At 38.1% G+C, this 83,422-nt stretch carries 79 protein-coding genes (1 of these 79 only partly in view); 36 read left to right on the forward strand and 43 right to left on the reverse strand.

What is annotated here, in order from left to right:
• The 10 genes from nrfD to AOB46_RS08650 all read left to right on the forward strand — a co-directional run.
• Positions 1 to 293, forward strand: partial view of an NrfD/PsrC family molybdoenzyme membrane anchor subunit gene (gene nrfD, locus AOB46_RS08605; RefSeq protein WP_062698308.1) — the end only. 1,105 nt of this gene lie to the left of the window's left edge; only the last 293 of its 1,398 coding nucleotides appear in the window; its start codon lies beyond the left edge, outside the window; its stop codon occupies positions 291 to 293.
• On the forward strand, positions 280 to 801 hold the full coding sequence (locus AOB46_RS08610; RefSeq protein ID WP_062698310.1) for a DUF3341 domain-containing protein: 522 nt from the start codon (positions 280 to 282) through the stop codon (positions 799 to 801). Before nrfD ends, AOB46_RS08610 begins: the two co-directional genes overlap by 14 nt.
• Positions 794 to 1,495, forward strand: coding sequence for a c-type cytochrome (locus tag AOB46_RS08615; protein ID WP_062698312.1), 702 nt, complete (start codon positions 794 to 796; stop codon positions 1,493 to 1,495). The genes AOB46_RS08610 and AOB46_RS08615 overlap by 8 nt, the downstream gene beginning before the upstream one ends.
• 8 nt (positions 1,496 to 1,503) lie before the next feature.
• Positions 1,504 to 2,835 carry a hypothetical protein gene (locus AOB46_RS08620; protein WP_062698314.1) on the forward strand — a complete coding sequence of 444 codons (1,332 nt, stop codon included), beginning with the start codon at positions 1,504 to 1,506 and terminating at the stop codon, positions 2,833 to 2,835.
• Positions 2,836 to 2,974: 139 nt separating this feature from the next.
• Positions 2,975 to 3,991 carry a hypothetical protein gene (locus tag AOB46_RS08625; protein ID WP_062698316.1) on the forward strand — a complete coding sequence of 339 codons (1,017 nt, stop codon included), beginning with the start codon at positions 2,975 to 2,977 and terminating at the stop codon, positions 3,989 to 3,991.
• Between the two features lie 254 nt (positions 3,992 to 4,245).
• Positions 4,246 to 5,454, forward strand: a complete 1,209-nt coding sequence (locus tag AOB46_RS08630; protein WP_062698318.1) for an NTF2-like N-terminal transpeptidase — start codon at positions 4,246 to 4,248, stop codon at positions 5,452 to 5,454.
• Positions 5,455 to 5,991 (forward strand): adenine phosphoribosyltransferase, encoded by a 537-nt coding sequence (locus AOB46_RS08635; protein WP_062698320.1) that lies wholly within the window; start codon positions 5,455 to 5,457, stop codon positions 5,989 to 5,991.
• Positions 5,992 to 6,208: 217 nt separating this feature from the next.
• Positions 6,209 to 6,916, forward strand: a complete 708-nt coding sequence (locus AOB46_RS08640; protein WP_062698322.1) for a hypothetical protein — start codon at positions 6,209 to 6,211, stop codon at positions 6,914 to 6,916.
• 3 nt (positions 6,917 to 6,919) lie between these two features.
• Positions 6,920 to 7,438, forward strand: coding sequence for a 6,7-dimethyl-8-ribityllumazine synthase (gene ribH / locus AOB46_RS08645; protein WP_062698324.1), 519 nt, complete (start codon positions 6,920 to 6,922; stop codon positions 7,436 to 7,438).
• 215 nt (positions 7,439 to 7,653) lie between these two features.
• Complete coding sequence (locus tag AOB46_RS08650) at positions 7,654 to 9,732, forward strand: LTA synthase family protein (protein ID WP_062698326.1); 2,079 nt, start codon at positions 7,654 to 7,656, stop codon at positions 9,730 to 9,732.
• Here AOB46_RS08650 and AOB46_RS08655 read toward each other — a convergent pair.
• Genes AOB46_RS08655 through AOB46_RS08665 form a run of 3 tightly spaced genes read right to left on the reverse strand, consistent with a single transcriptional unit; the run spans position 9,722 to position 11,463 of the window.
• Positions 9,722 to 10,849, reverse strand: coding sequence for a glutathionylspermidine synthase family protein (locus AOB46_RS08655; protein WP_062698328.1), 1,128 nt, complete (start codon positions 10,847 to 10,849; stop codon positions 9,722 to 9,724). The two genes, AOB46_RS08650 and AOB46_RS08655, sit on opposite strands and share 11 nt — an antisense overlap.
• Positions 10,850 to 10,852: 3 nt before the next feature.
• The gene (locus tag AOB46_RS08660; protein WP_062698330.1) at positions 10,853 to 11,179 is read right to left on the reverse strand and encodes a hypothetical protein; all 327 of its coding nucleotides are present in this window, start codon (positions 11,177 to 11,179) and stop codon (positions 10,853 to 10,855) included.
• On the reverse strand, positions 11,179 to 11,463 hold the full coding sequence (locus tag AOB46_RS08665; protein ID WP_062698332.1) for a hypothetical protein: 285 nt from the start codon (positions 11,461 to 11,463) through the stop codon (positions 11,179 to 11,181). Before AOB46_RS08665 ends, AOB46_RS08660 begins: the two co-directional genes overlap by 1 nt.
• 114 nt (positions 11,464 to 11,577) lie before the next feature.
• Between AOB46_RS08665 and AOB46_RS08670 the strand changes: the two genes are divergently transcribed.
• Entirely contained in the window at positions 11,578 to 12,438 is an 861-nt protein-coding gene (locus tag AOB46_RS08670; protein ID WP_062698334.1) for a neutral zinc metallopeptidase, read from the forward strand.
• 127 nt (positions 12,439 to 12,565) lie between these two features.
• Here the strand turns inward: AOB46_RS08670 and AOB46_RS08675 are convergent, their stop codons facing one another.
• On the reverse strand, positions 12,566 to 13,429 hold the full coding sequence (locus tag AOB46_RS08675) for a GLPGLI family protein (RefSeq protein ID WP_062698337.1): 864 nt from the start codon (positions 13,427 to 13,429) through the stop codon (positions 12,566 to 12,568).
• A 221-nt stretch (positions 13,430 to 13,650) separates the two neighbouring features.
• Positions 13,651 to 13,800 (reverse strand): hypothetical protein, encoded by a 150-nt coding sequence (locus AOB46_RS23345; protein WP_157845048.1) that lies wholly within the window; start codon positions 13,798 to 13,800, stop codon positions 13,651 to 13,653.
• Between the two features lie 202 nt (positions 13,801 to 14,002).
• On the opposite strand from AOB46_RS23345, the gene AOB46_RS08680 reads away from it, so the two are divergent.
• The 5 genes from AOB46_RS08680 (at position 14,003) to sufD (ending at position 18,560) form a co-directional block, all read left to right on the forward strand.
• Complete coding sequence (locus AOB46_RS08680) at positions 14,003 to 14,332, forward strand: HesB/IscA family protein (protein WP_062698339.1); 330 nt, start codon at positions 14,003 to 14,005, stop codon at positions 14,330 to 14,332.
• An 82-nt stretch (positions 14,333 to 14,414) separates the two neighbouring features.
• Positions 14,415 to 15,863 (forward strand): Fe-S cluster assembly protein SufB, encoded by a 1,449-nt coding sequence (gene sufB / locus AOB46_RS08685; RefSeq protein ID WP_062698341.1) that lies wholly within the window; start codon positions 14,415 to 14,417, stop codon positions 15,861 to 15,863.
• A 7-nt stretch (positions 15,864 to 15,870) separates the two neighbouring features.
• Complete coding sequence (locus tag AOB46_RS08690) at positions 15,871 to 16,377, forward strand: GNAT family N-acetyltransferase (protein ID WP_062698343.1); 507 nt, start codon at positions 15,871 to 15,873, stop codon at positions 16,375 to 16,377.
• 18 nt (positions 16,378 to 16,395) lie between these two features.
• Entirely contained in the window at positions 16,396 to 17,139 is a 744-nt protein-coding gene (gene sufC, locus AOB46_RS08695) for a Fe-S cluster assembly ATPase SufC (RefSeq protein ID WP_062698345.1), read from the forward strand.
• A gap of 113 nt (positions 17,140 to 17,252) precedes the next feature.
• Entirely contained in the window at positions 17,253 to 18,560 is a 1,308-nt protein-coding gene (gene sufD, locus AOB46_RS08700; protein WP_062698488.1) for a Fe-S cluster assembly protein SufD, read from the forward strand.
• A 71-nt stretch (positions 18,561 to 18,631) separates the two neighbouring features.
• On the opposite strand, the gene AOB46_RS08705 is transcribed toward sufD, so the two are convergent.
• Together AOB46_RS08705 and AOB46_RS08710 are read right to left on the reverse strand one after the other, a co-directional pair.
• A complete protein-coding gene (locus tag AOB46_RS08705; RefSeq protein WP_062698347.1) occupies positions 18,632 to 19,555 on the reverse strand; it encodes a DUF3078 domain-containing protein in 924 nt (307 codons plus the stop codon).
• Positions 19,556 to 19,781: 226 nt separating this feature from the next.
• Positions 19,782 to 20,708, reverse strand: coding sequence for a DUF3078 domain-containing protein (locus AOB46_RS08710; RefSeq protein ID WP_062698349.1), 927 nt, complete (start codon positions 20,706 to 20,708; stop codon positions 19,782 to 19,784).
• 250 nt (positions 20,709 to 20,958) lie between these two features.
• On the opposite strand from AOB46_RS08710, the gene AOB46_RS08715 reads away from it, so the two are divergent.
• The 3 genes from AOB46_RS08715 to gdhA all read left to right on the forward strand — a co-directional run bounded on the left by AOB46_RS08715 (position 20,959) and on the right by gdhA (position 24,420).
• Positions 20,959 to 21,726: a rhomboid family intramembrane serine protease gene (locus AOB46_RS08715; RefSeq protein WP_062698350.1), complete on the forward strand. Its 768-nt coding sequence runs from the start codon at positions 20,959 to 20,961 to the stop codon at positions 21,724 to 21,726.
• A gap of 35 nt (positions 21,727 to 21,761) precedes the next feature.
• The gene (dprA, locus tag AOB46_RS08720; RefSeq protein ID WP_062698353.1) at positions 21,762 to 22,871 is read left to right on the forward strand and encodes a DNA-processing protein DprA; all 1,110 of its coding nucleotides are present in this window, start codon (positions 21,762 to 21,764) and stop codon (positions 22,869 to 22,871) included.
• 190 nt (positions 22,872 to 23,061) lie between these two features.
• Positions 23,062 to 24,420, forward strand: coding sequence for an NADP-specific glutamate dehydrogenase (gene gdhA, locus AOB46_RS08725; protein WP_062698355.1), 1,359 nt, complete (start codon positions 23,062 to 23,064; stop codon positions 24,418 to 24,420).
• 257 nt (positions 24,421 to 24,677) lie between these two features.
• On the opposite strand, the gene AOB46_RS08730 is transcribed toward gdhA, so the two are convergent.
• A complete protein-coding gene (locus AOB46_RS08730) occupies positions 24,678 to 25,013 on the reverse strand; it encodes a hypothetical protein (protein ID WP_062698357.1) in 336 nt (111 codons plus the stop codon).
• A gap of 376 nt (positions 25,014 to 25,389) precedes the next feature.
• Positions 25,390 to 25,878, reverse strand: coding sequence for a YkgJ family cysteine cluster protein (locus AOB46_RS08735; protein ID WP_062698489.1), 489 nt, complete (start codon positions 25,876 to 25,878; stop codon positions 25,390 to 25,392).
• Between the two features lie 134 nt (positions 25,879 to 26,012).
• On the opposite strand from AOB46_RS08735, the gene AOB46_RS08740 reads away from it, so the two are divergent.
• Positions 26,013 to 26,393 carry a group III truncated hemoglobin gene (locus AOB46_RS08740; RefSeq protein WP_062698358.1) on the forward strand — a complete coding sequence of 127 codons (381 nt, stop codon included), beginning with the start codon at positions 26,013 to 26,015 and terminating at the stop codon, positions 26,391 to 26,393.
• A 64-nt stretch (positions 26,394 to 26,457) separates the two neighbouring features.
• On the opposite strand, the gene AOB46_RS08745 is transcribed toward AOB46_RS08740, so the two are convergent.
• From AOB46_RS08745 to hflX, 9 genes are all read right to left on the reverse strand, one after another.
• A complete protein-coding gene (locus AOB46_RS08745) occupies positions 26,458 to 27,528 on the reverse strand; it encodes a calcium:proton antiporter (protein ID WP_062698360.1) in 1,071 nt (356 codons plus the stop codon).
• 66 nt (positions 27,529 to 27,594) lie between these two features.
• Positions 27,595 to 27,930, reverse strand: a complete 336-nt coding sequence (locus AOB46_RS08750) for a DUF6122 family protein (protein WP_185113859.1) — start codon at positions 27,928 to 27,930, stop codon at positions 27,595 to 27,597.
• A gap of 34 nt (positions 27,931 to 27,964) precedes the next feature.
• Positions 27,965 to 29,203 carry a hypothetical protein gene (locus AOB46_RS08755; protein ID WP_062698362.1) on the reverse strand — a complete coding sequence of 413 codons (1,239 nt, stop codon included), beginning with the start codon at positions 29,201 to 29,203 and terminating at the stop codon, positions 27,965 to 27,967.
• On the reverse strand, positions 29,204 to 31,222 hold the full coding sequence (locus tag AOB46_RS08760; RefSeq protein WP_062698364.1) for a hypothetical protein: 2,019 nt from the start codon (positions 31,220 to 31,222) through the stop codon (positions 29,204 to 29,206).
• 18 nt (positions 31,223 to 31,240) lie between these two features.
• Complete coding sequence (locus tag AOB46_RS08765) at positions 31,241 to 31,909, reverse strand: hypothetical protein (RefSeq protein WP_062698366.1); 669 nt, start codon at positions 31,907 to 31,909, stop codon at positions 31,241 to 31,243.
• Positions 31,910 to 31,998: 89 nt separating this feature from the next.
• On the reverse strand, positions 31,999 to 32,721 hold the full coding sequence (locus tag AOB46_RS08770; protein ID WP_062698368.1) for a DNA alkylation repair protein: 723 nt from the start codon (positions 32,719 to 32,721) through the stop codon (positions 31,999 to 32,001).
• A 41-nt stretch (positions 32,722 to 32,762) separates the two neighbouring features.
• Positions 32,763 to 34,046, reverse strand: a complete 1,284-nt coding sequence (locus tag AOB46_RS08775) for a cation:proton antiporter (RefSeq protein ID WP_062698370.1) — start codon at positions 34,044 to 34,046, stop codon at positions 32,763 to 32,765.
• Between the two features lie 21 nt (positions 34,047 to 34,067).
• Positions 34,068 to 34,697 (reverse strand): DUF4919 domain-containing protein, encoded by a 630-nt coding sequence (locus tag AOB46_RS08780; protein WP_062698372.1) that lies wholly within the window; start codon positions 34,695 to 34,697, stop codon positions 34,068 to 34,070.
• The gene (hflX, locus tag AOB46_RS08785; RefSeq protein WP_062698374.1) at positions 34,697 to 35,920 is read right to left on the reverse strand and encodes a GTPase HflX; all 1,224 of its coding nucleotides are present in this window, start codon (positions 35,918 to 35,920) and stop codon (positions 34,697 to 34,699) included. Before hflX ends, AOB46_RS08780 begins: the two co-directional genes overlap by 1 nt.
• Positions 35,921 to 36,125: 205 nt before the next feature.
• Between hflX and AOB46_RS08790 the strand changes: the two genes are divergently transcribed.
• The 4 genes from AOB46_RS08790 (at position 36,126) to AOB46_RS08805 (ending at position 40,456) form a co-directional block, all read left to right on the forward strand.
• On the forward strand, positions 36,126 to 36,833 hold the full coding sequence (locus tag AOB46_RS08790) for a LytR/AlgR family response regulator transcription factor (protein WP_062698375.1): 708 nt from the start codon (positions 36,126 to 36,128) through the stop codon (positions 36,831 to 36,833).
• A 162-nt stretch (positions 36,834 to 36,995) separates the two neighbouring features.
• Positions 36,996 to 37,478: a T9SS type A sorting domain-containing protein gene (locus AOB46_RS08795; protein ID WP_062698377.1), complete on the forward strand. Its 483-nt coding sequence runs from the start codon at positions 36,996 to 36,998 to the stop codon at positions 37,476 to 37,478.
• A gap of 5 nt (positions 37,479 to 37,483) precedes the next feature.
• Entirely contained in the window at positions 37,484 to 40,030 is a 2,547-nt protein-coding gene (locus AOB46_RS08800; RefSeq protein ID WP_062698378.1) for a beta strand repeat-containing protein, read from the forward strand.
• 9 nt (positions 40,031 to 40,039) lie between these two features.
• Entirely contained in the window at positions 40,040 to 40,456 is a 417-nt protein-coding gene (locus tag AOB46_RS08805; protein ID WP_062698380.1) for a hypothetical protein, read from the forward strand.
• Between the two features lie 98 nt (positions 40,457 to 40,554).
• On the opposite strand, the gene AOB46_RS08810 is transcribed toward AOB46_RS08805, so the two are convergent.
• A complete protein-coding gene (locus AOB46_RS08810) occupies positions 40,555 to 40,989 on the reverse strand; it encodes an META domain-containing protein (protein WP_082377057.1) in 435 nt (144 codons plus the stop codon).
• An 86-nt stretch (positions 40,990 to 41,075) separates the two neighbouring features.
• On the opposite strand from AOB46_RS08810, the gene AOB46_RS08815 reads away from it, so the two are divergent.
• Both AOB46_RS08815 and AOB46_RS08820 read left to right on the forward strand, forming a co-directional pair.
• On the forward strand, positions 41,076 to 43,286 hold the full coding sequence (locus AOB46_RS08815; protein WP_062698382.1) for a S46 family peptidase: 2,211 nt from the start codon (positions 41,076 to 41,078) through the stop codon (positions 43,284 to 43,286).
• A gap of 75 nt (positions 43,287 to 43,361) precedes the next feature.
• The gene (locus AOB46_RS08820; RefSeq protein WP_062698384.1) at positions 43,362 to 43,838 is read left to right on the forward strand and encodes a YdeI/OmpD-associated family protein; all 477 of its coding nucleotides are present in this window, start codon (positions 43,362 to 43,364) and stop codon (positions 43,836 to 43,838) included.
• 62 nt (positions 43,839 to 43,900) lie between these two features.
• Here the strand turns inward: AOB46_RS08820 and AOB46_RS23350 are convergent, their stop codons facing one another.
• The 8 genes from AOB46_RS23350 to AOB46_RS08855 all read right to left on the reverse strand — a co-directional run bounded on the left by AOB46_RS23350 (position 43,901) and on the right by AOB46_RS08855 (position 57,402).
• Entirely contained in the window at positions 43,901 to 44,074 is a 174-nt protein-coding gene (locus tag AOB46_RS23350) for a bacteriocin-like protein (protein ID WP_157845049.1), read from the reverse strand.
• 201 nt (positions 44,075 to 44,275) lie between these two features.
• Complete coding sequence (locus tag AOB46_RS08825) at positions 44,276 to 45,808, reverse strand: YifB family Mg chelatase-like AAA ATPase (protein WP_062698386.1); 1,533 nt, start codon at positions 45,806 to 45,808, stop codon at positions 44,276 to 44,278.
• A gap of 455 nt (positions 45,809 to 46,263) precedes the next feature.
• Positions 46,264 to 46,710 (reverse strand): hypothetical protein, encoded by a 447-nt coding sequence (locus tag AOB46_RS08830; protein WP_062698388.1) that lies wholly within the window; start codon positions 46,708 to 46,710, stop codon positions 46,264 to 46,266.
• A gap of 184 nt (positions 46,711 to 46,894) precedes the next feature.
• A complete protein-coding gene (locus AOB46_RS08835) occupies positions 46,895 to 47,449 on the reverse strand; it encodes a hypothetical protein (RefSeq protein WP_062698390.1) in 555 nt (184 codons plus the stop codon).
• Between the two features lie 192 nt (positions 47,450 to 47,641).
• Positions 47,642 to 48,127: a hypothetical protein gene (locus AOB46_RS08840; protein WP_062698392.1), complete on the reverse strand. Its 486-nt coding sequence runs from the start codon at positions 48,125 to 48,127 to the stop codon at positions 47,642 to 47,644.
• Between the two features lie 4 nt (positions 48,128 to 48,131).
• A complete protein-coding gene (locus AOB46_RS08845; protein ID WP_185113851.1) occupies positions 48,132 to 54,881 on the reverse strand; it encodes an RHS repeat-associated core domain-containing protein in 6,750 nt (2,249 codons plus the stop codon).
• A 2-nt stretch (positions 54,882 to 54,883) separates the two neighbouring features.
• A complete protein-coding gene (locus AOB46_RS08850) occupies positions 54,884 to 56,059 on the reverse strand; it encodes a lamin tail domain-containing protein (protein WP_185113852.1) in 1,176 nt (391 codons plus the stop codon).
• Positions 56,060 to 56,061: 2 nt separating this feature from the next.
• Complete coding sequence (locus AOB46_RS08855) at positions 56,062 to 57,402, reverse strand: tetratricopeptide repeat protein (RefSeq protein WP_062698398.1); 1,341 nt, start codon at positions 57,400 to 57,402, stop codon at positions 56,062 to 56,064.
• Between the two features lie 513 nt (positions 57,403 to 57,915).
• Between AOB46_RS08855 and AOB46_RS08860 the strand changes: the two genes are divergently transcribed.
• The 3 genes from AOB46_RS08860 to AOB46_RS08870 all read left to right on the forward strand — a co-directional run bounded on the left by AOB46_RS08860 (position 57,916) and on the right by AOB46_RS08870 (position 61,944).
• Positions 57,916 to 59,793 (forward strand): hypothetical protein, encoded by a 1,878-nt coding sequence (locus AOB46_RS08860; RefSeq protein ID WP_062698400.1) that lies wholly within the window; start codon positions 57,916 to 57,918, stop codon positions 59,791 to 59,793.
• 62 nt (positions 59,794 to 59,855) lie between these two features.
• Positions 59,856 to 60,626, forward strand: coding sequence for a T6SS effector amidase Tae4 family protein (locus tag AOB46_RS08865; RefSeq protein ID WP_062698402.1), 771 nt, complete (start codon positions 59,856 to 59,858; stop codon positions 60,624 to 60,626).
• Between the two features lie 205 nt (positions 60,627 to 60,831).
• Positions 60,832 to 61,944, forward strand: a complete 1,113-nt coding sequence (locus AOB46_RS08870; RefSeq protein ID WP_131724338.1) for a hypothetical protein — start codon at positions 60,832 to 60,834, stop codon at positions 61,942 to 61,944.
• A gap of 88 nt (positions 61,945 to 62,032) precedes the next feature.
• On the opposite strand, the gene AOB46_RS08875 is transcribed toward AOB46_RS08870, so the two are convergent.
• The 4 genes from AOB46_RS08875 to AOB46_RS08890 all read right to left on the reverse strand — a co-directional run bounded on the left by AOB46_RS08875 (position 62,033) and on the right by AOB46_RS08890 (position 65,639).
• Positions 62,033 to 62,998 (reverse strand): T9SS type A sorting domain-containing protein, encoded by a 966-nt coding sequence (locus tag AOB46_RS08875; RefSeq protein ID WP_062698406.1) that lies wholly within the window; start codon positions 62,996 to 62,998, stop codon positions 62,033 to 62,035.
• Positions 62,999 to 63,035: 37 nt separating this feature from the next.
• A complete protein-coding gene (locus tag AOB46_RS08880) occupies positions 63,036 to 64,412 on the reverse strand; it encodes a porin family protein (RefSeq protein WP_062698408.1) in 1,377 nt (458 codons plus the stop codon).
• On the reverse strand, positions 64,405 to 64,971 hold the full coding sequence (locus AOB46_RS08885) for an RNA polymerase sigma factor (protein ID WP_062698410.1): 567 nt from the start codon (positions 64,969 to 64,971) through the stop codon (positions 64,405 to 64,407). Before AOB46_RS08885 ends, AOB46_RS08880 begins: the two co-directional genes overlap by 8 nt.
• 86 nt (positions 64,972 to 65,057) lie before the next feature.
• Positions 65,058 to 65,639 carry a DUF4840 domain-containing protein gene (locus AOB46_RS08890; RefSeq protein ID WP_062698495.1) on the reverse strand — a complete coding sequence of 194 codons (582 nt, stop codon included), beginning with the start codon at positions 65,637 to 65,639 and terminating at the stop codon, positions 65,058 to 65,060.
• A gap of 353 nt (positions 65,640 to 65,992) precedes the next feature.
• Between AOB46_RS08890 and AOB46_RS08900 the strand changes: the two genes are divergently transcribed.
• Positions 65,993 to 66,478, forward strand: coding sequence for a hypothetical protein (locus AOB46_RS08900; RefSeq protein ID WP_062698414.1), 486 nt, complete (start codon positions 65,993 to 65,995; stop codon positions 66,476 to 66,478).
• A gap of 520 nt (positions 66,479 to 66,998) precedes the next feature.
• Here AOB46_RS08900 and AOB46_RS08905 read toward each other — a convergent pair.
• The 10 genes from AOB46_RS08905 to AOB46_RS08950 form a co-directional block, all read right to left on the reverse strand.
• The gene (locus AOB46_RS08905) at positions 66,999 to 67,445 is read right to left on the reverse strand and encodes a helix-turn-helix domain-containing protein (protein ID WP_316934335.1); all 447 of its coding nucleotides are present in this window, start codon (positions 67,443 to 67,445) and stop codon (positions 66,999 to 67,001) included.
• The gene (locus AOB46_RS08910; protein WP_062698416.1) at positions 67,405 to 67,653 is read right to left on the reverse strand and encodes a hypothetical protein; all 249 of its coding nucleotides are present in this window, start codon (positions 67,651 to 67,653) and stop codon (positions 67,405 to 67,407) included. The genes AOB46_RS08905 and AOB46_RS08910 overlap by 41 nt, the downstream gene beginning before the upstream one ends.
• 28 nt (positions 67,654 to 67,681) lie before the next feature.
• Positions 67,682 to 67,882, reverse strand: a complete 201-nt coding sequence (locus tag AOB46_RS08915) for a hypothetical protein (protein ID WP_131724339.1) — start codon at positions 67,880 to 67,882, stop codon at positions 67,682 to 67,684.
• Between the two features lie 17 nt (positions 67,883 to 67,899).
• Complete coding sequence (locus AOB46_RS08920) at positions 67,900 to 68,346, reverse strand: hypothetical protein (protein ID WP_062698420.1); 447 nt, start codon at positions 68,344 to 68,346, stop codon at positions 67,900 to 67,902.
• A complete protein-coding gene (locus AOB46_RS08925) occupies positions 68,336 to 68,761 on the reverse strand; it encodes a hypothetical protein (RefSeq protein ID WP_185113853.1) in 426 nt (141 codons plus the stop codon). The genes AOB46_RS08920 and AOB46_RS08925 overlap by 11 nt, the downstream gene beginning before the upstream one ends.
• A gap of 104 nt (positions 68,762 to 68,865) precedes the next feature.
• Complete coding sequence (locus tag AOB46_RS08930) at positions 68,866 to 69,396, reverse strand: hypothetical protein (RefSeq protein ID WP_062698424.1); 531 nt, start codon at positions 69,394 to 69,396, stop codon at positions 68,866 to 68,868.
• 83 nt (positions 69,397 to 69,479) lie between these two features.
• Positions 69,480 to 72,317 (reverse strand): DUF11 domain-containing protein, encoded by a 2,838-nt coding sequence (locus AOB46_RS24045; protein ID WP_185113854.1) that lies wholly within the window; start codon positions 72,315 to 72,317, stop codon positions 69,480 to 69,482.
• Positions 72,318 to 72,429: 112 nt separating this feature from the next.
• Entirely contained in the window at positions 72,430 to 73,002 is a 573-nt protein-coding gene (locus tag AOB46_RS08940) for a hypothetical protein (RefSeq protein WP_062698435.1), read from the reverse strand.
• Positions 73,003 to 73,175: 173 nt separating this feature from the next.
• The gene (locus AOB46_RS08945) at positions 73,176 to 74,756 is read right to left on the reverse strand and encodes an AraC family transcriptional regulator (protein ID WP_062698437.1); all 1,581 of its coding nucleotides are present in this window, start codon (positions 74,754 to 74,756) and stop codon (positions 73,176 to 73,178) included.
• A gap of 734 nt (positions 74,757 to 75,490) precedes the next feature.
• Positions 75,491 to 76,363 carry a helix-turn-helix domain-containing protein gene (locus tag AOB46_RS08950; RefSeq protein ID WP_062698439.1) on the reverse strand — a complete coding sequence of 291 codons (873 nt, stop codon included), beginning with the start codon at positions 76,361 to 76,363 and terminating at the stop codon, positions 75,491 to 75,493.
• A gap of 583 nt (positions 76,364 to 76,946) precedes the next feature.
• Here AOB46_RS08950 and AOB46_RS08955 point away from each other — a divergent pair.
• The 4 genes from AOB46_RS08955 to AOB46_RS08970 are packed head-to-tail and all read left to right on the forward strand — an operon-like array spanning position 76,947 to position 78,848.
• The gene (locus AOB46_RS08955) at positions 76,947 to 77,456 is read left to right on the forward strand and encodes a hypothetical protein (RefSeq protein ID WP_062698441.1); all 510 of its coding nucleotides are present in this window, start codon (positions 76,947 to 76,949) and stop codon (positions 77,454 to 77,456) included.
• Positions 77,453 to 77,800 carry a tRNA-binding protein gene (locus AOB46_RS08960; protein ID WP_062698443.1) on the forward strand — a complete coding sequence of 116 codons (348 nt, stop codon included), beginning with the start codon at positions 77,453 to 77,455 and terminating at the stop codon, positions 77,798 to 77,800. The genes AOB46_RS08955 and AOB46_RS08960 overlap by 4 nt, the downstream gene beginning before the upstream one ends.
• Before the next feature lie 16 nt (positions 77,801 to 77,816).
• Positions 77,817 to 78,518: a 3'-5' exonuclease gene (locus AOB46_RS08965; RefSeq protein ID WP_062698445.1), complete on the forward strand. Its 702-nt coding sequence runs from the start codon at positions 77,817 to 77,819 to the stop codon at positions 78,516 to 78,518.
• 3 nt (positions 78,519 to 78,521) lie between these two features.
• The gene (locus AOB46_RS08970) at positions 78,522 to 78,848 is read left to right on the forward strand and encodes an SUF system Fe-S cluster assembly protein (RefSeq protein ID WP_062698447.1); all 327 of its coding nucleotides are present in this window, start codon (positions 78,522 to 78,524) and stop codon (positions 78,846 to 78,848) included.
• A gap of 111 nt (positions 78,849 to 78,959) precedes the next feature.
• Here AOB46_RS08970 and AOB46_RS08975 read toward each other — a convergent pair whose 3' ends face one another.
• Both AOB46_RS08975 and AOB46_RS08980 read right to left on the reverse strand, forming a co-directional pair.
• Positions 78,960 to 79,796: a sulfurtransferase gene (locus AOB46_RS08975; protein ID WP_062698449.1), complete on the reverse strand. Its 837-nt coding sequence runs from the start codon at positions 79,794 to 79,796 to the stop codon at positions 78,960 to 78,962.
• Between the two features lie 122 nt (positions 79,797 to 79,918).
• Positions 79,919 to 80,767, reverse strand: coding sequence for a hydroxymethylglutaryl-CoA lyase (locus tag AOB46_RS08980; RefSeq protein ID WP_062698451.1), 849 nt, complete (start codon positions 80,765 to 80,767; stop codon positions 79,919 to 79,921).
• A gap of 730 nt (positions 80,768 to 81,497) precedes the next feature.
• Here AOB46_RS08980 and pepT point away from each other — a divergent pair.
• Positions 81,498 to 82,745 (forward strand): peptidase T, encoded by a 1,248-nt coding sequence (pepT, locus tag AOB46_RS08985; protein WP_062698453.1) that lies wholly within the window; start codon positions 81,498 to 81,500, stop codon positions 82,743 to 82,745.
• A 5-nt stretch (positions 82,746 to 82,750) separates the two neighbouring features.
• Positions 82,751 to 83,320 carry a hypothetical protein gene (locus AOB46_RS08990; protein WP_131724341.1) on the forward strand — a complete coding sequence of 190 codons (570 nt, stop codon included), beginning with the start codon at positions 82,751 to 82,753 and terminating at the stop codon, positions 83,318 to 83,320.
• Positions 83,321 to 83,422: the final 102 nt, after the last annotated feature.

Here is an 83,422-nt window from a genome sequence, read left to right on the forward strand (position 1 = left end):
CAAATATTATCTGGACTTTCATTGTTGCATTGATCATCAACATCGGTATGTGGTTTGAGCGTTTTGATATCATCGTTATCAACCTTTCCAGAGACTACTTACCAGGATCATGGACTATGTTTAAGCCGACGATCATTGACGTAGGTGTATACTTAGGAACAATCGGATTCTTCTCTGTATTATTCTTATTATATGCGAGAACATTCCCTGTAATTGCACAGGCTGAATTAAAATCGATTTTGAAAATCTCAGGTGAAACTTATAAAGCAAAAGAAGGAGATGAGCACCACTAAAATTGTATACGGACTTTATGCTGACGACGACGATTTAATGAACGGCGTTAAAGCATTCAACGATAAAGGAATCAAAATAAACGAGGTTTATACTCCGTTTCCGGTTCACGGACTTGACAAAGCTTTAGGGTTAAAGAAAACCAGAATTTCTGATGCCGCATTTATATACGCTCTTTATGGGGTAACCATTGGTGCTACTATAACCTGGTATGTAATGAACCATGACTGGCCTCAGAATATTGGGGGTAAACCAGCTTTTGACTGGGGACACAATATGCCTGCATTCGTAGTTCCAATGTTTGAATTAATGGTATTCTGTGCCGCTCACATGATGTCTTTAACTTTCCTGGTTAGAAACAAAATGTATCCGGGAGCTCCGGCTCAGAACCCAGATCCAAGAACTACCGATGACAAGTTTTTAATGGAATTTGTAACTGATGATGTAGAATCTGTAAAACAGTTGCTTATTGAAACTGGAGTTGAAGAAATAACTGTTAAAGATGCTTAAAATGAAAAAGAACGTATTAAGAATTACAGCAGTTTTAGGTTTAACAACCGTTTTACTTAACTCTTGCGGACCAAAAGAAAATACACCATTAGTATATTTCCCGGATATGTATTTTCCTGTAGCTTACGATCCACTGATGAAAGCTGAGGATGCTTACTCCGATCATGAAAATGAAATTCCTGCCTTTGTTAAAAACAACGGGGCAACCGGACTTTCTCCAGTAGAAGGAACCGTAGCTCAGAACAAGGACGGAGTTTTTGAAGAAAGTCTTTTGCCTAAAAACGTTGACGAGTATAACGCAGGGTATGATGCTTCCAAAAAGATTGTTGCCTCTCCATTGAATCCTGCTAATGCAGAAAAAGATATTGAAAGAGGAAAATTCTTATTTGAGCGTACCTGTGCAGCCTGTCACGGTACAGGAGGAGATGGACAAGGACCAATAGTACAGAGCGGAGCATATTCTGGAGTTCCAAACTATGCAGACAGAGAAATTACTGTAGGATCTGTTCATTATGTATTAACTAACGGTAGAAACGCGATGGGGTCTTATGCAGGACAGCTAAACCCTGGTGACAGATGGAGAGTAGCCATGTATGTGATGAATGCTTTCAAAAAAGGAGCACCAGCACCGGCAGCAGCTACAGCAACTCCAGCAGCAGCAACAACTGAAACGACTACCGAAACTAAAAAATAAGAAAAGAAATGTATAGTTTTTCACCAAAATTAAAATCAACTTCTATAATACTTCTTGTTGTAGGTTTAATTCTATTCGGTGCCGGTTATTTCATGAACCATGGTCTGGATGATGTTAAAATAGGAGAAATGATGGAAGCTGTTCATGCTTCAGGTCATACTGCCCCTACCCATTCAAGTGAAATGGTAGGTCCCCAGGATCACCAGGCTCATTTGGATCATGCTAAGATGCAGGTTCACAACCAGCCTTTAGCTTCTCTTCACTTTGTGGCTGTCTTTTTCTTTGGAGTAAGTTGTGCTGTACTGTTTTTCTACTGTATTCAGCACGCGGCACACGCAGGTTGGCCAATCATCATTACAAGAGTAATGGAAGCTATTGCTTCTTTTATTCCTTACGGAGGCGCTATTCTGATTATTATGATGATCTTAAATATTACTCATAACGGACACCTTTTCCACTGGATGGATCCGGCTTTAACAGATCCTAAAGATCCTCACTTTGATGTAATCCTTTTTGAAAAGAAAAAATTCTTAAATATTCCTTTCTATGCAGTAAGAACCTTAATCTATGTGATTGGTGCATCTTTCTTCGCCTGGAAATTAAAGGCTCAGTCTAAAAAAGTAGACGAGACCAAGTCTAAAGTAGAGTATCAGATGCTTTACAGATGGTCTGTAGGATATATTGCATTCTTCGGATTTGCTTCTGCAGCCTGGGCTTGGGACTGGTTGATGTCTATTGACCCTCACTGGTATTCTACAATGTATATCTGGTATTCAATGGTAAGCTGCCTTTCAAGTGGTATTGCGGTAATCATTCTTTTAAGTGTTTATCTTAAGAAAAATGGTTTCCTTCCACAGTTCAATGATAACCACTTACACGATTTAGGAGTATTCCTTTTCGCTACAAGTATGCTTTGGACGTATACATGGTTTGCACAGTTCATGCTTTACTGGTATGCCAACGTTCCTGAAGAAGTTAATTACTTCTTCGGAAGATTCCAGCACTACTCTCCTACTTTCTTACCAATGCTGATCATCAACTTCTTATTACCGCTATTGGTATTAGTGAGCAGCAGCATCAAGAGAAATTACAAAGTAGTAACAACAATGGCCGTTGTCGTTATTTTAGGACACATCTTAGATTACTTCAACATGGTAATGCCGGGAACGGTAGGACCATACTGGAAAACTCCTGAAGTATTCTTATTAATCCTGGGAGCTGTACTATTTGTTGTTGGATTATTTATGTTTACTGTACTTTCAGCTTTATCTAAACTGAAGTTGATCCCTACAGGAAACCCATTCTTACACGAATCTGAAATTTACGAATATCCTTTCTAAGGATTTTGTAACAGAAATAAAGAAAAAAAGACTGATTGTAATGATCAGTCTTTTTTTTATGGGCTTCAGACATCAGGCAACCATTCTGAATTTTGTACGTCTATTAAGAAAGAGATAACCACTAAATACAAATTCCTACATGAAAACAAAACTTTTTCTTTATTCAGTGTGTATATTCCTGTTCAGTTTCATCCAGGGCCAGACCATTACTTTCGTTTCAGAAAAAACTAATAAACCTCTTCCCAAAGTGTCTGTGTTTGGCAAAGACGGGAGTATTCTCGCCTATTCTGATATTGATGGGAAAATTGATAAAAAGGTATTGAGCCCGGATCAGGAAAAATTCCAGCTGGTATATAATAATTTTCCTGTAGCCACTCTTTCTTATGAAGACTTTGCTCAGGAAACAATCAGGATTAATGATCAGGTAAAAGAAATTGAAGCAGTGGTGATCAAAAATACAAAACCTGCAAAATATATCTTTATTAAAGGAAACTTCAATGCCTATGTAACGGTTAACAATAAACTTAACAGCTATGCAGACGGCGTGGCCACCTATATTTTTGACAACAAAACAAAAAAACTGAAAAGCGCCAATGTTGAGCAATACAGAGTATTCAGATTAGCCGGTGTGAAAAACGAGAAAAAGCAGACGGCATCATGGGATTACGGAAATTCACTTCAGATTCCTAAGCTTAAAAATGTAGGAAACCCCGAAGAATATAAAACCAAGAGAAATACCATAAAAGAACTGAAAGGAGACCGTAAAGATCAGATCGAAGTAACTGGTCAGGCTCTTCAGGAAAAAGAATTTTCGCTGTTCGGATTCAGATTCTTTGATATCAGAACCATTCTGAATATGTCTTTTGAAAAAGATTCAGAAAAAAATCTGCGGGACTTCTTAGAATACAACGAAGTTGGTTTTATAAAGCTTAAACATAAAAGTGAACCGGATTATACCCAGATCATTCTTTACAACAACTTCTATCCTACCGAAATGAGCTTTAATAATGATGACGATATTGAAAAAGTAAAATTCAAAAACAATCAGAGCAATTATAATACCCCATTCTGGAAAGAAGCTTCATTTCCTAATATGCAGACCATATTCAGTTCTTTCTTTAAAGATGACCTGAAAGAGCAGGAAAACAAGAAATAGCTTATGTTGTCAATACATTCACTTTCTATTAATGTAAAGACCGTTATTTTGATTTCAAAAAAAACAGCCATCACTTTTTTGATTTTAAAGGATTCAGCTCATTCTTTAAAGACGATATGAAGGAACAGGACAGCAAGTCAAAAAATACTTCTCTCAACATCAGAAAAACCACTGTATCTGAAAAACTGACAAAACGAAAATAAAAATCCAGTATTAATAAAGGTTTTACTAAATTTGTAGCAAACCAAATAAAAATGAAAAAGTTTTCTTTTCTACTTGTTTTCAGTTTGTTGCTGTTTACAGCATGCAAGAAAGATCATGTAGATGCTACGAATACTAAAACGCTGCAGTCCAGTATCAATGATATGACTTCCAGCCTTTCAACGATCAAACAGATCAAGTTCAATGAAGCGCTTTACATTCTGAAGACCTTTGGAGTGGAAGCAGATGGTGATGTGGAGGAACTTAAGGCGCTTGGAAAACTTATCGACGGTAAAAAAGTACCTGAAATCCTGACCATGGCAGATAGCGTGGCTCAGAAAAACGGCATCGAATGGGCAAGTACTGCACCGCCATCCCTAGGAGAAATGAATATCTTCGGGGATGATAAAGCAAAAGAAACAGATGCTAATGACGTAAAAGCAAGCTCATTGACTATTACAACCAACCCTACGGGAGATGATGGGACAGGCGCTCCTATTGCCATACAGGTCGTTCCAAGATTAGTAGATAATGCCGGGAAACCGGTTTCATTTACCGGAGCAGGTCTTGAAGCAACATTAGAAGTATTCAGCAACGGGGTGAAGCTTGCTACCGCTAAAAACCTTATGCAGGATAATAATTTCAAAGGATTTCATCTGAAGTTCTCATCCATTCCGGCTGCAAAAGTAGTCGATAACAAAATTGATATAACAGTATCTGTAAAAACAACGGCCAAAACCTTTAAAATGTCTAAAATCGGGCTTGATGTAAATCCTTCTGCCCTTAAGGTTCCGGCAGCTCCAAAAACAGACTCTACCGCTGTTAATCAAGATCCAAATGCTGTTATTGATCCAAATAATCCTGGATCTACAGCTCCGGGCACTGCCACAGATCCAAATGTTACTCCGGCACCGGCAGCACCTGCAACGCCTAAACAGCCTACCGCAGATCCGAAAAGTACAGTAAGTAAGTTCTTAAGCAATGTAAGCTCCCAAAACCTGAAGGCCGCTTATGATGCCTCCAACAACCCGGGATGGGGAAGCTATGAATCTTTCTCCAATCCTAATTCAGGATTTGGTTCTGTGAAAAATGTAAGTGTGAAAAACATCAGCACGAACGGAACAACCGCGAACAGCGCCAGCGTGAATGCTACTTATGATGTAACGGATAAAAACGGAAAAACAACTTCATTAAAAGTTACTTTCGGGCTTAAAAATGTAAACGGTGACTGGAAAATTTCCAGCTATAAAATAAATCCATAAATGGCATCAGCAGAACTGATCACAAGACTCAACGAAACCATCGAAAACATCCCTGATTTTCCTATTCCCGGAATACAGTTCAAGGATATATCTCCTATTTTCTTAGATCCGAAGCTTTATGAGGATGTTATTGATGACCTTGTGGCTTTCAGTAAAGGAAAAGTAGATGCCGTATGTGGAGTAGAAAGCCGAGGCTATCTTTTCGGCATTGCCATTGCGGTAGCCTTAGAAGTTCCGTTTATTCTCATCAGAAAAGCAGGAAAACTTCCCCCGCCTGTAATCTCAGAAAGCTATGATCTGGAATATGGAAGCGCCGTCATTGAAACGCGCGAGGGACAGGTAAAGCCAGGACAGCGGATTCTGATTCACGATGATCTCCTAGCCACAGGCGGAACTACAGAAGCAGCTGCAAAACTGGTTGAAAAACAAGGTGCTGTTGTATCTCAATTCAGCTTCCTGATAGGACTGACAGAATTGAAAGGCGAGGAGAAGCTGAAAAAATTCAACGCAGAAATTTATCCTATTTTAGAATATTAGATCAAATAAAATATTTTCGGCTCCGCCCGGCATGACAGCAACTCATAACTGTGTAAAACGCAGCATCAGAGCGGTCATTCAGAGCGGAGCTGATGCGTTTTCACAGTTCCTGATTAACAATTCACTCTATTTATTTAAATAAAATCAATAATACTCACAAAGTATTTTGTAAATCATTCAGAAACAATTAAATTTGCATTTCAATTTTTAGAAATTTATGGCAAAATTGGGAAAGAATGCTCAGAATGAGCAAGAAGGTAAGGAAACCGTTGAGTTTTTCAAAGACCTTGACAGAGAAGCTTTAAACACTGAAAGATTCCTTGAAAAATATTCAAAACCATTAGGTATCGTTTTTGGTGCTCTGGTATTGGGTGTTTTGGGATTCTTTGCTTACAAGCAGTTTGTAGTAGCTCCTAAAAACGCTGAAGCCGTAAAAAGTTTCCTTGCAGCTCAGAAAAACCAGATGGAGGGAAAGGATAAAGAAGCTTTAGGCGGAAAATCAGCTGCCAATCCTGGATTTGTTGGAACATACAACGAATATTCAAATACAGAAATAGGTAAACTTTCAGGATATAATGCTGGATTGTTAAAGTTCAAAGAAGGAAAATTCCAGGAAGCTTATGATCTTTTAGATCAGTTTTCATCTGATAATAAAACATTAATGGCCCTGAAATACGGAGCAATGGCAGATGCAAAATCCGGACTTAACAAAAATGATGAAGCTTTAGCTTTACTGGATAAAGCTGCAGGAGCATCAAGCGATCCTTATACTACTTACTATTTCACAAGAAAGGCGGGTATCGTAGCTTTAGGATTAAAGAAAAATGCTGAGGCAAAGAAATATTTCTCTACAATTGATGAGAAATACCAGGATTATGACAACGGAATGTCTGATTCTTATATTGAAATGACTAAATATTTTTAAAAAATGGCAACAGTTAATCTTTCCGATTACAAGCCACTTCATATAACCAATGCCGAAGATTTTTCTATCGGCATTGTTTTTTCTGAGTGGAATGATTTTGTAACGTACAATCTTCGTGATGCAGCTTTGGAAATTCTTGATAAAGAAGGCGTAAAACCAGAAAACATTAAACTTTTCCCTGTTCCGGGGGCTTTTGAATTAAGCTACGCAAGCATGCAGCTTTGTAAAGAGAGAAAATATGATGCGGTAATAGCCATCGGATGTGTCATCCGCGGAGAAACACCTCACTTTGATTATGTATGCTCAGCAGTTGCTCAGGGAATTAAGGACTGTAACATCATGACAGATACCCCTACCATTTTCTGTGTCCTTACAGACGATAATAAAGAACAGTCTGTAGCAAGAAGTGGCGGGGATCTTGGAAATAAAGGAGTAGAAGCCGCCGTAACCGCCCTTAGAATGATTGATTTCAAAAAGAATCTGTCAGAAAAGAAAGGAAACATCGGTTTTGGACATTCTTAACAATTAATACAGTTTAACGATACAGAGGACTATTTTTTCAATAGTCCTTTTTTATTGCAGCATGCTTAAACATCATTGTCTTCAAACGTTTCGCTACATTAACATATTTTAAAAAAAATTAAAAAAAGTATAAGAAATATCATGTTTTTACTTTTTATCACTAAAAGTTGTACACAAAAGCTATCTTTGCGAAAATTAACATAGATTTAAATATAATGTTCACAAAAAAAATAACTCCTTTTTTGTATTTAGGAATATTCTATCTGATTATATCTCTCATACTAAGGATCATATTCTTTTTTCATCCCATCACAACAGCAGGTTTTGGATTTTTTGAAGTCATAAAGGTGCTTAGTATCGGGCTGCTGAATGACATTTTTGTATTCATCCTGGCAAGTTCACTGCTGGCTGTTTATTTCTTATTTCTTTCTGACTCCAAGTATAAAAAACCATACGGTTACCTTATTTTCGGGGCTCTGGTCCTGTTCTTTCTGTATATCTGGCTCGTTCCGAATAATATTTTCAAGCAGTACGGAGGTTCTGTTTCAGAAATAGCCCTTACCTTCGTCGGTATAAAGGCACTTCTTTTCGGGCTGATGCTTTTTCTTCCGACACAGAGAATCAAAATACGGAATGTCTTATACTTTATTACCCTGTTCCTGTACGTACTTCTTATCATATTCAATAGTGTAAGCGAATATTTCTTTTATAATGAATTTGGAGTACGCTATAACTTTATTGCCGTAGATTACCTGATCTATACCAATGAAGTTATCGGAAATATTATGGAAAGCTATCCTATTATTCCGTTATTTTCAATCATCATTGCCCTTACAGCCATCGTAACCTGGTTTATCTATAAAAAAACAAAAGGAGAGCTTCTGAGCCTTCCGAATATAAAACAGAAGATGATCCTGCTGGGGACTTTTGTTGTGCTTTGCGGAATCAGCCTTCTCGCAATTTCTTCACTAATGCAGATCCGTTCTGATAATGTATTTGCTGATGAAATTGAAGATAACGGCCTTCCAAAATTTTATTGGGCATTCACCCATAATGAACTGGACTATTTCCAGTTTTACCAGCAGATTGATCAAAAGCAGGCAGAAAAAAACTTCTTAAGCCAGTATGCTGAACAGACGCTACAAAGAAACATCACTGCAGAGCAGCCTGAACTTAAAAAAAATGTCGTTCTGATCTCTATTGAAAGCCTTTCCGCTGATTTTATGGAACATTATGGCGGAACCAAAAAGATCACTCCATTCCTTGATAGCCTGGCAGACCGCTCATTAATGTTTACCAATCTCTACGCTACCGGAAACAGAACCGTAAGGGGACTTGAAGCCCTTACCCTCTGCATTCCTCCTACAGCCGGAGAAAGCATCATCAAAAGAGATGACAATAAAAACAAGTTTACTACAGGAAGCGTATTCAAATCCAAAGGATATGATGTAAAGTTCCTGTATGGCGGTTACAGCTATTTTGATAATATGGAAGACTTCTTTGGCGGAAACGGATATGACATTGTTGACAGAAACAGCTTTAAACCGGAAGAAATCACTTTTGCCAATGTTTGGGGCGTAGCCGATGAAGATATGGCGAAAAAGGCCATCCAGGTAATGAATGCAGAAGCTAAGACGGGAAAGCCTTTTTTCAATCATTGGATGACAGTTTCCAACCACAGGCCTTTTACTTATCCTGAAGGAAGAATAGATATTCCGGGAACGGCAAAATCAAGAGACGGAGGTGTAAAATATACAGATTATTCCCTTAGAAAATTCTTTGAAATGGCTAAAAAACAGGACTGGTATAAAAATACAGTCTTTGTGATTATTGCCGATCACTGTGCTTCCAGCGCCGGAAAAACAGAACTTCCGATGGATAAATACAGAATTCCTGCGATGGTTTTCTCAGAAGGGTTCATCCAGCCCCAGAAATTTGACAGACTAATGTCACAGATCGATGTAATGCCTACCCTCTTCGGAATGCTTAATTTTAATTATCAATCTAAGTTCTTAGGACAGGATGTTTTCAAAAAAGAATTCCAGCCTAAAGCTTATATCGCAACCTATCAGGATTTAGGATTGGTAAAAGATAACCACCTTACGGTTATCTCTCCGGTGAAAAAAGTAAAACAATATTCTTTAGACCTTGAACCCAGCAGCCTAGCTCCTGAATTCAAGCTTTATTATAATGAAAAACTGAGGAAAAAGCCAGAGCAGAAACTGGTAGACGAAACAATTTCCGCCTATCAGTCTACATCATACTGGCTTAAAGAAAAGCAGCTTAACCGATAAGGTGAGGCACAAAGCGGCTCTGGTTATTGGTGATTAGGTGAACACTTTCCCTGATCCCGATACCGGCAGGCTCCTGCCCTATAACCCAGCTTCCAACGACCGGATAATTTCCTCCAAAATCAGGAAGCTCAAACAGCTGTTGATAAATAAAGCCTTCCTTACCATACACTCCGGAATTCTGCTCAACCGGAATATGATTTCTGATGAGGGTAACATTGGCACCTTCTCTTGAATAAATCGGTTTTTTAGCAAAATCTTTCAGGTGTCTCTGTTCAAAATAAGATTCCAGCAGATAGGGATGCCCGGGATACATTTCCCAAAGTACCGGCAGAATAGCTTTGGAAGAAAGCAGGATTTTCCATGCAGGCTCAATCCACTGCGATCTGAAATCATTTTTTACTAATTTTTCTCCAAAACCATCCTGAAGAATCCATTCATAAGGATAAAGCTTGAAAATATATTCCATAATGGAACGGTCTCCGGCAATGAATTCCGCAATATCATCGGCCCACCCGATATCCTGAACAGGAATAAATTCCGTATCAAAGCCTGCTTGAGAAGCGCAGTCGCGCATATACTCTACGTTTGTTACATCTTCAATATTGGTAAGCGATGCAAAATAAATATGATGCGGATTCATATATTTTTTAAGATAAGTCCAGTAAGCAACCAGCTTTTCATGAATGGAATTGAACTGATCTTTATAAGGATACATCTCCTGAAGCCAGTACCATTGTATCACCGAAGCTTCATACAGCGAAGTGGGGGTATCAGCATTGAACTCCAGCAGCTTCAGATTCTTTCCGTCAAAACCAAAATCAAATCTTCCATAGACCGAAGGATGATCTTCTTCCCAGCTTGTTATGATATACTTCCGGAACCATTCAGGGATATTGAACTTGGCCCAGAGGTTTTTCTCAATAATATAATCTACGGCTTCCAAACACATCTGCCAGAGCTCCGCAGTTGCCGTTTCAATTTTGCTGACTTCCTCTGAACTCAACTGATAGTAATGGCTCTCATCCCAGTAAAGACCATCCAGTGAATGGTATCCGAATCCCAGGTTTTCCAGCTTATGCTGCCAGTTTTTTCTGAATTGTGACTGAATTCTTTCCATAGCTTATGATGATGCACTGAAACCACTCCTTCCCAACTCACCTCTCACCACATTTCCTTTATAGGTATTCCTTCCGATATTGGATTTGCTGCTGATCGCATCACTGTAATATCCTGCTTTCTGATAAGAGCCATAGCTGTATGCCCCGTACGGTCTGAATGCATGGTATAGAAGAAGCCCCGTTATAAAGCCATGTGACCTGGAATAAGATGCTGTTGTATCAGATCTCATATACACCTTCTTTTCATTTTGATTTTTAGGTTTTTCCTGAGAACAGGCCGCTAAAATTCCTGTTACAAAAAGTAATTTTATAGAACCGGACTTTTTCATTATTGAACCGTTATAAAGAATTCGTAATCTTTTTTCGTCTTCACGATATGGCTGTTACCATCATTGTCTTCCCCTCCTACCAGTGTATCTCCAAGACTTGGAATAGTATCTTTTTTTATAATCTCTTTAAAAAGCTTATCATCCTTCCATATTTTGTGTCTGGTAATCAAAACATCTGCATTTTCAATATGTTCTACAGAAAGCTGCGTCTCAATAGATCCTTTCTTGTTTACATTCTCTACTTCATCTTCTTTCACTTCTTTACATGCTGTAAGTGACAACATTCCAGTCAGTAATAGGCAATATTTAAATTTTTTCACGTAGTTTTTTATTTTTCACAAAAGTAGTCATTTAGTAACGATATTATTTTAAATTTACAATTCAAAAAATTTATTACTATGAAATGGACAGACGACAGAGGCGGAAACGTTGAGGACCGCCGCGGTTCCGGAGGGGGCGGAGGAGGAATGATTGTAGGAGGCGGACTTGGAACTTTAATAATAGCAGCCATTGTTTTTTTCCTGGGAGGAGATCCTTCCGGTATCCTGAATTCCGGCAGCGTACAGTCTTCCGACAATTCGCAGCCAAGAGAGCTTACAGCCAATGAAAAAAAGATCGGGGAAATGGTGGATATGATGGGAAAATGGAACATCATTACCTGGGAACAGATTTTCAGGGAAAACAATATGCAATACCAAAAACCGAGAATTGTTCTTTTTGAAGATGCTACCCGTTCAGGATGTGGCCCTGCTCAATCGGCTATGGGACCTTTTTACTGCCCTGCCGACCAGACGGTGTATATGGACATGAGTTTCTTTAATGAACTTCAGCAGCGGTTCGGAGCACAGGTAACCGAATTTACGGTAGCATATGTAATGGCACATGAAGTAGGTCATCACGTTCAGACTTTACTGGGAACCACTCAAAAAGTAGATCAGCTAAGAAGAAGCGGACAATATTCTGAAGCACAGATGAATCGTGTTTCAGTAGCAACTGAACTTCAGGCGGACTTTTACGCAGGGGTATGGGCAAAAAGAATCGACCAGTCCAGAAAAATTCTGGAGCCGGGAGATATTCAGTCGGCCATTGATGCTGCTCAGGCTGTAGGTGATGATAATATCCAGAAAAGATCCCAAGGCTATGTAAATCAGGAAAGCTTTACCCACGGCTCCTCTGCACAGCGTAAAGAATGGTTTATGAAAGGATATAATACCGGAGACATCAGACAGGGCAATACATTTGACGAGCTTTTAAAATAAGATGGAAGCTGAAAGAAGAATGGAAGCTACAATCTTCTGTCCGCAAATTCTTACAGCTGTCACATATGAATTTGAATAATATTATTCTCAAATAAAAAAACCTGAAGGAATCTTCAGGTTTTTTTATTTATTTCAGCTCAATAGGATTGCTGTTTTTCTTGGCCTCTTCCTTTACTCTTTCTTCTACTCTCTTTTTCATGTCTGCAGGATTCTGATTCCCTCCGCCTGGACCTCTTCCTCCAACGCCAATTCTCATCGGAGCCGCAATTCCGCCAGGACCTCCGCTACCCTGAGCCATCATAAATGACATTGGATCCGTTCTGTATTTTTCCTGCTGCTTCAGGTAATCTGATCTTTTTACTTTCAATACGTTTCCAAACTGGTTCAGGCTTGCCTGCTCGGTAATCTTATAATTTTTCATCAGATCAAAAGAATAATCTCCTTTATCATCTTCAATCTTTACAATCAGTCCCGGAAGTCCTCCAAATTTATAAGGACCATCCTGATAAGGTAAATCTGTAGAGAACCAGGCCGTCCACTTTCTTCCGGCAAAATCAGTTTCAGCCTTCTGAACTTTATATTCTCCTATCTTCATGGTTTCCGAGGAAATTTTCCAGTTCATAGGCCTGTCTTCCTCGTAAGAATAAATATCCCGTCCTATTCTGTCTTTAAAATAGGTTTTTTGGTTGGCTTTATCTTTTTCAACAGAGTAGTTTATGTTACTCCTGAGCCCTTCCATCTGCTCCCTGCTGAAGTTTACTCTATCGCCACCGCCCTGGAAGGCTTTCCGCATAACAGAATCCCTTTTGACCCTGTTTTCCGAGTAAAATACAGACTTTTCGGGAGAAATGTCAAGGTAGGCATTTTCCGTTTTCACATCGCTTTTGTTTTCAGCATCAGGCTTCATCGTTACCTGATAGACAAACCTGTTGGTTTGGGCAGAAATATGCTGTATAAAGAACGCTAATGCAATAATTCCTAATTTTTTCATTATCTATTTTTTTATTTTAATTCAATCGGGTTTTCTGTGATCGTGTATCATTGGTAAATTTTCTATAGCTGAACCCTGGATAGGAAAATTACTATTTTCTCCACTCATTCCTCTGTGCATTCCTCCTGAGCGGCCTCTGCCGTGCATTCCTCCACCATGCCTTCCGCCAGTGAAATTTGAATTTCAGACTCCTGCCATTGTTTTCCTGTTTTTATTAAACTCTAGCTCCAGCGCGGCCTTATCTCCGTAAAGGTTCTTTCCTTCTTCATGCTCACCGGATTTACTGATGTTTCATAGATATATCTTGTCGTCTGTCCGTAAGACATCGCTGTTAACAGCAGCACAAAAAAGCCAAGTAATTTTTGTCTCATTACTAATTTTCTTTATAGATGAAAAATACAATTCAAAGTTAAACCCAAAACATGACCTCCCGGAATACAGGCAGAAAATTTATATAACTTTAACTAAAAAACATGCTATTAAGAACAGAATCATTAAAATAGATATCTTCGATTTGAGATTGCGGAAATTAGTTCGTATTTTTGCATCATTAAATCATTCTAAATAAATACAATGATAAAAGTATCGGATCAAGCAAAAGAAAAAGCCATCCAACTGATGACAGAAGACGGCTTTAATCCTTTTGAAGATTATATAAGAGTGGGGGTTAAAAGCGGAGGATGCTCTGGTTTAGAATATGTTTTGAAGTTTGACAACCAAAAAACAGATTCCGATCAGATTTTTGAGGACAATAACATTAAAATTATTGTAGATAAAAAATCAATCCTCTATTTAGCAGGAACAACTCTTGAATATTCAGGAGGACTGAACGGAAAAGGGTTTGTTTTTAACAATCCCAATGCATCCAGAACATGCGGATGCGGTGAGTCATTTAGTCTTTAGAAAAAGACATAAGATACTAGATTTCAGACTTCAGCCTTGTTCCTGATCTCTGAATCTAAAATCTGAAATCTAAAAAATAAAAATGAGCAAATACACTGAAGACGATTTAAGAGTCGATCTAGAAAATAAAAAATATGAATTCGGCTGGGAAACGAAGATTGATTATGAAGATTTCCCGATCGGATTGAATGAAGATATCATCCGTGCCATCTCTGCTAAAAAAGAAGAGCCTGAATGGATGACAGAATGGCGTCTGGAATCTTTCAGAATCTGGCTGAAAATGACGGAGCCTGCATGGGCTAACATTAAGTATGAAAAACCTGATTTTCAGGCTATCCGTTATTACGCGGCTCCTAAAGTAAAGCCGGAACTGGCAAGCTTAGATGAGGTAGATCCGGAATTGTTAAAGACTTTTGAAAAACTGGGAATCAATATTGAGGAACAGAAAAGACTTACAGGAGTAGCCGTGGATATTGTAATGGACTCTGTTTCTGTAAAGACTACTTTCCAGGAAACACTGATGGAAAAAGGAATTATTTTCTGTTCCATTTCTGAAGCCATTAAAAACCACCCTGACCTGGTAAGAAAATATCTTGGTAAAGTAGTTCCGAGAGGAGATAATTTTTACTCTGCACTGAATTCCGCAGTATTCTCTGACGGAAGTTTCTGCTATATTCCAAAAGGAGTAAAATGCCCTATGGAACTTTCTACCTATTTCAGAATTAACCAGGCCGGAACAGGACAGTTTGAAAGAACACTTCTGATTGCCGATGAAGGAAGCTATGTTTCTTACCTTGAAGGATGTACTGCACCGTCAAGAGATGAAAACCAGCTTCACGCTGCTGTGGTAGAGCTGATTGCCATGGATAATGCTGAAATTAAATATTCCACTGTACAGAACTGGTATCCCGGGAATGAAGAAGGTAAAGGAGGAGTATTCAATTTTGTAACGAAAAGAGGTCTTTGCGAGAAAAATGCAAAAATTTCTTGGACACAGGTTGAAACGGGTTCTGCTGTAACCTGGAAATATCCTTCATGCATCCTGAAAGGCGACGGATCGATCGGAGAATTTTACTCCATCGCTGTAACCAACAATCATCAATATGCTGATACAGGAACAAAAATGATCCACATCGGAAAAAATACGAAATCAACGATTATTTCCAAGGGAATCTCTGCCGGAAAATCCCAGAATTCTTACAGAGGACAGGTAAAAGTAATGCCTTCTGCCAAAGGAGCCAGAAACTTTTCCCAGTGTGATTCTCTGCTGATGGGTAATGAATGTGGTGCCCATACTTTCCCATATATTGAGATCAAAGATCCTACTGCTCAGCTGGAACATGAAGCAACCACTTCAAAAATCGGAGAAGACCAGATCTTCTACTGTAACCAGAGAGGTATTGATACGGAAAGAGCCATAGCCCTGATCGTGAACGGATTCAGTAAAGAAGTTTTAAATAAACTTCCGATGGAATTTGCCATTGAAGCTCAGAAACTATTGGAAATTTCACTGGAGGGATCAGTAGGATAATAAAAATATGATAGCTACAGAAAGATTAATTTTAAGGAAACCTGTAAAAGAAGATTTTGAAAGATTCTTTGAAATTAATCATAACCCTGAAACCCATATTCACAATCCAGGCGGACCGATGAGTTTTGAAAAAGCAGAAAGCACATTTGCCAGAATGCTTGATCATTGGGAAAAGTATAATTTTGGAGGCTGGGTGATTGCAGAAAAGGATATTCCCGGAAACACAATAGGTTTTGGAGGGCTGAGCTATAAACTCTATGGAGAAGAAGAAAAGCTGAATTTAGGTTATCGTCTGGCTCCCGAGGCATGGGGGAAAGGATATGCCACAGAATTCACAAAGAAAGTTATAGATTTAGGGCTTAATGAGGATAATAAAGAAGAAATATTCGCAATTGTCCGTCCCGGTAATATAGCTTCAGTTAAAGTTTTGGAAAAGGCAGGTATGATACAGATTGGGACCCTTAATGATGTCCCGGGTCAGCCTGAAAGTTTAGTATATAGAATTCAAAAATAATTTGTTTAAGCAAATAAAATGTTAGAAATAAAAAACCTTCACGCCAGAATTGAAGATGGCGCAGAAATTTTAAAAGGAATCAATCTTGAAATAAAACCAGGGGAAGTTCACGCAATCATGGGGCCGAACGGAGCCGGAAAATCTACCCTTTCTTCTGTAATTGCAGGAAAGGAAGATTATGAGGTAACAGACGGAGAAATTCTTTTCGAAGGAGAAGAAATCAGTGAAGATGCACCTGAAGACAGAGCGCACAAAGGAATTTTTCTTTCTTTCCAGTATCCGGTGGAAATTCCGGGAGTTTCTGTAACCAACTTCATTAAAGCCGCTTTAAACGAGAACAGAAAAGCCAACGGCCTGGAAGATATGCCTGCTAAAGAAATGCTTGCCCTGATCCGTGAAAAATCTGAAAAACTGGGCATCAAAAAAGATTTCCTTTCAAGATCTCTGAACGAAGGATTCTCAGGAGGAGAAAAGAAAAGAAACGAAATTTTCCAGATGATGATGCTTAATCCTAAACTGGCTATTCTTGATGAAACTGATTCAGGATTAGACATTGATGCTTTAAGAATTGTTGCAGATGGTGTAAATCATTTTAAAAATGAAGGAAACGCAGTTCTTCTGATCACTCACTATCAAAGACTGCTTAACTATATTCAGCCTGATTTTGTTCACGTTCTGGCAGACGGAAAAATCATCAAAACCGGTGATAAGTCTCTGGCTTTAGAACTTGAAGAAAAAGGTTACGACTGGCTTCTTAACTAAGAAGAAAATATTTCGGAAGGGATTTTATCAAACCTTTCTGAAGATGCGGAAAAACCGCAGTATTATTATTATTTTAAATATATAAATCAGGTGTGATGGCCGAAATATCAGTAATGGCTTTATACGATCAAATTATTGACAACCACGGTGAATTCTTGGAGACTCTTCGTCACAGATTTCTGGATGAAAACAGAAAAGAGGCGCTTCAAAAATTCGAAAACCTGGGTTTCCCTACCAAAAAAGACGAAGAATATAAATATACCAGCTTAAAAGAGATTACGGAAAAGAATTATAATTTTTTCCCGAAAGAAAGTCATAATATCACTAAAGAACAGCTTGACCAGCTGCATTTAGGTGAGGAACACTTTGACTGGATCGTTTTTGTAAATGGTAAGCTTCATAAAGAGCTGTCAAAGATTTCTATTGAAAATGTAGAATTCCTTTCATTCAACTATGCTTTGAATGACGAGAAGCATAAAGAAGTTTTTGACACCTATTTTAATACAATTGCATCTAAAGATGCTGCTTTCACGAACCTGAACCTTGCGTACTGCAAGTATGGTTTTTTCCTGAAAGTTCCTAAAAATGTGGTGATTGAAAAACCCATCCATGTTTTTTACATTTCGCAAAACCAGGAAGAAAATACCTTCTACAATACCAGAAATTTACTGATCGTGGAAGAAGGTGCTAAAGTGGAGGTTATTGAAAGCCACCACAATTTTGACAGCACATACGTTCTGACCAACTCAGTGACTGAAATCTTTACTTATCCTAATGCAAAGGCAGACTGGCATAAGCTTCAGAATGACAACAACACATCCTATCTTATTGATAACACCTTTGCAAGACAGGAAAAAGACAGCTTAACTACTGTAAACACCTTCTCTTTCGGAGGAAAACTGGTAAGAAACAACCTTGATTTTATCCATAACGGATCAAATATCAATTCATTTATGAATGGAATTACGATTATCGGAAAAGATCAGCTGGTTGACCACCATACAGCAGTGCATCACAATTTCCCGAACTGTGAAAGCTACCAGAACTATAAAGGAATCTTCGACGGTAATGCACACGGCGTTTTCAATGGAAAAGTTTTTGTAGATAAAATTGCTCAGAAAACCAATGCTTATCAGCAAAATAATAACGTGCTGCTGAGTGAGGGGGCTTCTATCGATACCAAGCCGCAGCTGGAGATTTTTGCAGATGATGTAAAATGTTCTCACGGATGTACTGTAGGCCAGCTGAATGAAGATGCCCTGTTCTATTTAAGAGCCAGAGGTATTTCTAAAAAAGAGGCACAGGCCCTTCTTTTATATGCTTTTGCTAATGATGCAATGCAAAACATCGATATTGAACCGCTTAAAGAAAAGATTTCAAAGCTATTGGCGGAAAAACTTGAAGTAGATATAGAATTTTAATCCATATACAATTGATACATAAAAAGCACCTCGAATGAAGTGCTTTTTTGTTGTGTTTTATGCCCTCGGCATTATTTTTTCAACCATGATTGGTTATCTTTATTATCGGAACGCTTTTTACCATTATCTATGTTATAAGCAAAACCAACTCCCAGGGTCTGTTTCAGCTGGGTTTTCTGAATCTGATTGTGGTCATACAGAAGATCCAGCGTAATGTTGGTAGAAACAAATTTATTAATCTTCATATTGAGGATTCCGCTGTAACCAAGAACCAACCTTTCAGGATGATCCAGGTAATTTGAAAATACAGAAGCCGTATTGATCAGGCTCATGTTTTCCATAATTTTAAGCTTATAGATGGCTGTACCTAAGAAACCGAACTGAAATAAGGAAGAATCTCCGTCATTTTTCAGGCCATAGGTTCCGGCGGTCTGCAGGTCTTTATCCAGAACAAAGGTCCATCGTGCGTTCGCGGGACGTAATGTCATCGTAAAGTTATCATTAGGACGGTATGTTACACCTGCCCCCATATTAAGGTATCCCGGAGCCATAAAGTTTGAAATTTTCTTGGCATCCGGATTATTTCCATCCTCATATCCTGCTGCAAACTGGGTCTGAAGGCTCATTCCGCCTGATAAATACCAGTTTTTAGCAAATTCCCGTCCGTAATTGGTAGAAAGGTTGATAACATCCTGGGTTTTTCTGGTTCCGATTCCTTTGGTATTGTTCTGCCCGTATCCAAGAATGATAATGTTTTCCCAAAGATCTTTGCCTTTCTCATAAGTCAGATTGTAGTTTACCCCGGCAAGCCAGCCAACGTTATTGGCACCTCCGCCTACCCAGTTAGAAAAGGCTGCCTGGTTCAGCATTAATGTATTCTGTCCCTGGATAGACCAGGCTTTTACGGTATCCGCTGCAGGAGCATCTGTTTTCGACTCCTGAGCCATTACGCCGGCCCCAAAGGATATGGAAACAGCTAATAAAAGTTTTTTCATAATTAAGATTTTTCAGTACAAAAATATACATATAATTTTATGAAAATACTAATCACTTTATTTTGAAATATTAAAACAATTTTCTAATGGATCAAAAATGTGAATATTACCATGAAAATCAGCGTACAATCTGCTAAATGAACTTATAATTACTTATCTTTTAGTTGCTGAACAAAAAAAAACGCTTCTATTATGAAGCGCCCCCGTATATAATATATTTAAAAAATTATTTCTTAATCCACCACTGGCTGTCCTTACGGTCTGAACGTTTTCCTCCGTTGTTAAAAGTATACCCAAAACCAATTCCCAAAGTCTGCTTAAGCTGAGTTTTCTGGATCTGGTTATGATCATACAGCAGATCCAAAGTAATATTGGATGAGATATATTTATTAACCTTAAGATTCAATACGGCCCCATAAGCCAGAACCAGTCTTTCCGGATGATCCAGATAGTTTGAAAAGACAGAAGCAGTGTTAATGATACTCACATTTTCCATAAGCTTTACCTTATACAAGGCCGTTCCCAGGAAACCGAACTGAAGCAGTGAAGAATCGCCGTCATTTTTCAACCCATAATTTCCGGCAACCTGAAGATCTTTATCCAGCACAAAGGTCCACCGGGCGTTGGTAGGGCGAAGTGTTACAGTCAGATTATCATTCGGCCTGTACGTGATCCCCATACCGAGATTAAGGTATCCCGGAGCCATGAAATTCGAAATTTTCTTTGCTTCAGGATTGTTTCCGTCTTCATATCCCGCAGAAAATTGAGACTGAATACCGGCACCTAAAGAAAAATACCAGCTCTTAGAGAATTTTCTCCCGTAATTGGTTGAAATATTGATTACATCCTGTGTTTTTCTTACTCCTACACCTTTGGTATCATTCTGACCATAATCCATCACAATAATATTTTCCCAAAGATCTTTATCTTTTTCATAGGTGATATTATAATTTAGTCCGGCAAGCCAGCCCACATTGTTGGCTCCCCCGCCTACCCAGTTTGAAAAGGCTGCCTGATTAATCATTAAATTGTTTTTTCCTAAAACCGACCAGTACTTAACGGTATCTGTCACTACTGAATCTTTTTTCAGCTCTTCCTGTGCGCTTGCATGAATCCCTATAGAAAAGGAAAGGATCAACAAAAACTTCTTCATTACAATAAATAATTTTCAGTGCAAAAATATTAATATAATTTTTGTTTAAAAAAAATCAGTCCGTAAAATCATCAGGGACTATTGAATTTAAACAGCCCAAGGATTCCGATTTACTAAATTCAGTGTCAAAACATTAGGTTTCCGGTTTAAAATTTGATACCTTTTGTCTGAAAATAAACGGTTCCCTGAGAAATACCTCGACAAATTTTCCGAAATTTATTATTGGCTTTTGATTTGACATATTTTCCGCATGTTTAAAAACGTTATTTCCAAGAGAGCCGTCCTTTATCCTTTGCTGATGCTGTCAGCCATGTGGTTCGGCTATTTCCTCCAGATGCAGGGCTTTTTCCAAAGCTGTTTCGGAGCTATTATTCCTCTGCTGCCTGAAGGATTGCTGGGAATAATCACGTCACCTTTTCTACATGGAAATATAGATCATATCATAGGAAATTCTATTCCGATTGCTTTCCTGATGTTTCTTTTGTACCAGTTTTACCCTCAGGTAGCCAATAAGGTTTTTATCACCGGATGGCTTGCCACTGGCCTTCTGGTCTGGCTTCTCCCTCCCATTGATATTCTCACCGGCGAATATATGTACACCTGTACCATAGGTGCGAGCGGTGTGGTGTATGTATTGGCATTTTTTCTGTTCTTCAGCGGAGTATTTAAATGGAATATGAAGCTTCTCACCATATCTATGCTGGTTGTATTATACTATGGCAGTCTTGTATGGGGAATGTTTCCGGAAGAATTGTTCTACAACCTTCAGGAACCGAGCAGGATTTCATGGCAGGCCCATCTTTCAGGAGCTGTGGTAGGAAGTATTATTGCATTTGCTTTTAAAAAAGTGGGAGAGAAAAAAAAGAAATTTATCTGGGAGTTTCCTAATTACTATAATGAAAAAGATGACAAATTGTGGCAGGAATATAAAGAAAACCACCCGGAGGACTTTATGGAGCTTCCCTACAAAAAAAGAGACGATATCTGGGATCATCTGGATGAATTAAGGAAAAAATAAAGACTTAATTCACTACATTTGATAAAAAACACATAATGATCTCTGAAGAACATCTTTACACAATTGCTCTTCGTGAATGCGGCCTTATTGGTGACATACTTTTTCACAGACTGATAAAGACTTTCGGAAGCGCTGAAGAGGCCTGGAAAAGAGCAAAAAAAGAATACTCTAAAACCGAAGGCCTGGGCCGGAAAACAGTTTCTGACATCGGAAATAAAGAACATCTGGAATTTGCAGAACAGGAGCTGAAGTTCTGTGAAAAAAACGGAATAGGGATCCGGCTGAGACACCTTAATGAGACTCCCGCCCTGCTCAACGAATGTCCCGATGCCCCGGCAATTCTTTATCAGAAAGGAAATTTTGACGATACGGTTTCCAAGGTAAGTATTGTTGGCAGCCGGAATATGACTTCCTATGGTAAACAATTCATTGAGGATTTTTTTGAAGGCACCAAGTCTTCAAAATATATATCTGTAAGCGGATTGGCTTTAGGCGTTGATAAAGAGGTTCATGAGCAGTCTGTCCATCATAAAATTCCTACAGTAGCTGTACTGGCTCATGGCTTCCATACCCTGTATCCCTCAAAAAATAAAAAATTATCTGACAAAATTCTTCAGGAAGGCGGTGCATTGCTTACTGAGTTCAATTCATCCAGAAAACCAGACCGGGAAAATTTCATCCAGAGGAACAGAATTATAGCAGGCCTCTCCCCCGCTACTATTGTTGTAGAGACAGCATTCGGAGGAGGATCTGTAAGTACGGTAAACTTCGCCAATGATTATAACCGGGAAGTTTTTGCCCTTCCGGGAAAAATCACAGACCCTTACAGCCAGGGATGCAACCAATTGATTTCCCAGAACAAAGCAGCAACTATTTCTACGGTAAGAGATCTTATAGACTCTTTAGGATTCAATAATCCAAGAGAGAAAATGGAAGAACTATTCCCTTATAGTGAAACAATCGTTCAACTTACTGAAATTCAGCAAACAGTATATCAATCTATCAAAGAGAATCCTCAGATTTCTCTGGACGATCTGGCACAGAAAATTTCCATCTCTACCTACAAAATACTACCGGTTATTTTAGAATTAGAACTTTTAGGGAAAGTAAAATCATTTTCCGGGAGACAATTCACCGTAATTTAAGAATTAACGATTTCTTAATATTGCATTATTTAAGACATAACATTTAATTTTTAATAAAATTTAAACACAAATTATTAATTTAATAATATTTCGAAACATTATTATTTAATTTTTAACAATGTTAAAATAGAGTGTTGTGAATCTTGAAAAAAAAATTAAATTTGTTGACAATAATATTCAACCTTAGTATATGGAACAATATAATATTGACCAGAAAATCCAGGAGTTTATTGCAAAAATTGAAGCAAAAAATCCTAATGAACCAGAATTTTTACAAGCTGTAAAAGAAGTTGCTGTAACTGTAATTCCGTTTATTATGACCAAAAAGGAATATACAGGCATGAAGCTTCTTGAAAGAATGGCTGAAGCTGAAAGAATTATTATTTTCAGAGTTCCATGGGTTGATGATAAAGGAGAAATCCAGGTAAACAGAGGTTTCAGAATCCAGATGAATTCTGCGATCGGACCTTATAAAGGAGGAATCCGTTTCCATCCTACTGTAAACCTGTCAGTTCTTAAATTCTTAGCATTCGAGCAGGTATTTAAAAACTCACTGACTACTCTTCCAATGGGTGGAGGTAAAGGAGGTTCAGATTTCGATCCTCAAGGAAAATCAGATATGGAAGTAATGCGTTTCTGCCAGGCTTTCATGACGGAATTATGCAAGCACATTGGTCCTGAAACAGACGTACCGGCAGGAGATATTGGTGTAGGAGCGAGAGAAATCGGATATTTATTCGGACAGTATAAAAAAATCAGAAACGAATTTACCGGTGTACTTACAGGAAAGGGTCTTGCCTATGGAGGTTCACTGATCCGTCCTGAAGCTACAGGATACGGTGTAGTATATTTCGCTGAGCAGATGCTTAAAACTATCGGACAGAATTTCGAAGGTAAAACAGTAACGGTTTCAGGTTTCGGAAATGTAGCCTGGGGAGTTATTAAAAAAGCAACTGAGCTTGGGGCTAAGGTAGTAACCATCTCTGGACCTGACGGATATATCTACGATAAAGATGGTATCAGCGGAGAAAAAATTGATTATCTGTTAGAGCTGAGAGCTTCAGGAAACAACAGAGCTGAGGATTATGCTAAGAAATATCCGTCTGCTGAATTCCATGCAGGGAAACGTCCTTGGGATGTAAAATGTGATGTAGCATTCCCATCTGCAACTCAAAATGAATTAGATCTTGAAGACGCTAAAAAACTGGTTGAAAACGGATGTCTTTGTGTAACTGAGGCTGCAAATATGCCGTCTACTTTAGATGCTATCAACTATTTCCTTGATAATAAAGTGCTATTCTCACCTGGTAAAGCTTCCAACGCCGGAGGTGTTGCTACTTCAGGTCTTGAAATGACGCAGAACTCTATCCGTCTTAACTGGACTTCTGAAGAGGTAGATGCAAGATTAAAGGAAATCATGATTGGTATTCACAAAGCCTGCAGAGACTACGGAAAAGACGAGGATGGTTATGTAAACTACGTAAAAGGTGCTAATATCGCCGGATTCGTAAAGGTTGCAGAAGCCATGTTAGCTCAAGGAGTGGTATAAAATAAACCAAGGCTGGGAAAATTCCCGGCCTTTTTTGATATAGCCTGTTCCCGGGAAAATGGGAAAAAAGTAAAAAGTGAAAGGAGAAAGCGTTGTATTCTACAGCGCTTTTTTTATCTTCTAAATAACCTGAATCCGGTAAGAACATCTGATTAATGTATGGCTGAAGCTGAAAAAATTAGTATTGAGCTATTCAGATACAACAAAAAAATCCTGAAACAAGATGTTTCAGGATTTCGTACTGCTTACTGAAATATTTACTTTGATGACTTTGCCTTCTTTTTCCCTTTCTTGTCTTCTTTAGTTGCTTTTGAAGGTTTTGTAGCTTCTGTGCTCACTTCGGTATTCACTGTAGCGTTGGTAGCAGGTACTGCCGCTGCGGCATCAACAGTAGCTGTTGCCGTAGTGCTTTGTTTTGCTGTTCCTGCATCTGTTGAAACTGTTCCGGTAGCTGCTGCCGGCATTGTTGCCTGTGGCTGCGTCGTTGTTGTTTTAGCAGGAGAAGTTTCGGCTGGTTTTTTTGTTTCTGTCTGAGCCGATACGGTAGCTATTCCGGCTGTCATGCATACTGCCGCTAAGATTAACTTTTTCATAATGTAATATTTTAAATGATTGTTTAATTTAAACGACACATTTTTCATTAAATTATTTGTAACACTCTTATTTAACGTACTTTATAATTATTTAAGAGGAATTTTGAAATGGAGTTAAAATAGAAGCCTGAGGCCGGAAAAGAGAGTTATTTGTGGTTAAATATACTTATGACAGCTGTTTTGACAGAATATTGAAGGGAAAAATTAATGAAATTCTTTGGAGGAAAAAGGAAAGATAGAGGATGGAAGTTTCCATTGTTAAGCGTATACCGCAGGTTTTTCAACAGAATTTCTGATCACGCTGAGCTGCTATTAAAGGATTGTTAAAATGAAACCCTTTGTTTTTAAGACTTTTAAGACCTCTTCTGTTCCGTTTTTATCTGCTTACATTTTTCATCATTTTCTCTACAAATTCGTAGGCAGCCGGACAGATCACCGTATTTTTAAGCATCAGATGATTGATCTGATAGATTTTTTTCCGGTCGGTATGCGGGTATTCCCGGCAGGCTTTGGGCCTTACTTCATAAATGGAACAGGTATTATCACTGTTCAGGAAAAAGCATGGAAGATGCTGAAGAACTTTATCCCGGTCTTCATCTACTCTTAAAAACTTAGCTTCAAAATCGGCAGGTTTCATCCGGAGATGCTTTGCAATACGTTCAATATCCTTTTCGGTGTATAAAGGTCCGGTTGTTTTACAGCAATTGGCGCACTGCAGACAATCGATCTCATCAAATACTTCATCATGGGTTTCCTGAACGACATAATCGAGATTTTTAGGCGGTTTCTTCTTTAATCCGTCCAAAAACTTCTTATGTTCCTTTTGCTTCTGTAAAGCCTGCTTTCTGTAAAAATCTAAATCCATGTTCTTTCTGCCGTGATTGTCATTTGCCCATCGGGGTGGACTGCTTTTCTTCTGCAAAGATAAAATATTGTTTTCATGAAATTTATCAAGCAAAGGATTGAATTTATCAATTGAATTTACTGTACATTTGAAGTATGAAAAAACTGGAATCCCGAGAAGATATTGAACATCTGGTTAATTCATTTTACGCCAGAGTAGTTAAGGACGAAACCATTGGATTCTTCTTCAACGATATTGCCAAAGTAGACTGGGATAAACATCTTCCCAAAATGTATTCATTCTGGGAGTCGATCCTGTTTGGACAGATGACTTACAAAGGAAATCCTATGGGAGTACACTTTCCCATCAATGAAATCCAGGCGATGGAGCAAAAACATTTTAACCGCTGGCTGGCACTCTGGAGACAGACCGTTGAGGAAAATTTTGCCGGAGAAAATGCCGATATGGCAATTTACAAGTCCGAGAATATAGCCAAACTGATGGCCTTCAAAATGGAGCTGGCAAGGAGACTCTAGCAGATAACTGAATGGGCTATCCGAAAGCTCCAAAGTTCACAAAATATGATGATAAATTCATATTTTAAGGAACAATTACCGTAAAGATATATGCCGCCAGATTCACCAAAAGTACCGTTCCGTAAAGAATATTTGTCTTTCCGCGACTTAATGAAAGCATTACGATAAATACGGAAAGGGAAAGAAGAATAATATCTTTTTTATCCAGCCCCAGCACCAACGGAATATCATACAGAATACAGACTGTAGAAACCGCCGGAATCGTCAGTCCTATACTTGCCAGTGCAGAACCTAATGCCAGGTTTAAACTGGATTGGATCTGATTGCTTCTTGCTGCACGAATGGCCGCTACACCTTCCGGAAGAAGAACGACAGCCGCAATAATTACTCCTACCAGGGATTTCGGAGCTCCTAAGCTCTGAACCATATCCTCAATTGTTCCGGACAGTCCTTTTGCCATCATCACAACAATTGCCAGGCAGACAACCAGGAATGCAAAGCTTATCAGGGTTTTCGCGAATGTCGGGATATAATGTTCCTCCGGATGTTCATCAGGAACAATAAAATAGCTTCTATGTCTTACCGTCTGAACCATCAGAAATACTCCATAGATTACAAGACAGGCGATAGATACAAAAATAAGCTGGGCTTCATTATAGAAAGGCCCGTTTACACTTGACGTAAAATTGGGAAGAACAAGTGTCAGGATCAGAATAGATACGATACTCACCAGATAAGTTGTTGCAGAAGTTCTTGCAAAGAACTGTTCATGGTACTTTACACCTCCTACCAAGATACAGATTCCCAGAATACCGTTCAGAATAAGCATTACAGCGGCAAAAACCGTATCTCTGGCCAGCGTGATGGCCTGATCTCCTCCGGCAACCATGAGTGAGATAATTAAAGCTACTTCAATAATGGTAATACACAGGGCAAGAATAATGGTTCCGAAAGGTTCCCCTACTTTATGGGCGACTACTTCAGCATGATGCACTGCCGACAGAACGCTTCCGGTAAGCAGTACCCCTGCAATAATATCATAAATAACTCCTCCTCCCATTAATCCGGAAAAATAGTAAGCTACAGCCAGAATGGGAAAAATATACGTGTAATGTAAAAGTTCTTTTAATTTCATAAAGTGTCTACAAAATACAAAATCTATATGAATTTTGAAATATTCTGAGATAATATTAATGATATTTTAATGCCCCCACAGATTAAAGTCCTGAAAATCTGTCAGCATATGGAATAAAAGACCAACAGCCACAATCCTGATATTTCCTTTGAAAAACAGCATTAAAAAATAGACAGCAATAGCGTAATATGAATGTAAAAAATGAAAACCTATGCTGTTTCTGGACGGATCAAATATAGGATTGGCAAAAAGGTGATCCAGATCAACAAGCATGGTAGCCAACATAATAAAATACGCCTTTTTCCAGTTTTTATGAAAAAAAAACAAGGCAATAAACACCGGAAACACCAGATGTAAAAAGTAATGGGTAATTTGTTTAATCAATATAATTTCAAAAAGCATCGTCATCTACAAATCGTTTTTTAAATGATCAAAATTACCTCCTTAAAATGAGAGGAAGGTCTCCTTTTCTGGCTTTCAGTTGAATATAATAGTGCTGTCCCCTGTTTCCGTAAAAGATATATTCTATGTCTGACAGCAGTTTCTTCTCACGTTCTGATACACTGCTTAAAGAGGAATAGAGCAAAGCATTATTTCTGATAAAAATATAATTTTCCTTCCCATTTTGAGGCAGAGTCTCCTGATTTCCGGATGATTTTATGACAATATCTTTCTGACCTTTAGAAACTGTATTCGGTTGAAACGGAATAACCGTCAGCTGATTCTGCGCATTGATCCATTTTTTATTCTGAAAATATACCATCGTTTTTTCAGGATCCGGCGTCTGAAGTACAACAGTATATCCGGGCTGAACAATCTTCTGATAGCTTTTCTGCTCTACTTCATTGAAATTATCATCATATCCGTAAGTGATAATGGTATCATTTACCTGTCTGAGATCGGCAATACCCCTCATATGGCTGATTCCGGCTGAATCATTGATGCTTTTATCAAAAAGACGGCTAAGATTTTTCATATTTCCGGCGTCCAGCCCGACTTCCAGAAAATGATTATTTCCCTGAAGCATTGCAATAACTGATGTAAAACCCTCTGCCCCTTCAGCATTTTTCACTTCAATTTCATCATCTCCGAGTTCAATGGAAAAATTACTGATCTTTTGTTCCGAAATAAAAGAAAAACTCCCTAAAGTTCCGTTGATGAACTGATCTGCCTTAAATTTTTTCTCTTTTGAAGCCATGAAAAATTCTGCACCACTCCTTTTAAAAGCCCTGTCAGAAGTTCCGAAGATACAGAAGCCCTTTCTTATTTTAATGAATACCTGATCTTTCTGATAAAGATTGTCTCCCTTATCTGTAAATTTCTGCTGCTTTAAATAGGTCAGGAATTTCTGTTGATCTTTGAGCTCAACTGCGCTGTACCACTCGGAAAATTTTGTATTCTTCAGATGGAAGACCTGCAAAAAATCGGGGATACGAATCCCCGAATCTTTTAAAGCGATATGTTCTTTTTTTTCTTCTGAATCATCAAACCACAATGACGGATGCCTTGTAAGACTGAAAACATACTGTCCCGCCAGTTTCTTCACATCAATTAAAACTACCGCATCTGCATTTTCCGGGACAAATTTTAAGGTTTTGTCTTTATAAAAAAACACAAAATATATAATGGCAACCAGTGGAATGAACAGCCAGACAATCAGTTTCTTTTTCTTCATTTATAATATTGGCGGCTTTTTATCAGCTTCTTTTATTTTATAAATTTCATCGAAAAGGTCAAAGAAATACATCAGACTGTTTTCAGAAGAATTTTTAATGTTGTAATCTACTTCTGTCTCAATACTGTTGTTTTTCACCTCTGTTTTATAATAAACTTCTCCCACATTTTTTCTGAACAGATCCAGTGTCTTTCTTTCTGAAGGGCTCTTGAACTCTCTTTCAAGGCCTATTAAAATCCTTTGCAGATCCAATCTTCCTGACAGCGGATACTTAGATGAATCCTTTGCCCATTTTTTAGAAACCTCAGATTGGTTTTTAGGGTTGATATTGTCTGTGAAAGAGGTAAGATAAACAATTCCGTCTTTCACAGTAAAGAACATCTGATCAAGATATCCGCTTCCCTTTTCATCTTTAAAGGCATAAAAATCACCTGTTTTGGTAAATTTCTTTGCCAGGTCCTTATTGGTCACCAGTAAATTAAAGACACGATTCCAGTATCCTTCATTTTCCGTGGCAAAGGCAAAGGTGAAGTTAGGAACCATTACCTCTTTCGTCTTTTTTACTTCTTTAGCATTATAATCTTCATCATATTCGTAATCTGTATAATCCACTGTTTTAGGTTTCAGCTCATTCAGAACGAAAATCCCGTTTCCCGGGGCTATTTTGCTGATGGCTTCTTCATCCAGAATAACCTTCATAGTTTCCATCACCAGCTCCATTTCTTTCTGATATTCTCCTTCTCCTGTATCTTTAAGCAGGTCATACATCATATCAAAAGACTTTCGTCCGTTGAGATTCATCACATAATATCCTAAACTTTTATCATTGATAAGCGCTGCCAGCTTTTTGTTTTTCTTTCCTTTATAAACCTCTGAAATACTCTTCTGAATACCGGAATCTCTATGCTGATAATTATTAACCAGCTTTACTTTGTCTTTATCAAAATACAGGTTATAGGCAGAATCGGAGTTGTATGCTCTTCCAAGGAACTTACTGAAGCTAAATCCTCCCATCATCTTCCCGTAAAATCCTTCATTAACCATTCTTCCGTAATCTGTATAAATAAAAACATCGGAATTAGGATCCCGGAAATTAAGTTTATCCTTAGGGACTTCAATTTCTAAATTTGAACTGAAATAGCGGTCGAATGAATCTTCCGCCAGTTTTTTCACAATCCTGAAGTTTTCCTTTCTGATAGAATCCTGCTCTTTCTGATAAGCTGAGTCTGCTTTTGCAATAGAGTATTCCTCTTCTTCAGTCATTTCATCTTCCTCTTCATATTCCGGCTGTTTTTTCTCTTCAGGGTATTTATGATGCTTTTCCAGATACTTAATATCCTTCTGAATTCTGGCAATTTCAGTATTGTTTTCCCTAATACTTTCTTTAAGGTATTTGATCTGCTGTTTCAGGTCTATTATTTCCTCTTTATAGTTAAAAGGTCTTTCCGGCTCTATGGCATACGCACTGTCTGCCACAGCTTCAGCTGTTGAATCTGCTACAACTGCTGCACTGTCTGCAACGGCTTCTTCTGCCCATAAATCCTTATAAGGTTTGGTATAACTTACAAGACTTAATACTGCGCGCTTATCATTCCAGGCAACAAATACATCATCATCCAGATCTACATAAGAATAGTTCTTTTTGTGAGATACTTCCAGGCCTTTTTTCTTTGTGGAATTAATAAACTCTTTGAATTTATCTTTATTATCTAAAATAAAATGAGCGTTATAGGTTTTTACAGAATCATTGAAGCAGGCATAGTGATACTGAACTTCATCGTATTTGATCCCGGTTTTGGAAAAGTCATTCCATGAAGCTTTTTCTTTGCTGCTTTTCGTTATTTCCTGCAATAAAGGATTAAATTTTTCCCAGTTGATTTTATTATTAAGCTGTTTTCCGTTGATTTCCATATAAAATACGGCTCCTTTAGGAAGCTTCATGCTGGTCTGTGCAAAAGTGAGCACAAAACCCAAGAGTAAAAAGGTGATCTTCTGTGTTTTTAATAGAATAGATTTCATGGCTGAAAAAGTATTTTTTTATTGAAAGATAATGGTGTTCTGCATCTGTTTTTTCTGAAGGATCAGATCTAAAACATCTGCTTCCAGTTTTACAGCCTTCTTGTTGGGAGAAAGCTGATAAGAGCTGTTGGATTGTGATTTTATAGTGTTTTCAAACTGCAGGACGGAAGTATACTTAGCATTATTGAATACTTCTTTATCTGCTTTGCTCATCTTATCGTAGTCAGCTTTAAATGTATTTACTTTATTTCTGGTAAACGATTTTTTCTCAAGGCTCTGTCCGTAAATTTGGGTAGGAATCATTTTCCCGAGGATATTCTTAGATTTTAACTGCTCCAGGCCGGCATTGATATTTTCAATTTTCTTAAAATTACAGCTTAGCTTAATAATGTAATTGTCAAAGTCCATTGTGGTCTTTACATTGCTGATGCCGGGGGTTGCTTTGAATATTCTGGCGGCCTCATTGATCTTACCTTCAATTTCAGATCTTTTCGGAACTTTTTTCCCATTAATCGTTTCCATTTTAGAGATGGAGGCCAGCCTCGTTTTGCTTTTACTGGCATTCACAATAATGGTGTATTCTCCTGTTCCGTCTGATTTTACAGAGGCCTTGTCTACAATATCAAAACAGCTTGTGAGCAGCATCAAAGGAAGCGAAAGCAGAAACAGCCTGATTACATTCTTCATAACTGGGGTTTAAAATGCAAAACTACTTAATTTTTTATCGGTTTAAAATACCGGATTCCATGGGTTTTTATAATCAGAAAGAATGTGTTTTATACTCTTCCTTTCAGATAGTCCTGCCTCAGATCTTCATCCAGCTTTTCAATGGCATATCTCAGGCAGGTTCTGGGCATTTCCTTATAATATTGGTTAAGGTAAGAGATCAGTTCCTGTTCATTTTTATTACCCATTTCCCGCAGCAGCCAGCCATTCGCTTTGTGCATCAGATCATGCGGATGTTTCAGGTTTTTGGTAACGAACTCTTTGGTCAGCCCATATGAGCCTTTTTTTATGTAATGCATCGTTCCCACCACGGCTATTCTTTTATGCCACATTTCTTCAGAATCCGAAAGACTTCTTAACAGGGCTTCCTTCTGATTTTCAAAAGCATACCGGCCTAATATCTTATAACAGCTTGAATCTACCAGATCCCAGTTGTTAACATATGGAAGATGTCCCAGATAAAACGTAATAATTTCTTCTTTTATCCTGCTGTCTTTTGTTTTTTCAAACTTACTGATCAGCATAAAAAGTGCAGTCAGCCTATGTTCATGATACTTTGATGAAAGCAGTAAGCTTAATTCTTCCAGGCTTATTTTATCATAATATTCTTTCGCTACAGACCTTTGATCCGGAACTTTCACCCCAAGAAATAAATCCCCTTCGCCATATTCCCCTTTTCCTGTTTTGAAAAATCTGGGAAAGAACTCGGCTTTTTCGGGAATGGATAAAACAGCTAAGGCTTCCTTAATCTCTTTAACGATAGTATTGGCCATCTTTAAAATAAAATTTATGATGAACAGGTTAAGTGATGTTATTAACGCTCTTCCAGAACAATGCTTTCCTGTTCCTCTTCTTCTTTGGCAATCTGTTTAGGATTGGCCACTTTAGCAATAGTAAGCCCCTGAACAACAATAGAAAAGACCACTACACAGTACGTAATACTTAAAATAATCTCACTGTATTCACTCTTCGGAATAGACATTGCCAGGGCAATGGAAACTCCTCCACGAATTCCTCCCCAAACAAGTACCTTTACGGTCTGCGGGCTAAACCGGGTTCTTAAAGACATGAATTTAGTAGGTCCCCAGATTGAAATAAAACGGGCCAGTAAAACAACTACAATGGCAAGAAGGCCAGGCAGCATAAAATGTCTCAGGTCTTTAATCATCAGAAGTTCAAACCCGATAAAGAGGAATAGAACTGCATTCAGAATCTCGTCAATCAGTTCCCAGAACTTGATCAGATAATCCTGAGTAACAGATTTCATTTTAAATCTTACGTTGAAATTCCCCATGAATAAACCGGCGGCAACCATCGTCAGAGGTCCTGAAATATGCATCTGTCTTGCAATAAGGTATCCTCCCATCACTACGGAAAGCGTTACCAGAACCGAGATAATGTAATCATCTACTTCACGCATCAGCCTGGACGTCACCCATCCAAGAAGAACCCCAAGCAGAATTCCTCCTCCGGCTTCTTTCATCAGTAATAATCCTATACTTTCAACTCCCAGATCCACTTCTTTTCCAATCGCCAGCTGCATGACTACGGTAAACACTACAACAGCCATACCGTCATTGAAAAGAGATTCTCCTGCTACTTTTGTTTCTAATGATTTTGACACTTTCGCCTGTTTCAAAACACTCAGTACAGCCACCGGATCGGTAGGAGAAATCAATGCTCCGAATACCAGACAATAGATAAAAGGAAGCTTAATGCCTACAAAGGGCAAAAGATAAAACATTCCAAATCCTACAACGAATGTAGAGATCACCACTCCTACTGTAGAAAATATCAGTACCGGGCGAAACTGTTCCTTGAGATCGTTGATATTAATGTGAATTCCTCCTGCAAATAGAAGGAAGTTAAGCATTGCACCCATCAGGACTTCCGTAAAATCTATGCTGTTCATTAATTTATTGAGGTGTCCGAATGTTCTTGGCAGAACTGTTTCCCCGAACATCACCAGAAAAATGGAAACCACAATGGCAATCACCATAATTCCGATAGTACTCGGAAGTTTCAGAAATCTGTAATTCAGGTAGGCAAATATGGATGCTAGCACTATTAATGCTGAAAATGAATAATATAACTCCACTAAGTGTTTTTTTATTAAATTTTACAGGTCTAAATAAAGTATTTTAATATACAGCTTTTGGCCGTCTTTTTCCCAGATATCGAACATTCCGTCTTTGGCTGGTTTGGATCCCCGGGTATAATCATTTCCGATGTTCAGGATATTCAGCAGAATATATTCATCTCCTACAGAATTAACCAGATACGCTGTTTTTTCCGATTTTCCGTCTCCGGAGCTCTTTATGCCGTTAGTTAATGTCCGGAGCTGATTCAGATGATGGACAAAGTTATTGCCGTCTTTCAGGGAATCATAAGCCCTTAGCAACACAAGAAGAACGTCAAGATTAGTAGGGTCTTTGCCATACAGCTCTCTACCCTGCCTGATGCAGTCTGCAAAATTATTCTGTTTAAAGGCATCCGCAAGGCTTTTAAAACGGTCATCTGTTGTCGGAATCTTATCATTTCTAAAATTCCTTCCGTAGTAAAGATGCTGGGCTTCAATGCTGTCCAGAGATTTTGGAAATCCTTTATACTTAAAAATAAGTTTCTCGTAATGGTAAGGAGAATCAGGATTTCTGAGGTTTTTCTCAATACTTTTTAAATCAATTTTTGATTTCTGGCTGAACCCAAAAACCGAAAACAGAAGGAATAAAAGGAAAAAGTGATATTTCATTAATCGTTGTTTTCTTCTTCGTCGTTATCGAAATACTCGAAAAGAAAATCATTGTAGGGGAATCTGGAAATATGAATCTTCATCACCTCATCGTAGATCATTTTTTTCATCTCGGGGAAATTTTCCTTTGTAAGAGCAGAAATGAAAACGGTTGGGTATTTGGATTTAGCCATCCAGGTTTTTTTCCATTCTTCTAATGAAATATTTTTCCGGGTAGACGGGGTCAGATCATCTTCATCTTTCTTCTCATAGCTGAAGTCATCAATTTTATTGAAAACCATGATCATTGGTTTCCTATGGGCATCAATCTCCTGAAGAATCTGGTTCACCGAAGCAATATGATCTTCAAAGCTTTCATGGGAGATATCCACCACGTGGATCAGTAAATCAGACTCTCTCACCTCATCCAAAGTAGATTTAAAAGATTCTACCAGCTGGGTAGGAAGTTTTCTGATAAATCCTACTGTATCTGTCAACAGAAACGGAAGATTTCCAATAACTACTTTTCTTACGGTAGTATCCAGCGTTGCAAATAATTTATTTTCCGCGAAGACTTCTGATTTTGAAAGAGCATTCATCAGCGTAGATTTTCCTACATTGGTATAGCCTACCAAAGCAGCTCGCACCATTTTTCCTCTGTTATTACGCTGGGTGGCCATTTGTTTATCTATGGTTTTCAGCTTATCTTTAAGTAAAGAGATCCTGTCCCTGATGATACGGCGGTCTGTTTCAATTTCGGTTTCCCCCGGACCTCTCATCCCGATTCCTCCTCTCTGCCTTTCAAGGTGGGTCCACATCCTTGTCAGTCTTGGAAGCAGGTATTCATACTGTGCCAGCTCCACCTGGGTTCTTGCATATGAAGTTTGGGCTCTTTGGGCAAAAATATCAAGAATAAGATTCGTCCGGTCCAATATTTTGACTTCCATTTCCCTTTCCAGATTTTTAAGCTGTGAAGGAGATAATTCATCATCAAAGATTACCGTTCCTATTTCATGCTCTTTCACATAGTCTTTAATTTCCAGCGCCTTTCCACTTCCTACAAAAGTTTTGGAATCCGGCTGTGATAATTTTTGAGTGAACCTTTTTTCAACTGTAGCTCCTGCCGTATAAGCAAGAAACTCCAGCTCGTCCATGTATTCTTTTAGTTTCTCTTCATCCTGGTCTTTGGTAACCAAACCTACCAAAACCGCCTTTTCATAATTATGTTCTTTCTTTTCTAGCATTAAATTCTATCTATGTTTGTGATTTTCACAAGATACCATTTTTCAGGAAAAAAAACAAAATCTATTTTTAATTAACTGCATTTTTAATGTTAATTTAAGCCTATAATAGTTCTATTTTATAAAATAACAGTAACTTTATGCTGCAATTTTCTGATTTTAAGACTTTTAATGTCAGAATTTAATAAAAACTAACATCTAACAGCTCATGACTCCCCATATCAGATGTATGATCATTGATAACGATGAACTGGACAGATTGGTTCTTCAGCATCATATCAGACAATATGAAAACATAGAAATTATAGCTTCTTTTGATTCAGCAGAAAAAGCAGTCCCATACCTTGAGTTTCCCATAGACCTTCTGATCTCCGAAACTTCTATGAACGGCATGGGTGGACTGGAATTCAGAAAACTGGCCCATAAAATTCCGGCCTGCATTTTTATAAGTTCCCAGCCCGAGCTGGCTGTTGCCGCTTTTGATCTCAATGCTTTGGATTTCATTACCAAACCTTTGCAGGCAGACCGTTTCCAGAATTCTATACAAAGGGTCTTTGATTTTTTTGAAACGAAAGAAAAATGTAAATGTTTTGATGCTATTCTCGGTGAAAACTGTATCAAAATAAAAGAAAACGGAAATATCTCCCAGATCAGAATAACAGACATTCTATATCTGGAAGCCCTGAAAGATTATACCCGGATCATCACCCACGAAAAAAGACACTGCATCCTGAATTCCCTGGGCAGCCTTCTTCACAAAAGCATCTTTTCCTCATTTGTCAGAATACACAGAAGCTATGCCATTCCCCGGCATCTCATCCGCGGAAAAAACTGCCATGAAGTAGAACTGATCTACAATATAAAACTTCCTATCGGCAGAACCTACAAGAACAATCTTTCTTTTTTTGACCAGTAAAATCCCTGAATACCAATATTTTTACTCAAAACCGGCGTTGGTCGATTTTTTCTGCCGTTGGTCTATTTTCCCAATATCCGGCTTTCATATGTGGTAATTTAGTAATCCCAAATTTTATTTGAAAAATGGGATAACCTATTAATAACCACAAAATCTCTTTATATGAAAAGAACATCTATTCACGGCTTCTTTCTCATTCTGTTTAGTCTTTCCATCAGCCTTTTAAATGCACAATCAGCCGTTCTTGCTACAGGAACAGATGCATCAGGAGGTGGAGGATCGGTTTCTTACAGCATCGGTCAGACCACTTATCTTTACAAAGGCCCGGGTGCCCAGGTCATAGAAGGCGTACAACAAGCCTATGAAATTACAACACTCTCTGCCGGCGAAACGGCAACAGAACAGGAAGGCCTTCTGCTTTATCCTAATCCCTTCAGGGATTACCTGTATATTGACTTCACTTCAGAAAGCTACAAAAACGCAGAATATCAGTTATTTGATGCTCAGGGCAAACTGATCAGAAAAGACGTTATTCTACAGCCCAAATCTGAACTCAATCTTTCGTCTCTTCCTTCCGCTATGTATATCATCCGGATCAACCAGAACGGAAAACATCTGAAAACATTTAAAATCATCAAAAAATAATTACCATGAAAAAAATATTACTTTCACTGGGGATCATGCTGGGCTTATTTATGAGCTTTGCGCAGGCTCCGGAAAAAATGAGCTACCAGGCAGTCATGAGAAATGGCTCCGGCCAGCTTTTAACCAATCAAAGCATTGCCGTAAAAGTAAGTGTACTGGAGGGATCTCCTGCCGGAACACTGGTTTACTCCGAAAGGCTTACCGGAAACACCAATATGAATGGCCTTATTTCTCTTGAAATAGGAACAGGAACAGTTCTCTCAGGTGTTTTTTCAACGATCAACTGGCCTTCAGGAAATTATTACCTTAAAACAGAAACCGATCCCGCAGGAGGCACCAATTATACAATCACAGGCACCAGCCAACTGTTAAGCGTTCCTTATGCTATGTATGCAAAATCTGCAGGAGGCGGAAGCGGCAACTTTACTATTCCTTATGCCGCTTCGGTAAATAATGCAGCAACGTTGTTTTCATTAAACAACGACGGAGACGGAGCCTCTCTTGAAGGAACAAACAATACAACCACTTCAAGCATTTCTGCAATAAGGGGAATTGTTAACAACACTGCTCCCGGTGGTTTTTCTTCCGCAGTCCGCGGGATCAATAACGGAACGGGAGGATTAGGAATTGGTGCATGGGGAAGCCAGAACGGAAGTGGCTGGGGAGTTTATGGTGTTACTCCCAACGGACTGGGAGTTTATGGTAATTCAAGCGCTAACGGAACGGGAGTATACGCCAACAGCAATACAGGAACAGGGCTTACTGCGACCAGTAATAACGGAATTCCTGCAAGCTTTGCTATTTTCAATAATGCTAATGCCAATAGTGTGCTTAATGCTTCCAGTGTAGGAAATGGAACGATAGTAAATGTAACTACAACAGGAAACGGAGCCGGAGTCAGAAGTTCAACAGCAGGCGGTTTCGGTATCCATGGAATAACCAGTGCCGTGACTTCAGCCGGGGTTGTGGGAGACAACAATGGTGGCGGAGAAGCGGTAGTGGGAAGAACAACCAGTGATATTGCAGGAGCCGTTGTAGGGCGTAATGACGGAGGCGGATATGGAGTACGCGGGTTTATTGCTACTAATACGGCAGGAACCGGAATCGGGGTTTACGGCCAGGTAGGATTGAATAACAGCACCGGACGTGCCGGAAGGTTTGAAAACTTTAACCAGACCAACCTGCAAAATACTTTTGAGGTGCAGACTAACGGAAATGGTAATATTCCGGACAATACCCTGGGCAACGCAGCTTCATTTCTTGTAGACAATACCAACAGTGTTGCAGCAGCGGTAAGAGGTGAGGTAAAAACCATATTCGGGAATTTTGGGGCTGCCGGTATTTTTGGAGTTTCTTCAGGTACCGGAGGGTTTGCCGGATTATTTCATGCATCTAATCCTGCCGGTAACGGAGCTTCATTAGTCTCTATTAATGACGGTAACGGAAATGCTATCACTGCCAACGCCAGCAAAGACGGCAATGGTATAGAAACTAATATTGACGGGGCAGGGAATGCTTTGTATGCCTGGGTTCCTTCTTTTGCAACAGGAAGAGCGGGAAAATTCAATATTTTCAATGAAGACAATAACAGCGATGTAATTACTGTGACAACAATAGGTAACGGAACTGCCGGAAACTTCAAAGTAGACCGTACTACCGGAACTTCAGCGGCTGTAAAAGGTGAAGTCAATTCAATTTTTGCCAATTTTGGCACTGCGGGGATTTATGGAGTTTCTTCAGGAACCGGAGGATATGCCGGCCTATTCTATTCCAGTAATGCAGGTGGAAACGGTCCTGCGGTATTAGCTTTAACTGAAGGAAGCGGAAATGGTATTACTGCCAATGCGGGTGGAAACGGTGATGGTATTGAGGCTTCCTGTGACGGAACAGGCAATGCTGTTTCAGGCTTCATTCCTAATTTTGGAACCGGTAAAGCAGGAAGATTTGCCAACTTCAATAACAACAACGGCCAGCCGGTAGTGCATATTACCACTACAGGCACAGGTTCAGGAATGCTTATTAATCATACCGGAGCTTCAGGAAATCTTGCGATATTCCAGAATTCCGGCACCAATATGGCACGAATCAATAAGGCTGGCCGTGGATTCTTTAATGGAGGTACTCAGACCAGTGGAGCCGACGTTGCAGAGGCTTTTGATGTAGAAGGCTCTGTTTCCGAATATGAGATGGGTGATATTCTGGTGATCTCAACCAATTCTGACCGTACAGTAGAAAAGTCTTCAAAACCTTACTCTGATCTTGTAGCCGGAGTTTATGCAACCAAACCCGGAGTGCTTCTTGCAGAAGAGCATATTGACTCTGATATTTCTGATAAGGTTCCAATGGGAGTAATTGGGGTAATTCCTACTAAAGTATGTCTGGAAGGCGGTAAAATAAAAAGAGGGGACCTGCTGGTTACCTCATCAAAACCCGGCACTGCCATGAAGGCTAATCCTAAAAAAGTCAGAATAGGACAGGTTATCGGAAAGGCTCTTCAGGATTACAATCAAAGCGGTTCCGGAAAAATTCAGGTATTAGTTAACATTAAATAATAAACGATCATGAAATCAATATATATTACTCTATTCCTCCTGATGGGTATCGGGGTTTATGCTCAGGAAAATAAGCCAACCTCCCCAACAGAAGACCAGACCCTTGCTTTAAAACAGATTAAGGAATTTGAATCTAAAATGATGAAAGAGGCTCAGATAAATGCTGAAAAGAAATCCTCACCAACTGCTCTTGTCTCTGAACAGGGATTGGAGGTGAAAAAGCAGGAGCAAAAGCCCAAAGCCACATCCGGCAATTCAGGAACCATGCTTCCTAATACCGCCAGCCTTGATGAAATAAAAAGATCAATCCCTAACAGGCAGGCTTCCGGAGGTAGTACGGTAAAAGCGCAAAATATCCGCAACCAGGTGGGATTACCCAATACTGCCACTTTAGCAGAGATTAAAAAGACTATCCCAAAAAACTGATAACCTATTTAGTTTTTTCAAAAAAGTCCGCAGTGTGCGGACTTTTTTTATTTCATTATATTGTATTGGTCCCGGCCGGGGCTACACTATTAGCTTACTCAGTCCCAGTCTGCTGCTACAAACTTCATTGAGTTTCCGCTCTCATCAGACAGCATAAGGAAATGCCCTTCTACGGAATATTTCGTCATTTTATCAAACTTTTGGATAAAAGCAGTTTCCAGATCCATATTCTGACACGCTTTCATTGTACTTCCTACTCCTGAAATCTTTATTTTTCCTCCATTTTTAAATTCGGAAGTAAAGAACATGCTATTGCATCCCATATGGGCTCCTCCCTGAATTTTTCCGTTCTTTATCTCTCCTGTAAGGTTAACTTCCGCTTTGTTTTTTATCAGCTCGTCTTTTGAAAACTGATCGAACGAAATCAGCATCCACTGTCTCTGAAGACCCGGATTTTTTTCAGGCATTGATGAACAATTGGTAACAACTCCCAGAAGTAAAACGGCAAAAAGTGCCAACAGTATCTTTTTCATGAGGGTTATCATTCCATTTTCATACCATTCCGGGACAGAATATCGTAAAAATTAGTAAATTAGCGACACAAAAATTATATTATAAAATGAAAAGACTATTTCTACTGTTCACCTTCTTGCTGAGCTTCGCTCAGATGAGGGCGGATGAGGGGATGTGGCTGTTAATGCTCATCAAAAGACTTAACGGGGTCGACATGCAAAAGGAAGGCTTGCATCTGACACCTGATGAAATCTATTCTGTAAACAATTCCAGTTTAAAAGATGCAATTGTAAGCTTCGGTGGCTTCTGTACTGGTGAAATTGTTTCTGATAAAGGACTTATTTTCACCAACCACCATTGCGGTTACGGTGCTGTAGCAGCCGCTTCTACTCCTGAAAAAGACTATCTTAAGAATGGTTTCTGGGCAATGAAGCAGAAAGACGAATTCAATGCAAAAGATCTTTATGTAAGATTTTTAGTAAGAATGGATGATGCTACCCAAAGAATCACTTCCAAGCTGAACAACAATATGACCGGAGCTGAGAGAAAAGCTGTTATTGATGCTGAAACGAAAGCTATCCAGGCCGAAAACTCGGAAAATGGAAAATATACTGTTGTGGTAAGAGATTTCTTCAACGGAAATGAATTTTATTATTTCGTATATCAGGATTATAAAGATATCAGATTAGTAGGGGCACCACCATCATCGTTAGGTAAATTCGGAGGTGATACTGATAACTGGGAATGGCCAAGACATACTGCAGACTTCACTGTTTTCAGAGTATATGCAGATGCTGCAGGAAACCCGGCAGAATATTCTCCAAGCAACACTCCATTGAAGCCTAAGCATTTCCTTCCGGTTTCTCTTAAAGGAATCAAGCCTGGTGATTTCTCCATGATCATGGGATATCCGGGAAGAACTAACCGTTACCTGACTTCTTACGGAATCCAGCAGATGGTAAATAAAGATTATCCGGCCTGGGTAGAAGCTTCTAAAATGGCAATGGATGTTATGAAGAAGTATATGGATAAAGATAAAGCAACCCAGCTTAATTATGCTTCTCAGTATGCTTCTGTAGCTAACTACTGGAAAAACAGACAGGGAACTATTGATGCGGTAGAAAAAAACGGAACGATTTCTGACAAGCAGAAGATTGAAAGTACATACAGAACATGGTCTATGATGGCTGGAAATGATATGTATGACGGTGTTTTAGAAAATATTGCAGCTTATTACAAGCAGGTTTCTGACAGAAATGTTGAAAGAAATTATGCTTCTCAGTTTACAAGAAATGCAAAATATATGAGCCTTGCTCTTCAGCTTGGTTCTGCTCTTAGAACGTATGCCACTCAGGATATGCAGGGAAGAATTGCTATGAAGGCTAAAACTGAAGCAGCAATCAAAGCAGCTTATGAAAACTTCAATCCTGCGTTAGAAGGAGAAATGCTGGTTGCCATGACCACTCTTTACCAGACAAGAGTAACCAACAAAGATATTGCTTCTGCCACGATCTTAGGATTAGATGCCAAGAATCTTTCTAATGTAGCTTATTCTTCAATTTTTGCCAACAAAACATCTGCAACGAACTTCTTACTGAACCCGGATGCATTGAAACTTGATGCGGATCCTCTTTGGAAAATGGCTAAAGGAATTATAGCGGATCAAAAAGCCGTTGCAGAAAGCTATGTGAATGTTGATGATAATTTTGCTAAAAACAACCGTCTTTTCTTAGCAGGTCTGATGAAGGCTATGCCTGAGAAAAAATTCTATCCGGATGCTAACTCTACAATGAGATTAACTTACGGAACAGTAGATAAGCTACCTATCAGAGATGACAGAAACTACTTCGGAGTTACGGATAACTATTATACGGATATGGCCGGTCTTGTAGGAAAATACAAGAAAGGTGATGAAGAGTTTGATCTTCCTCAAAGAGTGATTGATCTTTACAATCTTAAAGATTTCGGACAGTATGCTGATGCTGCAGGATATATGCCTGTAAACTTCCTTTCCAATAATGACATTACCGGTGGTAACTCTGGTTCTCCGGTTATTGACGGAGACGGAAACCTTATCGGTATTGCATTTGATGGAAACAGTGAAGCATTAAGCGGTGATATCGTATTCGAACCGGAATGGCAGAAAACAATCAATGTGGATGTACGTTTCGTTCTTTGGACGATTGACAAATATGCCGGTGCAAGAAGACTGATTGATGAGTTAAAGCTTGTAAGAGGAGAAAATACACCTCCTGATACCAAGACTAAAAATTCAGGAACAACTCAGATGCCGAAGAAAGAAAAGAAGAAAAAATAATCTGTTCTGATCTATTTTTGAAACCGTGAAAATTATTTTCACGGTTTTTTTATTTTTGATTTACAATAAATTATTATGGCAACTAAAGCAATAGAGTTTAGTGCAGTGATCCAAAAAAACGGTGAGCTAAACGCTGCATTTATAGAATTCCCCTTTTCGGCAGAAGAACTTTTCGGTAAAAAAGGTCAGATAAAGATCAGGGCTGTATTGGATACCGCTGTAGAATACCGCGGAAGTCTGGTTAAAATGAGATCTGACTGTCATATCCTTGGGCTGCCTCAGGAAATCAGAAAGCAACTCGGAAAAACATTTGGGGATGAAGTTATAGTGTCTCTTATTGAGGATAAAGAAGAAAGAACAGTAAATATTGCAGAAGATATTGCGAAAGTTTTCAATGAAAATCCCGAGGCTAAGAAACTGTTTGAAAAAATGAGTTACACGCACAAAAAAGAATATATCCGATGGATTGAAGAAGCTAAGAAGCCTGAAACCCGGGAAAGCAGAAAATCTAAAATGATTAACATGATCCTGGATGGAAAGAAAGGAAAATAAAACTGCCCAAAGCATGAAGCTAAGGACAGTCTAAAAAAGGAAATATTTTTTTTGATTGACGATCAGGCTGTCAGTACCGGTTTTGTAGGTTGAGTGGGTCCTGTGCTTACACCACAATCATTCGCACATGCTGTAACAGATGAATATTCACCTTTATAAACCCCGTTACAATAGCAGGCAAAACCTCCCTGTACAAACTTCATGTTTTCTCTTGTTAATTTTTTCAGATTTTTCATATTGAATTAATTTTTTTATGGCCCCTACTCTATCAGCTTTTCGGGAAACGCTTTAATTCCCTAAATATAGAAATAAATTCAATATAAACACTATTTTTTATCTGAATTTTAACGAGTTACAACTAAAAAATATTTACCCGCAAAAAATATAAATGAAAGCAGAAGCCTCATCATCTGCAACAATAAGCAGGATTACCGTGATTACCCATTCCAGAACTCTCTGTCTAAGCTTCTGTATTGGATGGCTTCTGAAATATGTCCGGACCGTATATTTTCTTCATCTTCAAGATCTGCAATGGTTCTGGCAACTTTAAGGATACGGTCATAGGCTCTAGCCGAAAGATTTAGCTTTTCCATGGCTAATTTGATGAGGGTAAGTGAAGCATTATCCAGGCTGCAGAAAGATTCAATTTCCTTCGGACCCATTTGGGCATTATAGCTGATATTCAGATTTTTATATCTTTCATTTTGAGCAAACCTTGCTTTCAGCACCCGTTCTCTGATGACTTCACTTTTTTCACCTTTCCTTTTTTCTGAAAGCTGCTCGAATTCAACTTTCTGTACTTCGATATGAATATCAATCCTATCCAGAAGCGGCCCTGAAAGTTTGTTCATATAACGCTGCATTTCGAGAGCCGACGAGGTATTATTCGGATCATCAGGAAAAAAACCGCTGGGACTTGGATTCATGGAAGCAACCAGCATAAAGCTTGCCGGATAATTGACTGTAAAGCGAGCCCTTGAAATGGTTACCTCACGGTCTTCAAGAGGCTGGCGCATCACTTCCAGAACCGTTCTTTTAAATTCGGGCATTTCATCCAGGAAAAGAACTCCGTTGTGGGCAAGGGAAATTTCTCCGGGCTGGGGATAACTTCCTCCTCCTACTAAAGCAACATCTGAAATGGTATGATGTGGCGATCTGAAAGGTCTCACTGTCATTAACGATGTTTCTGCTCCCATTTTTCCTGCTACTGAATGAATTTTGGTGGTTTCCAGAGCTTCTTTCAGGGTGAGCGGAGGAAGAATACTCGGAACTCTTTTAGCCAGCATAGTTTTCCCACTGCCGGGAGGCCCGATCAGGATAATATTATGTCCTCCGGCTGCTGCGATTTCCATTGCTCTTTTAGCTGTTTCCTGACCTTTAACTTCAGAAAAATCAAAAGGAAAGTGGGTAATTTTTTCCTGAAATTCTTTTTCTACATCCAGCATTATCCTATTGAGTGGCTGCCCATCATTGAAAAAATTAATGACTTCTTTAATATTTTCAGCTCCATATACAGCAAGGCCTTCTACAATGGCAGCCTCACGAGTATTCTGCATAGGCAGGATAATTCCTTTAAACCCTTCTTCTTTGGCCTGAACAGCAATGGGAAGCACTCCTTTGATGGGTTGAAGGCTTCCGTCAAGAGAAAGTTCACCCATAATGATATAATCATGGATGTTCTCTGCCAGAATCTGATCTGAAGCCGCCAGAATACCAATCGCAATACTCAGGTCGTAAGAGGAACCTTCTTTACGGAGATCCGCCGGCGCCATATTGATGGTGATTTTCTTTCCCGGGATTTTATAACCAACATTTTTCAGGGCCGCAGAGATCCTGTAGCTGCTTTCTTTTATCGCGTTGTCCGGAAGCCCTACCAAATGGTATCCTACTCCGGTATCAACATTTACTTCAATGGTAATTGTTTGTGCAGCAACGCCGTGAATGGCGCTTCCATAGATTTTGATCAGCATGGTGTGTTTTTGGAGTAAAAATAATGAATATGTTATTTTGGAAATCCCGGGTTTGGGCGGATGATATTCTATCAGGAAAAAGATGATGGGAAATATTTTAATGAAAAACGTCCCAAATTTTTTAAGTTAATGATGCAGGTGAGACATGAATACACCATGTTGTTTTATTTTGCGTATTTATTGTAAGCGGAGATCCCATGTGTTGTACAGTTTTTCGTTCTGCATCAGCCATCTCAGTTACGTTTCTTCCATTATATTTTGACGCGTCTGGATGATCTCTAAGCATAACCGCCCAAACTTTTGTTCCATGAAGCTTATTGTACTAAATGCGCCACATGATTCAACCCAGCACTCTAAATCCCTTGTTTAAAGCCATCCCAGAAATTTCCCCCTGCAATTGCCGAGCTGATTCCTCCACTCAAACCGTCATAACAATAATGGTAGTTTCCATTAAATTATTTTATTTCAAGCTCAATCCATTCTGATTCAAATATTCCACATCCATTGGGAAACTCTATTATATCAGCATACATTCTGGCTCTGTATTTGCCTGTTTTTTCTATGTTATTAAATTTTAAAAGATCTTTCTGCGTGATAGAGTAAGTGTAAGACTTACCTTTCTTTAAATTAATCAGTTTTTTATTGCATTGAGGGCAATTTATATCCTTAATAAATACTTTTTGCTTAGTAAATAAGTTTGTTTCCTCATCCAACTTTTCCAATTCTTTTAATTGAAAAAAAAACTTGGATATTGTATTAGGAACTTTTACTTTTTTACTGTCATTATTTTTTACAACCAATTTTATAGAATCATTATCAACTTTGAAATAATAGTCTAGTTGACATTTTTGACTGTAAAAAAGATTCATAATAAAAATTAAAAAGAAAGTTGCTTTTTTCATATTCTTATGGTCTAATAATTAGAAAAGGGAACTGTTTGTTTAGTCAACGATTAGCAAAATTATTTTTCTTCTTAATTTACCCTGAAATATTCTGATATTATTTATATTTAATGAATCCAGACTATCAAGCACTCATATTTTGTCATTCTTTAAATTAACGTATTTAATTGATCCGCCCATAATTCTATTGTTCCGGAATAAGTTTTACTTTACCTTTAAGCATTCCCTCATATATTTTATAGCCTTTATTTTTCAAACTGTCTACATATTTTTCGCAGCCATAGTAATACGGGGATTCTTTAGTATGTTCCGTTTCAAAGTCAACTATATAATCAGCGTCATCATATATTTTATACCAGCCTCTCAAAACAGAAAGGCGCAATACTGCTTTAATACTCTTTTTTGCCGGTATTATAAGAATATTATCCTTGCATTCTTTTTCACCCCAATCCGAAGGTTTAGACGGAGGGCGAAATAAATAAGGAGTTATTTTCATTCCATTTTTATAAACGTCTCCAAAGCCCATAAATCCACGGGCATTGATAACGTAATTTTTATTTGTATTATTAATAATTATAAAAGAATTCTTATGATATGAAGCAGGAGAATCATTGATCATAAATTCCTTATCCAAATAGATTTGAAAGTATGCGTCATTATTTACCAATATTTGAGATCCCACTTTTATATTGAGAAATAAAGCAATAATAAATATGGTTTTTAAAATCAGGCTTTTCATTGCGTACAATAAAGATTTTATTTTGTGTTACCAGGTTTGCTGTCCTGATAAAATTCCTGTAAACATTATAAAAAATAATCTGTACATAATTTCAGTATATTAAAATCTACCAGAATAAATACAGTAATTGATATGCTTAATAAGTTCCGGCCTTGATTTCCTTGAATTTATCCCTTGTATTCCTATTCCTTTTTATCTCAATAAATCTGAGCGTTCGTTTGTACTATCTCTGATTTTTTTTATAAGCATAAAACTTTCCTGAAAAATGGGTTTAATTGTTTCTTCAGGAAATCTATCCATTGGGCTATTATAACCATCATCCTGAAATGTAATTTGCTTTTTATCATTGTTTTTGAAATAAAAAGAAATAGTTGTTATTCTCTGCTTTGGCCGTATACTGTCTTTGTTTGTTGAATGAATAATATGATCATCAGATAGTTTTTCTAAGTTATTACTTACATAAATTTCTTTTATATAGTTTAAGCTCTTATGGGGAACAAAAAATTTATAACTTTTTAATCCTTCTTTTTTATAAACTTTTCCAATACCATCAGAAAGATAGAATTTATCCCCATTGTCTGTTATAACAATTGATTTTAAAATATCGTTTTTATCCTCCTTTCTGCAATTATTGTTTAATAAAAATAAACAACAGAATAAAACAAAATTAATTTTCATATTATTATCTTTTTAATCCCGTATTTATAAAACTAGGAAGTCTTCTCCAAGATTCTGCAGGATTGTAATTATACATGCCCGGGAAACGGTAAAAACTAGCATTAGTTTGATCCCCATATGCTTTAAAATATGCTACATTATAAGTTGATGGTGCATTTTCTGAACCAATAAAACCTTTCGCCAATCCCATTGCGTGAATAAGCTCATGAACAATATATACATTGCTAGAACCTGGCAATTCTATTCCACTTCTAAACTTTGCATTTGGAGCAATATATATTACAGATTTAGTATTATTGTCTGCAGTGGGAAAAGTTACTCCTCCTATTGCATGGCCATCACTTGTTGCAATTACATCTCCATATGCTCCCCATTGATAGCCCTGTGGCATATTTTTATCATTAATTAATACTATTTTTGTACTTAATGCTTCTTCAATTTTCTTTTTATTTCCAATATTTTTGTTTATATAATCATCCAGATCTTTCTGTGATTCAAATCTGGAAGACTCTGATTCCTCTCCAGTATCCATCCAATTATCAACTACATGCGCCACATGATTCAACCCAGCACTAATAATCCCCTGTTTAAAACCATCCCAGAAATTTCCTCCTGCAATTGCCGCACTGATTCCTCCACTTAAGCCGCCGGTAACAATCATGGTGGTTTTCATTAAATCTTTTCCAAAATTATTATACATCATTTTTCCGGCTGCTTTTGAAGCACCAAAATCTGTACCTAAGCCCTGTATGCTGCTTGCCATCATCGAGGAAATGGCTCCGCTTAATGCTCCTGCTCCAAAACTGCCTCCATCCAGCGCGGACATGACCCCGCCTGTATAAGCATGCATCCCTGCTTCAAATAAAGCTTTTCCTATCGAGACCGCTTCCCCAAATGCGGAAGTGGCCGCAGATCCAATACCAAAGCTTATCGCCCCGGAAACGGCTCCCATAAAGGCAGACTTTCCTAAGCCATACCAGATTGGTATTCCATTGATCATATTGATAATGACTTTCGTTGTAAGGGCAACGGCAACCCCAATAACAACCGCTACGCCCAAAGAAATTTCATTACCATCCAAATCTACGTATAAAAGAGGATTATTGTATACATAACCAAACCGGTCGTAATTCTGGGTATTGAAAGGGTCCTGAACCAGGTTATCCGGGCTTAGAAACTTTCTCATTACAGGGTCATACAACCGGGCATTCATATTGATCAGGCCGGCTTTCCATAAGTGTTCATGCCCTGTATATCCTCTGTCTAAAAACAGATCTCCTGAAGCCAGCTGCTGCGGATCGGTAATCAGCTGTCCTGAAGTATTGGTTAAAGCCTTCAGATTACCCCATGCGTCAAAGAAGCGTTTCTCTACTACAGATCCGTCCGCTTTTGTAATACCCAGAATACTTCCCAGATTATCACGGTGAAGGAAGTAATTTTTATCCTCTTCCAGTACCCCATTCTTTAAATATTCTCTTTTAATATAATTAGCTGAATAAGGATCTCCTGTTAAATAGGTAATAATTTCCAAAGTTCCACCATATTTTCCTAACTTTCTTGAAATCTCTATGGCAAAATCTGAGGAGTAAAACTTCTGTTTTCCTGTAGTGGTAGACTTCATTGAGTATCTAGATTTCAGGATATTATAGCCAAAGCTTATATTGTCATTATTACCCGTGATGGTATTCGGGCTTTTGAAAGCATTGTAGGTAATTGTGGCAAACCCTCTCTGGGTATTTACATTCTGGCCGTTGGCATTAAAATTAATTCCCTGAAGCTTATAGTCGCTTTCATTATAATTATACTTCCCGAGTTCTGTATTGGATGTTATCCTTCCTCTTTTGTCATAAGTATATTCGTTCGTTAAAACACCATTAACGGTCTCGCTCAGCAGCCTGTTCAGCTTATCATAGGTAAAGTCTTCCTTTTTACCGAACGTATTATTTCTGCGCCAGTTTAAAACTCCTTTGTTAACGTCATAATTATAATCTATATCAAGAGCAACATTTCCATTAGTGGTATTCTGGTGTTTGGTATTGAAAAGAGAAAAATCACCAGGATTATACTGATTGGTTATCGTATATCCGTTACCGTATTCCATTTGAGTAATTTTCCCCTGTGCATTGATATCCGACAGGTGCCAGATCATTGCTCCGGTATCATTATTATTCTGCTGAATAAGAACCCCATTGGCATCATATACATTTTTTACAGAAGAAACAGAAGTGTAATTAGAATTAGGTAAAAAAGTAGAAATATTTACCACATCCCCTCTTCCGAAGCTATCGAAAGTCGTGGATGAGGTGTAGGTAAAAGCAGGCGTTTGCTCTTTTTTACCTTTTATGCGGTAATACTGGTCATAGTAGGTGGTATAGGTGAATGTGTTTCCGTTACTTGTTCCTGTAATGGTTTCGGGAAGCTTTGTCTGGCCGTTATACGTGTAGGTTTTCTCAATATTGGTATTTTCGGCAGGGGTATTTCCATAGGTTTTCTCTGTAAGAGGCCTTCCGAGATCATCATAGGTATAAAGGGTATATCCTTTCGGGTTCGTTTCTTTGGTAATCCTGCTCAGCCCGTCATATTCGTATGTGAAAGTTCCGGCGGAAGGATCGGTCATTTTTGATTTATTTCCCCAGCCGTCAATTTCAAATTTTGTTTTTATCCCTTCATAATTGGTTTCCTTCAGGGCGCCGTTGGGATAATAGGAAAATATTAAAACTCCCCCATGGTCTTGCTGTCTCACTACATGCCCCATGGCATCCAGTGTTTTCGAAGATTTTTTGTAGCCGTCATCTACAGTTACTTTCATCCCTTCATAGCAGGTGGTAATCACTTTTCCGGTAAAAGCGATGTTTTTTACAGGCCGGCTCAGTTCATCATATTCTATCGTATTCCACTTTACAGGTTCTCCTTCAAAGGCGGATTCCGATATTTTTATTTTTCTCCCTAAAACATCATACTCTGTTTTTGACACCATCCATTTATTGTTTACAGACTGTGTTTTAGACTGAATTTCCCTGTCGAATTTATCGAATGTAACAATGGTCTCCACTCCTCCTTCCCTTTTCTTATGGAGATTGTAGACTCCTCCGGAAGAGACATCAGCGACGGATTTTGAAATGGTGGTTTTCTTTCCTAAAAAATCTGTTATATCAGTAATATTTCCCCAGGTATCATAGGTATAGGAAGTCGTTAATCCTAATGAAGATACCTCAGAAATTGTACGGCCTAGCACATTAATATTGGCTGTTGAAGACAGTCCGTCCGGGGTAATGGTTTTATTGACGTATCTGTTGGTGGCATCATACTCATAAGTGACAGTTTGTGGGGCAATACCGGTTACAGATACGGTCTCTGTTTTCGTATTTCCGGCACTGTCATAGGTGTAGGTATTGACTACAGGTGAAGCGTTGGGCTGATTTCCGTATTTCCTGGTTTCGGAAACATTTCCATTCTGAAAATAATCAGATTCGTCGCGGGTCGTAAAAGACAGACCGTCTTTATAGGTTGTATTTTCAACGGATGATATTTTACCATAGAAATAGTGGTTCCCGTTTGAAAATTCAGGTTTGTACGTATACTTTGATATGGAAGATCCCACACCGCTATAGTCCGTATAGGCTGTTTTTAATTTCAGATCATCATTTTCGTCATATTCATATTTTTTACTGATGGTAATTTTTTTAAGGTAGTCTTTTGAAACCTCATCCGTAGATAATATTAAGTACTGATGATTGCCCTTATCGTACTTTTTATTGGTTACCGTATTTTCGGTGAAAAATTTATTAATCCCTCCGTAGGTTGATTTCACCGTTACATTGTCCATTTCAGGATCTCCGGTCAGTATATTCCAGAAAACAGCTCTTGCAGGGTATTTATTAACATATTTCCCGTTTTTGATTTCAGATTCATAGGCATCACTGGTATATGTTTTCTGAAATCCCAAGAATCCTTTTCCTGTTAAATGCTGTATCCCGTTTTCATACCGGTATTCTTTAGAAAGGATCTTCCCATCAAAAACTGTATGTATTTTGTGAGCCATATACAGAACCGGATTGGCCTGATGGACGAAATAAGGATATTTAAAATCCTGTGCTTTATATAGATAGGTAGATTCGGTGTTGTTCGGGCTTGTAATCATATTCCTGTAATCTACCCTCTGCACGACATCTGTCCCATTATTGACTTCCTGAATCTGTTTTTCCAGAAAATTACTGTTGTCTATCGTAATATTTGTGGATTCTCCCTGATAGCTGAAAGAATCTCCTCCAAGAGGATCGTAAATATAGACCCCTGTTTTTGATGTGTTCAGGTAATCAAAATTGGTGGCAGAAACAATGAGTGATAATGGCGAAATTTTTTGATTCTCTATTGAATAGGTGGTAAGCATCTGGAAAGTTCCCCCCTGAAGGTTTTTATTTTCATAAAAATTCATCCGGTTGGTAATATCAGAGTTGAAAGTCTGATAATTCAGCGGAGAAGTCATCCGGGTTAATATATTGCTGAGATTATTAATGGGAACATTAGATAATGAACCATCCACATTGTATTTTGCAGATCCTATTTTATTTAATGTAATAATGTCTGAACGTCCGTCATTATTAAAATCAGTAATGATAATATTATGAGTGGAATACCTTGTATACGCGTATTCGTCCGGTTTTCCGTTCCAGAATTTCTGCCAGAAAGTAGATCTTTTGATGTAATTACTTTGCGACGGCTTTAAATAGGCAATTTTCTGCTGGGTATAATCTTCCTGGTTTTTTATGAAAGTTTTACCATTCCCTGTATACTTCCACCAAAGTAAGGCTTCCGTCTGCATCTGGAAATAGGTATTTCCCATCTTAACCCCGGAATTGTCATCCTCAGGAATCGCATATACTTTTTGCGGGGTAAGGAAATCGGTGAGGCCGTCTCCATTAAAGTCTCCTAAAAAAAGAGGGGTATCACTTCCAAAATCAGAAAGCGCCTGGTCAGAAACCAGGGCTCTTAAAGAATTGGCTGTGAAATCAATTTTATATACTGTCAATTTTGCTGTGTACTTATCTACCGTCAGTAATTCAGGCAGCCCGTCCCCATCGAATTCTATTGGATAAATATCTTTGTTATAAAGAGAAATTGTCCCTTCATTTAAAAGAACCGGGTTCAGCTGAACAGCCGTTCCTGAATTGGTTTTTCCTATTTCGGCCCAATATACACGGTCGGTTCTGTTCACATTATGGGATTCGATAATAAGAAAGTCCACAAGCCCATCATTATTAAAATCTCCCTGAACATAATTTCTCCGGGTATGATCTCTGGTATAGGAAGTTTCATAGCTTCCGGAAGAATAATTATCGTAAGGATCCGGCGGGATATAGTTTTGTACCTCTATCATTCCTCCTTTTAAAGGAACGGTTATCTTTCTTTCCTCTCCTGTGATCAGATTTTTTACCTGAAAAACAGCTTCATCTTTAAGCTGCTGGTTGCCAGGGTTATTAGAACTATTAGGATCTCCGGTTCCTGTAAAATTTTCATAAACATTAATCAGCTGGTCTTTTTCTGTAATTTTATTATTAAAATCCAGTACTTTTCCTGAAAACAACTGGGTTCCTGAATGGTTGTTTTCTATACTTAAAGGGAAAGATTCTGCGCCCGCCCCTACCTTTAATCCATATCCTCCAGCGGCTGACCTTATCTGGAAGACAGGCTGTATTTTTTCGGCATTGTCCCCAAGAAAATCACCCATTGTTACGCTTCCCAGGCCTGTCGCACTCCCCAACCCGCTCTGAAGACGGGACATGATTCTTACTGTTCCCTGATTTGCTGTATTATAATTAAAATTAAGGGGTTTTAAAGTCTCTCCGTTTTCGTTACTGACACTAATAGTCCGCAGACGTTCCACACTGTTATCTTCAATAAAATCATGTGACAGGGTATATTTCCGGTATAGCGAAGGAGAAGTATAGGTGGTTCCTGAATTGATTTCGTATAAAACCTTTGAGTTGGTATAGGCAATCCCATTCCGGTATACCTGAATATTTTTTTTCCTTGCTTTATATAAAAAATTAATATCAAATTTATCATTGGAAGGGGCTGTTCCTCCATAGGATATTTTTATAATATTAGGAATGTTGTTTTCAACCTGATAGGTATAATGAATCTCATTACTGAAAGCGTCCGAAAAAACGGAAATATAATGCTGCCCTGAAATTAATTCTTTATACTTTGCTATTTTTCCGTCCGGATACTGAATTACAAAAGAAAATTCCCCGGAAGTCTGCTTGGTGATCTTTAATTTGGAAAATCTTTGGGTAGCATAATTGGTTTCGGTAACTTTAATTAATCTCTGACCATCCAGGTAATAAGGATCTGTACTGTCAAACTGTACCCCCATGGTAATCCCGTCGATTTCTTTACTTTTCCCTCCCTGGGTAATGGAAGAAAGCCCTACGATATTCCAGCCCCATCCCGCCTGCCCATTAGCGCTCTGGCTATTATACGCCAGTGAGATATTAGGCTGAAAGCTATGTACTCCTTTTACAATTTCTATGGGCAAAATATAGGTAAGAGCACCGGCCTCATTAACATTCATTTCGGCTTTAACGGAAGGAATGAGTACATCGGAAGTTGTTTTCCCTAACGAACCGGAAGTTGTATTCTCCGCGTATCCGGCTGTACTGTACTGTAATGGAATTTCCTGAATTTCCTGCGCCTTCAGCAACAAAAAAGTTGAAAAAAATACACTTAAAAAATATAATTTTCGCTTCATCATTTTTACCATTTTAAGATGTTTTTAGACACGACCTGCCCCGTACTAAGTATAAAATTTGCGATAAACACTCCAGGGAGCTGATTCTGAAGGTTAAAAGTAGTGGTATTAACTCCTGCTCCGGGAGCAAAACCATAAACTGCTGTTCCTGATGAATTAAATACCTGGATATTATTTATTTTATTTAAGGCAGGCCCGTTCCATATAAGGGTTACATTATAGGAATCTGATGCTTTTGTAGGATTGGGAGATATAGTGATACTGTTTTTTATGAGTTCCAGCTCATCTGCAGAAAGCCCGGATGATCCGGTATCTGGCACATTTTCACTGGTGCATCCTCCTCCGGCAATTAAATTACCGGCGCTGTCATAGGTAAAACAGGAGCTTCCACCAGTCGTGTCCGATTCATTGGGAGATTGGGAAACTTTTTCAATAGTGACAGGACATGTCTTATCCACTAAAATATTAACGTTTTCGCTCCAGTCCAAATAGGAATAGTACTGCTGAAAATCATCCCTTACAATATCATCATAGCTCTGTGTAGCAGGTACGTAATTGGCAGCAAGCGGATTGGGTGCGGCTTCATAATTGATATGCGGATAAGTATCGGGATTGTATTGTAAAGAATTTATATAATAGAACTGGGAAGGATCCTGATAAATATTTTTTATAAAATTAGGGGCCGGCTCATCAATATACTCCCACATATATTTACTCTTATTAAGGAAATTGTAGCCATTAAAGGTATATCCTAAGGTTATTTCCTCTCTTTTATTTCTGAGGATAATATCATCCTGTAAGATAATCTGGTTTTCTTTTCCTGCTGTTGTACTAAAATACTCGGTGAAAGGAGTCGTATTGTAAGGTAAGGTGCTGTAGGCGATCACCATGAATTCGCCTTTCTTAATAACCTTTTCGGGCAGCCAGAACGTTTTCAGCAGATCTTTTATATACCAGTTTTTGAGATTAACATCTTTATCGCTGTAATTATATATTTCTATAAACTCTCCCCTATGATGTTTTTTAGCATCCATAATTTCCCAGGTGGGGGCTCCGTTTATTTTTTTGTTGAAATACAATTTTTCGTTATAGGGCGTATTGTAATATACTTCCGTAATCAACAACTGGGAGTAGAAAAGCTGCCCTGAAAGGAACAGGAGAAAACAAGCAGTTGATTTCATTGTCATAGCTTATTTATTAGTTTTTGTAGATTTTGCAGATGCACAGGTTTTCCGGAAGCCCTGTTCTGATTCATCAGGGCTATGGATTTGATGAGGGGGTCTCCATTTCCGAAGTATGGCTTAGGATTGGAAACCACATTCAGGATTTTGCTTTTTCCTTCCGTATCACCGTTTTTTGCATAATATTTTGCGATTAATACATTCATACGGTCAATAGAATGGGTATTGGAGGTACCAAACATATTCCTGCACTGCAGCATTATTTTATCCCTGGCCGCATCCGGCTGATTTCTGAGAATATCAAGTTTTATTTTCCGGGTATTGAGCTCAAATTTCTTATCAGGACTATCCACATCAGCTTCTAAAAACTGAAGCAGCGGATTGAGCTGTGAGGGTAAAGGAGTATTCTGATCTTCCGCTTTTTTCAAATGAACATCCAGCAATGCAATACCGGACCAAAATGTATTTTTCAAAGTATGGTTCTGGGTTTCAATACTGATTAAAAGATCAAATCTTTTCTGAAGTTTTGACAAATCCCGGATATATTTCAGAAAAAGAGGATCCTGCTTATCGATACCGTTATAATAAGCAACAGCCTTATTAAGAGCTTCCTGGTTATTTTTTTCTTTTCTGTACCTCTGCACAATCAAACTATGAAGTTCCCTGATATGTTGTTTTCTGTCAGGAGAAGCAGGTTTCGCCAGCAGGGTATTTAATTTTGTTTCCAGTTCTGAGTTAGAAGCATCTTCAAACCTTTTCTTGAAATTTTTATATTGATTTTTTCTGTGACTTTTTAAGGATACATTACTATTTGGATTCTGTGAATCGGCATTACAGTCCAGCAATCTTTTAATTTTAACAAATTGCTCCTGCAGGTTCTTATTATCCGGATGCTTTTGAACAAAAATTTCATATTTCTGCTTAATATCATCCAGTAATCTTCCATTAAAGTTAATCGCCTTTTTAATTTTTTTATTGCCCAAAGCCGCATTAAAGTATTCCCTGTACAGCCTTTGCTTGATCTCAAGATTATCAGGATTTAGAAGGAGGGCAGATTGGAACATCAATATCACTTCCCATTCCTTTTTTTTCTGGGCAAGCAAAACCTTTCTCAATCCGTCATAAGCCCGAATTTCATTGGGATACTGTAAAATGATCTGCTGGTAAATCTGTTTTGCCTGACTGCTGTTCCCCTGCTTTCTGAGAACTTTAGCATTTTTCAATAATGCATCCACATCAAGAGAACCTGTCAGGTTTTTGCTTCCTGAAAATAAATAATTGGGAAAAATTACGGAGAGTGCCCCTAGAGAGCCTAGTACAATAAATTTTCTTCTGGTTATCATTATGTTTTATTTAAAAAAGGGAAGACAGGATCTCACGGCCTGTATTTTTCTACCACGAAGGTTGTAAATTCAATTGTTTGACTTCCCCTTGATGGCAAATATAATATTTTTTTCATTTCTCACAACACGGTGGGTAATTTTGTTAAAAACATTCCTTTTTTGGGCAAATAAATTACATGTTTACAAAACTTTTATTTAAAAAAATTCTCTACAATATTATATTTATAGATAAAAATTTGGCTTAAATAATTTTATTTATCACACTTTCAGCACCAATTCTATTTACCGCTTATTTAAATTTCTCATTTCTCCCTTTCAAAATCCGCTGAAATCCGCTGAATAGCAAACTAACTCTCAACTCTACCCTCTTTCTATAAAAATAAATTCAAGATAAAATATAATACGTCAAGTTTTGGCGCTATGCTCTAATATCTTTGATTCAATCACTTAAGAGATTACACCTTATCAAAAGCGCGCCAAAAAACTATTTATTAATCTTAAAAATTTATTTTCATGGACAAGTCATCATGTATTATTAAACCTCCTTTTGTAAAGCTGGAGGATAAAGGAGAAGCATCAATCTTAAATTATAACCTGCCCCAGCAAACCACCTACAATTCTGTAAGTTATGTGGGGCTTAATATCCGTAAGGAATTATTTAAGAAAGAACAGTATACTCAAACACAGTCTACTTACTGGACAGCTATTGATGAAATAAAACAGCTCAATACACAGGGTATCAAAGAGGCCATCAAAACGGATAATAACCTTATTCAGAATTTTGCTGTTCTTGATAAGAACATTAAACTTCAGGCAACAGAATTATCAGCCATCACCAAAACAACTTTACTGAACAAGCTGCAACAGGCGAAAACTATTTCACCAGAGCTCATTCAGCTGCAGGCTGTAAAAAATGACGGGACAAGAATTGCAGAAGTAAAAAGTGTACTTCCCACCGTCAACATTAAGGATGTTGTAAAAGCAGAATTCATTGACGATGATTTAATTGCCCAAAAGCTATCCAAAGGCCTGATGCCTGTAGCCGTTGAACGTTTTTCAAAAAAACCCGAAGTATTGTATGTTCCAAGACCTAAAGAGGCCAATCCTACATTAAGTATGGTTTTACACCTTAAAATGGCTTCTTATCTTGGAGATTACGGGGCCGGGCAAACCGTTAAAACATTCTCATTACTTCCCGGAGAAAAAACAACCATCACCGTTCGCTCTTATCAGCACGATGAAACCAAAAAAGAACAGTCGCAAAATGTACTGGACAGTTACAGCGAATCAAGTGCAGACGATCTTCAGAATACAGTAGAAAAAGAAACCCAATTCACCACAGGGTCTTCTAAAGAGGAAACCACTTCAAAAACTGGTGGATGGAATGCCGGTGGCAGCATTGGTCTTAACCTTGGGTTCTTATCCATTGGCGGCGGTGGCGGCGGACAGGGAAGCAATACCGAAGGATCTACTTTCAATTCCAGTGTACAGACGCAGGTAAGCAATCTTGTAGGATCTGTAAGCCATCATGTATCCAAAGCAGACAGCATGCGTCAGATTGAAGTGAATTCTGAAAGCAGCAGCGTTCGTATTAATGAAAACGAAGAGACTATTGTCCGCGAGCTTGAAAACATTAATAAGAGCCGTGTGCTGAACTTTGTTTTCCGTCAATTATTACAGGAATATTTCAGTATCACTTATCTGTACGATGTTTCATTTGTTTATTATAATGGCTTCCCTGAAAGCAAGAGAACGGTAAAATTAGCTCAGCTTCCGGAATTGCTTAAAGAAATATTAGTGGATGACACTGCGGTAAATGAAGTTAAAAACCAAGTATACAGCTATCTGTGCAGCATTTATGATTTCCAGGGTACCCCATCAAGCTTTATTGAAAAAGTTGAAGAAAAACTTGGAAACTGCATCAATCCTGAAATTCCGGCAAAAACAACGTATTATGTACGTAAGCGAAAAGGTTTAAAGCAGGTTTATAAAGATAAATCGGTAGACGGGATTATTCTGGATGTTACCCACAGGGTAATGCGTACCCCGTCTCTTGTTGTAGATGCATTATTAGGCCAGGGAGAAGCACTGGATTGCTACAACCAAAACTTACAGGGTTCTGCTGTAGAAGCTGCTGAATTAAACAATGAGGCTTTAGGATTGCAGAATTCAGGAATGAGATCTTCCATGGAGCAATCTGATAAGCGTCTGGAGATAGAAAACCAAAAATGGGAACAGGAAAAAGAGCGGATCAGTCAAGCGATGAAAATTATTGATGAAATTGGCGACCCTGCCGAGAAAGCCAAACTGTACAAAAGGATTTTCTCAGAATGCTGCGATGTACCCCAAAGCGGAGGGTGCGGCTGTACTCCTGCTCCAGAAAAAGTATAAATAATCAATCACCTTATCCGTTATGGTGAAAGGCCATAACGGATTTTCAAAATCACATTACTATGGCAAATAATTTTAAAAACCCATGGGAAAGCAATACATGGGGGCAAGGCAGCGAAGAATTTACCCGATGGCTGCCTGAAGATGCCGCCTATTTTACAGGAGTTAATCCCAATACGGGTGAAAGTGCAAATGATCTTGATTTCTTTTCTCCTGAATCTCAAAACGGAAGCATTAAAACGATCTGGGATTATGATAAGATTAAAAAGAATTATCAGAAAGACGGACAATTGATATTAAAAAAGGAATATAATGCCGGAACATCAGGTCCTATGAAAGACCGATGGAAAAGCTTATTTGGAGAAAACACCTGCGCTATTAAACTCTCGTGGGCACTCAACAATGCAGGATATTATATTCCCGAGCATACAACCTCAAATAAAAGAAGTACCTGGACAGGCAATATCAACTCCAAACATCAGTATATTCTTTCTGCTGATGAAATGGGAACTTATCTAAAACAGAAATTGGGTACACCGACTCTTAAATCAGACGGACCTATTAAATCGGACGATGAATTAGACACCTTCATTGCAGAAACAAAAAAATGGAAAAGTTATGGAGGTATTATTTATCTGGACTCTCATAATTACGAAGAATACGGTGCAACAGGACATGTAGATCTGGTGTATGAAGATTCAGGCGGAGACGCCCGTATATATGGCATGGATGAAGAACTGGATAACTATATAGACTGGCGTAACGGAGATTGGTTTAACAGTGACTCTCAGCTAGAAGTCTATATATGGCTTCTGAAAGGGGAGAAACGTTAACTTTTTTATCCGGTTTCAAACTCAGTTATTATCTTTTTCTGATAATATCAAGAGGCTATCCCACTTTTGGAATAGTCTCTTTTCTATTTCATACAGAAGGTTTTCAAAGAAATAAGATTACCCTTTTGGGGTATTGCTTCAAGCCGGCAAAAATGCAAAATTTGTAATACTAAATACCTCTGTCATGAAAACTAAAATTTTATGTATGCTGCTCCTACTATGCATGTACAGCATATTTTATTCCCAAAAAAACACCATTTATTATGATTTTGAAAGATCCGCCTATTTTGTGAACAAAACTAATAATCCGAATCCCGAGCCCAAAGAATTAACCCCCATTCCTTCTGAGCTTAAGAATAATACAGAGTATCAGCTGAAAATGGTTAATATTAATCCGTTTTACTATAAAGTATCATTGCAGATCAAGCAGCAGGATAAGATCAAAGAAATTTTTGATTTCATTCGAAAAGCAATATCCGGAGATTTTACTCCTGATTTTCAAATCATGAAGGGAAGAGAAAAAGATTTAGCTTTTAAAAAACTTTATAATGAAGCAATATTAATAGATGCATTATTGAAAAATTCATATTTTTCGAAAGATATAGGAACTAAAATCGAAAAATTTAAAAAAGAAAATACTTTGTTGATGGCTTATCAACAATTCCTTAAATCTTTAAAAGAAGAAGAAGATAACTCCTATACCTTGGAAAATGTTCAAAAACTCAACACTCTTATGAATGATGTTTCTTATTTTGTTCATGAGAAGCATTCAACAATGGATTTGGGAAAATTTACAACCGCCGGTACCGATTATACTTTTGAGCTTACCTTCACTCCGCCTGAAGATACTTCAATTAAGCACTCTGAAAAGAAAGATGTGACCACTTTCACTTCAAAAAGTAAATTTAAGGCTTACTTCAGTTCTGGACTGTTCCTTGCCGCTCCAGTCAACAGTAAGTATTATGTATCGGATAAAAATGCAAATAATGCCTATACCATCAGGGAAGAAAACCGGGGCAAAATGTCTTTGGGAGTCATGACTTTAGCTCATCTTCTTTATAGCTTCAAGGATTCAACAAGCAAAATAGGCTTTAATGCCGGAGCAGGGATCGATCTGGATACACAGCTCAGGTTTCTGATCGGAGGAACCTTTATGACTAATAACATTACGTTTAATGCAGGTTACAACTGGGCTTTTAAAGAAGTTTTATCTGATAAGTTACAGCAGGATAAAGAATATACAGAGCAGCCTGAGGTCTCCTATAAAAAAGTTCTGAAAGGCGGATTCTGGCTGGGAATCAGTTACAGAATATTTTAATCAGACGGATCTATAAAAAATAAGCCGGTATCGGATTACCGGCTTATCAAGCATAAAAAAACTAACTCAGGATGATCATGATGATCTTTTATTTTTTGATGAACTTGTTTTTGTAAACATTTCCTTTCGTATCGGTAGAAAGAACGAAGTAATTTCCGGGAACCAGTCGGCTTACATCAATCGCTTCATTATACTGATGTCCGTTTTTCTTAAGAACAACTTTTCCGGATACATCAATGATAGAAACTTCATTGTAGGTTTTATCTGATTCTTTTCCAATGTACAGGAACTGGGCTGTTGGATTCGGATAAATTTTCAGATTGTTGTCTTTGGTTTTTGTTTCTCCTGTTCCCAGGTTACTGCAAAACTCAAAGTTTCCGAAATTCAGTTTGATAAAGGACGCTGTTCCTAAGAATTCACACTGATCCGGGCAATATTCTGTACAGGCATAGAAACCATATTCCCCGGATTCTGTAGCGGTGTAGGAATCTCCTGTTACTCCTTCAATCACACACCCGTCTCCTACTGAAGGCGGCGCAATACTTGGAATACATTTGTACCAGGTATGGGTTCCGTAGACCACAGGAAATGCATTACTGAACTGTACAGATGCTCCTGCGCAGATGTTGAATTCCCCGTCTCCTATCTGTTCAAAAGTTCCCGGGGTGAACGTACTGATCATGGAAGGAAGTCCGTAAACAAATCCATCCGCCATTATCGCAGGGCTTTCTGCTGAACAGTCTCCCTGGGTTACTGCCACTTTAAAATAATAAAGCTGGTCGTCATTCCCATTGATGGTAAGCGTTTGTGACGTTTCTCCCGGAATAGGCTCCCAGGGATTTGTATTCGGGGTCTGCCAGGTCCAGGCCTGTTTGTACCATTGGTAGGTATCAAAGGTCTGCGTGGAAAGGACTTCCTCTTCCGTATTACAGAACAAAATCTTGTCCGGAAACTTTACGCCAAGCCTAGGACTGGTGATGGTAGGATTACACTGGGCTTTTATACTCATGGCACTGATGAATAGAAAAGCCAAAAACATTAATTTTGCTTTCATATATATTAAATCGTTAAGGGTTAATCAAATAGACAGATCAGTCCAGCAGCAGCCTGACCCCGAATTTTATATTAAAGTGCAGGGGTTTTTCTTTATAAATGGTATTCAGTCCGCTATCCTCTTTAAAGTGATAACCTATTCCCGGTTCTGCATATATTCCGAATTTATCAATCACCTTCAGTTGAAGTCCGGCTGCCGTATTGACTGAAAACTGTATTGGTTTTGAATCAAGCCGCTCTTCCGAAGTTTCTTTTACTTCATCATTGACAATATATTTTGTTTTGAGGCTTCCAGCCACCGGTTTTTCTGCAAGCATTCCTCCGGTAATGTATCCTGTAAACCGTCCTTTTTTCACCACATTATAGTTGACCTGTACAGGAATACCTATATAATGAACAGTCTGCTCTCCTTTGATATAGTTGGAGCTTGTTCCGGAATGAAGTTCAGACGAAAGCTTGGTATAATTCACTCCTGTCCCTATTCCCCATCTTTTTCCGAGGTTATAATACAGGGAAAGGCCAAAAGTAACAGGAATCTTATGTCTTATCCTTGCTTCCACTTCTTTGCTTTGATTGGCCAGTAAAATTTCGGTCAGCGGATCGTCGTCAGTACTTGTAGCACTCCATACCTCATCAACAATCATTGGATTCCCGTTCATAGAAGCATATCCCGAAAACTGCTGTACGGAAGAATTTGATGAAGCATTTCCGGTCAGCATACTTAACATCCATGATCTTCCGGAGTGTCTGGTTGAATTCACTTTACCACGATCCGCATATTTTTCCGGTAAAGATTTTTCATCAGGAGCAGGGGCTTCATTCTTTATTTCCTTTTCTTCTTTTGGAACAAGAACATAAGTCTGGCCGGGAATCTCCTTATTTTGCAGTGATGTTAAGTTAAAAACATTACTTTTTTCTTCCAGGATTTCTTTATTAATATTACTTTCAAAAGTATTTCTTATCCCTTTCCCAGCTCTATTTTCTCCTGCAAGGATCTCTTTTGAAGCATTATATCTTTCTCTATTTACAGCATTGATATTGAGGACGGCAGCCGGAATCTCTGATGGCTCTGATTTTCCTGAATTCTTTTGATGGTCTTTATTTCCGGAACCGGTCACGTTCCTACTCTCTGCTGTCTCTGCATTCATATCCAGCAACAGTTTTCCGGTAAAGAATAACAGAACAACTGCTGCTGCAATTCCTGCTGTGCGATATAGCCATGCTTTATGACTTACGGCAGCAGCTTCTTTATTTTCTCCTCCATTTTCTGAACCTGATTTCAGATTCACAGGAAGTATATTATCATTCTTTCCTGAGAACAGTTCATCCCTGATATCTTCCCACAGCCCATCCGGAACATCTTCTTCATGGTCCTCCATCCTGCTGCGCAGATCATTGAGCCACCGGTTATTCATATTGTGCTTTTTTGGACATTTTAAATTCTTTAATTTTCTGGGCCAACAGGCCTTTTGCCCTGTGAAACTGTGAAGCTGAAGAGTTTTCTGCTATTCCCAGCAGCTCCGCAATTTCTTTATGGCTTTTTTTCTCAAATACATACAGGTTAAAAACAGTTCTGTAGCCCTCAGGAAGAGATTTTATCATTCTCATTACCTCTGTTTGCGGAATTTCTTCCAGGCCAGGTTCCTCTTCTTCCGGAGTATCAGGAAAATCAGAGGTACAGACTGTTTTCTGAAAACCGGAATTCTGCCTGATCTGTTTCAGCGATTCATTCACTGCAATTCTTATCATCCATGCCTTTAATGAACCTTCTCCACGGTATTCAAACGTGTCTATTGACCGGAACATTTTAATGAAACTGTTTTGCAGAACATCCCTTACATCATCTTTTTCTATAATATATCTGGAGCAGACCCCGGACAGGATTCCGGAATAGGTTCCGAAAAGCTCTTTCCAGGCAGTTTCTTCTTTTATCAGAAGGCGGTTAATTAAAATCTGCTCCTTGTTTTCTTTCATGTATGGCTACAGCGTCCGGCTTTTTAAATGGTAGGGCAAAAATAGACTGGATCTTTTAAAAAGAATCCATCTATTTGTTATTTCTATTAATTTTTCAGGTGATAAGGAAAATTATAATAAATGATTTCATAGGGATCTAAATCTGTTCCGTCTACTGTAATTTTTTCAGCAGTCAGCCCAAATCTCAACGACCGGTCCAGGCCTGCAAAATATCCTTTCTGTTTAGCTGCTAATGTGACCACAGCATTTTTACTAACTCCGTCAACAGGAATCCGAAATTCCAGCTTTTTGGGAGTAAAGGTCAGCTCTATGACATTTTTATCAAGATACAATAGGGAAGAATAATTCAGATTATATTTCACTTTTCCAATGCTTACCAACGCTGCTTCTGCTTTTATAGGATCTTTTATTACTGATTTTACAATTTCTTTCACCGGAAAGTCGACAAATGTTATGGTATCTTTTTTTGTTTTAAATTCTATTGCCTTTTCTGTTCTGGAAATTCCCTGAACGGTAATCAGCCTTCCCCTGTAATTCCCATTAAGATCTTCCGTCTTTACGGGGGGAACCTCAATATCATTGTCATCAAGACAGGAGGTAAACAGGGTAAATATCACTCCTACGGCTAAAATGGCCGCAAAAAACTTAAGTACTATTAAATTCTTCATTACATTATTTTTTGCTGTATTAGACATTCATTATTTTGAGTACTCAATAGTAAAACCCGGCTTTTGGAAAATCTTGCATGAAATTTCATGAAAAAGAATAAAAATAACAGCAATAAACTGATTTACAGTTAATAAAATTTCAACAAAAATCTTACAGCCCTGATCATTTCTTTTGAAATACAAGATTTTGGGTTTCCTTTCCTCCTTGTTTACCTGATCTTTATTCAAAAAAGCCTTTTGCACACTTCGCTATACCTAATTTCAGGGAGAATAAAAATCCTTATTTCTCTGTATTGTTCAGGCGGGTCATCCAGCACTACATTTGCCGAATCAACATTCAAAAAAGTAGTATTATGAAAATGCAAAAGACAAAACAAATTATTTTCAGCCTTCTTACTCTTGCTATTACAGGTACCCTTTCAGTAGCATGCAGCAAAGATGATGACCACCCCTCTGAAGCGAAGGCCAATATGAAAATGACCATTACGATAAATGGAGCAGACCCTAACGATCAGGTGGATTTCAGAGTAACAGCAGGAAATCATGATGCCAGCCAATACGGCTCCCCGGTATGGAAAATAAACGGTGTTACTCAAGGAAATGAAGACGATATTATCCTGGGAATAGATGATTTCACAGGTTCCACTCAAACCTATGTTATTGAAACGGTGAAACCTTTTAATTTTGGGAATTTAAGTGCCCATGTTACCAATCATGACGGAGGCCCTATTGCTGTGAGCTACAAAACTGAGGTAGGCGGAAACGTGGAAACCAATGTAACCACAACGGTAGTTGCCGGACAGAATCATAATAAGAATTATACATATGTAGCTAAATAGGATTTGTTTCGCTGAGAATTAAATCGATATCAGATATTTTTTTGCTTAATAAGACCGGTAGTTTAAGACTGCTGGTCTTTTTTATTTTCTCTAATTTAAAAAAAACCAGCATGGTTTTCATGCTGGTTGATTTAAGATCTATCTCTAGGAACATTTCATCAGCTATCCTTGTAACTAGAATAGTGTCATACTCTCTATAAAGTTCTATGCTTTTAAAGCTTTCGTTGCTTTTTCTTTATTTCTTTATCTGTCATCCCTAAATAGTCCCTTTTTTACTCTGTAATATTTTTAATTTGCGGGTAAAAAAATTTCCCACAAATCACTCAGATTGCACAAATTGTATGGATATTTTATTCACTCACGGATCTCGCAGATGACGCAGATTTTTACTCAGCATTAATAAAAATTGCTAAAGCTTAACAGTCTTTTGTGCCTTTTGATTTCAACTATATTATTATCTCACGAGTGGTGTCGGAAATTAATTTTTCAAGCTAAGTTATTGACTTTCCTATATTTATTTTCATAGACAATTCATACCTTCATCAATTATTATTCTTAATTTATCTACTTCTTTCTTAGATAAGTCAGTATTTAATACAAGATCCTTATCCGAATTCTGCTTTCCGGAATTGGTTTCCCCTAAAAATATCCTTCTCCATTTCGCTACAGAATTACGGCTGAGACTGAAATGTCTTGCCAATTCGCTGTTATTCATGTTATTTTCTTTCTGATACTTCAGGATCTGCAGTATGGTTTGTTTATCATATGAGCGATGTTTCTGATTACCGATGAGTGCGTCCGGCATTGTTTCTTTAGTAAAAATCAGCTTATTAAGCTTAATGATATCCATTGCAGACAGATTTTTTTTGGTAAGGATAGATCTGCATTTTTCTTCTTTATCAGGATATTTTCTGGTAATAATATCATTATAGATTTTCTGGTAGTTTGGTTTTATATATTTTTCCATATACTTTCTTAATGTTTTTATGTTGTAGTTTTCCGTTTCGGAAAATCAGGAACAGAACCGTTTTCATACCCCACCATGTCCTGTTTATTTCGTAATACCAGATATCATCCGGATAAAAATTGAATCCGTGTCCAAGTTCTTTGATGACTTCTTTTTTAGAGAGTCCCAAAAGAAATTCTTTTTCATACAGTTGCTTGTCTGGTATCATAAATTCCGGAATTTTTAATTGGCTTATTTTACAGATCGATTCTGAAATGACAGTCATAAATGATTCCCTTACAGGTAGAAATATGCAGCCGTCTTTTTAAAAGGCCAAAACAATAGCGCTTTAATTCAAAAGCATATCTTGAACTGTACATTCTTACTGTTTTTTGCCCAACAAGTTCTTCGGCCTCTTCGATTGTTTTCCCAATCAGCATCATTTCAGTTAATATCATTTTATCCTTGTTTTTTGTTAGCTGGCCGCTCTGCTGCTGTATTTATCCATCCATTTATACAATGTGGTCTTGGGTATTCTATATTCTTCTATCACCTGATATCTTGTTTTTTCTCCTGTGAGGATCAGCTCCATGATAAAATCAATAATCTCTTTTGTATAAATATTTTTTCTGAACTGTGGAAGCTCTGATTTCTTCTTGTCTGTAGGTTTGCTCAGATTAGCGTTGGCCGGAGGAGAATATAGTATAAGATGCTGTGAATACACCCTAAAAAAATCGTATTCCAATAACTTGCTCCATTTTAGCATCAGATCAGAGGGCATATCCTGCTGCCGGTACATCACGTTCAGTTCATCTTCCGTACACTTTAAAAATCTGCATATTCTGAATGTATCAATCTCACATTCTGCCACTCTTTTTTTTACCAGTTTTCCAACATGGATGTTTTTAAAATCAGTATTCATTTTTATTCGTCTTTTTTATACTTTCCAGTGAATCTGTAAGGTCTTTCATTTGTTTATCATTAAACCCCGCTATTTGAAGTTTCATTTTGAGTCCTTTTCTTTTTTCAGTATCCAGCACAATAACCAGACTGGAAACCATCTGTTTTTCTTCAAGGATAAAATCTTTAAGGTACTGTCTCGGAAACTCAGCAAAAGGTGAGATCTTTTTTCGATGGTAAAAGGGATGAAACTTTTTAATCGTTATACATTCCCCTGAAAATTCATATTCAATACATTTAGCTTTTAAGAGCAATCTCAGCAGGATTACTCCCGTAGTGAGAAGGACAACTTTAACAGCTGTATTCCAAGGTGTGCAGGCCAGGGTAAAAAAAATAACAATGATCATGGCCGCCAAAACCTTTATGACGACCTGCATTGTATGAAAATTATTAATTTTTATCATTTTTAAAATTTGTAAAAGCAGCAGAAGAGAGCTATTTCTATCCCTCATTCTGCGGCTCAAAACTAAACTGATGATTTTTATTTCCAGTAGCTCCAATTCACTCCATCATATACTGCCAGCATATCAGAAGCGGGGTCATATACCATAGTTCCTGCCACGGAGCTTTTCATGGTCAGATGCGGATTGGCCACAACAGGTAAAACCATTGCTTTTGTTGTAGATTCCAATACCAGAGTTCCGGGCTTACTTGTAGAAGCTGCCCCGATGATCACTCCGGCCGTTGCAGCAGCATCTGTCCCTGCATTAGATAAAGCATGAAGAGCTCCCTGTCCCTGGTCCGTAAGCGAGGTCCAGCCTCCGGCGTTGTTATTGTTTTTCTCTTCCCACACTTCAACAGCCTTATCTGCCGTGTTAAAAATAAATGTCCCTCCTACCGCTCCGGGAGCCGAAGGCACTGAAGGCAGAACAATCCCTTTATTTCCCGGCCCAAATTCTACAAGTGCGCTCGGGTTCGCTACATTATCTTTTCCAAATGCTACCTGAGCCTTCATATCATTGAATAAAGCTGCAGAAAGCATGGTTATGGATGTTATTATTATATTCTTCATTTTTATTTCATTTTTATTCGTTAAAAAGCTGCCAGGATATTGATTTCCGCTATCCCGGCAATCTTTAAAAACTCAATCACTTATTATTCGTTACAGCCCCTTTTGATACAGTTCCATCCGGTACGGGAAGCATCTACTCCCGGAGCCGTTCCCCTGTATAGCTGAACGCATTTTAAATCTGTATTGTAAATCACCATTCCTTCTACCGGAACCAGAGCATTTCTCTGAGCTGTTGTCATATGAGTAATCACCAGACCTTTTCCGGCACTATCCAGAACAAGCTGCCCGTTCGGAACATTTTTAGGCCAGTTGGCAGCGGTAATGGATGGTTTGGTAAGAATTCCGATCTGGGCATAGCTGTCCGGTGTACCTGTTGCTCCCGGCTTGATACAGTGGCAAGGCACGATTTTCTTTCCTGATCCGTAACCGGTCATATACGTAGGACCAACCACTACCTGTGTTGCTGTAACAGTATTGGCAGATGCTACATTCCAGGTTATTGTATTAAAGGATGCTCCGTTATACAATTCCAGAGGGAATAACGGACCTCCTGACGTCTTACTTCCAAATAATGTTACTGCTCCTGTAGCACTGATATTAACTCTTACTGAAGGGGCAGATGATGTTCCTATGATCTGCCAGATTTCAGGTACTCCTCCTGATCCGTACACAGATCCGTCTGCAAAACGTATGTTCGGAACTCCGGTAGAAAACTGAATTTCCTGCGTGGCAAGCTGGGTTCCGTTAATATTAAGGTTAAAGGAATTATCAAGCGTATAAATATCGAAGACAAATCCGAAATCAGTTGCAGGCTGGGAAAAAGTTACCGGTTCCCCATCTGTTGTACTGAAAGCATTGCCCTGAACATCTTCCGTACAGATAGGTGTTGGAGAAAACATTACATTACTGTTGTTCAAGAGGTTATTACAATTACCTCCTAAGCCGTTATTGGCACATTCATATTCTGCATTCGTAGGCGGAACTGACGGGTTAGGATTGGTTGCATCCGGGTCAGTTACATCATTAGGACGGAGAATTCCTGCTTTTACCATTAAATTTCCAGGGGTAGCAGAGGCCGTTACCGTTACGGTAAACTTATAGGTAATCTCACATCCGTTGGGTAAATTCAATGAAGATGAATAAGTACGTGTCGCAGGATTATAAGTTATTGCTGCCGATTCACTTCCGCATCCGTTAGCTGTGAAAACAAAAGACTGTGGATCCAGACCCGGCGGAAGGGTAAAGGTAAACGGAGCCCCTGTAACACCGCTTGGTCCATCGTTTTTAACTTTTACAGTATAGCTAAGTAACTCTCCAACAGATACTGCGGATTTATCAGGCATTACCTGGGTTACTTTTAAGTCTGCAATTTTTACTTCTACCGTAGCAGCAAGTGTCGCAACATTTCCTTTAATGAAAGTCCATGTATCAATTGACCTTACATCCCCGAACAGCCCGGAGGTTCCTGTTCCTCCTGTTCCCCAGATATGCCCGTTACTTGTACTGCTGATTCCCGCACTGTTTACCGGAGGCAGATGGGTATTGTTTTTAGGGTTGGAAGAGGTACCGGTACTTCCGTTTGGAATATCAGTATCATTCCAGTAAACAAGATCTGAAACCACATTATTCAGGTTGGTATAGTCCAGCAGCTGGATAATTGTTCCGTTTCTGTTATACTCCATATCAATGAACGGGAAATGAACTTCAGCTCCCTGAAGCTGTACCGTTACTTCTGCCGGTATTGAACCTGTTGGCAGAGGGTTTCCGGAACCGTCTTTTCCATCCCAGAAAATAGAATTGGCCCCGGCTACAGAGGGACCGGTAAGGATACGTGTAACAAAAGCAGCCGGTGTTGCTGTACTTTGAATCACAATCTTATACTGCCCCGTAGATCCTGCGTTAAAGTTAATATATCCTCCTTTTCCACTGAACTGTGCAGGTGTTCCATCAACACCTACCAGCTGTACTCCTGTTACATCAGGTACAATTACTGTACTTTTAAGCCATGTAGATCCTCCGGGAACAGCTCCTGGTGATGTTGTTGGTAAATCTGCCGCAGGAAGACTGTAAAAAAGTTTATGAGTGATGTGCTTAGAAGTATCGGCTAAGTTGGGATTATGTGCTTTTCCTGTTAAAAAAGCGGTTGTGGACTGGTCAAGACTTTTATAAACAGGATTTTGTGTAGTAGGGTCTATAAATCCGTTGTTATTTGCATAAAAAGTGAAATACAGTCCATTATTTCCATTATTGTTTACTCTATAGGTATATCCGTCTTTTGTCAGTACATATACCAATCCATAAAATCCATCTGTATTTGCAGAAGAAGTCCCGTTGGAAAGGTTAAGGATGTTTGCATACACACGTCCTTGTACAAATCCTGTATTACTTGTATTAATAACAGAAACATCCCATGCTGCAATTCCTGCATTGGTACTGCTCTGCGTCCAGTTACTGTCTGCACTTACTGTTGTTGAAGGATCTGTTGCTGCACGTCCCACAAATTCAACACGGTAAATACCTGCTTCTGTTACAGAATGGTAGATTGGTGTATATCTGCTGCCTCCTGTCTGTCCCGATAACTGTGGCCCTGCAAGCTCTGCAGCTCTGCTGGAAATCTGTCCGCCGGTAGTATTGTTAACAAGCTGCGTTCCATCTGGAGCAAAAAGGCGTATTCTTCCGGTTCCTCCGTTCTGTGCACTTGAAGCCAGAGTAATAATTTCTCCCGGAACGGCATATACATAATGAGTTCCTTCATTGGCAAAAGGCCAGCTATCTGTAGTAGTGGTGCTTGATCTCAAAAATGCCCTGAGTCCGGTAGCTCCTGACGGATACAAATTCCTGGAACCGTCAGCCCAAACCCATCCGCTGCACAACAGGCACATAAAAGTTATTACAGCTCTAAACTGTAGATGATACTTCATATTATTTTTCATTTATTCAATCATTTATTATTTGTTCATTTTCAGATTCAGTCATGAACTTACCTGTGCTTCTGTAAAAGAAGCATGAGAATTCTATTTAATACGTTAAAAATCAAACGATAACAGGAGGAGGCCGGATGGCATGAGACTCAGAAAAATGATGGTCTAAGAACAGATCATCCCATCTTCCGGAGACCATGCTGGTTTTGTAAACATAATTCTGAACATAGAGCACATCTGAAGATCTATGACATGCAGATTTTATTTGGTTTTCTCCTGCTGAAGCGACAAAAAAGATATCTTTCCCGCCAGGAGCAGACCAATCATTTCCAGAAGAAGAATTTTTAGAATACAGAATAGCTGTAGCTTTAACCCTTTCTGCTTTTGCCGTCTGCTTTGTTTCTGAAGATTTTATGCTTTGAGGCTTTTTATGAGATTTGGCCTGTACTTTCTTACGGTCTTTAGAGATCAGAACCTGTTTTATTTTTATGTCAGGATCTGCAATAAAAACAATTGTACCTTTGGTAACATATATTACACCTGCTTCTGGACCTTCTGCCGGTTCATCATATGATAATGCCTGGCATTTTAAAGCAACGCCGGTGAGAATAAGAATACACAGAGTGATCCACTTCCTTAAAGAAAGTATATCCGGCAGCACATCTATTTGTGTTTTTATATTCATTATTCCTGGGTCAGGATATTATAAACTGCAGATATAATCATACAGTTTATGAGACTTGATCGGTACAGTGATCAGATAACTCTTCTCTGACAGGCACAAATATAAAGCGCTCCAAACCGCTTTAAAAGGCATTCTATTACCATTTTCCTCAAAATGATAAAGTTTTCAGGCGGTTATTTTACCTTCTCTTCTTCAAGATGTTTTATAAACAGAGAAGGAGACATGGAAGTAACTTTTTTGAAAATAGTTGCAAATTTATTCTGGGAAGAAAAACCGGCTTCTTCTGCCAAAACAGCAATTTTATATTTCCTGTACTTCGGATTGATTTTCAATTTTTTTATCACATAATAAACCCTCAGCTCATTGATATAGTTATTGAAATCTTTCTTTTTATGGGTATTGATAATAAATGAAAGGTATTTTGTATTGGTTTCAAAAAGTGAAGCCAGGTAAGGAAGTGAAATATTATTGTTGGTAAAGATATCTGACCTTTCAAACTCGTATAATTTAATCAGTATCTTTCTTTCTGTGGCTGTGGTCATTGTAACTGAATATTCCTGTTCTGTTTTTCTTTCGTTTTCTTCAGTTTCTTCTGAAAAAGATTCGATTTCCGGAACCGGATCGCTCTCTGGCTTTCTTTCCCTGTTTACTTGTTCAAGGATTTCATTGAACCGCTTAAGATTTTTCCTGTGCTTTATTCTCGTGTACAGCATAAATCCTGCGATCGTCAATATCAGCAGTACAGCTCCAATAATAATGATAACATCCTTTCTGAAACTGCCTTCCGATATTTCATGGTTCTGTTCATACAGCTTCGTATAGGATTCATTAATAAAAGCATTACTCTTTTCAGTAATTTTTTTGTTCACCGAATCTTTTTTTATGGCAACTTTTGTTAAGTTCCGGACATCATTTGTCTTCAGATAATATTGTTGTGCAGTATTGTAAACCACATCTTTCAGTTGAAGAAATCCTGAAGATCCGGAGATTTTCTCTGCCAGATCCAGATACTTTTTTGCATTTTTCAGATCATCTTTCTCAATACATACCTGAGCAAGACCATTATAAATTAAGCCGGTAACATGACTTTCCGGAAGTCCCTTATTTAAATCCAACGCTTTTTGATAATGAACCATGGCTTCATCCAGATCACCAAGATGATACCAGTTAAGCCCCAGAAGCTGTTCATTATTTGCTGAAAAGAAATCTGTTTTCTGGCCGGATTCGTTGAAATATTTCTGGGCTTTGAGAATATACTGATTGGATTTATGAAACTGTTCTCGTTCCTGTTCATAATAGGCAAGCTCCTGCATGGCCATTCCCCTGGTCATATTGCCCACTTTCTTATTCTCTATCCTGTCACAGAGATTAAAGGTCTTCAGGGAATATTTTTTAGACTGGTTGTATAGCTTTAACAGACGGTATTGTGTTGCTAAAAAGCCGGAAACCTTAGCTTTCCAAAGATAATCATCAGATTCTTCGAGTAATACTTCGGTTTTATGAGCATAACCAATTGATTTTTTGAGATCTCCCGACTGCTGGTATAGTGATGCCAAAAGCATCAGACTTTTTACCTTAAAGTAAGGAGAGGCAGAAACAGTATACAATGAATCAGCTGTTTTCACAGCCTGATTAAAGTTTTTTTGAGAGGTTTCAAGATAGGTTTTCGTATAAATTGCATTATACTTTAGCGTATCCTGAGCATTTACAGCTACATACAGCAGTAAAACAAAAGGTAGAAATAATTTATTCATCCAGGTGTACTAATATTCGGAAAATGACGGCTAAAACATAAATCCTGCTTATTCCAGAGGCTTAAGGATTCCGGAATAAAACATTAAATCATTTTTCGGAAATGAAAAATTTAAAAATAAATAGAGCTGGAAGGGCAGAACGCCCGGGTTTAAATGCATACCTGCTCATTAGGCGGGCGTGAAGGCCAATGTATTCTGTTTCATAATTTTTTTCTGGTTTAGGGTTGTGTTTATATTTTTTATTTCTACTTCTGATGATTGGAGTTATTCAGAAATCCACTCAGAAGTTTTTTTGCTGATCCTCCTATTTAAAAGGACTCAACGGTATTTTATTTTTTTCCTGACAAAATATTTTGTCATACCACAAAATTATATTTTCATAGTCCAGCATCCTTATCTAAAGACGCATAAAAATGATAAAAAAGCGAACATCATTATCTATGATCCCCGCTTTGTAAAAAGCAAAGAGTAAACTCTGACCTGAGCCTCTTTGCTATTTTTTTTCATTTCATTGTTTTTAGAATCGCAGCTCTTTATAAACTTGCAGTGCAAAAGTAAAGTTCTCCTTTCTATCATGAAACTGTAATCTTTACCAAATTAAGGAACAAACAATTAAAAAAATCAATACAAATGAATGATTAGCAACAATTTACAAATACATCTAAATTCACGATAATAATAAATACATAACCTGATAAAAGACAAAAACCGCAGCCTTCTAAGCAGATTAATCATTAACCCGGACCCAGATTTTCTCTGAACTGGCTGGGTGTAAGACCTGTATTTGATTTAAAAAATTTCGTAAAATTAGTCACTTCATTAAATCCTAAACTATAGGCAACTTCGCTGATATTATATTCTTTACAGGCCAGATTCCTTTTAATTTCAAGAACCATTCTTTCTGCCATCCATTTTTTAGGAGTACTTTTTTCTATCTCCACAAATGCTTTCTCCAGAGTTCTTATGCTTACATTCAAATGGTCTGTAATATCCTGTATCGTATATTGCCTGCTTAGTTTCTGACTGACAAAAGATTTAAATTTTGAAACCAGAAGCTTATGGGGGTGAGTATCCAGAATATAATCCTGTGGTTTATAAAGCTGATCTGCAATAAGCAGGATATTAAACAGATAATTATTCAAAATACAGGTCTGCAACTCACTATAAGGCCTTGAAAGCTCCTCACTGATAAAATTAAACAGAGACAACAGCTCATCAAAACGGCTTTCTACACACACATAAGGCAGTTTTAAAGGATCGTTGAACAGATTCGTCAGTCCAAAAAACTGGGTCTGAATATTATTCCTGCATAGAAAGTCTTCTGTAAAAATAAGGACCCTTCCCTTATAGGAAGCAGGATCATGAAACTGAGCAATCTGGTTTTGGGACAGAAACAGCATATGTTTTTCCTTAACATCAATGCAATTAAAGTCAACAGAATGTTTTCCCAGCCCTTCACAATAAAAATTAACCGCATAAAATGATACTTTATGGGGCTTTAGAAGCGGTTCGGGCCTGAGCATAAGCAGTTCCGAAATCTCTTTCGTATTGATATACTGCTGATTATTTTCTGCGTGTAAAAACGGTTCTATTGAAAACTCTTTCATCCTTGTGATTATGTTATGTTTAGAAATTTCTATACATAAACCGCTATAAATATAATATTTTTTCTAAAATAAAACATATTTAACAAATATTATAAACCATAATGATTTATGAAAGAAACTATTTTTAATAACTCAAAACATCTATCAGCGTATAAAACACAACAAAAAAACCATATTTATAAAAAAATATGGTTTAATAAACACAATTGATGAAAAAAAAATATTTCTATAAACTTATTCGCAGACTGCGCTAAGAGGTAAGAAATAATTATTAGAAACATAGAGTGGACTGTGAATTCTATGAGATCTAAAAATCGGTCAAATATAATTATTTACTACTCCTGGAGATTGATACAAACCCGCAATAGAATGGTAAAAATACGAACACATAGAACAGACCGTTCTGTTTTATAAACAGCATTTCTCAAATCCATTTATTTTTAAAACCTATTTACAACAACCCTATTATAAATTTAACTTCTCTCAATACTTTCGGTTTTCCTTTTCCGGTTGGCCCATTTCACCTAATTTTCTTTATCTGAAATCAGGTTATTTTAATACATTTGTTATAAACATATTGCATATGAATTTTGAGCAGGTCCATTTACACCTTGATGCCTACAAAGAACATGGCCAGATTCTGGATGCCGCCCAATATCTGATCCATTCTTTTAATCTTGAACATGAGAATTTTGCCGGATTTGGATTCAGGCCGGAGCTTTCACCAACCTCCATGCTTCTTACGGCAGAAGGAGAGCTTGGAGGTCCTCAAACTGTTATGATTCCGCAGAATTTATTCGATTTTGATCTGAATCTTGTTCTCAATATGATTGCTCATGAAATGCTTCATGTTCGCCAGAAAGCACCAGGGCAGGTAATAGAAGATAAAAATGAAAGAGAATTCCAGGCATACTATGAAATGCTTTTTCATACTGTTTTTCCCCAAATTCCGGATGTTTCGGACTTTCATAAGAAATTTTTCGGCGGAAAGGCTTTAGAATATTATAAAAGAATGGGTGAAGGCTCAGAACTCCAGCAGAAATATGCAGAAAAGAAAACAGAAGTTGAACAATTAATTAATACATTGCCATGATCACAAAACCAGATATTACCTGGGCCGATTTTGAAAAAATAGACATCCGTTGCGGAACCATACTTTCGGTTAAAGATTTCGAAAAAGCAAGAAACCCGTCTTATCAATTAGAAATAGACTTTGGAGATCTGGGGATCAGAAAATCATCCGCACAAATTACATCACTATATCAAAAGGAAGAATTAATAGGCAAGCAGATTTTAGCTGTGGTGAATTTTCCTAAAAAACAGATTGCCAATTTTTTTAGTGAATGTCTTGTTTTAGGACTATATGGGGAAGACAAAAAAGACGTTACCCTTTTGAGCCCCTCCCTGCCTACCAAAAACGGAATGCAGGTAGGATAATACTAAAAAAACACCTATGATACAGAACATACCATTAGAGAGAGTCTTATTTCTTGATATTGAAACGGTTCCACAAGCCGGATCATGGAATGATTTATCTGAAACCGAGCAGCATCTCTGGGATAAAAAAACAAAGTTTCAGAGAAAAGATGAGATTTCAGCAGCAGAATTTTATGAAAGAGCCGGAATTATGGCCGAATTCGGGAAGATCATCTGCATCACTATAGGAATGCTCGAAAAAAACGAAACCCTGAAAATAAAAAGCTTTTCCGGACATGATGAAAAGAAAATGCTACAGGAATTCGGGGAAATTTTCAACAGCCCAAGGCTCCGTGACGTCATTCTTTGCGCCCACAACGGAAAAGAATTTGATTTTCCCTGGATTGCAAGACGCTTTCTGATTAACGGTATGCAGCCCCCGGTACCTTTTCAGATGTTTGGAAAAAAACCATGGGAAATTCCGCACATCGATACTATGGAACTTTGGAAATTCGGAGATTATAAAAGTTTTGTATCCCTGGAATTACTGGCTCATGTCTTTGGTATTCCTACTCCGAAAGACGATATAGACGGCTCAATGGTTTCATCAATCTACTACATAGAAAAAGACTTGCAGAGAATAGTTGAATATTGTGAAAAAGATGTCTTAACTTTGGCAAATATTTTCCGGCGCATGCGTCAGGAAGATTTGTTGAAAAGGAATATCAATCTAGATTAAAAAATGAAATTTACTGACGATCAAATTGCTGACATTGGTGAGGAAATCATCAAAGTACTGAAATCCGTATATGACCCTGAAATTCCAGTGGATATTTACGAATTAGGACTGGTGTATGATGTACAGATCTCCGATGACGCTGACGTAAAAATTATAATGACCCTTACCACTCCCAACTGTCCTGTTGCCGAAACACTGCCACAGGAAGTAAAGGATAAGGTTGCAGAGGTAGAACACGTAAAAAGCGTTGATCTGGAGCTTACTTTCGAGCCCAGCTGGAACAAAGATATGATGAGCGAAGAAGCCAAGTTTGAATTAGGAATGCTTTAATTCTGAAGCAGGAAGACAGCCGTATCTGCAACTAAAATCTTTCTTCTTCAGTCTCCGCCATACCACATAAAATTAAAAACCTCAGATTGGGCTCTGAGGTTTTTGGATTTTTTAAATATCTTTTGCAATCTCTTTTCCTTCCCTTCGGCTCCACTCGCTCCAGGACCCCACATAAAGATCAGGAATACTGAACCCTGCATAGTCCAGCGCTAAAATGGTGTGGCATGCGGTAACACCTGACCCACAGTGAATAATCAGATGCCCGGGTTTACCCTGCAGCCTTTTTAAATATTTCTCTTTTAAGACTTCCGGCTTCAGGAAATTTCCGTTTTCATCAAGGTTTTCCGAAAAAGGAATATTAACAGCTCCCGGAATGTGGCCCGCCACCAGGTCAATCGGCTCAGATTCTCCCCTGTAACGGTATGCATCCCGTACATCAATAACAGTAGAAGAATTATTCATCAGCTCACATTCAACACTCTCCAGACTTATAACAGGCAAAATCCATTGATCTTTTTTAATGAACGGAGCCTTTTCAAAAATTTCCTCTCCTGAAGAAAACTCAATGCCTTCTTTTTCTGCGGCCTGCATGCCCCCGTCAAGAACCTGTACCTTTTCAAATCCGAATGCTTTTAACATCCACCAGGCTCTCGCAGCAGCATTAGCCCCGTTTTTATCATCATAAATTACAATATGAAAACCTTCTGGTATTCCAAGATCAGCAAGAGTCTCTGCAAATTTTTCAACAGCCGGAAGCGGATGTCTTCCTCCAAAAGCAGCATCTCCTCCAATTTCAGCCAGATCGTTATCCAGATCTACAAAACGGGCCCCTTTAATGTGCCTTTCAAGATAGTTCTGACGCATATCTTTTCCAGCTCTGGCATCAAGAATGATGAGGTTTTCAGAGGAAATATTTTTTAATTCGGAGGAGGAGATTATTGAAGACATCTTCTTCATTCTGGTATTTCTAATTAAGTTTTAATACAATAAGGCGGGACTTAACCCGCTCTTATTGATATTTTTGTACATCTTACAGATTAAACGGAAATTTATTTTGTTCAATCGGTTATTTAAAAATGAAAAATATCCTTTGCTTTATTGTAGGAGCTTTCAAAATTCAGCAGATTCAGGTTATGATCTGCTTTTTCCACGCTCATAAAATTAATGAGCTGCTCAGTAGGCATATTTCCCACAAGATCATCTTTTGCCATAGGACAGCCTCCTATCCCTTTGATTGCACTGTCGAATCTTCGGCAGCCTTTATCATAAGCCGCTTTTAATTTAGAGTAAGAATCTTCATAACGGTTATGAAAGTGTCCTCCAAAGTTAATATCCGGATATTGGGAAGGAATTTTCTCAAATAAAAGAGCAATAGTTTCAGGGGTTGCAACTCCCGTTGTATCAGACAATAAAATATCTTTAACACCTATTTCTGAAAATCTTTTGGCCCAAAAATCTACATCTTCCCATTTCCACATTTCACCATATGGATTTCCAAAGGCCATGGAGAAGTAGATATTCAGCTGCTTTCCTGCACTTTTAGTCAGTTCCAGCATTTTAACAATTTCTTCAAAAGCTTCTTCCTGGCTTTTGTTGGTATTCCTGTGCTGAAACGTTTCCGAAATAGAAAACGGAAAGCCTAAAATATCTACAGAAGGATGTTTTAAAGCTTTTTCTGCACCTCTGTAATTTCCGATGATGGCAGAAACTCTGGTATTGGATAATGATTTATCTATATTTTCGGCAACCTCATCAGAATCAGCCATCTGGGGAATTGCTTTTGGTGAAACAAAGCTCAGGCAATCCAATACATCAAAACCAACTTCCATCAGAGAGTTGATATAATCTATTTTTTTGTTGGTAGGGATAAATTCTCCCCATCCCTGCATGGCATCTCTAGGACATTCGGTAAGAAACATTGTACTTTTTGATTTTCTCAAATATAATAAAACTAAATAATTTGATATACACGGCATACAAATCTAAGATTATTTTGATTCTCAATGTTTTATCTCCGATTTATAAATTCAATACTTTATATTTCTTTACAAATAAATTATCCCGGATAGGGAAATTCCCGGATAAATAATATACCGGATCTTTTCAGTATCAGTATTTCCATTGAAATTTTAATAAAAATTTAATTTTAAAGCATTGTAATTATTCTTGTGATTTTAAGAATTTTAAAGAGAGAATTTTGTAAAAAAATAAAAATATAAAACTCAATTTATTTGATTTGCTTAAATTTTATTTTGAAATAGTTACACATCCTAATATTTTCTTAAACAAACAACCCGATTTAAGATAAAAAAATATAAATTTGTTAAAAAAAACACACATTAAACGAGAGATGAATAATTATAACGATAAGGAGCAGAGAAAAATCATTCTCGGGTATAAGCTGATGAAAAAGCTGAAGCCTGTTGCAGAAATACTAGGCTTGATTTTGTTATTGCTGATATTATTTTTATTATTAAAGGCTTTTATAAAGAGCTCATAAAGAGGGATTAATAAGCAGATTTTCCGAAAAACATCAGAATACAGCAGCAAATTGTATTCTTCACTATTGCTGATCCTGATTTATATAGAGGCAATCGTGCGAATTATGAACAAATTACATTGTATATTTGTTCAAATTTATGATATCTGATGAGTACAATAGAATTTAGCCCGTTATGGAAAGAGAAATTACTGAACCGTTTTCTCAGTTATGTAAAAATATATTCAACCAGTGATGCAGAAAGTGAAACAACACCTTCAACGGCAAGACAGTGGGATATTGCAAAATATATTACTGAAGAATTAAAAACAATTGGTTTAGAAGATGTCTCCATAGATGACAACGGCTATATCATGGGCTATGTGCCTTCTAACCTTGAACATGACGACAGACCTACAATCGGTTTTATTTCACATTATGATACTTCACCTGATTTCAGCGGGGAAAATGTAAACCCTCAGGTTTGGAAAAACTATGACGGAAACGACCTTCTTTTAAACCAGGCTACAGGATTTACCCTGTCTTCTTCAAAGTTTGAAAGTTTAAAAAAATATATCGGCCAGACCCTGATCACGACAGACGGGAATACCCTTCTGGGAGCAGATGATAAAGCCGGCTGTGCTGAAATTGTAACCGCAGCAGAATACCTTATTGCCCACCCTGAAATTAAACACGGAAGAATTGCCGTAGGATTTACGCCTGATGAAGAGATCGGAAGAGGAGCACACAAGTTTGATGTTGCAAAATTCGGTGCTGAATGGGCTTATACGATGGATGGTGGAGAAGTAGGAGAACTGGAGTATGAAAACTTTAATGCAGCAGGAGCCGTAGTGAAAATCCACGGTCTTAGTGTACACCCGGGATATGCTTATGGAAAAATGATCAATGCAGCCCTTTTAGCCGCTGAATTTGCCCAGATGCTTCCTGCCGGAGAAACACCTGCCACTACTAAAGGGTTTGACGGATTCTACCACTTAATGGACATTACTGCGGATATTTCCGAAGCTAAACTTCAATACATCATCCGTGACCATGATGCTGATAAATTTGAAGCCAGAAAGAAATTCATGGAAGAAAAAATCGCCGAATTCAATCAGAAACACGGTGAAGGTACCGCTGAGGTGGAAATCAAGGAACAATACAGAAATATGAAACAGCAGTTTGAAGGCAAAATGCACATTGTAGACCTTGCAGCCAAAGCGATGAAAGAAGCAGGTATTGAGCCTAAAATTAAGGCGATCAGAGGAGGTACTGACGGAGCCCAGCTATCATATATGGGACTTCCGTGTCCGAATATTTTTGCAGGAGGAATTAATTTCCATGGCCCTTATGAATATGTAGCTTTAGAAAGCATGGAAAAAGCAACAGAAGTAATCATTAACATCGTAAAAGCTTAGTTTTAATGAAAAGATTTTCAGCATTCCTGTTCATGTTAATCTTTGCGGCCAGCCATGCACAGGTTTCTGCTTTCCAGAAAGCAGATTCCCGCTATGACAGGAAGATAAAGGCTCTGTATAAAAAATATCCTAAGCCTAATGATGAAAGAACAAAACAGGAATGGCTTCTTACGGAAGAAAAAATCTCTGCCTATGAAAATGCTTTAGAGAAAATTTCAGAAGAGGAAAAGAAAGGAATAACGGATGTTCCGCCTCCTGTTGCACAAAAGGTAACTAAAGAAGCCGAATATGAAAACGGAAAAGCAGCTTTTCAGAAACTTTTAAATGAAGCGGTTAATCTGTCTTTTCTGAATTTTCCCTCAGATTCTTACAAGGCAACCTTAAGGTTTGCAGTAGATTCCAAAGGAAATGTTTTCCAGCCTAAAGTAAAAGGGAATAATGAAGATGTAAATACTTTTATTGAAGCCACTTTTTACAAGATCAAAGATAAAGGGAAATGGAAACCTGCCGAAGAAAACGGTAAACCGGTCTTATCGGCCGTAGTAATTCCTTTAAATCTGAATCTTAAAAAATAAAATATGAGAAGAGGCTGTCTCAAAAGGTAAACTAACGCTCTGAGAATCTCCTAAACAACAAAAGTTGTCAGACAGGAGTTCGAGAGATGGGGTACTTTTGAG

Source organism: Chryseobacterium indologenes, from assembly GCF_001295265.1.
Taxonomy (GTDB): Bacteria; Bacteroidota; Bacteroidia; order Flavobacteriales; family Weeksellaceae; genus Chryseobacterium; species Chryseobacterium indologenes_A.

What these genes read in the sequence shown, in the direction of transcription:
- AOB46_RS08610 (WP_062698310.1), top strand. Translation starts at nt 280, where the DNA reads ATGAGCACCACTAAAATTGTATACGGACTTTATGCTGACGACGACGAT.
- AOB46_RS08615 (WP_062698312.1), top strand. Translation starts at nt 794, where the DNA reads ATGCTTAAAATGAAAAAGAACGTATTAAGAATTACAGCAGTTTTAGGT.
- AOB46_RS08620 (WP_062698314.1), top strand. Translation starts at nt 1,504, where the DNA reads ATGTATAGTTTTTCACCAAAATTAAAATCAACTTCTATAATACTTCTT.
- AOB46_RS08625 (WP_062698316.1), top strand. Translation starts at nt 2,975, where the DNA reads ATGAAAACAAAACTTTTTCTTTATTCAGTGTGTATATTCCTGTTCAGT.
- AOB46_RS08630 (WP_062698318.1), top strand. Translation starts at nt 4,246, where the DNA reads ATGAAAAAGTTTTCTTTTCTACTTGTTTTCAGTTTGTTGCTGTTTACA.
- AOB46_RS08635 (WP_062698320.1), top strand. Translation starts at nt 5,455, where the DNA reads ATGGCATCAGCAGAACTGATCACAAGACTCAACGAAACCATCGAAAAC.
- AOB46_RS08640 (WP_062698322.1), top strand. Translation starts at nt 6,209, where the DNA reads ATGGCAAAATTGGGAAAGAATGCTCAGAATGAGCAAGAAGGTAAGGAA.
- ribH (WP_062698324.1), top strand. Translation starts at nt 6,920, where the DNA reads ATGGCAACAGTTAATCTTTCCGATTACAAGCCACTTCATATAACCAAT.
- AOB46_RS08650 (WP_062698326.1), top strand. Translation starts at nt 7,654, where the DNA reads ATGTTCACAAAAAAAATAACTCCTTTTTTGTATTTAGGAATATTCTAT.
- AOB46_RS08655 (WP_062698328.1), bottom strand. Translation starts at nt 10,849, where the DNA reads ATGGAAAGAATTCAGTCACAATTCAGAAAAAACTGGCAGCATAAGCTG.
- AOB46_RS08660 (WP_062698330.1), bottom strand. Translation starts at nt 11,179, where the DNA reads ATGAAAAAGTCCGGTTCTATAAAATTACTTTTTGTAACAGGAATTTTA.
- AOB46_RS08665 (WP_062698332.1), bottom strand. Translation starts at nt 11,463, where the DNA reads ATGTTGTCACTTACAGCATGTAAAGAAGTGAAAGAAGATGAAGTAGAG.
- AOB46_RS08670 (WP_062698334.1), top strand. Translation starts at nt 11,578, where the DNA reads ATGAAATGGACAGACGACAGAGGCGGAAACGTTGAGGACCGCCGCGGT.
- AOB46_RS08675 (WP_062698337.1), bottom strand. Translation starts at nt 13,429, where the DNA reads ATGAAAAAATTAGGAATTATTGCATTAGCGTTCTTTATACAGCATATT.
- AOB46_RS23345 (WP_157845048.1), bottom strand. Translation starts at nt 13,800, where the DNA reads ATGAGACAAAAATTACTTGGCTTTTTTGTGCTGCTGTTAACAGCGATG.
- AOB46_RS08680 (WP_062698339.1), top strand. Translation starts at nt 14,003, where the DNA reads ATGATAAAAGTATCGGATCAAGCAAAAGAAAAAGCCATCCAACTGATG.
- sufB (WP_062698341.1), top strand. Translation starts at nt 14,415, where the DNA reads ATGAGCAAATACACTGAAGACGATTTAAGAGTCGATCTAGAAAATAAA.
- AOB46_RS08690 (WP_062698343.1), top strand. Translation starts at nt 15,871, where the DNA reads ATGATAGCTACAGAAAGATTAATTTTAAGGAAACCTGTAAAAGAAGAT.
- sufC (WP_062698345.1), top strand. Translation starts at nt 16,396, where the DNA reads ATGTTAGAAATAAAAAACCTTCACGCCAGAATTGAAGATGGCGCAGAA.
- sufD (WP_062698488.1), top strand. Translation starts at nt 17,253, where the DNA reads ATGGCTTTATACGATCAAATTATTGACAACCACGGTGAATTCTTGGAG.
- AOB46_RS08705 (WP_062698347.1), bottom strand. Translation starts at nt 19,555, where the DNA reads ATGAAAAAACTTTTATTAGCTGTTTCCATATCCTTTGGGGCCGGCGTA.
- AOB46_RS08710 (WP_062698349.1), bottom strand. Translation starts at nt 20,708, where the DNA reads ATGAAGAAGTTTTTGTTGATCCTTTCCTTTTCTATAGGGATTCATGCA.
- AOB46_RS08715 (WP_062698350.1), top strand. Translation starts at nt 20,959, where the DNA reads ATGTTTAAAAACGTTATTTCCAAGAGAGCCGTCCTTTATCCTTTGCTG.
- dprA (WP_062698353.1), top strand. Translation starts at nt 21,762, where the DNA reads ATGATCTCTGAAGAACATCTTTACACAATTGCTCTTCGTGAATGCGGC.
- gdhA (WP_062698355.1), top strand. Translation starts at nt 23,062, where the DNA reads ATGGAACAATATAATATTGACCAGAAAATCCAGGAGTTTATTGCAAAA.
- AOB46_RS08730 (WP_062698357.1), bottom strand. Translation starts at nt 25,013, where the DNA reads ATGAAAAAGTTAATCTTAGCGGCAGTATGCATGACAGCCGGAATAGCT.
- AOB46_RS08735 (WP_062698489.1), bottom strand. Translation starts at nt 25,878, where the DNA reads ATGGATTTAGATTTTTACAGAAAGCAGGCTTTACAGAAGCAAAAGGAA.
- AOB46_RS08740 (WP_062698358.1), top strand. Translation starts at nt 26,013, where the DNA reads ATGAAAAAACTGGAATCCCGAGAAGATATTGAACATCTGGTTAATTCA.
- AOB46_RS08745 (WP_062698360.1), bottom strand. Translation starts at nt 27,528, where the DNA reads ATGAAATTAAAAGAACTTTTACATTACACGTATATTTTTCCCATTCTG.
- AOB46_RS08750 (WP_185113859.1), bottom strand. Translation starts at nt 27,930, where the DNA reads ATGCTTTTTGAAATTATATTGATTAAACAAATTACCCATTACTTTTTA.
- AOB46_RS08755 (WP_062698362.1), bottom strand. Translation starts at nt 29,203, where the DNA reads ATGAAGAAAAAGAAACTGATTGTCTGGCTGTTCATTCCACTGGTTGCC.
- AOB46_RS08760 (WP_062698364.1), bottom strand. Translation starts at nt 31,222, where the DNA reads ATGAAATCTATTCTATTAAAAACACAGAAGATCACCTTTTTACTCTTG.
- AOB46_RS08765 (WP_062698366.1), bottom strand. Translation starts at nt 31,909, where the DNA reads ATGAAGAATGTAATCAGGCTGTTTCTGCTTTCGCTTCCTTTGATGCTG.
- AOB46_RS08770 (WP_062698368.1), bottom strand. Translation starts at nt 32,721, where the DNA reads ATGGCCAATACTATCGTTAAAGAGATTAAGGAAGCCTTAGCTGTTTTA.
- AOB46_RS08780 (WP_062698372.1), bottom strand. Translation starts at nt 34,697, where the DNA reads ATGAAATATCACTTTTTCCTTTTATTCCTTCTGTTTTCGGTTTTTGGG.
- hflX (WP_062698374.1), bottom strand. Translation starts at nt 35,920, where the DNA reads ATGCTAGAAAAGAAAGAACATAATTATGAAAAGGCGGTTTTGGTAGGT.
- AOB46_RS08790 (WP_062698375.1), top strand. Translation starts at nt 36,126, where the DNA reads ATGACTCCCCATATCAGATGTATGATCATTGATAACGATGAACTGGAC.
- AOB46_RS08795 (WP_062698377.1), top strand. Translation starts at nt 36,996, where the DNA reads ATGAAAAGAACATCTATTCACGGCTTCTTTCTCATTCTGTTTAGTCTT.
- AOB46_RS08800 (WP_062698378.1), top strand. Translation starts at nt 37,484, where the DNA reads ATGAAAAAAATATTACTTTCACTGGGGATCATGCTGGGCTTATTTATG.
- AOB46_RS08805 (WP_062698380.1), top strand. Translation starts at nt 40,040, where the DNA reads ATGAAATCAATATATATTACTCTATTCCTCCTGATGGGTATCGGGGTT.
- AOB46_RS08810 (WP_082377057.1), bottom strand. Translation starts at nt 40,989, where the DNA reads ATGAAAAAGATACTGTTGGCACTTTTTGCCGTTTTACTTCTGGGAGTT.
- AOB46_RS08815 (WP_062698382.1), top strand. Translation starts at nt 41,076, where the DNA reads ATGAAAAGACTATTTCTACTGTTCACCTTCTTGCTGAGCTTCGCTCAG.
- AOB46_RS08820 (WP_062698384.1), top strand. Translation starts at nt 43,362, where the DNA reads ATGGCAACTAAAGCAATAGAGTTTAGTGCAGTGATCCAAAAAAACGGT.
- AOB46_RS23350 (WP_157845049.1), bottom strand. Translation starts at nt 44,074, where the DNA reads ATGAAAAATCTGAAAAAATTAACAAGAGAAAACATGAAGTTTGTACAG.
- AOB46_RS08825 (WP_062698386.1), bottom strand. Translation starts at nt 45,808, where the DNA reads ATGCTGATCAAAATCTATGGAAGCGCCATTCACGGCGTTGCTGCACAA.
- AOB46_RS08830 (WP_062698388.1), bottom strand. Translation starts at nt 46,710, where the DNA reads ATGAAAAAAGCAACTTTCTTTTTAATTTTTATTATGAATCTTTTTTAC.
- AOB46_RS08835 (WP_062698390.1), bottom strand. Translation starts at nt 47,449, where the DNA reads ATGAAAAGCCTGATTTTAAAAACCATATTTATTATTGCTTTATTTCTC.
- AOB46_RS08840 (WP_062698392.1), bottom strand. Translation starts at nt 48,127, where the DNA reads ATGAAAATTAATTTTGTTTTATTCTGTTGTTTATTTTTATTAAACAAT.
- AOB46_RS08845 (WP_185113851.1), bottom strand. Translation starts at nt 54,881, where the DNA reads ATGATGAAGCGAAAATTATATTTTTTAAGTGTATTTTTTTCAACTTTT.
- AOB46_RS08850 (WP_185113852.1), bottom strand. Translation starts at nt 56,059, where the DNA reads ATGAAATCAACTGCTTGTTTTCTCCTGTTCCTTTCAGGGCAGCTTTTC.
- AOB46_RS08855 (WP_062698398.1), bottom strand. Translation starts at nt 57,402, where the DNA reads ATGATAACCAGAAGAAAATTTATTGTACTAGGCTCTCTAGGGGCACTC.
- AOB46_RS08860 (WP_062698400.1), top strand. Translation starts at nt 57,916, where the DNA reads ATGGACAAGTCATCATGTATTATTAAACCTCCTTTTGTAAAGCTGGAG.
- AOB46_RS08865 (WP_062698402.1), top strand. Translation starts at nt 59,856, where the DNA reads ATGGCAAATAATTTTAAAAACCCATGGGAAAGCAATACATGGGGGCAA.
- AOB46_RS08870 (WP_131724338.1), top strand. Translation starts at nt 60,832, where the DNA reads ATGCTGCTCCTACTATGCATGTACAGCATATTTTATTCCCAAAAAAAC.
- AOB46_RS08875 (WP_062698406.1), bottom strand. Translation starts at nt 62,998, where the DNA reads ATGAAAGCAAAATTAATGTTTTTGGCTTTTCTATTCATCAGTGCCATG.
- AOB46_RS08880 (WP_062698408.1), bottom strand. Translation starts at nt 64,412, where the DNA reads ATGAATAACCGGTGGCTCAATGATCTGCGCAGCAGGATGGAGGACCAT.
- AOB46_RS08885 (WP_062698410.1), bottom strand. Translation starts at nt 64,971, where the DNA reads ATGAAAGAAAACAAGGAGCAGATTTTAATTAACCGCCTTCTGATAAAA.
- AOB46_RS08890 (WP_062698495.1), bottom strand. Translation starts at nt 65,639, where the DNA reads ATGAAGAATTTAATAGTACTTAAGTTTTTTGCGGCCATTTTAGCCGTA.
- AOB46_RS08900 (WP_062698414.1), top strand. Translation starts at nt 65,993, where the DNA reads ATGAAAATGCAAAAGACAAAACAAATTATTTTCAGCCTTCTTACTCTT.
- AOB46_RS08905 (WP_316934335.1), bottom strand. Translation starts at nt 67,445, where the DNA reads ATGGAAAAATATATAAAACCAAACTACCAGAAAATCTATAATGATATT.
- AOB46_RS08910 (WP_062698416.1), bottom strand. Translation starts at nt 67,653, where the DNA reads ATGATACCAGACAAGCAACTGTATGAAAAAGAATTTCTTTTGGGACTC.
- AOB46_RS08915 (WP_131724339.1), bottom strand. Translation starts at nt 67,882, where the DNA reads ATGATATTAACTGAAATGATGCTGATTGGGAAAACAATCGAAGAGGCC.
- AOB46_RS08920 (WP_062698420.1), bottom strand. Translation starts at nt 68,346, where the DNA reads ATGAATACTGATTTTAAAAACATCCATGTTGGAAAACTGGTAAAAAAA.
- AOB46_RS08925 (WP_185113853.1), bottom strand. Translation starts at nt 68,761, where the DNA reads ATGCAGGTCGTCATAAAGGTTTTGGCGGCCATGATCATTGTTATTTTT.
- AOB46_RS08930 (WP_062698424.1), bottom strand. Translation starts at nt 69,396, where the DNA reads ATGAAGAATATAATAATAACATCCATAACCATGCTTTCTGCAGCTTTA.
- AOB46_RS24045 (WP_185113854.1), bottom strand. Translation starts at nt 72,317, where the DNA reads ATGAAGTATCATCTACAGTTTAGAGCTGTAATAACTTTTATGTGCCTG.
- AOB46_RS08940 (WP_062698435.1), bottom strand. Translation starts at nt 73,002, where the DNA reads ATGAATATAAAAACACAAATAGATGTGCTGCCGGATATACTTTCTTTA.
- AOB46_RS08945 (WP_062698437.1), bottom strand. Translation starts at nt 74,756, where the DNA reads ATGAATAAATTATTTCTACCTTTTGTTTTACTGCTGTATGTAGCTGTA.
- AOB46_RS08950 (WP_062698439.1), bottom strand. Translation starts at nt 76,363, where the DNA reads ATGAAAGAGTTTTCAATAGAACCGTTTTTACACGCAGAAAATAATCAG.
- AOB46_RS08955 (WP_062698441.1), top strand. Translation starts at nt 76,947, where the DNA reads ATGAATTTTGAGCAGGTCCATTTACACCTTGATGCCTACAAAGAACAT.
- AOB46_RS08960 (WP_062698443.1), top strand. Translation starts at nt 77,453, where the DNA reads ATGATCACAAAACCAGATATTACCTGGGCCGATTTTGAAAAAATAGAC.
- AOB46_RS08965 (WP_062698445.1), top strand. Translation starts at nt 77,817, where the DNA reads ATGATACAGAACATACCATTAGAGAGAGTCTTATTTCTTGATATTGAA.
- AOB46_RS08970 (WP_062698447.1), top strand. Translation starts at nt 78,522, where the DNA reads ATGAAATTTACTGACGATCAAATTGCTGACATTGGTGAGGAAATCATC.
- AOB46_RS08975 (WP_062698449.1), bottom strand. Translation starts at nt 79,796, where the DNA reads ATGTCTTCAATAATCTCCTCCTCCGAATTAAAAAATATTTCCTCTGAA.
- AOB46_RS08980 (WP_062698451.1), bottom strand. Translation starts at nt 80,767, where the DNA reads ATGTTTCTTACCGAATGTCCTAGAGATGCCATGCAGGGATGGGGAGAA.
- pepT (WP_062698453.1), top strand. Translation starts at nt 81,498, where the DNA reads ATGAGTACAATAGAATTTAGCCCGTTATGGAAAGAGAAATTACTGAAC.
- AOB46_RS08990 (WP_131724341.1), top strand. Translation starts at nt 82,751, where the DNA reads ATGAAAAGATTTTCAGCATTCCTGTTCATGTTAATCTTTGCGGCCAGC.